89 protein-coding genes, 2 tRNA genes and 2 pseudogenes (2 of these 93 cut by a window edge) are annotated in these 115343 nt (G+C 67.0%); 33 read left to right on the top strand and 60 right to left on the bottom strand.

The genetic code is table 11. The features are described 5' to 3' along the window. From AC1AZA_RS03135 to hflX, 3 genes are all read right to left on the bottom strand, one after another. A protein-coding gene (locus tag AC1AZA_RS03135) for a cation diffusion facilitator family transporter (RefSeq protein WP_476513288.1) crosses the window boundary here: on the bottom strand, positions 1 to 562 show its 5' portion. 410 nt of this gene lie to the left of the window's left edge; only the first 562 of its 972 coding nucleotides appear in the window; the start codon lies at positions 560 to 562; its stop codon lies beyond the left edge, outside the window. A gap of 367 nt (positions 563 to 929) precedes the next feature. Continuing rightward, positions 930 to 1892, bottom strand: a complete 963-nt coding sequence (locus AC1AZA_RS03130; RefSeq protein WP_476513287.1) for an L-lactate dehydrogenase — start codon at positions 1890 to 1892, stop codon at positions 930 to 932. A gap of 216 nt (positions 1893 to 2108) precedes the next feature. Continuing rightward, on the bottom strand, positions 2109 to 3611 hold the full coding sequence (gene hflX / locus AC1AZA_RS03125) for a GTPase HflX (protein ID WP_476513489.1): 1503 nt from the start codon (positions 3609 to 3611) through the stop codon (positions 2109 to 2111). 253 nt (positions 3612 to 3864) lie between these two features. Here hflX and AC1AZA_RS03120 point away from each other — a divergent pair, with 253 nt between their 5' ends. Genes AC1AZA_RS03120 through AC1AZA_RS03110 form a run of 3 tightly spaced genes read left to right on the top strand, consistent with a single transcriptional unit; the run spans position 3865 to position 9772 of the window. Next, positions 3865 to 4599: a class I SAM-dependent methyltransferase gene (locus AC1AZA_RS03120; RefSeq protein ID WP_476513286.1), complete on the top strand. Its 735-nt coding sequence runs from the start codon at positions 3865 to 3867 to the stop codon at positions 4597 to 4599. 4 nt (positions 4600 to 4603) lie between these two features. Then, a complete protein-coding gene (gene hrpA / locus AC1AZA_RS03115) occupies positions 4604 to 8719 on the top strand; it encodes an ATP-dependent RNA helicase HrpA (protein ID WP_476513285.1) in 4116 nt (1371 codons plus the stop codon). Positions 8720 to 8767: 48 nt separating this feature from the next. Next, positions 8768 to 9772: a hemagglutinin gene (locus AC1AZA_RS03110; RefSeq protein ID WP_476513284.1), complete on the top strand. Its 1005-nt coding sequence runs from the start codon at positions 8768 to 8770 to the stop codon at positions 9770 to 9772. Positions 9773 to 9951: 179 nt separating this feature from the next. Here AC1AZA_RS03110 and AC1AZA_RS03105 read toward each other — a convergent pair whose 3' ends face one another. The 3 genes from AC1AZA_RS03105 to AC1AZA_RS03095 all read right to left on the bottom strand — a co-directional run bounded on the left by AC1AZA_RS03105 (position 9952) and on the right by AC1AZA_RS03095 (position 14033). Further along, entirely contained in the window at positions 9952 to 12309 is a 2358-nt protein-coding gene (locus tag AC1AZA_RS03105) for an ArnT family glycosyltransferase (protein WP_476513283.1), read from the bottom strand. Between the two features lie 11 nt (positions 12310 to 12320). Next, positions 12321 to 13241: a dolichyl-phosphate beta-glucosyltransferase gene (locus AC1AZA_RS03100; protein WP_476513282.1), complete on the bottom strand. Its 921-nt coding sequence runs from the start codon at positions 13239 to 13241 to the stop codon at positions 12321 to 12323. Positions 13242 to 13469: 228 nt separating this feature from the next. Continuing rightward, positions 13470 to 14033 (bottom strand): Ltp family lipoprotein, encoded by a 564-nt coding sequence (locus AC1AZA_RS03095; RefSeq protein ID WP_476513281.1) that lies wholly within the window; start codon positions 14031 to 14033, stop codon positions 13470 to 13472. Between the two features lie 238 nt (positions 14034 to 14271). Here AC1AZA_RS03095 and AC1AZA_RS03090 point away from each other — a divergent pair, with 238 nt between their 5' ends. Both AC1AZA_RS03090 and AC1AZA_RS03085 read left to right on the top strand, forming a co-directional pair. Beyond that, positions 14272 to 15537: a sensor histidine kinase gene (locus AC1AZA_RS03090; RefSeq protein WP_476513488.1), complete on the top strand. Its 1266-nt coding sequence runs from the start codon at positions 14272 to 14274 to the stop codon at positions 15535 to 15537. A 76-nt stretch (positions 15538 to 15613) separates the two neighbouring features. Further along, positions 15614 to 16324 carry a response regulator transcription factor gene (locus AC1AZA_RS03085; RefSeq protein ID WP_476513280.1) on the top strand — a complete coding sequence of 237 codons (711 nt, stop codon included), beginning with the start codon at positions 15614 to 15616 and terminating at the stop codon, positions 16322 to 16324. On the opposite strand, the gene AC1AZA_RS03080 is transcribed toward AC1AZA_RS03085, so the two are convergent. Beyond that, positions 16321 to 16812: a type II toxin-antitoxin system VapC family toxin gene (locus AC1AZA_RS03080; RefSeq protein WP_476513279.1), complete on the bottom strand. Its 492-nt coding sequence runs from the start codon at positions 16810 to 16812 to the stop codon at positions 16321 to 16323. The genes AC1AZA_RS03085 and AC1AZA_RS03080 overlap by 4 nt on opposite strands. A 3-nt stretch (positions 16813 to 16815) precedes the next feature. Then, positions 16816 to 17172, bottom strand: a complete 357-nt coding sequence (locus AC1AZA_RS03075) for a type II toxin-antitoxin system RelB/DinJ family antitoxin (RefSeq protein ID WP_476513487.1) — start codon at positions 17170 to 17172, stop codon at positions 16816 to 16818. 439 nt (positions 17173 to 17611) lie between these two features. On the opposite strand from AC1AZA_RS03075, the gene AC1AZA_RS03070 reads away from it, so the two are divergent. Together AC1AZA_RS03070 and AC1AZA_RS03065 are read left to right on the top strand one after the other, a co-directional pair. Further along, complete coding sequence (locus AC1AZA_RS03070) at positions 17612 to 18403, top strand: hypothetical protein (protein ID WP_476513278.1); 792 nt, start codon at positions 17612 to 17614, stop codon at positions 18401 to 18403. A gap of 170 nt (positions 18404 to 18573) precedes the next feature. Beyond that, on the top strand, positions 18574 to 20700 hold the full coding sequence (locus tag AC1AZA_RS03065) for a GmrSD restriction endonuclease domain-containing protein (protein ID WP_476513277.1): 2127 nt from the start codon (positions 18574 to 18576) through the stop codon (positions 20698 to 20700). Positions 20701 to 20923: 223 nt separating this feature from the next. Here the strand turns inward: AC1AZA_RS03065 and acnA are convergent, their stop codons facing one another. From acnA to AC1AZA_RS03025, 8 genes are all read right to left on the bottom strand, one after another. Then, positions 20924 to 23638, bottom strand: a complete 2715-nt coding sequence (gene acnA, locus AC1AZA_RS03060; protein WP_476513276.1) for an aconitate hydratase AcnA — start codon at positions 23636 to 23638, stop codon at positions 20924 to 20926. Between the two features lie 74 nt (positions 23639 to 23712). Further along, complete coding sequence (locus AC1AZA_RS03055) at positions 23713 to 26229, bottom strand: HAD-IC family P-type ATPase (RefSeq protein ID WP_476513486.1); 2517 nt, start codon at positions 26227 to 26229, stop codon at positions 23713 to 23715. A gap of 101 nt (positions 26230 to 26330) precedes the next feature. Beyond that, a complete protein-coding gene (locus AC1AZA_RS03050) occupies positions 26331 to 26906 on the bottom strand; it encodes a hypothetical protein (RefSeq protein WP_476513275.1) in 576 nt (191 codons plus the stop codon). A gap of 34 nt (positions 26907 to 26940) precedes the next feature. Then, complete coding sequence (locus AC1AZA_RS03045; RefSeq protein ID WP_476513274.1) at positions 26941 to 28230, bottom strand: class I SAM-dependent RNA methyltransferase; 1290 nt, start codon at positions 28228 to 28230, stop codon at positions 26941 to 26943. 35 nt (positions 28231 to 28265) lie between these two features. After that, positions 28266 to 29018 carry a DUF3159 domain-containing protein gene (locus tag AC1AZA_RS03040; protein WP_476513273.1) on the bottom strand — a complete coding sequence of 251 codons (753 nt, stop codon included), beginning with the start codon at positions 29016 to 29018 and terminating at the stop codon, positions 28266 to 28268. Beyond that, the gene (locus AC1AZA_RS03035; RefSeq protein ID WP_476513272.1) at positions 29015 to 29851 is read right to left on the bottom strand and encodes a DUF3710 domain-containing protein; all 837 of its coding nucleotides are present in this window, start codon (positions 29849 to 29851) and stop codon (positions 29015 to 29017) included. The genes AC1AZA_RS03040 and AC1AZA_RS03035 overlap by 4 nt, the downstream gene beginning before the upstream one ends. Positions 29852 to 29919: 68 nt before the next feature. Further along, a complete protein-coding gene (locus AC1AZA_RS03030; protein WP_476513271.1) occupies positions 29920 to 30780 on the bottom strand; it encodes an exodeoxyribonuclease III in 861 nt (286 codons plus the stop codon). A 34-nt stretch (positions 30781 to 30814) separates the two neighbouring features. Next, positions 30815 to 32809, bottom strand: a complete 1995-nt coding sequence (locus tag AC1AZA_RS03025) for a CocE/NonD family hydrolase (RefSeq protein WP_476513270.1) — start codon at positions 32807 to 32809, stop codon at positions 30815 to 30817. A gap of 431 nt (positions 32810 to 33240) precedes the next feature. On the opposite strand from AC1AZA_RS03025, the gene AC1AZA_RS03020 reads away from it, so the two are divergent. Beyond that, positions 33241 to 34656 carry a C1 family peptidase gene (locus AC1AZA_RS03020; protein ID WP_476513269.1) on the top strand — a complete coding sequence of 472 codons (1416 nt, stop codon included), beginning with the start codon at positions 33241 to 33243 and terminating at the stop codon, positions 34654 to 34656. Positions 34657 to 34830: 174 nt separating this feature from the next. On the opposite strand, the gene AC1AZA_RS03015 is transcribed toward AC1AZA_RS03020, so the two are convergent. The 5 genes from AC1AZA_RS03015 to AC1AZA_RS02995 form a co-directional block, all read right to left on the bottom strand. Beyond that, positions 34831 to 36612, bottom strand: coding sequence for an ABC transporter family substrate-binding protein (locus tag AC1AZA_RS03015; RefSeq protein ID WP_476513268.1), 1782 nt, complete (start codon positions 36610 to 36612; stop codon positions 34831 to 34833). A gap of 405 nt (positions 36613 to 37017) precedes the next feature. After that, positions 37018 to 39186, bottom strand: a complete 2169-nt coding sequence (locus AC1AZA_RS03010) for a dipeptide ABC transporter ATP-binding protein (RefSeq protein ID WP_476513485.1) — start codon at positions 39184 to 39186, stop codon at positions 37018 to 37020. A 47-nt stretch (positions 39187 to 39233) separates the two neighbouring features. Then, entirely contained in the window at positions 39234 to 40184 is a 951-nt protein-coding gene (locus tag AC1AZA_RS03005; protein WP_476513267.1) for an ABC transporter permease, read from the bottom strand. 24 nt (positions 40185 to 40208) lie between these two features. After that, on the bottom strand, positions 40209 to 41192 hold the full coding sequence (locus AC1AZA_RS03000) for an ABC transporter permease (protein WP_476513266.1): 984 nt from the start codon (positions 41190 to 41192) through the stop codon (positions 40209 to 40211). A 218-nt stretch (positions 41193 to 41410) separates the two neighbouring features. Then, entirely contained in the window at positions 41411 to 42412 is a 1002-nt protein-coding gene (locus tag AC1AZA_RS02995) for a tyrosine recombinase XerC (RefSeq protein ID WP_476513265.1), read from the bottom strand. Positions 42413 to 42595: 183 nt separating this feature from the next. On the opposite strand from AC1AZA_RS02995, the gene AC1AZA_RS02990 reads away from it, so the two are divergent. From AC1AZA_RS02990 to AC1AZA_RS02980, 3 genes are all read left to right on the top strand, one after another. Then, positions 42596 to 43471 carry an ABC transporter ATP-binding protein gene (locus AC1AZA_RS02990; protein WP_476513484.1) on the top strand — a complete coding sequence of 292 codons (876 nt, stop codon included), beginning with the start codon at positions 42596 to 42598 and terminating at the stop codon, positions 43469 to 43471. Next, positions 43468 to 46344: an ABC transporter permease gene (locus AC1AZA_RS02985; RefSeq protein ID WP_476513264.1), complete on the top strand. Its 2877-nt coding sequence runs from the start codon at positions 43468 to 43470 to the stop codon at positions 46342 to 46344. Before AC1AZA_RS02990 ends, AC1AZA_RS02985 begins: the two co-directional genes overlap by 4 nt. 100 nt (positions 46345 to 46444) lie before the next feature. Then, entirely contained in the window at positions 46445 to 46759 is a 315-nt protein-coding gene (locus tag AC1AZA_RS02980; protein ID WP_476513263.1) for a DUF6725 family protein, read from the top strand. Between the two features lie 275 nt (positions 46760 to 47034). On the opposite strand, the gene AC1AZA_RS02975 is transcribed toward AC1AZA_RS02980, so the two are convergent. The 16 genes from AC1AZA_RS02975 to AC1AZA_RS02900 form a co-directional block, all read right to left on the bottom strand. Next, positions 47035 to 48093 (bottom strand): prephenate dehydrogenase, encoded by a 1059-nt coding sequence (locus AC1AZA_RS02975; RefSeq protein ID WP_476513262.1) that lies wholly within the window; start codon positions 48091 to 48093, stop codon positions 47035 to 47037. Then, complete coding sequence (locus AC1AZA_RS02970) at positions 48090 to 49091, bottom strand: prephenate dehydratase (protein ID WP_476513261.1); 1002 nt, start codon at positions 49089 to 49091, stop codon at positions 48090 to 48092. Before AC1AZA_RS02970 ends, AC1AZA_RS02975 begins: the two co-directional genes overlap by 4 nt. Continuing rightward, entirely contained in the window at positions 49088 to 49618 is a 531-nt protein-coding gene (locus tag AC1AZA_RS02965) for an alcohol dehydrogenase (RefSeq protein ID WP_476513260.1), read from the bottom strand. Before AC1AZA_RS02965 ends, AC1AZA_RS02970 begins: the two co-directional genes overlap by 4 nt. A 407-nt stretch (positions 49619 to 50025) precedes the next feature. Next, positions 50026 to 51954: a translational GTPase TypA gene (gene typA, locus AC1AZA_RS02960; RefSeq protein WP_476513259.1), complete on the bottom strand. Its 1929-nt coding sequence runs from the start codon at positions 51952 to 51954 to the stop codon at positions 50026 to 50028. A gap of 382 nt (positions 51955 to 52336) precedes the next feature. Beyond that, positions 52337 to 53722 carry an MFS transporter gene (locus AC1AZA_RS02955; RefSeq protein ID WP_476513258.1) on the bottom strand — a complete coding sequence of 462 codons (1386 nt, stop codon included), beginning with the start codon at positions 53720 to 53722 and terminating at the stop codon, positions 52337 to 52339. 58 nt (positions 53723 to 53780) lie between these two features. Then, positions 53781 to 54590, bottom strand: a complete 810-nt coding sequence (locus tag AC1AZA_RS02950) for an NUDIX hydrolase (protein WP_476513257.1) — start codon at positions 54588 to 54590, stop codon at positions 53781 to 53783. A 118-nt stretch (positions 54591 to 54708) separates the two neighbouring features. Then, entirely contained in the window at positions 54709 to 55278 is a 570-nt protein-coding gene (scpB, locus tag AC1AZA_RS02945; RefSeq protein WP_476513483.1) for an SMC-Scp complex subunit ScpB, read from the bottom strand. Between the two features lie 41 nt (positions 55279 to 55319). Then, positions 55320 to 56171, bottom strand: a complete 852-nt coding sequence (locus tag AC1AZA_RS02940; protein WP_476513482.1) for a segregation and condensation protein A — start codon at positions 56169 to 56171, stop codon at positions 55320 to 55322. A gap of 77 nt (positions 56172 to 56248) precedes the next feature. Continuing rightward, positions 56249 to 57088 (bottom strand): ParA family protein, encoded by an 840-nt coding sequence (locus AC1AZA_RS02935; RefSeq protein WP_476513256.1) that lies wholly within the window; start codon positions 57086 to 57088, stop codon positions 56249 to 56251. Between the two features lie 52 nt (positions 57089 to 57140). Further along, positions 57141 to 58097 (bottom strand): site-specific tyrosine recombinase XerD, encoded by a 957-nt coding sequence (gene xerD, locus AC1AZA_RS02930; protein ID WP_476513255.1) that lies wholly within the window; start codon positions 58095 to 58097, stop codon positions 57141 to 57143. A 113-nt stretch (positions 58098 to 58210) separates the two neighbouring features. Next, the gene (locus AC1AZA_RS02925; protein WP_476513254.1) at positions 58211 to 59431 is read right to left on the bottom strand and encodes a glycerate kinase; all 1221 of its coding nucleotides are present in this window, start codon (positions 59429 to 59431) and stop codon (positions 58211 to 58213) included. Between the two features lie 324 nt (positions 59432 to 59755). Beyond that, positions 59756 to 60139 (bottom strand): 50S ribosomal protein L20, encoded by a 384-nt coding sequence (gene rplT / locus AC1AZA_RS02920; protein WP_476513253.1) that lies wholly within the window; start codon positions 60137 to 60139, stop codon positions 59756 to 59758. Positions 60140 to 60191: 52 nt separating this feature from the next. Then, positions 60192 to 60386: a 50S ribosomal protein L35 gene (gene rpmI / locus AC1AZA_RS02915; protein WP_476513252.1), complete on the bottom strand. Its 195-nt coding sequence runs from the start codon at positions 60384 to 60386 to the stop codon at positions 60192 to 60194. Beyond that, positions 60367 to 61116, bottom strand: a complete 750-nt coding sequence (gene infC, locus AC1AZA_RS02910; RefSeq protein WP_476513251.1) for a translation initiation factor IF-3 — start codon at positions 61114 to 61116, stop codon at positions 60367 to 60369. The genes rpmI and infC overlap by 20 nt, the downstream gene beginning before the upstream one ends. Positions 61117 to 61374: 258 nt before the next feature. After that, positions 61375 to 62253, bottom strand: a complete 879-nt coding sequence (locus tag AC1AZA_RS02905) for a sulfite exporter TauE/SafE family protein (protein WP_476513250.1) — start codon at positions 62251 to 62253, stop codon at positions 61375 to 61377. 73 nt (positions 62254 to 62326) lie between these two features. Further along, entirely contained in the window at positions 62327 to 63988 is a 1662-nt protein-coding gene (locus tag AC1AZA_RS02900; protein WP_476513249.1) for a spermidine synthase, read from the bottom strand. A 196-nt stretch (positions 63989 to 64184) separates the two neighbouring features. Between AC1AZA_RS02900 and AC1AZA_RS02895 the strand changes: the two genes are divergently transcribed. The 3 genes from AC1AZA_RS02895 to ybaK all read left to right on the top strand — a co-directional run bounded on the left by AC1AZA_RS02895 (position 64185) and on the right by ybaK (position 66773). After that, positions 64185 to 64943 carry a thiamine diphosphokinase gene (locus tag AC1AZA_RS02895; RefSeq protein WP_476513248.1) on the top strand — a complete coding sequence of 253 codons (759 nt, stop codon included), beginning with the start codon at positions 64185 to 64187 and terminating at the stop codon, positions 64941 to 64943. 119 nt (positions 64944 to 65062) lie between these two features. Further along, positions 65063 to 66121: a type I glyceraldehyde-3-phosphate dehydrogenase gene (gene gap / locus AC1AZA_RS02890; RefSeq protein ID WP_476513247.1), complete on the top strand. Its 1059-nt coding sequence runs from the start codon at positions 65063 to 65065 to the stop codon at positions 66119 to 66121. A 133-nt stretch (positions 66122 to 66254) separates the two neighbouring features. Continuing rightward, positions 66255 to 66773: a Cys-tRNA(Pro) deacylase gene (gene ybaK / locus AC1AZA_RS02885; RefSeq protein ID WP_476513246.1), complete on the top strand. Its 519-nt coding sequence runs from the start codon at positions 66255 to 66257 to the stop codon at positions 66771 to 66773. A gap of 124 nt (positions 66774 to 66897) precedes the next feature. On the opposite strand, the gene AC1AZA_RS02880 is transcribed toward ybaK, so the two are convergent. From AC1AZA_RS02880 to AC1AZA_RS02845, 8 genes are all read right to left on the bottom strand, one after another. Next, positions 66898 to 68217 (bottom strand): ABC transporter substrate-binding protein, encoded by a 1320-nt coding sequence (locus AC1AZA_RS02880; RefSeq protein WP_476513245.1) that lies wholly within the window; start codon positions 68215 to 68217, stop codon positions 66898 to 66900. A gap of 218 nt (positions 68218 to 68435) precedes the next feature. Continuing rightward, complete coding sequence (locus tag AC1AZA_RS02875) at positions 68436 to 69764, bottom strand: ABC transporter substrate-binding protein (RefSeq protein ID WP_476513244.1); 1329 nt, start codon at positions 69762 to 69764, stop codon at positions 68436 to 68438. 594 nt (positions 69765 to 70358) lie between these two features. Next, the gene (locus AC1AZA_RS02870; RefSeq protein WP_476513243.1) at positions 70359 to 71150 is read right to left on the bottom strand and encodes an isoprenyl transferase; all 792 of its coding nucleotides are present in this window, start codon (positions 71148 to 71150) and stop codon (positions 70359 to 70361) included. 5 nt (positions 71151 to 71155) lie between these two features. Further along, positions 71156 to 71920 (bottom strand): DNA repair protein RecO, encoded by a 765-nt coding sequence (gene recO, locus AC1AZA_RS02865; RefSeq protein WP_476513242.1) that lies wholly within the window; start codon positions 71918 to 71920, stop codon positions 71156 to 71158. Positions 71921 to 71940: 20 nt separating this feature from the next. Next, on the bottom strand, positions 71941 to 73722 hold the full coding sequence (locus tag AC1AZA_RS02860) for an alpha/beta hydrolase family protein (RefSeq protein ID WP_476513481.1): 1782 nt from the start codon (positions 73720 to 73722) through the stop codon (positions 71941 to 71943). Between the two features lie 212 nt (positions 73723 to 73934). Continuing rightward, positions 73935 to 75137 carry a flavodoxin-dependent (E)-4-hydroxy-3-methylbut-2-enyl-diphosphate synthase gene (ispG, locus tag AC1AZA_RS02855; RefSeq protein WP_476513241.1) on the bottom strand — a complete coding sequence of 401 codons (1203 nt, stop codon included), beginning with the start codon at positions 75135 to 75137 and terminating at the stop codon, positions 73935 to 73937. Further along, on the bottom strand, positions 75134 to 76324 hold the full coding sequence (gene dxr, locus AC1AZA_RS02850; RefSeq protein ID WP_476513480.1) for a 1-deoxy-D-xylulose-5-phosphate reductoisomerase: 1191 nt from the start codon (positions 76322 to 76324) through the stop codon (positions 75134 to 75136). Before dxr ends, ispG begins: the two co-directional genes overlap by 4 nt. 18 nt (positions 76325 to 76342) lie before the next feature. Continuing rightward, a complete protein-coding gene (locus tag AC1AZA_RS02845) occupies positions 76343 to 77923 on the bottom strand; it encodes a DivIVA domain-containing protein (protein ID WP_476513240.1) in 1581 nt (526 codons plus the stop codon). Positions 77924 to 78182: 259 nt separating this feature from the next. Between AC1AZA_RS02845 and AC1AZA_RS02840 the strand changes: the two genes are divergently transcribed. Next, positions 78183 to 78256: transfer RNA gene (locus tag AC1AZA_RS02840), tRNA-Val, on the top strand. Positions 78257 to 78548: 292 nt separating this feature from the next. Here AC1AZA_RS02840 and AC1AZA_RS02835 read toward each other — a convergent pair. After that, positions 78549 to 80258, bottom strand: a complete 1710-nt coding sequence (locus AC1AZA_RS02835) for a zinc-dependent metalloprotease (protein WP_476513239.1) — start codon at positions 80256 to 80258, stop codon at positions 78549 to 78551. A 110-nt stretch (positions 80259 to 80368) separates the two neighbouring features. Between AC1AZA_RS02835 and AC1AZA_RS02830 the strand changes: the two genes are divergently transcribed. After that, positions 80369 to 81253, top strand: a complete 885-nt coding sequence (locus tag AC1AZA_RS02830; protein ID WP_476513238.1) for a YlbL family protein — start codon at positions 80369 to 80371, stop codon at positions 81251 to 81253. 61 nt (positions 81254 to 81314) lie between these two features. Beyond that, positions 81315 to 81731, top strand: a complete 417-nt coding sequence (locus AC1AZA_RS02825; RefSeq protein WP_476513237.1) for a DUF3052 domain-containing protein — start codon at positions 81315 to 81317, stop codon at positions 81729 to 81731. A gap of 37 nt (positions 81732 to 81768) precedes the next feature. Here the strand turns inward: AC1AZA_RS02825 and AC1AZA_RS02820 are convergent, their stop codons facing one another. After that, entirely contained in the window at positions 81769 to 83286 is a 1518-nt protein-coding gene (locus AC1AZA_RS02820) for an ATP-dependent helicase (RefSeq protein WP_476513236.1), read from the bottom strand. Between the two features lie 86 nt (positions 83287 to 83372). On the opposite strand from AC1AZA_RS02820, the gene AC1AZA_RS02815 reads away from it, so the two are divergent. Then, a complete protein-coding gene (locus AC1AZA_RS02815; RefSeq protein ID WP_476513235.1) occupies positions 83373 to 84773 on the top strand; it encodes a phosphotransferase in 1401 nt (466 codons plus the stop codon). Positions 84774 to 84867: 94 nt separating this feature from the next. Further along, positions 84868 to 85098: a DUF3107 domain-containing protein gene (locus tag AC1AZA_RS02810; protein WP_476513234.1), complete on the top strand. Its 231-nt coding sequence runs from the start codon at positions 84868 to 84870 to the stop codon at positions 85096 to 85098. A 64-nt stretch (positions 85099 to 85162) separates the two neighbouring features. Here AC1AZA_RS02810 and AC1AZA_RS02805 read toward each other — a convergent pair whose 3' ends face one another. Then, the gene (locus tag AC1AZA_RS02805) at positions 85163 to 86017 is read right to left on the bottom strand and encodes a PHP domain-containing protein (RefSeq protein WP_476513233.1); all 855 of its coding nucleotides are present in this window, start codon (positions 86015 to 86017) and stop codon (positions 85163 to 85165) included. A 105-nt stretch (positions 86018 to 86122) separates the two neighbouring features. On the opposite strand from AC1AZA_RS02805, the gene AC1AZA_RS02800 reads away from it, so the two are divergent. The 4 genes from AC1AZA_RS02800 to AC1AZA_RS02785 all read left to right on the top strand — a co-directional run bounded on the left by AC1AZA_RS02800 (position 86123) and on the right by AC1AZA_RS02785 (position 89771). Next, complete coding sequence (locus tag AC1AZA_RS02800) at positions 86123 to 86839, top strand: vitamin K epoxide reductase family protein (RefSeq protein ID WP_476513232.1); 717 nt, start codon at positions 86123 to 86125, stop codon at positions 86837 to 86839. 78 nt (positions 86840 to 86917) lie between these two features. Beyond that, the gene (gene dapF, locus AC1AZA_RS02795; RefSeq protein ID WP_476513231.1) at positions 86918 to 87865 is read left to right on the top strand and encodes a diaminopimelate epimerase; all 948 of its coding nucleotides are present in this window, start codon (positions 86918 to 86920) and stop codon (positions 87863 to 87865) included. Positions 87866 to 87975: 110 nt separating this feature from the next. Further along, positions 87976 to 88758 carry a glutamate racemase gene (gene murI / locus AC1AZA_RS02790; RefSeq protein ID WP_476513230.1) on the top strand — a complete coding sequence of 261 codons (783 nt, stop codon included), beginning with the start codon at positions 87976 to 87978 and terminating at the stop codon, positions 88756 to 88758. 161 nt (positions 88759 to 88919) lie between these two features. Next, positions 88920 to 89771: a patatin-like phospholipase family protein gene (locus tag AC1AZA_RS02785; protein WP_476513229.1), complete on the top strand. Its 852-nt coding sequence runs from the start codon at positions 88920 to 88922 to the stop codon at positions 89769 to 89771. Between the two features lie 98 nt (positions 89772 to 89869). Here the strand turns inward: AC1AZA_RS02785 and AC1AZA_RS02780 are convergent, their stop codons facing one another. Continuing rightward, positions 89870 to 90772 carry an SPFH domain-containing protein gene (locus AC1AZA_RS02780; RefSeq protein WP_476513228.1) on the bottom strand — a complete coding sequence of 301 codons (903 nt, stop codon included), beginning with the start codon at positions 90770 to 90772 and terminating at the stop codon, positions 89870 to 89872. Between the two features lie 262 nt (positions 90773 to 91034). Here AC1AZA_RS02780 and AC1AZA_RS02775 point away from each other — a divergent pair, with 262 nt between their 5' ends. After that, positions 91035 to 91685, top strand: a complete 651-nt coding sequence (locus AC1AZA_RS02775) for an alpha/beta hydrolase (protein ID WP_476513227.1) — start codon at positions 91035 to 91037, stop codon at positions 91683 to 91685. Between the two features lie 96 nt (positions 91686 to 91781). Here the strand turns inward: AC1AZA_RS02775 and AC1AZA_RS02770 are convergent, their stop codons facing one another. From AC1AZA_RS02770 to AC1AZA_RS02750, 5 genes and pseudogenes are all read right to left on the bottom strand, one after another. After that, positions 91782 to 92075 carry a hypothetical protein gene (locus AC1AZA_RS02770; RefSeq protein ID WP_476513226.1) on the bottom strand — a complete coding sequence of 98 codons (294 nt, stop codon included), beginning with the start codon at positions 92073 to 92075 and terminating at the stop codon, positions 91782 to 91784. Positions 92076 to 92207: 132 nt separating this feature from the next. After that, positions 92208 to 95915 (bottom strand): SNF2-related protein, encoded by a 3708-nt coding sequence (locus AC1AZA_RS02765; RefSeq protein WP_476513225.1) that lies wholly within the window; start codon positions 95913 to 95915, stop codon positions 92208 to 92210. A gap of 24 nt (positions 95916 to 95939) precedes the next feature. Next, positions 95940 to 96371, bottom strand: a pseudogene (locus AC1AZA_RS02760) (GTP-binding protein); the annotation flags it as partial. A gap of 150 nt (positions 96372 to 96521) precedes the next feature. Further along, a pseudogene (locus AC1AZA_RS02755) lies at positions 96522 to 98162 on the bottom strand (GTP-binding protein); the annotation flags it as partial. A 531-nt stretch (positions 98163 to 98693) separates the two neighbouring features. Next, positions 98694 to 99359: an HD domain-containing protein gene (locus AC1AZA_RS02750; protein WP_476513224.1), complete on the bottom strand. Its 666-nt coding sequence runs from the start codon at positions 99357 to 99359 to the stop codon at positions 98694 to 98696. Positions 99360 to 99614: 255 nt separating this feature from the next. Between AC1AZA_RS02750 and AC1AZA_RS02745 the strand changes: the two genes are divergently transcribed. Further along, positions 99615 to 100391 (top strand): hypothetical protein, encoded by a 777-nt coding sequence (locus tag AC1AZA_RS02745; RefSeq protein ID WP_476513223.1) that lies wholly within the window; start codon positions 99615 to 99617, stop codon positions 100389 to 100391. A gap of 45 nt (positions 100392 to 100436) precedes the next feature. Here AC1AZA_RS02745 and AC1AZA_RS02740 read toward each other — a convergent pair whose 3' ends face one another. Continuing rightward, positions 100437 to 101414, bottom strand: a complete 978-nt coding sequence (locus AC1AZA_RS02740; protein ID WP_476513222.1) for an aldo/keto reductase family protein — start codon at positions 101412 to 101414, stop codon at positions 100437 to 100439. A gap of 299 nt (positions 101415 to 101713) precedes the next feature. Between AC1AZA_RS02740 and AC1AZA_RS02735 the strand changes: the two genes are divergently transcribed. The 6 genes from AC1AZA_RS02735 to AC1AZA_RS02710 all read left to right on the top strand — a co-directional run bounded on the left by AC1AZA_RS02735 (position 101714) and on the right by AC1AZA_RS02710 (position 108403). After that, a complete protein-coding gene (locus AC1AZA_RS02735) occupies positions 101714 to 102796 on the top strand; it encodes a phosphate/phosphite/phosphonate ABC transporter substrate-binding protein (RefSeq protein ID WP_476513221.1) in 1083 nt (360 codons plus the stop codon). Positions 102797 to 102918: 122 nt separating this feature from the next. Further along, complete coding sequence (gene phnC, locus AC1AZA_RS02730; protein WP_476513220.1) at positions 102919 to 103707, top strand: phosphonate ABC transporter ATP-binding protein; 789 nt, start codon at positions 102919 to 102921, stop codon at positions 103705 to 103707. Position 103708: 1 nt separating this feature from the next. Further along, positions 103709 to 104578 (top strand): phosphonate ABC transporter, permease protein PhnE, encoded by an 870-nt coding sequence (gene phnE / locus AC1AZA_RS02725; protein ID WP_476513219.1) that lies wholly within the window; start codon positions 103709 to 103711, stop codon positions 104576 to 104578. An 11-nt stretch (positions 104579 to 104589) separates the two neighbouring features. Further along, a complete protein-coding gene (gene phnE, locus AC1AZA_RS02720) occupies positions 104590 to 105429 on the top strand; it encodes a phosphonate ABC transporter, permease protein PhnE (protein WP_476513218.1) in 840 nt (279 codons plus the stop codon). Positions 105430 to 105519: 90 nt separating this feature from the next. Then, the gene (locus AC1AZA_RS02715; protein ID WP_476513217.1) at positions 105520 to 107109 is read left to right on the top strand and encodes a bifunctional metallophosphatase/5'-nucleotidase; all 1590 of its coding nucleotides are present in this window, start codon (positions 105520 to 105522) and stop codon (positions 107107 to 107109) included. Positions 107110 to 107290: 181 nt separating this feature from the next. Continuing rightward, entirely contained in the window at positions 107291 to 108403 is a 1113-nt protein-coding gene (locus AC1AZA_RS02710; protein WP_476513216.1) for a MurR/RpiR family transcriptional regulator, read from the top strand. 39 nt (positions 108404 to 108442) lie between these two features. Here AC1AZA_RS02710 and AC1AZA_RS02705 read toward each other — a convergent pair whose 3' ends face one another. Together AC1AZA_RS02705 and AC1AZA_RS02700 are read right to left on the bottom strand one after the other, a co-directional pair. Further along, positions 108443 to 109894, bottom strand: coding sequence for a DHA2 family efflux MFS transporter permease subunit (locus AC1AZA_RS02705; RefSeq protein ID WP_476513215.1), 1452 nt, complete (start codon positions 109892 to 109894; stop codon positions 108443 to 108445). Beyond that, positions 109884 to 110387, bottom strand: coding sequence for a MarR family winged helix-turn-helix transcriptional regulator (locus tag AC1AZA_RS02700; RefSeq protein WP_476513214.1), 504 nt, complete (start codon positions 110385 to 110387; stop codon positions 109884 to 109886). Before AC1AZA_RS02700 ends, AC1AZA_RS02705 begins: the two co-directional genes overlap by 11 nt. A 236-nt stretch (positions 110388 to 110623) precedes the next feature. On the opposite strand from AC1AZA_RS02700, the gene AC1AZA_RS02695 reads away from it, so the two are divergent. After that, complete coding sequence (locus tag AC1AZA_RS02695) at positions 110624 to 111553, top strand: EamA family transporter (protein WP_476513213.1); 930 nt, start codon at positions 110624 to 110626, stop codon at positions 111551 to 111553. Here the strand turns inward: AC1AZA_RS02695 and AC1AZA_RS02690 are convergent. The 3 genes from AC1AZA_RS02690 to AC1AZA_RS02680 all read right to left on the bottom strand — a co-directional run bounded on the left by AC1AZA_RS02690 (position 111550) and on the right by AC1AZA_RS02680 (position 114659). After that, the gene (locus AC1AZA_RS02690) at positions 111550 to 112218 is read right to left on the bottom strand and encodes an ABC transporter ATP-binding protein (RefSeq protein ID WP_476513212.1); all 669 of its coding nucleotides are present in this window, start codon (positions 112216 to 112218) and stop codon (positions 111550 to 111552) included. The two genes, AC1AZA_RS02695 and AC1AZA_RS02690, sit on opposite strands and share 4 nt — an antisense overlap. Before the next feature lie 101 nt (positions 112219 to 112319). Further along, complete coding sequence (locus AC1AZA_RS02685; RefSeq protein ID WP_476513211.1) at positions 112320 to 114410, bottom strand: hypothetical protein; 2091 nt, start codon at positions 114408 to 114410, stop codon at positions 112320 to 112322. Between the two features lie 172 nt (positions 114411 to 114582). Next, positions 114583 to 114659 (bottom strand) — tRNA-Asp (locus tag AC1AZA_RS02680). A gap of 524 nt (positions 114660 to 115183) precedes the next feature. On the opposite strand from AC1AZA_RS02680, the gene AC1AZA_RS02675 reads away from it, so the two are divergent. Then, a protein-coding gene (locus tag AC1AZA_RS02675) for an HAD family hydrolase (RefSeq protein ID WP_476513210.1) crosses the window boundary here: on the top strand, positions 115184 to 115343 show its 5' end (the start). It continues 455 nt past the right edge of the window; 160 of the gene's 615 nt are visible here — the first part of the coding sequence; the start codon lies at positions 115184 to 115186; its stop codon lies beyond the right edge, outside the window.

Below are 115343 nucleotides of genomic sequence, written 5' to 3'. Positions count from 1 at the left end.
GCGCGGAGATCACCACGGCCACCGAGCCGAGCGCGTCGTTCATCACCTCGAGGAACGCGGCGCGCATGTTCATGTTGTCCCCGTGCTGGGAGGCGAGGATGCCGATCGACCCGAGGTTCGCGGCCAGGCCAAGGATGCCGAAGCACAGCAGCAGCGTCACGTCGTGCACCCCGTCGCCGCGCCCGCCGAACAGGCGCATGCCGGCCTCCACCAGTGCGTACACGCCCACGATGAACAGCACGATCGCCCCGCCGGCCGCGGTCAGCACCTCGAGGCGCGCCCAGCCCCACGTGCGGCTGCTGTCCGGCTTGCGGCGCATGAGTACCGCGGTGAGAGTGGAGGCGATGAGCACGGACATGTCGGTGAGCATGTGCCCGGCGTCCACGAGCAGGGCGAGGGAGCCGGTCACGATCACCCCCGCCACCTCGGCCGCGAACACCGTGCCCGTCAGCGCCAGGGTCATCGTGAGCCGGCGCTGGTGCTCACGGGCGGACTGTGCGGACTGCGGGTGCTGTGCGGACTGTCGGGACTGTGCGGACTGCGGGGAATGATCGTGGGCCATATGCCACCTCGATTCATGGATTCTCAATAATGAAGCGCTATTGAGAATAGACCCGATCCGGTCGACACGCAAGGCGCATGCCGGGCGTCGGCCGGGCAAACTTTCGGGACTACTGTCCCGACGACCATTGGCATTCCGCCATTCCGAAGAGAAATACCCCCGAAAGTTTGTCAGCGGAAACGGGACATTGACAAACCATCGGGCCTATTTCCCCCACGACCATTGATATTCCGCCATTCCGAAGAGAAATACCTCCGAAAGTTTGTCAGCGACAACGGCCGACAAAAACGACCCCTCACCGAAAACAGAAAAGGCCCTCTCGCACAGCGAAAGGACCTTTACCGAAACAGCGAAACCGAAGGAAAGATCAGAAGCCGAACTTGGCGGCGGTTTCCTTCAGGGTCTCGGCGGAGCGCTTCAGGGCGGCCAGCTCGTGGTCGGACACCGGAGTGTTGATGTGGGTGTTGACGCCGGAGCGGTTGAGCACGGACGGCACAGACATGCACACGTCGGAGATGCCGTGGAAGTCCTCGAGCAGGGAGCTCACCGGCAGGATGCGGTTGGTGTCGTGCAGGATGGACTCGATGATGTCCACGCCGGACATGGCGATGGCATAGTTGGTCGCGCCCTTGCCCTCGATGATCTTGTAGGCGGCGTTCTTGACCTCCTGATGGATCTCCTCGCGCTTGGCGGCATCCAGCGGGGCGTGGCCCGGCAGCGGGGTCCAGTCGCACATCGGGACGCCGCCGATGGTGGCGGAGGCCCACAGCGGGACTTCGGAGTCGCCGTGCTCGCCGGCGATGTAGGCGTGCACGTTCTTGACGTTGACGCCGGTCTGCTGCGCGATCAGGAAGCGCAGGCGGGCGGAGTCCAGATTGGTGCCGGAGCCGAAGATCTGATTGGCCGGCAGACCGGACAGCTTCATGGAGACGTGGGTGACGATGTCCACCGGGTTGGTGACCAGCATGTAGATGGCGTTCGGGGCCACCTTCACGAGGTTCGGAATGATGGACTTCATGATGTTGATGGTGGCGCCGGCGAGGTCCAGACGGGACTGGCCGGGCTTCTGGCGGGCGCCGGCGGTGATGACGACCATGTCGGCGTCGCGGCAGATCTCCGGATCGTCGGAGCCGTCGATGGAAACGGTCGGGTAGAAGCTGGAGCCGTGCTGCATGTCGAGCACCTCGGCCTCCACGCGCTCCTTGGCGATGTCCTCCAGAACGATCTCGCGGGCGACGCCGCGCTGGGCCGCGGCGAAGGCCATGGTGGAGCCGACCGCACCGGCACCGATGATGGCGAGCTTCGTGGGCTTGATGGGCGAATTGGACATAGTTACCTCTCCTTGAAACGACCCGCAAGAGGGCGGGCATGCATTTCACTCGATACACACAATAACCGAGGCGGCTGACGAAAAGGCAAGCCAGGGCAACACGCTCATTGCGGCTGTTCGCTTGACATGTTATCGCTCACAGATGCAACGTTTACCACCCTGCCGGCGCCGCTCGCAGTCACCCGTGGACGCCGGACCGCTGGGCCCGCAGACGCCCTAGCCGATGGCCTGATCGACCACGCGCGCGGCCATGCGGTCGTTGACGTCCGCCTCCACGCGAATCCCCTCGGCGAGGTAGTCCACCGCGTCCACCTTGCCGTATTCGCGGATCTGCGAGACCAGGGAGCCGGCGGTGTACGGCAGCAGCGCCTCCACGTGCACGTTCGGCGTGGGCAGCAGCGCCTCGATCGCGGCCCGCAACCCGTCGATGCCCTCCCCCGAATACGCGGAGACGATGTGCGCGTCCGGATCGAGCTCGGCCAGCCTGCCGCGCGTGGCCCCGTCGATCCGATCGGCCTTGTTGAACGCAATGATGCGAGGAATGGAGGCCGTGCCGTCGATACCCGCCAGTACGGCGTTCACCGCGTCGATCTGCGAGAACGGATCCGGGTGAGAACCGTCCACCACGTGCAGGATCACGTCCGCCTCCGCCACCTCCTCCAGCGTGGACTTGAACGCCTCGACGAGCTGCGTGGGCAACCGGCGTACGAAGCCGACCGTATCCACATAGGCGTAGAAGCGGCCGTCGCGCGCGGTGGCGCGGCGCACGGCGGTGTCCAGCGTGGCGAACAGCGCGTTCTCCACGAGCTCCGCCGAACCGGTGAGCCGGTTGGTCAGCGAGGACTTGCCGGCATTGGTGTAACCGACGACCGCCACCGTGGGCAGGCCGAACCGGCGGCGCGACCCGCGCTTGACCTCGCGGGCCGGTGCCATCTCGCGGATCTGGCGCCTGAGCCGGGCGATGCGGCTGCGGATCGCGCGGCGGTCCATCTCGATCTTCGTCTCGCCCGGGCCCCTGGAGCCGATGCCCGCGTCCGCGCCGGCAGCACGACCGCCGGCCTGACGGGACAGCGACCCGCCCCAGCCACGCAGTCGAGGCAGCATGTATTCGAGCTGGGCGAGCTCCACCTGCGCCTTGCCTTCGCGGCTGGTGGCATGCTGGGCGAAGATGTCCAGAATGACGGCGGTGCGGTCCACCACCTTGACCTTGGCCACGTCCTCGAGGGCGCGGCGCTGCGAGGGGGCCAGATCGTCGTCCACGATGATGGTGTCCGCCTCGTCCTGCGCCACGATGCCGGCGATCTCCCGCGCCTTGCCGGAACCCACGTAGGTGGCGGCGTCCGGCTTGAGACGGTGCTGCAGCAGACCGTCGCACACCACGGCACCCGCGGTCTCGGCGAGCGCGGCCAGCTCGCGCAGGGACTCCTCCGCCTTGGCCGCCGTGGTGACGGCGCTCGACCACACGCCTACGAGAACCACGCGTTCCAGACGCACCTTGCGGTATTCGACCTCGGTGACGTCCTCGAGCTCACCCAGACCGGCCACGCGCTTGAGCTCGTTGCGCTGCTGGCGTTCCTGCCAGGCCATGTCGTGGGTTTCCGAGCCGAGTTCCTGCCCCTCGTCCAGCAGCACGTCGGAGCGGTCGGACAGCACTCCGCCTTCCACGGCATTGCCGTTCGCGTCGTTTCCCCCGTGTTCCCCATTCTCCCCCGCGGCCATCCGGCCCTGCAGATCGTCGCGGTCGTTCCTGTCGTCGCCGTTCCTCATCGACTCGTCTTGGCTCAATGGCACCCCTGTTGCACGATTGGATTGTTGGTTGGAACATCATTATCGGCAACTTGGCAGACAAGGCCGCGCGCCCGACGCCGCAAGCCCGCAGCGAACCGGCATACCCCTTACTATCATGGTTCAGTGCCTTCATGACGGTACACGTACAGAACGATCGACGGAACGCATAACAGGGTTGGAACGGATGAGCAGGACGCAGAACAACGGGATGCAGAACAACGGACGGCAGCAGGGTGGCGCACCGGCCAAGGCCACGCAGGACGGCTCCCGGCGGGACCGTCGCCCACGGGCCAAGGAGGCGGACGGCGAACAGTACTTCCAGTCCGCACCGACCTCCGAGGATGTGCGCCGCACGCTGACCGTGACATTGCGCGGCGAGGAATGCACGGTGGAGGTATCCAACGGGGTGTTCTCCGGCGGCCGCGTGGATCTGGGCACGTCGGTGCTGCTCAAGCGCGCGCCCGAACCGCCCGCGGAGGGCACGTTCCTGGATGTGGGCTGCGGCTGGGGGCCGATCGCCATCGCACTGGCCAAGGCAAGCCCCGAGGCGCAGGTCTACGCGATCGACGTGAACGAGCGGGCGCTCGAGCTGACGGCGAAGAACGCACAGTCGAACGGCTGCCCCAACGTGGTCACGCTGCCCGCGGACGGGGTGCCGGAGGACCTTACCTTCGACCTGATCTGGTCGAACCCGCCGATCCGCGTGGGCAAGGACGCGCTGCACGAGCTGCTCATGACGTGGCTGCCGCGGCTCAACCCGGGAGGGGCGGCCTATCTGGTGGTGCAGCGCAATCTGGGCGCCGATTCGCTCATTCCGTGGCTGGCGAACGCGCTGGGCGACGGGTTCGCCGTCTCCAAATACCATTCCGCCAAGGGCTACCGCGTGATCGAGGTGGCGCGCGAGGCGGTGAAAGCGTAAATAGATGAAGTTCGAATATCCTTCCGAGCTGCCGGTCAGCGCCGCCCGCGACGAGATCGCCCGTACGGTGCGCGACTCGCAGGTGGTGATCGTCTCCGGGCAGACCGGTTCCGGCAAGACCACGCAGATTCCGAAGATTCTGCTTCAGATGGGCCGCGGCACGCACGGCAGGCAGATCGTGCACACGCAGCCGAGGCGCATCGCGGCCCGCACGGTGGCCGAGCGCATCGCGGCCGAACTGGGCGTGCGCCTCGGCGACGAGGTGGGCTTCCAGGTGCGCTTCACCGATGAAAGCTCGCCGAGGACCCGCCTGCGCGTGGTGACGGACGGCATCCTGCTCGCGCAGATCCAGCGCGACCCGAAGCTCTCCCAGTACGACACGATCGTGATCGACGAGGCGCACGAACGCAGCCTCAACATCGACTTCCTGCTCGGCTACTTCACCGCGCTGCTGCCCAAGCGCCGCGATCTGAAGCTCATCATCACGTCCGCCACCATCGACTCGGTGAAGTTCCGCGAGCACTTCGAAGAGGCACTGCACGTCAAGGTGCCGGTGATCGAGGTGTCCGGCCGCACGTACCCGGTGCAGGTGGTGTACGAACCGCTCGGCACCGCGCCCGCCCTCATGCGCGAGGTCCCCGGGTTCGCGGTGGGCGCCCGGCCCGGCGACGCCGACTACGAGGAGCTCGCCACCGCCATCGCCGGAGAGGACGACGGTTCCGGCTCCCGCGGCGGCGGACGGGCTTCGCACGCGGACGAGGACGGCATCACGGACATGCCGACCGCCGTGGCCCGCGCCTGCGCCGAACTCGTGATCCATTCGAGCCACGAGCGCGGCGCGCGCGACATTCTGGTCTTCGCCTCCGGCGAGCGGGACATCCACGACTTCGAGAACGCGCTGCGCCGGCACTACGGTCCGCGCGCGGAGGACATGCGCCGGCCGGACGCCATCGAGATCATGCCGCTGTTCGCCCGGCTTTCCGCCAAGGACCAGCACCGCGTGTTCGAGGCGCACACGCACCAGCGCATCGTCATCGCCACCAACGTGGCGGAGACCTCGCTGACGGTGCCGGGCATCCGCTACGTGGTGGACCCGGGCACCGCGCGCATCTCGCGCTACTCCAAGACCGCGAAGGTGCAGCGCCTGCCCATCGAGCCGATCAGTCAGGCGAGCGCCGACCAGAGAGCCGGCCGGTGCGGGCGCATCGCCGACGGCATCGCCATCCGCCTGTACTCGCGCGAGGACTACGAGACCCGTCCGCGCTTCACCGAGCCGGAGATCCTGCGCACGTCGCTGGGCGCCGTGGTGCTGCACATGCTCTCGGTGGGGGTGGCACGCACCGCCGAGGACGTGACGCACTTCGGGTTCATCGACCCGCCGGACATGAAGGCCGTGTCCGACGGCTTCAACGAACTGACCGAGCTCAAGGCCATAGGCCGCAAGCGCGGCGAGGTGACGCTCACGCACATCGGCCGCCAGCTCGCACGCATCCCCATCGACGTGCGTCTGGGACGCATGGTGATCGAGGCGGCCAAGTCCACGCCGGATACGCTGGCCGCCGTGCTGGTGATCGTCGCGTTCCTGAGCCTGCAGGACCCGCGCGAACGCCCGGACGAGAACCGCGAGGAGGCCGACCGCATCCACAACCGCTACGCCGACCCGTCCAGCGACTTCCTGACGGCCCTCAACCTGTGGGACCGCGTGTTCCAGGCGGACGGCGAGCCCAGCAATTCCGCGCTGCGCCGCCTGTGCAAGACCGAATATCTGAGCTGGCTGCGCCTGCGCCAGTGGCGTGATCTGGTCCATCAGCTCACCGAAATGTGCCGCGAGCTCAAGTTCCGCGTGGGCGAGCCTCAGCCGGCATCCCGCCCGGATCTCACCGTCCGTCAGCTGCCCCTCAACCAGCAGCCCGCACACAGCATGGTCTGCTCGTGGGACGACCGCGGCATCCACACCGCCATGCTCGCCGGACTCCTGTCCAACATGGGCATGCAGGTGGTGCGCGAGCCCAAGGCGTCCGACTTCGCCGGGCTCACCGGAGCGGCGCGCGCCCGGGCGATCAAACGCGCCCAGAAGCAGTCGAAAAACGAATATCAGGGGGCTCGCGGCACGCACTTCGCTCTGTTCCCCGCCTCCGCCGTGGCCAAGGCCACCCCGCCGTGGGTGATGAGCACCGAACTGGTGGAGACCTCCCGCCTGTGGGCCCGCTATTCGGCGGCGATCGATCCGGCGTGGGCCGAACCGCTGGCCGGCGCCCTGACGCGCACCACGTATGCGGAGCCGCACTGGTCCGGTTCGCGCGGCTCCGCGGTGGCGAGCGCGCGCGTGCTGCTGTACGGCCTGCCGATCGTGCAGGACCGGACCGTGCAGTGGGGGCGCATCAACCCGGCCGAGGCACGCGACTTCCTGCTGCGTCAGGGTCTGGTGGAGGGCGACATCCAGCAGCGCTTCAGCTACGACGACTTCGTGGCCCACAACCGGGACATCCTCGAGGACGCCGCCGAAGACGCCAACCGCACCCGCCAGATGGCACAGACGGTGAGCGACGAGGACCTGTTCGACTTCTACAACGCCGTGATCCCCGTGGACGTGACCTGCGTGGCCGATCTGGCGAAATGGTGGAAGGGCGAGCACGACGCGCACCCGGACCTGCTGAACTTCGACCCGGACAAGGTGGAGCGCCTCGCGGACGCGGACGGCGTGAGCCTTGCGGACTACCCTGACCACTGGCATACGGTCGGCACCGACGGCACGCCCATCGACCTTCGGCTCAGCTACGTGTACGATCCGCACGATCCGGCCGACGGCGTGACCGTGCACATACCGATCAAGGTGCTCTCCAGGCTCACGGCCGACCAGTTCACGTGGAACGTACCGGGCCTGCTCGACGAGCTGATCCTGGGACTCATCAAGGCGCTGCCCAAGCAGCTGCGCGTACAGTTCGTGCCCGCGCCCGACGCGGCCAGAAAGATCCGCACGTGGATCGACGAGCACTACCCGTCCCTGCCCGGCGCCGGGGACATGCGCAAGCCGGCGTTCGACGGCCCCTCCCCCGTGCCGGACTTCACGCACCTGTTCACGCAGGCGGCCATCGCCACGGTCGGCGCACAGATCCACCCCGAGGTGCTCAACGCCGAACTGTGGGCCAAGCTCGCCCCTTACCTGCGCATGACGTTCGCCGTGGAGCAGCAGCTGCCCCAGCCGAAGAACCGCCGGGGACGCGGACGAGCACCCGTCAAGGTGATGGGCAGCGGCAAGGACCTCAAGGCGTTGCAGCGGCAGTTCGCCGCGCAGGCGGAGGCGTCCGCACGTCATATGGTAGAACGCAAGGCGGCGGCCGCCGCGGACCGTGGCAAGCTCGTGGAGCAGGCGAACCTGCTGCACAAGGCCGGCGCCACCACCGAGTCGCGCGCCGCCATGCTGTGGAAGGGCGCGTTGGATGCGCTGCGTCTGCCGTCGGAGCGCATATCGTCCCGCTGGCTCGGCGCGGAGGCGCTCATGCTGGCATCAGCCCCCTACAAGTCCACCAAAGCGCTTGTGGAGGATCTGCAGCTGGCCGCCGTCAAGCGTCTGCTCCCCGACGTGGACCGGCTTCCCGACGACGACGCCCTCGCCGACGCGGTGCTGGGCGTGACCGAGGTGTTCGAGGACACGGTCTACGCGGTGGCGCATGACGTGATCACGATCCTCAAGCGCTATGCGGAGGTGGACAAGGCGGTGTCCGGCCCGGCGGATCTGCCCATGCTGTCCGTGCTGCAGTCGATCCGCGAGCACATCGCCACGCTGGTGTACCCCGGGTTCGTGGGTGCCACGCCGCCGGACGCGCTGCCGTGCATCGAACGGTACCTGAGGGCCGATCTGACCCGGCTCGCCAAGGCCAAGGCGGACAAGAACCGCGACGTGCGCTGGGCGTGGGAGGCGGACGAGGCCCGTCAACTTGTGGGCAAGGCGGCCGAGACGGCAAAGCGCGAACCGGCCGGGCCGCGGCATGAGGCGCTTCAGCGCACGGCCGAACAGGCCCGCTGGATGCTCGAGGAGTTCTATGTGTCCCTGTGGGCGCAGGAGCTCGGCACCGCCAAGCCGGTGAGCATGCAGCGGCTGAAGAAACTGCTGGCGTAGTGCACGGGGGTGGCGTTCACAGTCTCCCCCGCTACAATGGCGGCCGGTATGAACAGAAACGCACAGACAGGCAAAGGCCGCGGCAGGAACGGCGGCAAAGGAGCGAAGGCTCGCGCTTCCGCGCGGAAATCCGCCGCCGCACGCCGGCATGGCCTGCGGGATGGCATCGCCACGCTCAGGCTCTCGGATTTCCTGCGCTGGCAGCGTTCGTGGCATCGGGCCGGACTGGTCAAGAGGCTGGTCATGGCGCTCACCGCGTTGGTGGCGATCGTGACCGTGGTGGCGCTGGTGCTCGCCATGGTGCGCGTGGTGGAGTACCAGCGGCTGGTGGCTTCCACGCGCGAGCAGCAGCGCGAGTGGACGGTCGAATACGACTTCGACCCCGGCAACATCATCTCCGACGCACAGTTTTTCGATGCGAACGCCATGAGCGTGGACGACGTGCAGTCGTTCCTCAACGACAAGGGTGCGAAATGCTCCGGCGGCCAGTGTCTCAAATCCAAGACCTTCGATGTGGACGCCCGTGATGCGGACGACCTGTGCGCCGCGGTTTCCGCCGCCACCGGCCAGACCGCCGCGCAGGTGATCGACACGGCCGCGCACGCCTGCGGCATCAGTCCCAAGGTGCTGCTCACGCTCATGCAGAAGGAGCAGCATCTTGTCACGGCCGCCCCGCCGAGCGACTGGAACTATCAGGCCGCCATGGGCCTGAGTTGCCCGGATGACGCCAGCTGCGACCCGCGCTACGCCGGCTTCGTCAATCAGGTGATCGGCTCCGCACGGCGGTTCCGGTACTATCTGGCCAACGAAAAGCGCTACCGGTTCCGCACGGGTAGGGTGAATGCCATCCAGTACCATCCGAGCAAGATCTGCGGCACCGGCAACGTGTTCATCGAGAACGACGCCACCACCCTGCTATACATCTACACACCCTACCAGCCCAACGCGGCGGCCCTGGCGGCGGGGACCGGCACCGGAGACGCCTGTTCGAGCTACGGCAATCGCAATTTCGCCATCATCTACTCCGGCTGGTTCGGCGATCCTAGGAATTGACGGGAACCCGGTTCACGCGATGAACTGTCGATCATCGTGTGAACCGGGTCCGGTGTGCGATTTCGCGGCCGTTTCCTTGGAATCCGGCCGATCCGTATGTGCAGTTATGAGCGTTTCCGGGCATTTTCCGGTTCACAAGTTTTTTCGAGGATCATCTCGTGAACCGGAAAATCATGTTGTCAGCCCTGCGTCAGGTCGTAGATGGTCACACCATCCACGGTCTGGGCCTCGAAGTTCTCGGCCACCCACGCGGCGATCTCGCTGGAGGCGCTGGAGCCGCCCAGCTGGTTGCCACCCATGCCGCCGCCACCGATGTAGTAGTGGATGCGGCCTTCCGCCACGTACTGCTTGAACTGTTCGAGCGTGGGGCTTGGGTCGGAGCCGTTGAATCCGCCGATCGGCATGACCGCCTGCTCGCTGGCCAGCTGGTAGCTGGCCGCATTCTGCGAGCCGGTGGTCGCCGCAGCCCACGTGTACTGGTCGGCATCCTGCTGGAGCATCTCGACGATCGTCGCGCTGGCCGAACCGCCGCCCAGCAGGCCGCCGCCCATGCCGCCGCGGTTCATGCGGCCGTCAGAGGAACCGTCGGTTGACCCATCGGACGAGGAGCCATCAGCAGAACCATCGGACTGGGACGACCTGCCGTCTGACTGACCGCCGCTGGCATTCTGCCCATTCTGGCTATTCTGGCCATTCTGGCCATCGCTGCCGCCCGTGGATTGCCCGTCGGAGCCGGTGAAGCCGTCTGTACCGGAGGAGCCGGGACCTGCTCCTCCCGGGAAGCCCTGACCGGGACCGCCCATGCCATCCTGGCCGCCGAAGCCGCCACGCCCGCCACCGGGTCCGCCGGGTCCGCCGCCCATGCCGGTGGCATTGGTCACGTTCGGGCCTGCGGTGACGATCGAGCCCTGATGCCCGGTGGACACCGTATAGGCAGTCCATGCGACCGGGCCGGCGTACAGGGCCAGTCCGGCGAGTGCCAACGACCCTACGGCCACCAGGTGCATCACGACCGCGGCACCCGCCGAGCGCAGACCGCGCATGCCGCGCATCGGCACGGCGGCCAGACTCAGCACGGCCAGTCCGAGCGTGGCAAGCAGGCCGACGAGGAGTACGACCCCCTTCAGTGCCGGCAGCCATGTGGACCGGCCGAGTAGCTCGAACGCCCACAGCGTGGTCACGAACACGGTCAGCATGGCCAGTCCCCGCGCCCAGAACGTGTCCCTGCGCTCCCACAGCGAGGCCACGGCGATGCCGGCGAGCGCGGCCACGGCTGGCGCGAGCGCCACCGTGTAGTACTGGTGAAAGATGCCCGCCATGGTGCTGAACGTGGCCCAGGTGACGAGCAGCCATGCGCCCCAGACAGTTACGCCGGCACGGCGGATGTCGGTGCGGCGCGTGCGACGGCATACGATGAGCCCTGCAATGATGCCCACCGCGGCGACGGGCGCAAGCCAGGCGATCTGCCCGCCGTACTCGCCGTCGAACAGTCGGGTCAGGCCGGTCTGCCCCCACATGCCGCCGCCGTTGCCGCCGCCCGGCCCCCCGTTGCCGCCGCCTACGACGGCCCCGGTTTCGTTGCCGGTCAGACGCCCGAACCCGTTGTAGCTGAACGTGAGTTCCAGGAAGGAGTCGGTCTGCGAGCCGCCGATGTACGGGCGGGAGCCGGAGGGGACGATCACGGTGAGCAGCACCCACCAGCCGGCCGCAACGACCATCGACGCCGTGGCGATCAGTCCGTCCGCGATCCTGCGCAGCCATCCGGTGGGGGAAGCGACGAGGAAGGCGAGCGCGAATCCCGGCAATACCAGAAACACCTGCATCTGCTTGGTGAGGAAACCGAAGCCGATGAGCACGCCGGCGAGCGCCATCCACGCGGTGCGGCGGCGGTTTGCACGCCGCTCGTCCGGGTATTCGAGCGATCGGAGCACGGCGTATGCCGCGGCCGTCATGAGCGTGACGAGCAGGGCGTCCGGATTATTGAACCGGAACATGAGCGCAGCCACCGGCGTGGTGGCGAGCGTGAAGCCGGCGACGAGACCGGCCGCATCCCCCCAGTAGCGCCGGACGCCCGCGTAGACAAGCCACACGGACACCATGCCGCACAGGGCTTCCGGCAGGAGGATGGCGAAGGAGCTCAGGCCGAAGATGCGCACGGACAGTGCCATGAGCCAGATGGCTGCCGGCGGCTTGTCCACGGTGATGGAGTTGCCCGCGTCGGAGGAGCCCCACAGGAACGCCCACCAATCCACTGAACCGGCCTGTGCCGCGGCGGAGTAGAACTCATTGGCGTAGCCGGAGGCGGTGAGGTTGACGAACATGACGATGAGGCTGAAGCCCATCAGCGTGCCGAAGCCGATCCAGCCGGCCTTGGTGCGTTTGCCGACGACCGCACCGCGTACGGTGACCGGGTCGACCGGACGGACGAACCGGCCGCCGTTCACGCCGGCGAAGCTTGGCCAGCGCAGGCCGCCAAGGCGCGGACGCGGTCGGGAGCCGTGCACGGCGGAAGAGGGGGTGGCTGCGATGTTGCTCATGGTTCCTCCCCTCACAGTGCGGCCGGCGCGGGCGCGGCGGTCGGTGCGGGCGCGGCGGTCGGTCCGGAGGTGGCCGATGCGGCGGCGGAAGCGTTCGCGGCCTCGCGTTCGCGGCGCAGGGCCCTGAGCGTGCGCCTCATGCGCCACATGCCCTTGAGGTCCTTGCTCACCGTGTCCGGAATGTTCACCGTGGTGCCGGCGTCCTCCACCCAGCGCACCGGGAACTCGTAGATGGCAAGGCCCATGTTCTGGGCGAGGAGCAGGAGTTCCGTGTCGAAGAACCATTCGTTGTCCTGCACGAGCGGCAGCAGCGTGCGTGCGGCCGTGGCGGACACGGCCTTGAAGCCGCATTGCGCGTCGTGGAACGCGGCTCCCAGCGTGGTGCGGAGCATGGCGTTGTACGTGCGGGAGATGACCTCGCGCTTCAGAGACCGTGTCACGTCGGATTCGTCGAACAGGCGGCACCCGATGGCCACGTCCGCCCCGCCGTACAGCAGGGAGCCGACGAGCGTGCCGGTCAGGCGGATGTCGGTGGACAGGTCCACGTCCATGTAGGCGAGCACGCGGGCGGCCGATTCGCCCCAGGCGAGCTTGAGCGCGCGGCCGCGGCCCTTGGCGGCGATGCGCACGGCCCGCACGCGGTCGGGATACTGGAGGGCGAGCTGCGCGGCGATGGGCCACGTGGCATCGGTGCTCGCATTGTCCGCGATGACGATGTTCCACGTGTACGCCCATCCCTCGGTCTGACTCGAAGCCAAGTGGTTCATGAGCGCGGTGACCGAGGCGGCGAGCTGCTCCTGCTCGTTGTAGACGGGAATGACGATGTCCGCGTCCACGCGCCGCGGGTCGCCCACGCGCTCCACGATCATGGATGCGGCAGGCGCTTCGACCGGCGGCGCGGATGGCGGTTGCAATGGTGATGTTGTGTTCATGCCTTCCATGCAACCGCCGCAACCCTAGCGTCCTCTGGCCCGCCGGTCAAGGGAGCCCGGCAATCCCGGAAAAGCCCGCCGAAGGTTTCCTGAACGCCGGCTGGAAGCGGGAAGGTCGCACGGGGGAAGCAACCGCTGCGTTTCTTCCCCGTGCGTTTCTTTCCCCCGTGCATCATCGGCCCATGCGTAATCGGCTCATCAGCCTGACCGACCGCCCGTCAGATGACCTCACTCATTGAGGTGCTCGATCGCGTAGGCGGCCTCCGCTTCCGTGAACTTTTCACCGTGCTGGCTGGTGAGTTGATCGCGAATCGCCTCGGAAGACATGGCCATGGACTTCTGATATTCCTTGGCCTTGGCCAGGGCGTTCGCATTCCAATCGGCCTTGACGTTGTCCACGGCATACTGGGCGGCCTCCTTGGAGAACTTGCCGCCGTATTCGCTGGTGAGCTGGTCGAACACGCCCTGCTTCGACATATGCATCATGTTGGCGTAGGAGTCCGCCTGCCGAAGCGCCGACGTGTAGTCCGCCGGCACGCTGGGCGACTGGGATTCCTGCGGCTGCGCGGACTGCGACGGAGCCTGCTGCGACGTGGTCTGCGATTGCGTCTGGGAGCCGGCGGACGGATTCTGCGTCTGCGTCCCGCCGTTCATCTGGCTGCCGGCCGCGGCGATCACCACCACGATCACGATGAGCCAGAACCACCAGCGCTTCAGCAGTGATTTCTTGCGTTTCGGTTCCGCTGCAGGTCCCGGCGCGGCGGGATGCTGGGGCGTGCTTGCATTCGTCATGATTCCTTCTTTCGTTCGTTCTCCGTGGCGACGATTCCAAGCTATGCAATGCCGTCTGCGCCCGCCATTGGCCGACATGCCGTTCCCGTCTGCCCGTTCGGGCAACTGAACTCCCGCGATTCCGCCCGTCCGTCCGATGGCGCCGGCGTGCGCGCGGCAATACAGTGGAGGCATGACTTCGCACGATCCCATTGCCGACGACGTACCGGTGCACACCCGTCGCTGGTGCACGGTCGCCATGATTCCGACGGCGGTGTTCTTCTGTCTCGTTCAGGCGTCGTTCGTCTTCGACAGCTCCCCTTCCCGGCCGGATAGCAACCCCTCCGTGTGGGCGATGGTCGCCATGCTGGCGGCCTTCGCCGCCCCGTTTCTGCTGCTCATGCGCGACGCCCGCCCGGAGGCGACGTTCTGGTGCTGCCTCGCCACGGTGACGGCGCTCCCCTTCTCCCCGATGCTCATGCTCATGGCGTTGACGTCGACGATCGCCCGGCGCAGCGACCGAAGGCGCACGATCCGCGTATGCACAGCGGGCACGCTCGCTTGTCTGTGGGCGGAGCTGCGCGACGCGTGGCATCCAGCAGACGACTCGGTATGGCACATGCTGTTCGCCGAGCAGGGTACCGGGTACAACGGCGAGCCGATCATCGTGCTGGCGTCGGAGGAGACGATCGCCGCGACGGCCGGCACGGTGGCGGTGATCGAAGCCGCGGTGGCCATTCTGCTCGGCCTGCACATCCGCTCCCGCGCCCGCCTGAGCGAGGCGGACGCCCGTGCACAGGCCGCGCAGGACAGGGCAGACAACCTGAAATCCGATCTGACGAACCAGCAGCTGGCGGATGCGATCGCCGCGGAGGCGCATGACACGCTCGCCCATTCGCTCTCGCTCATCGCCCTGAATGCGAGCGCGCTGAAGACGGAGGCGGCTCGGCTTCCGGATTCGCCCGAAGCCCGATCGGTGGCAAACAAGGCGGAGGATATTCGCCGTCAGGCCGCGGGCGCCTTGGACGAGGCGCATTCGATCATCGACATGCTGCGCAATCCGGCGCAGGCGTGGAAGCAGCTGACCCCGTCCACGGATACGTCGCTCACCCGCGAATCGCTGGACGCGCTGATCGCCGACGCCCGCAATTCCGGCATGCAGCTCAACACGTGGATTGACGTGAAGCAGCTGAGCGGGTTGGACGACGGCGTGGCGAAGGTGGCGTACCGGGCGATTCAGGAGGCGCTCACCAATGCGCGGCGGCACGCGCCGGGCATGCCGGTCTCGCTGGAGGTGGGGGCGGATCCGGCCGCCGACGTGCATCTGCATGTCAGCAATCCGCTGGTGCCCGAGGTGACCGCCGAGGCGGCTGCCTCACCGCAGGAGGACGGGTCACGGGACGCGGGCAGCGGCGCCGGATTGCCCGGATTGGCGGCACGCGTCGCATCCTCCGGCGGAACCTGCAAATATGGGGTGGACGACCGCCGTACGTTCCATGTGGACGTGACCCTGCCGTGGCGCTGACGGTCAGGCGACGGGTAGGGCGGCCGGCCGGATCGGTCGGCCGGATCGGTCGGCCAGCCGGCATCGATCGGTTACCATGGCATGTGTGAGTGAGCGGAACAGAGACGGGACGGCGTCGGAACAGACGGTGACGGTAAGCATCATCGATGACGATCCGATGATCTGCCAGGCCATGAGCCTGATTCTTACCGACTATTCGGCAGGGCGCATCCGGGTGGCGTCCACATCCACGGACGGCCAGACGTGCGTGGCGAAGGCGGCCGCGGAGCATCCGAATGTGGTGCTCATGGACATCGCCATGCCGGGCATGGACGGCATCGAGGCCACGCGGCGGCTCAGGGCGCTTGTTCCCGCGCCGCACGTGCTGATCCTCACGTCGCTGAGCCCGTCCGAGACCGTGGAGCGCGCCGTGGAGGCCGGCGCCGAAGGGTTCGTTTCCAAGACCGATGCTCCGGACGCGATCATTCGCCGCGTTCTGGGCGTGTGCGAGGGGTCGCCGCAGTTCAACCCGGCGAGCCAGCGACAGCTCATCGCCGATCTGAGCGCATCTCAGCCCCAAGCCCGCCGGGACGAGGCCCGGTCTATGCTGGACGCCCTGCCCGAGCGCGAACGCGAGGCCGTGCTGCTCGCGGCGGAGGGCTACACGAACGCGGAGATCGCCGCCCGCATGTTCATCTCGGAACGCACCGCGAAGGCGCACCTGTCGTCCGCGGCGGACAAGCTCAATATGGGCCGCGTGCAGATGGCCCGTCTCGTGGAGCGCGCCGACCTGCCCGCACGGGATTAGGACCGCGCCGATTCCAGTAGATGTTCCAGACTGATGCAGTAATCAGGAAAATGCGCGATGAGTTCCGCATCCACAGTCACCACGCACGCGGCGTGCGACTTCATGGCGGCCGCCACGATGAGGTCGTCTTCAAAATCATCGTGACGTGTCTGCAGGCGCAAGGCCGCCTTACAGACATCCGCGTCAACGTCAACCACATCGCATAATTGCATCGTCTCTTCCACGCAACGCCACGGCAATCGGCTCGCCAGCATGCGTGACATGACATTTTCCACTTCGGATTCGCCATGCGGGAACCGCCGGCGCACCATCATGCCGGTCAGATACGCGATGTCCTTGAGCGACAATGATGCGCACAGCAACGTAACGTTCCGGTCCGCGCCAAGTCGCATGACGCGGGACGCCGTCTTTCCTCGCTCTCCCCGCTGCAAAAGATGATCCAGAAGCACATTGGTATCCACCATGATGCGCTGTAGTTCAGTCGACATGACTCATGCCTCCCGTTCCAGATATTCATCGAGTTTGCGCGCATACATGGAGTCTCGCAGTTCCTTGTAGGACATTCCCTCCATGAGGTCCTCGTCCTCGCCGATGAGCCCGGCCTTCACGAGTTCGCGCTGCACCATGCCGGCGGACTCCTCCACGATCCTGAGCCGGCGCCGGCGTTCCTCCTCGAGCGCGGCCTCGTCCGCCCGGGTCGTCAGATCCGGCATGGCCTTGCGGTCCGCAACGTATGCCCACAGCGCACGGACCGCATCGGTCGCGGACACGCCCAGCTCTTTGAGCGCCTTGTCCCCGGCCTCCTTGAGGTCCTCGTCGATGCGCACGTTCATCTGTACCGTCGCCATCATCCGCTCCTTTCCGCGGCGCACGCCCCGCCGACTCGCCACCGATCCCGCATGCCGATGCCCGCATGTCCACGGCACGGACGACACGGTCATGCGCGCGGCGTTGCCACGCTGTTGATATACAGTATAGCTGTCATGGCGGACATGACATCCACGGCGCCGGCGCACAGTGGAGGCATACAGTGGAGACATATAATGGAGGCATACGCGGCCCCGCGTATCGCAACGAAGCGAGGTGAGGACCATGTCGGTCACAGGACGGCAACCGCAGCAACCGCAACGGCGTTCGACGGCATTGCCGTCGTCGGTGCGTCAGCGTCCCAGTGCGCCCGCAGGCAGCGGACGGCCCCCGCAAGGCGAACGCCGGCGGGCCCTGCCGCGATCCGCGCGCATCGGGCTGACCGCCGCCGTCGCAATCGCCCTGACTGCGCTTCTGGTCATGGCAGCCAACGCCGTCATGGGCATCGTTCCCTCCCTTGACCCCACAATTCCGGAGCGCAGCTGGTCCACCACGTCCATGCCGGTGCGCTACCGCGAGGAGTCGGCCGACGCGCGGCAGGACATCGAACCCGTGGAGGAACTGGCGAACGACGAATCCCGCACGGCGTGGTACCACTACGCACCCACGTCCGACGGCGGCATCCGCGTGTTCTTCCCGGCCTCCGATTCCTGCCTGTACCGGCTCATCGTGCGCGAAACCTCGCAGTACGTAGGCATCACGGTGGTCTCCGGCAGCGTGACCCCGGGCTTCTGCAAGCCGGCGGGCGACTCCGGCATCCTCGATCGCTACTCCTCCATGCACGTCAGGCTGTCCGCCCCGCTGGCAGACAGAAAGGCCGTGGAACTGGACGATCTGGCCTTCTCGGCCGCATTCCCGGATACGCCGGGCGACGGACCGCACTTCACGGCGCTCGCCACCGACGTCTCGGCGATTCCCGAGGTGATTCAGGCACTGCAGCCGGACGGGGATCTGCTGTTCGTCGGCGGTGCGGCCTATGCGCGCATGGATGCACAGCTTACCGCCGAGCAGATCGCCGACACCTTAGGCAATCCCACGCGTGCCATCGGCACGGTCGGGCGCACGGTCGGTAGCCACGATTACCTGCGCGACTGGGACGCCACCAAACTGCCGGCAGGCACGCAGCTGTACGCCACCACCGAGCACCGACCGTCCGTGATCTGCGCGAACGTCGGCTGCACGGCGGCCTACCAGCGCATGGTCGAAGGGTGAGCGGCTCGGCGTTCCCGGATCTACCCGTCGGCGACGCAGACAGGTCCGGGAACGCCCGGCCCATACGCGCCCGCTGCTAGGTGGCCTCGCTGCTAGGCTGAAGCAGGGGATGGATACGACCGGTATGCGACCAATCGCACATCGCGGCCGCCCGCCGGAAAGGAGCCGCAATGGCGATCAATGCTAGGGAACTGCCGTTGGGGAAGGTGTTCACGCCGGACTTCCGTTTCTTCGTCCCCTCGTTCCAGCGCGCGTACATCTGGCAGCCGGAGAACATGCAGCAGCTCGTGGACGATCTGCGTGCCGCTGCCCGCAAACCGGACGTCCCGTACTTTCTCGGATCGCTGATTCTGGTGCATGAGGACGGCGACCGCTATGACGTGATCGACGGCCAGCAGCGGCTGGTCTCGCTGTCGATCATCATCGCCGTGCTGCGCGATCTGGAAGAGGACGACGACTGGAGGCAGCGGCTGGACGAGCTGCTGGTGGAGCCGGGCGACAGGCTGCGCGGCATCAGCAACGAGCCACGGCTCACCCTGCGCGAACGCGACGCGGCATTCTTCCGCGAATACGTGCAGGAAGGCAATCTGGAACCCGTCTTCGACATGAGCGACGACGACCTGTCCACCGGCGCGCAACGCAACATCGTGCACAACATCAAAAGCACGTACGACGAGCTGTCCCCACTGACCAAGGACGCACTGCACGCCTTCGCCTCCTACCTCGTCAACCAGGTGACGCTGGTGATCGTCACCACCGACGACCTTGACGGCGCACACCGCATCTTCGACGTGATGAACATGCGAGGCCTGCCGCTCACTGCATCGGACGTGTTCAAGGCGCGGGCCACCTCGTCACTGCCCGCCGCCGAAGCGGACGAGTACGCTGCGCGCTGGGATGACCTCATCGACCCGATCGGCGACGACCGGTCCACCGAGGAATTCTTCGCCGCGTTGCATCGGGCGCTGTCGCATAAGCCCAACGCGACGACACGGCTCATCGAGGAGTTCGTGGCGGACGTGCTCCGGCCGCACATCGACGGCGGCACCGTGCCAGCGTTCATCGACAAAGTGCTCGCCCCGTACGCCACGGCATGGCGGATCATCGCACGACCGAACGAGACGGTGCTGCCCACCGAGGTGACCGACCGTCTGGAATGCCTCAACGACTACCGCAGCCACGAGTGGAAGGCCGTGGCCATGTGGGCACTCGTCCACTCATTCTCCAGATTAGGCAGCAGGGATGTCTCCCCGTTCCGCCAGTCGCACGGGTTGCGTGCCAGTTCCGCACGTGCGGCGAACGCCACGCCCGCCACGCTGGGCATGCATGATGGCGATCGTCTGCTCGCCATTCTCGACGCGTTGGAACGGCTCACCGGCGTGCAGACGCTGAACCGCGCGGACCCGCTGGAACGTCAGGGCTGCGCGGCCGCCGCCATCCGTGACCTCGACCGGGGACTCGCCATGCCGTCCGTGCGCAAGCTCGCCTTCATCGGGTCCGACGACCGCGCGGAGGCTCTGGTTCGCCTGCACGGGGACATGCAGGGCGATGACGCGCTGGTACGGTTGCTGCTGCTGCGCGCCAACGACCGTGCGGCCGGCCGCCACCTGAGCCGGCCGCGCATGTTCAGCGCGCTGCCGATCATGCCGCTCAACATCGACCACGTGCGCTCGTTCGCCGCGTGGACGCCCGACCTGCACGACCGTTGGGTGAACCGTCTGGGCAACATGGCGCTCGTGCAGGGCGGGACGGAGCAGTTCGACGACTATCCCGAATACGCCGACCGTCGCAACCGAATACTGACGCGCAACGCGGCTTCGCGCCAGTTCCCGCTCACCGCCGAACTGGAGACGTTCAGCGCGTGCACGCCGGACATGCTGGAGCGCCGGCAGGAGGAGACGATCCGGCTCATCGCCGAATACTGGGGCATCCGCTATGACGAGCGGCATGTGGATCTCACGGCCGGCAGCACGGACGATCTCGCCGGCAAGAGCAGGGGCAGAACCGCCCGCCGGTCGGGGCGCGTCACCATCCGGCAGGTGATGAAGGCCGGGCTGCTGGCCGCGGGCGAACAGGTGGTGTGGAACCGGCCGCGCAAGGGCGAGCGATGGGTGGCCACGGTCACCGAGTCCGGCATGCTTCGCCTCGAGGACGGCTCGGAGTACAGCTCCCCTACCGCGGCGGCGCGGGCTGCGGCCGGCGGCAAGGGCAGCGGCGGACTGGAGGTATGGAAGCGCTCCTCCGACGGCCGCAAGCTCGCCGACATCTGGCGCGAATGCCGCAACAGCGCCGCATAGGGTCCGCGTGAGGCCCAATCCGCACACGGCTGGCGCGGCGGCTACGGGAGTATGGCCAAACCCGCTCCTTCTGCATCCGGATTAGCCGCCGAACCAGCTACCGAAACAGCATTTGGTGGCGGTTTGGGACACAAAACATGCCTGTTGTGTCCCAAACCGCCACCAATCATTCGTGCGGAGGCAGCGGCCAGCCGGTCCCGGCACGCAGCAGTGCCGGGCTCTGCTACTTCATGAGGTTCCGCAGCACGTACTGCAGAATGCCGCCGTTGCGGTAGTAGTCCGCCTCGCCGGGGGTGTCGATGCGCACCACGGCGTCGAACTCGGTGACCGAGCCATCCCGGTGCGTGGCCGTGACGTGCACGGTCTTCGGCGTCACGCCCGAGTTGAGAGTCTCCACGCCGGAGATGTCGTACGTTTCGGTGCCGTCCAGCCCCAGCGACTCGTAGGACTCGCCCTCAGGGAACTGCAGCGGCAGCACGCCCATGCCGATGAGGTTGGAGCGGTGGATGCGCTCGAAGCTCTGCGTGATCACCGCGCGCACGCCCAGCATCACGGTGCCCTTGGCGGCCCAGTCACGCGAGGAGCCGGTGCCGTACTCCTTGCCGGCGAGCACCACGAGCGGCACCTTGTGGGCCAGATAGTCCTCGGACGCCTCGAAGATCGTGGTGGGCTTGCCCGCGAGGAAGTCGTAGGTGAAACCGCCGGGCGTCACCTCCTCGCCCACGGAGGCGAGCAGCTGGTTGCGCAGGCGGATGTTGCCGAACGTGCCGCGGACCATGATCTCGTGGTTGCCGCGCCGGGAGCCGTACGAGTTGAAGTTCTTCTGCTCCACGCCGCGCTCGGTCAGGTAGCGGCCCGCCGGGCTGGACGCCTTGAACGCGCCGGCCGGGGAGATGTGGTCGGTGGTGACCGAGTCGCCGAGCAGGGCGAGCACGCGGGCGCCGTGGATGTCCTTGACGGGTTCGGGCTCGGCGCTCATGCCGTCGAAGAAGGTCTGGCGGCGCACGTACGTGGACTTCGGGTCCCATGCGAAGCGCTCGCCCTCCGGCACGTCAAGGCCCTTCCAGCGCTCGTCGCCCTCGAACACGGAGGCGTAGTCGCGCACGAACATCTCGCGGCTGATCGTCTCGGAGACCACGCGCTCGATCTCCTCGTTCGACGGCCAGATGTCCCTAAGGTACACGTCCTTGCCGTCCGCGCCGACGCCGAGCGGCTGGGTTTCGAAGTCGAAGTCCATGGTGCCGGCGAGCGCGTAGGCGATCACGAGCGGCGGCGAGGCGAGGTAGTTCATCTTGACGTCCGGGCTGATGCGGCCTTCGAAGTTGCGGTTGCCGCTCAGCACGGCGGTGACGGTCAGGTCGTTCTCGTTGATGGCCTTGGAGATCTCCGGCAGCAGCGGGCCGGAGTTGCCGATGCACGTGGCGCAGCCGAAGCCCACGAGCTCGTAGCCCAGGGCGTCCAGATCGTCCTGCAGGCCGGCCTTGGCGAGGTAGTCGGCCACCACCTGAGAGCCGGGGGCCAGCGAGGTCTTCACCCACGGCTTGGGCTTGAGGCCCTTGGCGTGCGCGTTGCGAGCGATGAGTCCGGCCGCCACCATGACGGACGGGTTGGACGTGTTGGTGCAGGAGGTGATGGACGCGATGGCCACGTCGCCGTTGCTGAGGTCGAAGTCGCCGCGGAAGTCGGTGGAGACGGCCACAGGCTCCTTGACGGTCTTCTCCGTTTCGTAGGCCGGCAGGGTCTTCTCGAACGTGGGCTTGGATTCGGCGAGCACGATGCGGTCCTGCGGGCGCTTCGGGCCGGCGATGGACGGGACCACGGTGCCGAGGTCGAGCTCGAGGTACTCGGAGTACTTCGGCTCCACGTAGTCGGGCGCGGAGGCGTCGCCCCAGAGCCGGTTGGCCTTGGCGTAGGCCTCCACGAGCGCGACCTGCTCCTCGGAGCGGCCGGTCAGGCGCAGGTAGTCGAGCGTCACGCCGTCGATGGGGAAGATGCCGCAGGTGGAGCCGAATTCGGGGCCCATGTTGCCGATGGTGGCGCGGTTGGCCAGCGGCACGGAGGCGATGCCCTCACCATAGAATTCCACGAACTTGCCCACCACGCCGTGCTTGCGGAGCATGTCGGTGATGGTGAGGACCACGTCGGTGGCGGTCACGCCCTCGGGGATGGAGCCGGTGAGCTTGAAGCCCACCACGCGCGGCACGAGCATGGAGATGGGCTGGCCGAGCATGGCCGCCTCCGCCTCGATGCCGCCCACGCCCCAGCCGAGCACGCCCAGACCGTTGACGGTGGTGGTGTGCGAGTCGGTGCCCACGCAGGAGTCGAGGTAGGCAAGGTCGCGTCCGTCGTTCAGGCCGGTCTGCTCCGCCGCCTTGGTCATGACCACCTTGGCGAGGTACTCGATGTTCACCTGATGGATGATGCCGGTTCCCGGCGGCACCACGCGGAAGTTGCGGAACGCCTGCTGCCCCCAGCGCAGGAACTGGTAGCGCTCCCCGTTGCGCTGGTATTCGATGTCCATGTTCTGCTGCAGGGCGTCCGGCGTGCCATACTTGTCGATCTGCACGGAATGGTCGATCACCATGTCGGACTGCACCTGCGGGTTGATGACCTCCGGATCGCCGCCCAGATCCGCCACCGCGTCGCGCATGGTGGCCAGATCCACCACGCAGGGCACGCCGGTGAAGTCCTGCATCACCACGCGCGAGGGGGTGAACTGGATCTCATGGCTCGGCTGCGCGTCCGGGTCCCAGTCGAGCAACGCCCGAACGTGCCCGTCGGTGATGTTGGCGCCGTCGACGTTGCGCACCAGGTTCTCCACCAGCACCTTGAGCGAGTAGGGCAGATGGTCGATTCCCGGCAGGTTGTCGATGCGATAGTAGTCGAAGTCCTTCCCGCCCACCGTCAGGGTGGCGAGTTGATCATCGCGAACGGACATGCTTCCTCCGTGCCTCAAACGAATGCGTCTGTACGATTATCCGCCGTCAATGGGTCGGATGCGTAACAAGAACTCTAGCGTGTCGCACGCATGCGTGCGATAATCCGCCACATCATGGGCACCAGCCACAGGCACAGGAAGAACACGGCCACCGAGCCGCCCATGGCGATGAGCGTGGCGGGGATGAGCCTGCCCTGCGGCACCACGAGGGCGAAGAAGTTCCTGACGAACGGGATGAACAGGCCGATCACGCCGGCGGCCGCAAAGCACGCCACCAGTATGCCGCGCCACCCATTGAGCGGCTGGGCCACGCGGGCGAGCACGAAGATGCCCATCACGAACAGCACGATCGCGCACGTGGCCCTCAGGTCCCCGAGGTCGGCGGCCGAATCGTCCACGTCCCAGCCCATCACCGGCGGCAGGAACCACGCGGCCATGAGCACCGATGCGGCCGTGGCCACGCCGCCGGGCAGGGCGAAATGGACCACGCGTTTGAGGAAGCCCGGCATGTAGCGGCGCGTGTTGGGCGCGAGCGCCAGAATGAACGCGGGCACGCCGATCGTCAACGCGCCGATGTACGTGATGTGCCGGGGCAGGTACGGGTATGGGATGCGCGTGAGCACCACGGCCAGGGAGATGAGCGCCGAGTAGACGGTCTTGACCAGGAACAGGCTGGCCACGCGCTCCATGTTGGCCATCACCTGACGCCCGCGGGCCACCACGTCCGGCAGGTGCGAGAACTTCGAGTCCACAAGCACCACCTGCGCCACGGCCTTGGTGGCGGACGCGGCGTTGCCCATCGCCACGCCCAGATCCGCCTCCTTGAGGGCGAGCGCGTCGTTCACGCCGTCGCCGGTCATGGCCACCACGTGCCCCTGGGTGTGCAACGCCTGCACGATCGCCTTCTTCTGGTCCGGCAGCACACGGCCGAGCACGTCCACGCCCTCGAGCACGCGGGCCAGCTCGTTGACGTCGCCCGGTAGGTCGCGCGCATCCATGGCCACGGGGGCCTCGTCGCCGGTGAGCCTGACCTTGCGAGCGATCGCGCCCACGGTGACCGGATTGTCGCCGGAGATGACCCGGCAGCGCACGCCCTGCTCACGGAACCATGCGAGCGTGGCCGCGGCATCCGGGCGGATGCGTTCGGAGCACAGCACGAGGGCGACCGGGCATGCCTGCGGGTCGAGGCGCGGGGCGGCGTCTTCGGCGGCGTCCGCAGACGTTGCGGCCGCGCCGGAACCGGATCCGGAAGTGTCGGTCCGGACCGCACTCCGATCGCCGCGCGCGATCATGAGCACGCGGTTGCCGTCGTTCGCATACTGGTTGACCCGTTCCAGCAGGCCCGCGTACCGGCCGTCCGCGTAGCCTTCGAACGCGGCGCACAGCACCTCCGGCGCGCCCATGGTCCACACGGAACCGGTCCCCGAAGCGTCGGACAACGAGACCGCGCTCCACTTGCGCGCCGAGGAGAACGGCACGCGGGCCGCCACCGTCCCCGGAGCGAACCCCTCCCCGGCAAGGCCCTTGAGCACGGCCTGCCCGGTGCCGTTGGGCTGCTCCTCGTCGGCCAAATCGTACAGCGCCTGCTTCGTCTCACGCTCGGGAACCTCGTCCGTGAGCATCACGAGATCGGCGTAGGCGATGCCCCCGTCGGTGATGGTGCCGGTCTTGTCCAGATTGAGGCAGTCCACACGCGCCAGCGTCTCCACGGATTCGAGTTCCTGCACCAGCGTGTTCCTGCGGGCCAGACGGATGGCGGCGAGCGCGAAGTTGAGCGAGGTGAGCAGCACCAAGCCCTCGGGGATCATGCCCACCACGCCGGCCACTGCGGAGACCACGGCCGCACGCCATTCGCCGGTCGCCACCGCATGGCTCCAGCCGCCCACGGCGGAGATCTGCGACCAGATGAGCAGCACACACAGAGGCACCACGAGGAACGTCATGAACTTGAGGATCGTGTTGATGCCGCGCGTAAGGTCGGAGACCGTCTTCTTGTACATCTTGGCCTGCGCGGTGAGCGTGGCGGCGTAGCTGTGCTCGCCCACGGCGGTCACGCGCACGAGCGCCAGACCGGAAACGGCGGTGGAGCCGGAATAGACCTGGTCGCCGGTCTTCTTGCGCACGGTGCGAGATTCGCCGGTGAGCATGGATTCGTCGAGCTCGAGGCCCCACGTCTCGACCACGCTCGCGTCGGCGGGCACCTGATCGCCCGATCGGATCCACAGCAGATCGTCCACCACGATCCGATCGTGCGTCACACGCTCGTCACGCCCGTCGCGGCGCACTACGTAGTCGGAGGCCACGAGGATGGACAGCCGGTCCAGCGTGCGCTTGGCCTTGAGCTCGGTGACGATGCCGATGCCGGTGTTGATGATGATCACGAAGCCGAACACCGCGTCCTTCCACGACCCGGTGACGAGCACCATGACCATGGCCGCGAGAATGATGCCGTTGAACAGCGTGAACACGTTGGCGCGCACGATCTGCCCCACCGAGCGCGACGAGGACGTCTTCACCCGGTTGGTCTGCCCATTCTCCTCGCGCCAAGCCACCTCCTGGGCGGTCAGGCCCGTTTCGGCGGTCCGGGGCATGGCTGACGTGCTGCTGGCGTTCGAACTCATATCCCCCAGCCTAGCCGCTCCCCGCGTCGCAGCATTCCGCCGTACACGCCCGTGGACCGGACAGGCCCGGATCAGCCCAGCCGCACGTCCATGGTCTTGGCGTGCGCGTGATCGTCGATCACCTGAATGGAGGCGTCGAAGATGGTGGAGGCGGCCGCGTCGTCGGTCACATGGAAGATCGCGGCGTAGAGCGTCTCGTCCACGGTGACGGGTGCGGTCGGGTCCACGAGGATGACCGGATAGCCGGCCTCGCGCGCGGTCTTGAGTCCCCGCCCCCATCGGTTCACGTCGTTGGGGCCGATCATCACGGCGGACAGGTTGCGGTTGGTCGCGTCGATGATCGCCCGGTCGCCGGCGGCCGGATCCACGCCCTCCATCGACATGTACGCCGTGTCCAGCCCGGCGTTCTGCAGCGCGTCCACGATCGGCTTGTCCGCGGAGGCATCCTGCGAGCCGACGTAGATGACGATCGCATCGGACACATCCACGCCGTCATGCTGGATGGCCGGCTCCGTGGCCTGCGTGTCGCCGACCGCCACGCCACGCGGCACGCAGCCGGAGGCGAGGGTCGTCAGCGCCGCCACGCAGGCGAGCGCGGCGAACAGGCGGGCATGGGCGCGCGTGCGGGCACGGGTCCTTCCAGTCATCGTCATGGCAACCGATTGTAACCGGGACGGCGTATCAGGCCCTGCGGAACAGGGCGACCGTCTCCACGTGGTGGGTCATCGGGTAGATGTCGAACGCGCGCAGGGAGGCGAGTCCGTAGCCGAGCGAGGCGAACGTGGCGGTGTCGCGTGCGAGGCTGGTCGGATCGCAGGCCACGTAGATCACCGCGGAAGCGCCGGATTCGGCAATGCGGCGGCACACCTTGGCGCGGGCGCCGGCGCGCGGCGGGTCGAGCACCACCACGTCGGGGCTTTCCAGATCGTGCGGCACGTGCTGCAGCGTGGCGTACACGTCCCCGCAGCGGGCATCCACGGCGTCCAGTCCGGCCTCGCGCAGGTTGCGGCGAGCGTGGCGCACTGCCTCGGGGGCGCCCTCCACGGTGAGCATGCGCGTGCGTGGTGCGGCGAGCGCGGCCATGGGCAGGGAGAACAGGCCTGAGCCGGAGTACAGATCCCACAGCACGGCGGATTCGGCGCCGTCGAGCGCCTCGCGCACCAGACCCATCACGTGCTCGGGCAGGCGCATGGGGGCCTCGCGGTGGATCTGCCAGAAGCCGGAGGACGCCACCGCATAGCGGAATTCATGGCCGTCCACGCTCATGCGTTCGGTCACGGTCGCGCTGCCGGCGGTCACCTCGCCGCCCACGAGCACCGCGAAGTTGCCGTCATCGGCCTGCGCAGTTCCCGTCTGCACGGCTTCCCTCGGTTCGGGGGCGACCAGCCGGATCTGCGCTCCGGGCACGAAGCCGCCGTCCCACACGTGTTCGCGTTCGGCCATGGCGAGCAGCCTCTCGGTGGCCAGGGGCATGCCGTCCAGTCGCACGCGGGTGTGCGAGCCACGCCGACGCATGGAGGCGTAGCCATCCTCGTCGGCGATGAGCTCGATGCGCGTACGCCAGTTGAGTCCGCCCAGCGCCTCGTCGCCGGGCATGCGCTCCACGGTCACCTCGCCCAGCGCGTCCGGGTCCACATGCCCGAGCCGCTGCATCTGTTCGCGGATCGTCGCGGCCTTCCACCTGAGCTGCCCGGGCAGGGAGACGTGCACCAGATCGGCGCCTCCCACGCCGCCGCCCATGGCGAGCGGGCCGGCCAGCGGCCATGCAGGGTCCACGCGGTCGGGGCTCGCCTCAAGCACCTCGGCCACCTCGCCGGTCCAGAAGCGGTCGTCGCGGTCGTGCGGCTCATCCAGCGTGATGCGCACCTGCTCTCCGGGCAGTGCGAAGCGGACGAACGCCACGCGCCCGTCGATGTGCGTCACGCAACGGCCCTGGTCGGCGTACCGTTCGATGCGGACCTGAACGTCCATGGTGTCAATGCGTCCTTTCGGAAAGAGGATCGTTGTCAGAATGCCCGGCGACCGTCCGCACCGGGCTCGGAGGACTGCTCCGAAGTCTGCTCGGCGGCCCGTTCCGCGGCCCTGTGCCGCATGAGCGGCGTGGCGACGATGAGGTACGAGACCCAGATCGCCAATGCCCAGAACGGGATGCCCATCACGAGCCTCGCGATGCCGAGCGCGGCCACGTTGTTCGTCAGGTACAGCGGCACCTGCACCGCGAGCCGCAGCACGAACAGGCCGGTCCACAGCGCGGTGACGGCCATGTACGCGCGGCACAGGGCGCGGTCGGACCGCCATCCGGCCAACCATGCCTTGAGGTCCGCCGTGGGCAGCGTGCGCAGGAATTCGACCATGAGGCCCACGCCGGGCACACGCACGAGCATCGAGACGGACAGCAGCACCAGATACACGGCGTTGCTGATGAACCCGAACGTGTAATAATTGCGCGCCTCGTGGCTCTTCCACGCCCACACCAGACAGATGCCCACGGCGATGAGCCCGCTCAGCGCGCCGATCAGCGACTGGCGCTGGGCCAGACGCGCGAGCACCTGCACGCCGGCGAGCGCGGCGGAGACGATCACCGTGAGCTGCAGGTTGTTCGTGACGATGAACATCACCACGAACACGAGCCCGGGCAGCATGGACTCGACCACGCCGCGCACGCCGCCGATCGCGTCGATCACGGAGAATTCCTCGGCATCCCCGTCCGTGCCGCCGCCGATCGCGGCGAGCGAGGCGAATCCGGTGCGTTTGCTCAACGGACTTCGGAGAACATCGGGCCGCGGGACAGGGTGGTCTTCACCTCGGTCTCGTGGTCGGAGCTGAGCGGGCCCTTCGGCTTGCCGGGAATCTCGGCGGACTGGCCGTCGGCGTCCTCGGCGGCTTCGGCCTCCTCCATCGCGCGGCGCTGGGAGGGAGTGATGGGCGCGTGCATGGGGATCATGTCACGCGGGGCGAGCGGTTCCTCGCCGCGGGCCACCACGATGCGCGTGAAGTACTCGTCAAGCACGTCCTTCTGCTCCTCGCCGTCCTCTGCGGCCTTGCCGGCGAAGATGCCGCGCAGCATCCAGCGCGGGCCGTCCACGCCCACGATGCGCGTGGTCACGGTGCCGCCCTTCAGATGCACGGGCAGGAGCAGCTCCTTGCCGAACGTGCCGTCCGTCTCGGTGGCCTCCTGGTTGGCGGCGAGCAGGTCGGCGCGCACGTCGTCCCACAGGCCCATGGTCTTCGGAGCGGCGTACGCCTCGAGTTCCAGACTGGAGTTGCCGACGGTGATCACCGCGCCCACCACCGCATTCGTGGCGCGGTCGGCCTTGAGGCGCAGGCCGGCGTTGTCGTACTGCATGGGGATCATCGGCAGCAGCAGGGAGCCGATGTCCAGATATTCGTCATAGTCGGGAACGTTCTCGTCATCCACGTCCCACGGGCCGTTGTCCTCGCCGCGCACGCCGGCGAACGCACCCTGCCCGTTCGGCTCGGCATCGGTGCCGGTCCCTTCGGCTGTCTCGGCCGTCTTCGTTTCCTCCTCTTCGGCAGGCTTGGCGACGTCCTCGTCCTGATGCTTCTTCTTGCCGAATCCAAACAGTCCCATAGGTTCCTCGTTTCGTACCGTTCGAGTGCTGGTTACACAGCCTAGCACGTGCTCCTGCGCCTCTTGCGTCACACGCCGTAGGTGACGGTCAGGGGCGCGTGGTCGGACCAGCGCTCGTCGTAGCTCGGCGCCTTGTCGATCACGAACCCGCGAGCCGTTTCGGCCAGTTCCGGCGTGGCGAACTGGTAGTCGATGCGCCAGCCGACGTTGTTGTCGAACGCGCGGCCGCGCTGGCTCCACCACGTATACGGGCCCTGGATGTCCCCGGCCAGATCGCGCAACACGTCCACGAACTCGTAGTCGGTCAGCCAGCGGTCCACGTACGCGCGTTCGGCGGGCAGGAAGCCGGCATGCGTCACGTTGCCCTTCGCGTTCTTGATGTCCAGCGAGGTGTGCGCAATGTTGAAGTCGCCGCACAGCACCGCCTGCCGGCCGCCGGACGCCGCCTCGTCGCGCAGTTCGGCCAGTCGCGGGCCCATCGCGTCAAGGAAACGGTACTTCTGCATCATCTTGGTCTCGTCGTCCGCCGCGCCGGAATGCACGTACACGCACGCCACGGTGACGGTGTAGCCCTCCGGCGTGACCACGTCGGTCTCGATCCAGCGGCCGGAATCCACGTCCTCGTCGAGACCCGGCAGACCGTAGCGGCGGCCCGTCACCTCGAGGTCAGTCACGATCGCCACGCCGGCGCGGCCCTTGACGCGGCACACCTCGTTCATGCGGGAGAGCTTCTCCGGCACGGCTATGCGACCGGCGGCCGCGTAATCGTCCGCGAACCCGTCGAGGATCGGGTCAAGCTCGGTCTGAGGGGCGCGGACCTCCTGCATGCACCAGACATCGGGCGCATTGGCCCGCACCCATTCGTCCACGCCCTTGCGTCTGGCCGCGCGGATTCCGTTCACGTTCGATGTGGTGATGGTGATCGTCATACCAGCCGACCCTACCCCCGCTCCTGCCCAACGGTCACGCCGCCGCCTTGCCCTCATTCGCATACGGCAGCGTGATGCGTAGCGAGGCCAGGTCCACGTCGAAGTCGCAGGCGGGCACCTTGGCCAGACGGGTCGTGTTGTTCGCGATCTGCAACGCAAGGCGATGCCCGGCGCGCACGGTCCAGTCCGTGGCGAGCAGCGGCACGTCCACCTCGAACCACTCCCCCACAGGCGTTGGCGCGAAGGCGTCGAAACCGGCCGCGTGCGCGGTGGCGATCCACCCGCGCGTCACCACGTGCTCCACCTCGGTGGACCGGCGCGGCACGCACACCGGGTAGGTCGGCTTGTCGTCCGGGGAGGACTGGCCGCACGTGCGCGTCTCCTTGAGCTCCACCAGCGCATGCAGGTCGGGATTGACCTGCACGTAGTTGCCCTCGCCGTATTCGATGAGCTGCACGGTCAGGTTGGTGTCCGGCGCGGTGGCCTTCACCCTCATGCGCACGTGCGGCGTGCCGGACAGATGCAGGTCCGCATCCGTCGGCTCGCTCACGGCCAGCAGGCGATCCTCGTGCGGGGTGAACGCCTCGGCGAGCGGGGTGAGTTCGCGGATGCGGCCGGCGGCCACGTGCGCCACGTGCATCGCGGCCGCACCGCTGCCGTCCGATCGCCCGGCACCGGTCCGCCCGGCGTCGGTCCGATCGCTGCGGTCCGTCTTTCGCTTTCGGTCGGTCGGTTCCGCCGCAGCCACGCCCTGCGCGTCCTGCCCCGCCGCAGCATGCCCGGACACGGCGTCCGGCATCGGATTGCGTTCCGGGGCCAGCATGCCGTCCGCCGTCACGCCCCACGCATGGTCGCGCGTCCCCGGCACCGGCCAGGTCGCGTAATCACGCCACGTGCCGTCCGCGCCCTCAACGGAGGCGACCGGCTCGTCCATGATGCCGTTGTCCACGTCGAGCAGCCAGTGGTCGAACCACCGGTTGAGCGTGCGCACCCACTCGTGATGGCGCACGTCGAACGGGTCGTCATGCCCATACTGGTGCAGCCAGATCTTGCGCGGCACGCCGGCCTCGCCGAGCGCCTGCCAGTAGCGATCCACCTGATTCATCATCACGTTGAGGTCATTGGTGCCGTGCACCAGGAACACACTCGCCTTGAATGCGCCGGCATGCGCGCGATAGTTGCGTTCGCCCCAGAACTCCTCGTTGTACGAGCGATGCTCCTTGTCCGCCCCGGCCTTGAGCGCCGGATAGCCGTCCGGCGCGGTGGAGAAGCGCTGCAGTTTGCCGTTCGCGGTGGACTGGAGGTATTCGGCGAAGTTGTAGGGCTCGTACCAGCCGCCGTCCGCGTCGTCGCCGTCGAGCAGGCAGCCGTTCGGATGGTACCAGTCGTACTGGCTGGAAATGGCGGAGATCGGCACGATGGTCTTCAGGCCCTCGATGCCGGTGGCCGCCATGCCGTTGGCGAGCGAGCCGTCGTACGACTTGCCGATCGCCGCCACGGCACCGGTGCACCAGTAGGCATGGGCGAGGTTCGCATCGCTGCGGTCGTCACGCGTCCAGTAGGCGCGGGCCCGGCCGTTGACCCAGTCCACCACGGCGTTGCACGAGGCGATGTCCCGCCGGCCGCCGATGTCGCAGAACCCGTCGGACAGGGAGGTGCCGGAGGTATCCGGCATGGCGACCGCGTAGCCGCGCGGCACGAAGTAGTTGTCGTAGAAGAACGGGAACTGCACGAGCGGGCTGTTCCACTTGTCGTCCGGGTGGAGGTACTTCTTCTGCTCGCCATGCCGGTCGAGACGCTCGTAGTAGGGGCTCGGGTCCATGATGAGCGGCACCCTGGCCACGCCGTCCAGTTCACGCGGGCGGATGATGTCCACGCGGATCAGGTCGCTCTTCCCGTCGCCATCGGAGTCGAACGGCAGCTCGATGTATACAAACCGTCGGATTGCGTCCTCATAGGAGAACAGTTCCTCGGTGACGCCGTCCGCGCCCACGCGGAACGCTTCGGCGGATGTGCTCGATGCGGTCATGGATGTCCCTTTCCGTACGGTGCCGGCCGGAGATGGGCCGGTCCGGCCTGCGACTGCCATCATATATAACCAACGAAACGCAACAACACGGTTACGACCTACCGCGCGGCTTGAGTGACACTGTGTCATAGCCGCTTCGCGGCCCATGACAGGGCTTCTGCGTTCGTGGGGGACTTTTCGGCATCTGCGCGAAGCCATCTGCGTTCGTGGGGGACTTTTCCTCACACAGGCACCGCGTTCCGATGCGGTTTCGGCATGGTTGAGGTGCCAATCCACAGGACGAAATACCCCACGAACGCAGATACCTCTGTGCAAGGACTAAAAAGTCCCCCACGAACGCAAAACCCGTTCACGCGGGGTGAGTAGACTGCTTCGAGGAATGGGCCACGACGGCCCGCAACCCAAGGCATCCTACGGAAAGGAAGCATCCCATGTCTCAGGCCCAGCCTGAAGCCCTGGCCATCACGCCGGAACAGCTCAAGCGGTATTCCGAAGCGTTCAACAAGGACCGCGCCAATCTGGTGGCTGCCAACGCCGCCGTTTCCACCGGCATTCTCAAGGCCGCCACCGCATACCGGGGCGTGCGTGAACTTCCCCGCACGTTCTCCGTGGAGCTCAAGCAGGGGTCGATCACCAACCAGCAGCACTCCGGCCGCTGCTGGATGTTCGCCTCGCTGAACACGCTGCGCTACGAGCTCATGCACAAGTGGAACCTCGAGGACTTCGAGTTCTCGGAGAGCTACCTGTTCTTCTACGACAAGCTGGAGAAGGCCAACTACTATCTGGAGAACATCCTCAAGACCCTGGACGAGCCGACCGACAGCCGCCTGTTCCAGGAAGTCAACGGCTACCCGGTGGGAGACGGCGGCTGGTGGCAGATGTTCGTCAGTCTCGTGAAGAAGTACGGTCTGGTGCCCAAGGACGCCTACCCGGAGTCCGAAAACTCCCGCAATTCCGAGGCGTTCGAACAGTACCTGCGCACCAAGCTGCGCGAGTTCGCCATCGCACTGCGCGAGGGGCACAGGGCCGGAAAGTCCGTGGAGGAGCTGCGTGCGCAAAAGACGGAGATGATGGCCACCGTGTACCGCATCTGCGCGATCGCGATGGGAGAGCCGCCGGCAACGTTTGACGTGCTGCTGCGCGTCAAGGACGGCGACGACGACAAGGACGGCGAGGCCAAGGACGCCGCCAAGAAATCCGGCATCGATTCGCGCCGCCAGATCGTGGAGCACGGCATCACCCCTCAGGAGTTCTATGCCAAGTACGTGGGCGAGGATCTGGACGACTTCGTCTGCCTGGCCAACGCCCCGCTCGCCAACCGGCCGTTCTTCCGCCGCTATGTGCTCAAGTGGGACGGCAACGTGGCCGAAGCCGGCGGCATGGAGTTCGTCAACGTGCCGCTCGAGGTGTTCCGCAAGGCCGCCGTGGACCAGCTCAAGGCCGGCCACCCGATCTGGTTCGCCTGCGACTGCACACAGTTCTCGCTGCGCAAGGACGGCATCTTCGACAAGGCGTCCGTGCGCGTGGACCAGCTGTTCGGCACCGACTTCGACCTCACCAAGGCCGAGGGTCTCGAGTATCAGGACAGCCCGTCGAACCACGCCATGACGCTCACGGGCGTGAACCTCAACGAGGCCGGCGAGCCCGACCGCTGGAAGGTGGAGAACTCCTGGGGCAAGGACAACGGCGCGGACGGCTACTACGTGGCGTCCGGCGAATGGTTCGACCGCTTCACGCAGGAACTCGTGATCCGCAAGGAATATCTGGACGGGGAGACGCTCAAGGCCCTTGCGACCGAGCCGATCGAGCTCGAGCCGTGGGAGCCGATCTCCCGCATGTGCCGCTGACCCGGAAACCCGGAACGCGGCCCGTGCCGTTCCCGGCTCCCCTCCTCAGGGGAGCCATTTTCACTGCGTGCAATGCGCCGCACAACGCACAACGCAAATGGGCCCCACGGCAATCAAGCCGCGGGGCCCATTCGTTCAGAACCGAATGCCGGTCAGCAGGTCAAGCCGCTAGACTCACTTCTGCCAGCCGATGTTCTCGGTGTGGTTCGGCACGCCGGTGGTCAGCACGGAGGCGTAGCCGGCGGGGCCGTAGTTGGCCAGGCCCTGCTTGCAGGCGAACATGATCGGGCCGTTCTCGAAGGCGATCTGGGCGTAGAGCTCCATGTACTTCTTCTCGGCCTGGTTGAACAGCTTGATGGCCTCGGTGGAGTCCTCGGTCTGGACGACCTTCTTGAGGATGTCGTCGATCTCGGAGGTGCCGACGAAGCCGTAGTTGGACTCGGAGTCGGAGCCGAACAGCTGGTAGGAGCTGGAGGAGTAGCCGAACGGATCGGAGGCGGACCATCCGAGGCCGATCATGTCCCACTTGCCGGAGGACACGGTCTTGGAGAACTCGTTCTGGGCCTTGATGTCGATGTCGATCTTGATGCCGGCGTCCTTGGCCATCTTCTGGATGGCCTGAGCCTTCGCCTTGGTGGTGGCGGCGTCGGAGAACGTGGTGTAGGTGAAGCCGGCGGTCTTGCCGTCCTTGGTGTAGTAGCCATCGGAGCCCATGGTGTAGCCGGCGGCCTCGAGGGTCTTCTTGGCGTTCTCGGTGGAGAAGGCGGAGTCGGCGGGCATGTTGTCCTCGTAGCCGGCCTGGAACTGCGGCATGATCACGGAGCCCGGAACCTTCTCGGTCCAGTCGAGGCCGTTGAAGTCGATCTTGGCCAGCTGGGAACGGTCGAGGGACTGCACGAAGGCCTTGCGCAGGTTGACGTCGGAGGTGTTCTCGCTCTTGCCGTTGATGGTCACGGTGGACACGCCGATGTCGTAGGCGCGGCGCAGGTAGGCGCCCTCGACGGTCTTGGCGGTGGCCAGACGGTCGGAGGAGCCGACGCCGGTGCCGTCGATCTCGCCGTTCTTGAAGGCGTTGATGGAGGCGGAGTCTTCCATCTGCTTGTAGGTCACAGAGTCAAGCATCGGCTTGTCGCCCCACCACTTCTCGTTCGGCACGAAGGTGATGTGGTTGTCGTCGAAGTCCTTGATGGTGAACGGGCCGGCGCCCCACTCATCGGCGTGCGGGTTCTTGGACCAGCCGTTGGAGAAGGTGTCCGCGGACTTGGCCAGATCGTTCTCGTCGTACGCCATGGACGGGTACAGCTGCTGGAACACGGCCTGGTACGGGTAGAACTTGTTCTTGAAGGTGACGACAACTTCCTTGTCGTTGTCGCCGGCCTTCACGGACTCGATGGAGTCGTAGCCGGTGGTAATGGCCGGGGTGAACTGGTCGGACTCGCCGTTGGAGACCTTCCACGTGCTGTAGAAGTCCTTCCAGGTGATCGGCGTGCCGTTGTTCCAGGAGGCCTTCTCGTTGATGGTGAACTTGATGGTCTCCGGGTCGGTGGAGGTCTCCTCGACCTTGGTCACATAGTTCGGGTTCGGCTCAGCCTTGGAGCCGTCCACGGAGTAGTCCCAGATGGAAGGCATGTAGTACTTCCAGAAGGTGGACATGTAGGCGGTGTTGCCGTTGACGGACAGGGCGTTGAAGTCCGGGCCGACCTCGACGGTGGCCAGGGTCAGGGTGCCGCCCTGCTTGAGGTTGGAGCGGTCCTGCGGGTTGTTGTAGGCCTTGTCGGTGGCGGGCATCGGGTAGGACGCCGCGTTGATCGGGGTGCCCTCCTGCGGTTCCGCAGAGTTGGTGTCGTTGGTCACCTGAGCGGTGGTGTTGCTGTTGCCGCCGCAGGCAGCCAGGGAAACCAGGGCCGCCACGGAGGCGAGCAGAGCCGTCGCCTTGCGCATAGATGCAAACTTCATAAGTGTTGCATTCCTCTCTTCGCACGGCATGAGTTGCGCACGCCGTGCTCTCCTTTTCACATCACGCAACTGTGTGGCGAGCTTACACCAAGTTATGTGTCTTGTATATTTCAGGATGATGTGGTATATGACGGCGTTCCCCGTTGGAATTCCAACGAAACGAGGCATGGTTGCCCTCGGCGCAATCCTCTGCGGTTTTGCTCAGTATATGGACAATCGCGGAATATCGTCGTTACCTTCCGTTTGCCGGGCAGTCACCGAACGGCAAGCGGACCGCGGCGGACGGGCAACAACGGGCGACATCCCCACCCCGCACACCGGCAACGCAAAAGCCCGGCCCCCACGGAGGGAACCGGGCTTGTCCGTCAACGCTAGGCGCAATTCAGGGGCAGACGGACCGGAGCGTCAGAACGCGGATTCGGCGGTCACGTCCAGCGGGAAGTGGCACGCGAACTCGGACGGGTTCTGGCTGTCGCCGCGCAGGGTGGGCCGCTTGCCGTCGCACAGCTGCTGCTGCTCGGGCGTGAGCCGGAGCTTGACGGGGCAGCGGGATGCGAAGCGGCATCCCGGGTGCTTCTCGGCCGGGCTGGGCAGATCGCCCTTCAAAATGATGCGGCTGCGCGTGCGCTCCACCACCGGGTCCGGCACCGGGATGGCACTCAGCAGCGCCTGGGTGTACGGGTGACGCGGGTGGGTGAACACGTCCTCGGTCTCGCCGAGCTCCACCACCTGGCCGAGGTACATCACGGCCACGCGGTCGGAGATGTGGCGGATGACCGCCAGATCGTGCGCCACGAACAGGTAGGAGATCTTGAGCTTGGCCTGCAGGTCCTCGAGCAGGTTGATCACGCCGGCCTGAATGGACACGTCCAGCGAGGCGATCGGCTCGTCGAGCAGCAGCACCTTCGGGTCGGTGGCGAGGGCGCGCGCGATGGAGATACGCTGGCGCTGGCCGCCGGAGAACTGGGACGGGAAGCGGTCCACGTAGTCGGGGTTGAGCCCCACCAGTTCCATGAGCTCGCCGATGCGGTGGTTGATCCTCTCCTTGTCCCACTTGTGGACCTTGAGCGGTTCGGCCAGCACGTCGTAGATGGTCATGCGCGGGTCGAGGGAGCTCATCGGGTCCTGGAAGATGATCTGCAGGTCCTTGCGCAGCGCCTTGCGGTCGGCGCGGCTCTTGAGCGTGGCGAGGTCGTGGCCGAGCACCGTGATCCTGCCGTCCTCCGGCTTCATGAGGTTCATGATCTCCATGAGGGTGGTGGACTTGCCGGAGCCGGACTCGCCCACGAGGGCCAGCGTCTCGCCCTGGCGGATCTTGAACGTCACGTCATCCACGGCCGCCACGCGCCCGATGGTGCGGCGGAACATGCCGCCGCCCGTGAGCGGGAACGTCTTGACGAGGTGCTCCACCTCGAGCGTCACCGGGCGTTGGTCGCGCGGCACGTCGGCCCATTCGGCGGGCAGCAGATCCGGCACGGGGAACACGTCCGTGTACTTCATGTGCTTGGAGACGATCTCGTCCAGTCGGCGGCAGGAGGCCAGATGTCCGTTCTTGGCGTCCACCACCTCGAGGTTCGGCTCGGACTGAGAGCATTCCGGCGTGGCGAGCGGGCAGCGCGGAGAGAACGGGCATCCGGCGGGGATGTCCACCAGCGAGGGCGGGTTGCCCTGAATCGGCACGAGGCGCTGGGATGCGGCCACGTGCGGCTTCGGCACGGCGCCCAGCAGGCCCATGGTGTACGGCATGGACGGTTTGGCGAAGATGTCGTCGATGCTGGCGCGTTCGACCGGTCGGCCCGCGTACATGACGAGGATGTCGTCGGCGGCGCCGGCCACCACGCCCAGATCGTGGGTGATGAGCACCACCGCGGCGCCGGTTTCCTTCTGTGCCTTGGCGAGCACGTCGAGGATCTGCGCCTGGATGGTCACGTCGAGGGCCGTGGTCGGCTCGTCGGCGATGATCACGTCCGGGTTGTTGGCGATGGCGATGGCGATCATGACGCGCTGGCGCATGCCGCCGGAGAACTGGTGCGGGAAGCTGGCCAGACGCTCCTCGGGCTGCGGGATGCCCACGAGTTCGAGCAGTTCGACGCAGCGGTCGTGCACGGCCTTCTTGCTCATCTCCGGGTGATGGGTGAGCAGGCCCTCCGCGATCTGGTCGCCGATGTTGAACATCGGGGTCAGGGCGGACAGCGGGTCCTGGAACACCATGGCGATGTGTTCGCCGCGGATCACGCTCATTTCCTCGTCGGACTTGCCCACGAGCTCCACGCCGTTCATCTTGATGGAGCCGGTGACCTTGGCGTTGTCGTCCAAGAGACCGATCAGGCTCAGCGCCGTCACGGACTTGCCGGAGCCGGACTCGCCCACGATGCCCAGCGTGCGGCCGCGCCACAGGTCGAAGTTCACGCCGCGCACGGCACGGCACACGCCGGCCTCGGTGGCGAACGAGACGTGCAGGTCGCGCACCTGCATGATCGGGTCGCCCTTCGGCGCGCCCTTGGGGCCGTGCCCCTCGAGCAGCTCGTACTTGAGGATGTCGTCGCGCAGCACCTCGCCGTTGGCAGACTTCATGATGTCCGCAAGCGGGTTTGCGACCTTCTTGGTCTTGTGGAAGAACATCACGCACCAACCTTTCCGCCGGCGGCCGAATTCGGGTCAAGGGCATCACGCAAGCCGTCGCCGATGAGCTGCATGCTGAAGCACAGGAGGATCAGCGCCACGGACGGGGCGAGCAGGATCCACGGCGCGGTCTGGATGGTGGACTGGCCCACCTGAAGGATGGAACCCAGCGAGGTGTCCGGCGGCTTGATGCCGACGCCCAGGAACGACAGAGCGGTTTCGGAGTTGACCGCGCCGACCACGCCGAGCACGGTGTTGATGATGATCATGGACGCCAGGTTCGGCACGAGGTGGCGCAGGATGATCTTGAAGGAGCCCACGCCCATGAACCGCGCGGCCTTGACGTAGTCGCGTTCTCGCAGGGAGAGGGTCATGGTGCGGATGATTCGCGCGTAGCCCACCCAGCCGAAGGCCGTCAGGCCGATGACCAGCCAGATCCAGCCGGCGGTCGCGTTGGCGGCGCGCACGATCATGGCGATGAGCAGGAAGGACGGCACGACCAGCAGGCAGTCGAGGATCCACATGCCGACGCGCTCCACCCAGCCGCCGAAGAAGGCGATGGCGGTGCCGTAGATGGCGGCGATGGCCATGGTGGCCACGGAGGTGATCACGCCGATCATCAGCGACTTGCCGAGGCCGTGCACCACGAGAGCGTACAGGTCGGAGCCGCCCGGATCGGTGCCCAGCCAGTGTGAGCCGTCCGGCGCGGTGGCCAGCGCGAAGAAGTCGGGCTCGTCATAGCCCCACTGGCCGATGTACGAGCCGAAGAGGGCGAACAGGATCAGAATGCCCAGAATCACCACGCCCACGATGGCGGAGGTCTGGCGGAAGAAACGGCGGGCAATCAGCGCACCGTAGCTCAGGTGCTTGATCTCCTTGCGGTCCTCCTCACCGGCTTTGCCTTCCGGCTGTGCGGCGGGCGCGTTTGCGGAAACGCTTGCTTCACTCATTGTTCTCGTATCCCTTCCCTCACGTCAGCTCATCTTGATGCGCGGGTCGAGCCACGCGGAGAAGATGTCGGCCAGAAGCGCGCCGGCCAGCGTGCACACGCCGCCGAAGGCCGCGATGGCCACGGAGGCGTTGATGTCGCTGTTGTTGATGGCGGTGATGAAGTAGCGGCCCAGACCGTTGATGGCGAAGATCGACTCGGTGATGACGGCACCGGTGAACACGGAGGCGATGGAGAACGCCACGTTCACGCCGGTGGGGATCAGGGAGGCGCGCAGGGCGTGGCGGCGCACGGCCTGACGGCGGGTGAGGCCCTTCATGCGGGCGGTGCGCACGTAGTCAGCGTGCAGCTCGTCCAGCAGGTAGGTGCGCTGGGTCAGGTGGTAGTTCACCATGCCGAGCAGCGTGAGCGAGATGGTCGGCAGGATGATGTGCTGGAGGAAGTCGACGAGTCGCAGGCCTATGTTGTCGCCGGTGTAGCTGGACAGGCCGGTCACGTAGAACATGCGGAAGCCCACGCCGTCGTTGACCGCGATGGCCGCGAGCACGATGAGCAGGGCGAGCACGGCGGACGGGATGACCATGAAGAACGTGCCGGTCACGGTGAAGAAGCGGTCCTGCCACTTGTACTGGCGCTGCGCGGTGTAGATGCCGAGGGCCACGCCGAGCACGATCGAAAGGATGGTGGAGAAGGTGACCAGCTCGGTGGAGGCGAGGATGCGGGGGGCGATGGCGCTGTTCACCGATTCGAGCAGCGGCGACTTGCCCCAGTCCCAGCGGGTGACGATGGCGGTCAGCCAGTTCCAGTAGCGTTCGATGACCGGCACGCGGTCGTTCACGTTCGCCAGATCGAGCGTGCGCTCGATGGAATCCTGAGGCGGACGCGGGGTGCGTCCCTCGTAGATGGAACGCGGATGCATGAAGGCGGACGCCATAAAGTACGTAAAAGACACCGCCACAAACAGCATGACGACGTAGTTGACGAGGCGCTTGGCGATGAATTTCAGCATGACGCTGGTGCCATCCTTCCTCCTTATATAGAGACCTAATGCTGCGACTGTCGTTTTCGAGCCGTTCACATAATAGCCACCCAATGTAAACAGACGCGACGAGATTATGACAAAACGTCAAGATAACCATGCATGATCTTCACATTTCCAACACAATGCGTCCGTCTGTCGGACACCGCAACGGTCCTGCCGCCATCCGATACCGTCCGGCACCGTCCCTATGCGCGGGGAAACGCCTGATCGTACCGGCGCTTGAGCTGCTCGATGGACACGTGCGTGTACCGCTGCGTGGTGGCGAGCGACGCATGCCCCAGCATCTCCTGCACCTCACGCAGATCCGCCCCGCCGTCCAGCATGTGCGTGGCCGCCGAATGCCGCAGCGCATGCGGGCTGATGTCCGGCACGCCGGCATGCTTCGCCTCGGCGTGCACCACACCGCGGGCGATGCGCTGGTTGATCCGCCCGCCGCGCGCGCCCACGAACAGCGCCGTCTGCCCGCCGCGGGCCAGCAGCGCCCGGCCGTCCGCTCCGAGCCAGCGCTCCAGCGCCGTGGCCGCCGGCATGCCGAACGGCACCACGCGTTGCTTGCTGCCCTTGCCGGTCACCCTGACCGTACGCTGGGAGAAATCCACGTCGTTCACATCCAGCCCGACCAGCTCGGCCACACGGATACCTGTGGCGTACAGCATCTCCACGATCGCCGCATCGCGCAAACGGACCGCCTCCGCAGTCGGATCGGCCCCCCGTCGCCTCCCCGCGCCGCGACTGATTCCCCTCGGCACGGCGCCGCCCGCCTCGTCGCCGTTGCCGCCGTTGCCGCCGTCGGCCTCCTCGTCGGCGCTGTCCGCGAGCCGTTCGGCCTGCGCCTCGGTGAGCATGGCCGGCAGTGTGGCGGGAATCTTCGGCGTCATGAGCCCCGCCGCCGGGTCCGAGTCCGTCAGCCCGCGCTCGTAGCAGTAACGGAAGAAACCGCGCACGGCCACCGTCTTGCGAGCCATGCTGCTGCGCGCGTGCCCCCGCGACTCATGGGCCATCCACAGGCGCAGGTCGTCGATGCGCACGGTCTTCAGCCCCGTCGCCCCGCGCAGCGCCAGCATGTGCAGGCACTCCCCCACGTCCGTCCCGTACGCCCTGAGCGTATTCCCGCTCAGTCCGCGGTTGGCCTTGAGGAAGCCCAGATAGGCGTCGAGCGCAGCGTCATACCATGTCATGCCTTTCATTATCGGCCATGCGAGGCACCGGAGCGCACAGGCACCGCAATCCCCGCTCCGCCGCCCCTCTGCCGCCATGGTCCTCTTCGCCGGCCCCCTCCGCGCTGCCGTCACCCCCTGCCGCCATGCCGCCCCGACCGGTAGACTGCGTAAGTGCAGACAGGCATCGACAGGCAGGCAAGCGAGGCGCGCATGGGCAGGCATTCGGCAAAACACGTGCAGGAGATCCGGGCAGCGGAGGGCCGCGCGGCGAACCGGACTGGCGGATTCAGGAACGCAGTCGCGGGCGAACCGAGCGGGGACCCCGTGGTGGCCCGTGCGATCGACCTCGTCAAGACCTACGGGGACGCCGATTCGCAGGTGACGGCCCTCGACCACGTGAACGTGGAGTTCGCGCGCGGCGCCATGACCGCCATCATGGGCCCGTCCGGCTCGGGCAAGTCCACGCTCATGCACTGCATGGCCGGGCTGGACACACCCACCTCCGGGCAGGTGTTCGTGGAGGGGCTGGAGGTCTCCGCCATGAACCAGAAGCAGCTGACGAATCTGCGCCGCAACCAGATCGGTTTCATCTTCCAGTCGTTCAACCTCGTGCCCACGCTGAGTGCGGAGGAGAACATCCTGCTGCCGCTGCAGATCGCCAAACGGCCCATCGACCGCGCATGGTTCCGCCAGGTGGTGCGCGTGGTGGGGCTCGAACAGCGCCTGACCCACCGGCCCAGCCAGCTGTCCGGCGGCCAGCAGCAGCGCGTCGCCTGCGCCCGGGCCATGATGGCCCGCCCGGCGGTGATCTTCGCCGACGAGCCCACCGGCAACCTCGACTCTCGCTCCAGCCGCGAGGTGCTCGGCTTCCTCAAGCAGTCGGTGCGCGACTACGGCCAGTCGATCGTGATGGTCACGCACGACCCGCGCGCCGCCTCCTTCGCGGACCGCGTGCTCGTGCTCGCGGACGGGCGGATCACCGAGGACCTCGACCACCCCTCGTACGAGCGGATCCTCGAAGTGTTCGCCGGCGACGGCGACACGGCAGGCAGCGCAGCCGGCACGGCACCGGAGGCCGGCGTATGATCCGCATCGGCATGAGGGACGCGCGCGCCCACTTCCGCCGCTTCGCCATGTCCATCGTGGCCATCGCGCTCGGCGTGGCCTTCGTGGTCGGATCGTTCTGCTTCCGCGAGATGATGAACAATCAAGTCTCGGACATGATGGCCACCAACGCCGACCACGACGTGTACGTGCGCGGCGCGGACAAGACCGCCGACGACTCCGGCTCCGGGGACTCAGCCGGCTCCGGTTCGGACGAATCTTCCACGGAATACAACGCCATCGACATCGATCTGACGGACACCCTCAGCCAGGTGCCCGGCGTGGCCCCCGTCTCCGTCACCTACTCCGTCAGCGGACTCGTCCTCGTGGACGCAGACGGCAACCCGGTGGCCACCATGGGCTCCCCTACGCTCGGCATCGGCATGAGCGCGGACCACCCATGGCGGTCGGCCACGTTCACCGCCGGCACCTACCCGAACGGCGAGAGCGAGGTGGCGCTCCACTCCTTCGCCGCCGAGCGCTCCGGGCTGCAGGTGGGAGACAGGGCCAAGGTGGTCTACCAGGACGGTGCCAAGGACGTGACCGTCTCCGGCATCTTCGCCACCAGCAGCGCACAGGCCGGCGCGATCATCCTCGGGCTCGACCCGGCCACCGCCAAGCATTACAGCGACCTCAAAACCGAGGAAACGGACAAGACGAGCGTGATCGGCATCTACGGCACCGCGAACGGCGGGCAGCCGCTCAACGCCGACCAGCAGCGCACCCTCGCGGACGCCGTCAACGCCGCCCTGCCCGCAGACGCCCACGCCCACGCCATCACCGGCGACGACTACCGCGCCGAACAGACCAAGTCCACGCAGGATGCGCTCGGCTTCATCCAGCCGCTCATCCTCATCTTCGCGGTGATCGCCCTGTTCGTCGGCTCGTTCATCATCGCCAACACGTTCTCCATGATCGTGCGCGAGTCCATGCGCGGCTACGCCTTGCTACGCTCCATCGGCGCCTCCCCCATGCAGGTGTTCTCCACGGTGATCGTGCAGGCCGTGCTGCTGGGACTCGTGGGCTCGGGGCTGGGCATCGCGCTCGGGTGGGGCATGGTGGAACTCATCGTGTCCGTCATGGCACACATGGGCACGCCGCTGTCCGGGGCCGTGGCGCCCTCCGCGACGGACATGCTCGCCGGCCTCGCGGTGGGACTTCTGGTGACCTTGGCAGGCGCTTCGCTGCCGGCGCGCAGGGCCGCGTTCGCGCCGCCCATCCAGGCCATGAACGAGACCGTGAACCCGGAAAAGCCGGTCGTACGACGGGGCGTGATCGGCGCGGTGCTGGTCGCACTGGGCGCGGCCACATGGGCATGGACGTGCCGGATCGCACTGACGGACGGGGACCCGACGCCCGTCGGGGCGCTCAACCGCTTCGCCGCGTGGACCGGCACCGGCTGGCCGCTCGGTGTAGGCGCGGCACTCGTGGTGGTGGGCGTGATCGTGCTCGGACCGGCGCTCGTGGGCCCGGCGGGCGCGGTGCTCGGCTGGATTCCCGCGCACGTGTTCACCGTGACCGGCCGACTCGCCTCACGCAATCTCGCCCGCTCCAAGCGCCGCACGGCCAACACGGCGGCGGCCCTGTTCGTAGGGCTAGCGATTGTCAGCTGCCTGGGCGTGGTGGCGTCCAGCGCCAAGGCCTCCGTGGCAAGCATCGTGGACACGGGGCTCAAGGCCGACTTCGCCGTGTTCTCCGCCTCCTCCGGGCAGATTCCCGAAGATGCGGAAAAGGCCATCCGCAACGTGGAAGGGGTCGAGTCCGCCTCCTCGAACCGGTTCATTCTGGGCGCGAAGTTCGACGGCGAGCGCGTGAACGGCATGACTTTCGCCGCACAGGACTCCCTGTTCACCGAGGTGTATGCGCCGGAAACCAAGGCCGGCAACGCGGACGAAGCCCTGCGCGGCGGGCAGCTGGTGGTGGGCCAGACCATCGCCGAGGACCGCGACTGGAGCGTGGGCAGCGTGGTGCAGGTCACCACCGAGAACACCGTCGTGGACGAGGACGCCACCCGCAAGGCGCAGGAGGCCTATCAAGCATCCGTGCAGTCGCAGGTGGCGCAGCTGCAGACCCAGCTGGCCCGGCAGACCGCGGCCCGCGACGCCGCCGGAGCGCAGGCCATCGCGGCGAAGATCCAGCAGGTCACCGACGACGCCAAGAACGTGGATCCGGCCCGGTTCGTGAAGACCAAGACCGTCACGGTGACCAAGGAACTCACCGTCGGTGCGATCATCTCCAACAACGTGTACCGCACGTGCGTAATCGTCAACGACGCGCTGGGCGACGAGCTCGGCACCAAGCAGACCATGTTCACCATGATGATGTACCTCGTGGCCGAACCCGGGCAGGACCTTGGCGCGCTCAAGGAACGGCTCAAGGACGCCGTCAAGCCGTACTACGTGGTGAGCGTCATGGACCGGGACGAGTACAAGTCCACCATGAGCACCATGGTCGACCAGATCCTGCTCATCCTGTACGCGCTGCTGGCCCTGTCGATCGTGATCGCGATCTTCGGCATCGTGAACACGCTGGCGCTGAGCGTGTCCGAGCGCACGAAGGAGATCGGCCTGCTGCGGGCGATCGGCACCTCCCGCGGGCAGGTGCGCGGCATGCTCGGCATCGAAGCGGCCATCATCGCCGTGTTCGGAACCCTGCTGGGACTGGCGGTGGGCGTGGCGGCCGGCGTGGTGATTCGTGCGGTGTACGCCTCAGAGGGGCTGGAGGTGCTCGCCATTCCGTGGGGACAGATCGGACTGTTCCTCGCGCTGGCGATCGTGGTGGGACTGATCGCCTCCGTCTCCCCCGCTTCGCGCGCACTCAGGCAGCCCGTGCTCGATGCGGTCTCCAGCGAGTAGGCCGGTGCCGGCCGCAACATGGCCGCACCACGGCCGCACCACGGCCGCCCCCCCCCACAGCAATGGATTTGCTCAATCTGCGTATGAACTAAGGAGCACGATGAACCCGCAATATTCCCCGCACGGCCCGGCAGTGCACGGCCGGTCGAACCCGCCGCACATTCCTGCCGGCGCGCGCGTGGTGGTGCGCACGGCCATCGGTGTGGATCCGGCGGACGGGCGCATGAAGTTCCGCGACTTCGTTGGTCACGTGCGCGCGTGGGACGGCACCACGCTCGAGCTCATGCGCGATGCCGCTGCCAATGGCTCCCGCCCGGCCGAGGACGTCTCCATCGACGCCCGGACCATCATGCGACTCAAGCCCGTGCCCGAGCGACCCACGCCGCGGCCCGAGCAAACGGGTGCCAGCGCGTAGTTTTCTGCGCATCTGGTAACTTCTACATACTTTCTGTCGCATTCGCCGCGCAACAGGCATAGGGACCGATTCCTTTTCCGAGTTGTGCGGTCGAATGAGCGGGATACCTCAGATAGGACCCGCGTCATAACGCCGAAATGCCAACGCCGCTACCCGGCGCCCCCGGGAAATTCGACCGCACAACTCGGAAGTACGTCCGGCACAGGAAGCGCGCCCGACACGCTCGCACGGCCGAGGACCGTACAATCAGCAGCGCAATCACACCGCGCAGTCAGTCACACCTCGGAGCGCACTTCCACGGCAAACGCGCGCGTCCCGTCCACGTGCACCACATGTTCGCCGCGACGGGCGGATTCCAACAGTTCCCCGCGCCATCCGCGCTCGCTCACCTCGACGGACCGCCGCTCGTATGAGGCGACACCCGTCCGCTCGGTGGCCTTGTACGCCCGGAACGGATCCGCATGCGCGAAGAAGTCCAGCAATGCGGCGGGCGTCCCGCCGCATTCCCCACGCTCTTCGTGCAACAGATCGGCCACGGCAGTGAGTCGCCCGGCCATGGCGCGCAGTAACACTTCCACGTTGGCGGCATCCTCCTCCACCATGGCGCGCGTACGATCCGGGTCGGTCAGTGCCACGCGGGTCATGTCGCGCCAGCATCCGGCGGCGAGCGCTGCGGCGATGTTGCGGTTCAGGTCGTCGGTGAGCTGATTGGCCAGCGCAGTCGCCACCACATGCGGCATGTGGGAGATGAGCGCGGCGGCACGATCGTGCACGTCGTCGTCAAGTACGATCACACGGTCGCCGACTCCGCCCGTGATGAGTTCCATGACCGTGAGGAACCGGGCATAATCGGTGTGCCCGTCCACGGTCACGGCCCATAGGGCGCCGTCGTAGAGGGAGGGGTCGGCGGCGGTCCAGCCGGACAGTTCGTTGCCGGCCATGGGATGCGCTCCCACATATTGGGCGTTCAGCCCGGCGGCGATCACCTGATCGCGCACCATGCCCTTCACGCTGCCCACGTCGGTCAGCGTGGTCTCTGGCCGGAGTGCGCCGGCCAGCCCGTCCAGCACACTCGGCATGGCTTTGAGCGGGTTGCATAGCACGATCACGTCGGGTGCGGCGGCGGCAAGAGCACCCAAGGTGTCCACGCATTGCACGCCGGCCGCGCGCGCGGATGTGTACGGGCGAGGCGTGTGGTTCCATGCGATCACGGTCCGCCCGCGTTCGACGAGCCGCAGGGCGAGCGATCCGCCGATGAGTCCCAGCCCTACGATGCCTACGGTGTGTGCCTGAGGCACCCGCAGGTCCCGTTCCGGCGTCTTTTCGTTGCTCACCACAGCAGTTCCCTTCTCACGGTGTCGTCGTCCCGCCATCTGTCCGGCAGGGCGGCAGCGTTCAGGTGCACACCGCCTGCGGGCAGCATCCATGCGTCCACGGGCGGATTGGGCCTCTCGCGCCGGGGGTAGACGGCCAGCGTTTTCACCCAGTCGCCGTGTTCGGCCACCTCATCCAGCGCGGCGCGGAAATGCGGCTGCCAGGGGGCGGCGTCAAACGTGGCGATGAAGCTGTACGTGCCGTCGTGGCCCTTGATGGGGCGGGAGATGAAGCTGGTCATGTTGAGGCCGGCGTCGCGCAGCACGTCGAGCAGGTTGGCGAGCACGCCGGGCCCGGTGCTCAGGGGGATGAAGGCGACGATCGATTCAAATTCGGTCACGCCGTTGGCCCGTGCGCGGGCGAGCAGATCGGGCACTTCGCGGCGTGGGGCGAGTACGAGAAACTCGGTGCGCGCGCCCTGATAGTCCTGCACGCCGCTGGCGACCGTGTCGAGCCAGTAGAGTTTGCCGCAGATGGCCGGACCGAATGCCATGGCTCCGCGTTCGAGGTCGCGGCAGGCGGCGGCATTGGATGCGGCCGGAACGGGGGTGAGACCGTGCTCGGCGATGAATCGCTTGCATTGGGCGAGCCCGTGCGGGTGGGCGCTGACCGTGTGCACGTCGGCCATGGCAGTGCCGGGCTTGACGAACGCGTCGAACGTGACATCCACGCCCACGCGCACGAATCCGGCGATGTCCTCGGCGTCCATCATCGCGTCCAGATTGGGAACTACGTAGCCTTCTACGTTGTTTTCCCACGCGACCACGCCCCATCCGTCGCCGTTACGGGTGGCGACCATGATCGCCGGCACGTCCGACTCGGGTTGGAGCGTGAATGCGGTGCCTTCGGGCGCGAGGGGCTTCAGCGTCTGCGCGGCGGTGATGGCGGCCTGATGGGTGAAGGTGCCTTCGGGGCCCAAATAGTGCAAGGTGATGGCGGCACTGTTCGTCTCGTTCATACGCGCTGTGTCTCCTCGGCGGCGGAAGGCGTGCGGTTGAGCCGAGCGAACAGACGCGTCGGCAGGCAGATCGCCACGATCTGGATGGCGAGCATGCCGCCCATCCAGAGCATCGTGGCGCTGCGGCTGAGGAACGTGACGAGCGAGGCTCCGCCCGTGGGCATGAGGATGTCCCCGCCGGGACCGTATGCGCTCATCTGCCAGACCACCAGCGAGGAGATGATGAGGTGCACGGCCGCGCCGACCGTCCCGGCGAACGACCGGGTGAACACTACGCCGATACCGATGAGCAGGAACGCCAGCAGAAGCCCGTAGGGAATGTTCCGGTCGGCGCCCATGCGGTGCGAGAAGTTGCCGACAAGCGCCGTGGCCACGCCGATCAGGAGGCAGATGGCCACGCGCGCAACATATGGAATGGTCTCGCCGGACTCGTGTGTCCCGTCGATCGTGCGCGCGGGGGCGTCGGGGCCTTGGGCTCCCCGGATTGCCGAGGCTCTTGGAATGCGTTGCTGTTGCCGGACTGTCATAGTCCTTTAGTGTAGGCCCTGCGCGCGCACCTCGATGGCATTGATGTCATGCTGTTCAATCGGCTGCGAGCATGGGAGCCGGCTCCGCAGGGATGGCACAGGGCCGTCAAATGCGTTGGGGACATTGTGCCCACGCCGTGTGTACAGCGTGGGCACAATGTCCCCAACGTATCGTAAGACTCCGTGACTTTCCCAAGCGGCCGCAGCCGTCAAGCGGGGAGCCCAGTGGGCTCCCCGTAGGCGAAGGGAGCCACCACCACGGCGGCGACGGTCGTCAGAATAATCAAGCTACTTGCTAACCTGATTGTTCTGACGATGCCGAGGCGTAAAGCCGGCAATCCAGTGGATTGCCGGTAGCCGAGGTGAGCAGCCGCCAAGGCTGCGAAGGCAGCGGAGGAATAATCAAGCTACTTAGTAGCTTGATTATTCTGACGACGCTGCTTGGCCCGCCACTTGTACCAATCCTCGCGGCCGAGGATGATCTTGCGCACGCGGATGGACTCGGGCGTAACCTCCACGCACTCGTCCTCGTTGGCGAAGTCGAGGGACTCCTCGAGGCTCATCTTGATCGGCGGGGTGAGGGTTTCCAGCACGTCGGCGGTGGAGGAGCGCATGTTGGTCATGTGCTTGGCGAGCGTGATGTTCACGTCCAGCTCGTCGGGCTTGTTGTTCACGCCCACGACCTGTCCCTCGTACACCGGGGACTGCGGCTCCACGAAGAAGTTGCCGCGCGCCTGAAGACGCTGCATGGCGTACGGGGTGGCCACGCCCTGACGGTCGGAGACCATGGAGCCGTTCTGGCGGGTGACGATCTGACCGGCCCACGGCGCGTAGCCGGCGGAGATGGAGGAGGCGATGCCGGTGCCGCGCGTGGCGCTCAGCAGCGCGGTGCGGAAGCCGATCAGACCGCGGGACGGCACGGTGAACTGCAGACGCACCCAGCCGGAACCGTGGTTGGACATGTTGTCCATGCGGCCCTTGCGGTCGGCGAGCAGCTGGGTGACGGCACCCATGTACTCCTCCGGCACGTCGATGGTGGTGTTCTCCATCGGCTCGTTGATCACGCCGTCGATCTTCTTGGTGACGACCTGCGGGCGGCCGACGGTCAGCTCGTAGCCTTCGCGGCGCATCTGCTCGGCGAGCACGGCCAGTGCGAGTTCGCCGCGGCCCTGTACCTCCCACGCATCCGGGCGGTCGGTGGGCAGCACCTTGATGGACACGTTGCCGATGAGCTCGCGGTCGAGGCGGTCCTTGATCATACGGGCGGTGAGCTTGTGGTCCTTGCCTTCGGTGCCGGCCAGCGGGGAGTCGTTGACGCCGAAGGTCATGGAGATGGCCGGGTCGTCCACATGGATGAGCGGCAGGGGCTTGGGGTCGTTGGGGTCGACGATGGTCTCGCCGATCATGATGTCGTTCACGCCGGCCACGGCCACGATGTCGCCAGGACCCGCGGAGGCGACGGGCGTGCGCTCGAGGCCCTGGGTGCGCAGCAGCTCGGCCACGCGGAAGTTCTCGAGGGAGCCGTCCACGCGGGACAGGCCGTACGTCTTGCCCTTCTCCAGCGTGCCGTTGTAGATGCGCACGAGGCCGAGACGGCCCAGGAAGTCGGAGGAGTCGATGTTGGCGACGTGCGCCTGCAGCGGGGCGCCCTCCTCGTATTCGGGAGCGGGGATGTACTTGATAATGTCTTCGAAGAGCGGCTCGAGGTTGTCGTTGTCCGGCAGGGCGCCGTCCGCGGGCTGGTTGGCGGAGGCATATCCGACCTTGGCGGCGCAGTAGACGACCGGCAGGTCGAGCAGGTGGTCGAGGTTGAGGTCCACGCCCTCCTCGATCACGTCCTGGGCGAGGCCGAGCAGCAGGTCGGTGGATTCGGAGACCACCTCGGAGATGCGGGCGTCCGGACGGTCCACCTTGTTGACGCACAGGATGACGGGCAGCTGGGCCTCGAGGGCCTTGCGCAGCACGAAGCGGGTCTGCGGCAGCGGGCCTTCGGAGGCGTCCACGAGCAGCACGACGCCGTCCACCATGGAGATGCCTCGCTCCACCTCGCCGCCGAAGTCGGCGTGGCCGGGCGTGTCGATGATGTTGAGGGTAATGCCCTCCGGGTGACCATACTTGGCGGCCAGCGGACCGGTGTATTCCACGGCCGTGTTCTTGGCGAGGATGGTGATGCCCTTCTCGCGCTCCAGATCGTTGGAGTCCATCACGCGATCCGGCACTTCCTCGCGCTCGTTGAACACGTGGGACTGCTGGAGCATCGCGTTCACGAGCGTGGTCTTGCCGTGATCGACGTGCGCCACGATAGCCACATTACGAATATCACCACGAACCGCCATCGAAACCTCTCTTTGACTGACTGTTGCTTGGGTTCTTCCTGTACTTACACACAAACCGAGCCAAGTTTAGCGAGACGCATTGACCGGGGCGTGCGAAGCCGCCTGCGGGGTGGCCGGGCCGGCTCGTGAACGGCCGGGAAAGGCCGGGGCAGACCGAAGGAGCCTGAAAGAGCCCGAGAGAGACGAAAATACGGGCTGCGCAGACCGATTCCGCCGATTCACAGCACGATCGGGTCGGAAATTGGTCGAAAAACGGACCAATAGTGCTGTGAATCGCGGATTTCAGTCCGCGCAGCCCGTATTTTGGGGCGGCAAACAGGAGCTTCCGAAGCAACCCAAGCCCGCGGAGCATGCGGGGGCACGCACAGGGACCCGCAGCGGCTCAGTCCTCCAGTTCGAGGCCGCGACGCTCCGGAAGGCACAGCGCGGCGGCGCAGGCGAGCACGAACGCGACGGCGAACACCACGAACGCCACGGACTTGTTGCCGCCCGCAAGGCCGAGGAACCACGGCATGAGCAGCGGGGCGATGATGGCGGCCACGCGACCGCACGCTGCGGCGGCACCGGCTGCGGCGGCACGCAGACGAGTCGGGTAGATCTCCGGCGTCACCGCGTACAGCACGCCCCACGCGCCCAGATTGGAGGCGGACAGCAGCATGCCGATGCCCAGCACGGCCGCCACGGAACCGGCCTGGGAGAATGCGAACGCGGCCACCGCGGACACGGCCAGGAACACGGCGAGCGTCCAGCGGCGTCCCCAGATCTCCACCAGCCACGCGGCCAGGAAGTAGCCGGGCAGCTGGGCGAGCGAAATGATGAGCGTGTAGCCGAACGACTTGGTCAGCGACCCGAACTGGGAGGCCAGCAGCGAGGGCATCCACGTGAAGGCGCCGTAGTAGGAGAAGTTCACGAAGAACCACGTGGCCCAGATGGCCACGGTGCGGGCGATGTACTTGGAACCGAACAGCTCGCGCGTGCGGATCTTCGGCAACGGCTTGCCCTTGGGCGAGGGCACCGCAGCCACTCCTCCGGCCTGTTCGAAGTAGCGCACGGCCTTCTCCGCCTCGTCCTCGCGCCCCTTCGACTCGAGGAATCGCACGGATTCGGGAATATGCACGCGCGTGACGATCGCATACAGCAGCGGCAGCGCGCCGATGAGCAGCGCCCAGCGCCAGCCCCAGTCCCCCGTGTTCGGAATCACGAAGTAGCCGATGCACGCGGCGATGATCCAGCCCACGGCCCAGAAGGACTCCAGCAGCACCGTCATGCGGCCGCGCTGCCTGGTGGGCGAGAATTCGCTCACCAGCGTGGAGGCAACCGGCAATTCCGCGCCGAGTCCCAAGCCGATCACGAAGCGGGCGATCAGCAGCACGGCCAGCGACCAGGCGAGCGCCATGCCGCCGTTCGCCACGCCGAAGATCACCAGCGTGGCCGTGAACACGGTCTTGCGGCCCACATGGTCGGCCACGTACCCGCCGAGCGCCGCACCGATCGCCATGCCGATGAATCCGATCGACAGCACCCACGACTTCTCGGTGGCGGTCAGGTTGAAGTGGGGGTCGGCGGCGATGGCGGCCACCACGAAGGACACGAGCCCCACGTCCATGGCGTCGAACGCCCAGCCGATGCCGGACGCGACCAGAAGCTTGCGGTGCGCCTTGTTGAACGGCAGACGGTCCAGACGCTCGTTGCGCGTGAGCCGCTCCGGCCGGTCGGGTTGTGCAGATTGCGCCGGCGCGGACTGCGCCTGCTGCGTTGTTGCTGACATGATGGATTCCTCTTTTCTTGAATCTTCTCCTGAGTCTTCCCCGTCTGTATCGCGCTTCCTACACGGTGGTCAGCGCGGACATCGCGTCATCGACGGGCGAGACGGCCGGGGTCACGGACGAACGCACGCGGGCGTCGAGCGCGGCGAGCCGGTCACCGGTCAGCGCATAGGCGTACGGGCGATCGCCGTCGTCCGCGCGCGGCACGTACCGGTAGACGGCGGCCGGGCGGTGACGTCCCTCGCGCAGCGTCTGACCCGTTTCCTCGATCTCCCCGGACGAGAGCATTTTGCGCCGGAAATTCGGCAGGTCGAGCACGGTTCCGGTGACCGCCTCGTACACGCCATGCAGTTGCCGCAGCGTGAACGTGGGACCCACCAGACGGGCCGCGATGTCCGGGTATTCGATGCGCGTGCGCAGGCGGGCCAGCGCGTAGGCGATGATCTCGCGGTGGTCGAAGGCGATGCCCAGCGCGGGCAGGGCGTCCTCGGGGAACCAGCGCACGTTGTCGCGCTCGGCGAAATCTCCCGCCTCGGCCTGCCCCACGAGCGCCCAGTACACGATCGAGACCATGGGCAGTCCGCCGCGCGAGCGGTCCGGGCCGCCGAACGCATGCAGCTGCTCCAGATAGCTCGGGTGCAGGTCGGTGGTGGATTCGAGCGCAAGGTAGGCCGACTGGGCGAGCGTGCAATCGCCCCGAATGCCGCCGCCGGGCAGGGCCCAGCAGCCCAGGAACGGCTGGCGGACGCGACGGACGAGCGGCAGCCAGAGCCGGCCGTGCTCGCTGTCCGGGTCGAGCGCGAGGATCACCACCGACACTCCCACCTGCGGCGGTTGGCGCAACCGTTCGCTCACGTTGCCGTATCCCATGCGCACTCCCCTTTCTGGTCAGGGCAGAGAGTATCACTAATGGTCAAGTTGACTAATAGTCATGCGTGTCGAGGGGCACGACCGTGCCATGCCATGCGGCCCCGGCGTCGGGGCAGGCTCAGTCCTCCTCCGCGGCGACGGCCGAAGCGGGAAGAAACGGCGCGAGCGAGGGCAGCTGGTCAAGCGAGTCAAGTCCCATCTTCTCCAGAAACAGCCCGGACGTGGCCAGCAGCGCCGCCCGCGACTCCGGGTCCACGCCGTCCTCGCGCACCAGGCCGCGCACGGTGAGTGAACGGATCACGCCGTCCGAATTCACCCCGCGGATCGCCGCGACCTGCGCACGCGTCACCGGCTGCTTGTATGCGATGATCGCCAGCGCCTCCAGCGCCGCCTGGCTGAGCCGTGCGGTCTGCCCGTCGGTCACGAACGCGGCGACGACCGGCTCGAACGCCGCCCGGTTGGCGAACTGCCAGCCGCGCGCGGTGTGCCGCAGCTCGAAGCCGCGCAACTCCGCGTCGTACCGGTCCGCGAGCGCCCGCAGCGCTTCCCCCACGGCAGACTCGCCCACGCCGAGCACACGGGCCAGATCGGCCTCGGACTGCGGCTGGTCGGCCACCATGAGGATCGCCTCGAGGCAGGCGGGCAGGCCGCCGGGAAAATCGTCCGGCGACCAGTCCGAGCCAAACATTGCCACAGCGTTCGAACCGCTTGTCTCGGTCACGTCAGTCGTCATGCGAAATCCCCCTCGCTGATCGTCTCGGCCACGTCCGGCCCGTCGTCCATGCCGTCGCCTGCGCCTTGCGCTCCGCCGTCCCGCCCGCCGGCCACCCAGCGCAGCCACAGCGGCTCATACGGTCCGTCCTGCCGGAACTGCACCGCGCCCTGCTTGAAGAACACCAGCAACGCGAGGAACCGGCCCACGATCTCCACGCGTTCGGCCGCATCCGCAATGAGCTCGGAGAATGCGACCGCCTCGCCCGCCCGTGCCCTGAGCCGGTCGCGCACGATCGCCGCCTGCAGCTTCAGATCCACGAGCGGCACATGCAGCTGATGCACGCTCACCTCGGTGGCCGGTGCGTTGGCGATCGCGTTCGCGGCGAGACGCGCCAGATCGAGCGGGCCGAGCGTCCACGCGAGTTCCGGCAGCATCGCCCCGACCGCCGCATCCATGTAGGGGGGATGGGGGAACCGGCCGGCATTGTCCGCCATGCGCGCACGGAAGTCGGCGCCGGCCTGTTTGAATGCCTTGTACTGCAGGAGCCGAGCGAACAGAAGGTCACGTTCGCGCAGGGCCTCCATGCTTTGCTCGTCGCGGTTGCCCTGCTCGTCGCCGGGAAGCAGCGCCGCGCTCTTGGCCTCCACCAGAATGGACGCCACGTCCACGAACGCGCTGGCCTCATCCATGGAACGCCGGAAATCCAAGGTTTTCACGTACTGCAGGAACTCCTCGGTGATCGCGGCGAGCGAGACCTCCGTCAGGTCCAGCCGTCGGTTGGCGAGCAGGCCGAGCAGCGCGTCGAACGGACCGGAATACACGTCAAGGTTCACCAGAAAGCCGGCATCGACCTCCGTCTCACCCATCTGCCCGCCGACATCGACCGGACCGCCGGTCAGCGACTCAGCCACGGAATCAGCCACGGAACGTCACGCGCCCGCGGTCAGCCCACCACCCCGCGCGCGACCAGCTCGCGGGCCACCTCGCGGTATTCCTTGGCGGTCTTGTGCTCCGGGGCGTACATGGTGATGGGGGCGGCGGCCACCGTGGCGTCCGGCAGCTTGATGGAGCGGGTGATCACGCTGTGGAACACCTTGCCCTTGAACGCCTCGTAGATGCGCTGCAGCACCTCCTCGGAATGCAGGGTGCGCGTGTACATGGTCACCAGCACGCCGTAGATCTCCAGCCCGGGGTTGATGCGCGCCTGCACCTTCTCGATGGACTGCATGAGCAACGCCACGCCGCGCAGGGCGAAGAACTCGGCGGCCACGGGGATGATCACGCCGTCCGCCGCGGTCAGCGCGTTCACGGTGAGCAGGCCAAGGGACGGCTGGCAGTCGATGATGATCACGTCGTACTCGTCCTTCAGCGGGCGCAGCGTGCCGGCCAGCACCTGCTCGCGGCCCACCTCGGTGACGAGCTGGATCTCCGCGGCGGACAGGTCGATGTTCGCGGGGATGATGTCCAGCCCCGGGAAGCGGGTGTGCTGGACCACGTCGTGCACGTCCATGCGCGGGTTGAACAGCGCGGTGTAGATGGTGTTGTCCACGTTGTTCGCGTTGATGCCCAATCCCACGGTCGCGGCGCCCTGCGGGTCGAAGTCCACGATGAGCACGCGCCGACCGTACATGGTCAACGCCCCGGCAATGTTGATCGAACTGGTCGTCTTGCCTACGCCGCCCTTCTGGTTGCACATGGCGATCACGCGCGCAGGCCCGTGCCGCTCCAGCGTCGGGGGTACGGGGAAGGTCTCATAGTCGCGTCCAAGCAAATCCGTAGGCATAGCATCCACCATACCAACATCCGTGACGGACCGGCCGAGCGACGTGCCGGTGTCATCGGGCGCGCGGATGGCTGGTGAGATACGTTTCGATGAGGTTCTCCGGGCTCACGTGCGTGTAGATCTGCGTGGTGGTCACGCTCGCGTGTCCGAGCAGCTCCTGCACCGAGCGCACGTCCGCCCCGCCCTGGATGAGATGCGTGGCGAACGAATGCCGCAACGTATGGGGGTGTAGGGGCTTGGTGATGTGCGCCCGCGCGCCGGCGTCCCGGATGATCTCCCACACCGACTGCCGGGAGAGCCTCCGCCCCCGCTTGTTGAGGAACACGGCCCGCCGCTCCGGCACCTTGCCCTTGCCGCGGCGTTCCAGCTCGGGCCGCCCCATGTTGAGGTACCGTCGCAGGGCTTCGCACGCGTACGATCCAAGCGGGACGAGCCGCTGCTTGGAGCCCTTACCCATGAGCCGGGCCACGCGCTCGTCCGTGTCCACGTCGTCCAGATTGGCGCCGACCGCCTCGGACACGCGCGCCCCGGTGGCGTACATGAATTCGAGCAGCGCCCGGTCCCGCAGACTCACCGGGTCCGTGCCGTCGCCCGTTCCCGCATGGTCGAGCAGGGAGAACACCTCGTCTATGGTGAGCACGTCCGGCAGGGTGCCCGGGGCCTTGGGCGCCTTGACCGCGGCGGATACGTCGGCCGGGGCTTGGCCTTCCGCTACGGCATACTTGTGCAGCTCGTGGATCGAGGCGAGCCTGCGGGCCTTCGAGCGGGCGGATTCGCCCTGGGCATCGAGCGCGGCTACGTAGTCCTCCACGTCCTGCTTGGTCACCTCGCCGATCCGCGCGCGCCCCCGCTCGTCCCCGAGCCAGACCGCATACCGTCTGAGATCGGACTCGTACGCCTTGACCGTTGCCTTGGCGAGCCCTCGCTCCACGTCGATGTGCGCGAGAAACCGCTCCAGCAGCCCATCGAAGCCGCCTGCGTGCGTACTGACCTCCGTTTCATCCGTCATGCGAGACATTCTATCGAACGTGGGTTCGCCGGAACGCTGGGACGCCGGGGCACCCATCGCCACGGGTCACCCATCAGGAGTCACAGGCCACACGGAGGAAATCACAGGCCACCTCACCTGCCGCTGCCGGCCCGGATCAGACGGGCCACGTTTTCGGCCGTGCGGGCCAGGTTCTCGGGGCCGTCGGCCAGCGCTTGGTCCAGACCGACCGCGCCGGGCACGATGCCGAAGATCGCGTCGATGCCCATGCCGTACAGCTCCTCGATGCCGTCTCCCACATGCCCGGCGAGCGCCACGACGCTAATGCGCGGATTGCCGTCATGCACGGCCCGGGCCACGCCCACCGGTGTTTTGCCGTACTGCGTCTGGGCGTCTATGCCGCCCTCGCCGGTGAAGCACCAGTCGGCGTCGGCCGCCCACGCGGCAAGGCGGGCCGCATCCGCCACGACTTCCACGCCCGCGCGCATGGTCGCGCCCGTGAAGGCGAGCAGTCCCGCGCCCAGACCGCCCGCCGCGCCAGAGCCGGGCACGTGCGCCACGTCGATGCCGGTCGCGCGTTCCACCACTTGGGCATAGTGGGTCAAGTTCGCGTCGAGGCGGGCCACCATCTGAGGTGTGGCGCCCTTCTGCGGTCCGAACACCGCCGAAGCGCCGTGCGGGCCGACCAGCGGATTCGTCACATCCGAGGCGATGATCATGCGTGTCCCGGCGAGCCGCGGGTCAAGGCCGGACATGTCGATGCGCTCCAGACGGTCGAGATGCCCGCCGCCGCGTGGAATCGGATTGCCGGCCGCGTCGAGGAACCGTACGCCGAGCGCTTCGGCCATGCCGGCGCCACCGTCGTTGGTGGCCGAGCCACCGAGCCCCAGCATGATGGTCCGCGCCCCGTCGTCCAACGCACGCCGGATGAGCTGCCCGGTGCCGAACGTGGTGGTTTCCAGAGGGTTGCGGGTATGGTCGCCCACGAACTGGATGCCGCTCGCCGCCGCCATTTCAATCACCGCGGCGCATCCGGGCACCGCGGCATGACCGTCCGCCGAGCCTCCGGCCGACGCGCCGGTCTTCAGGCCGGTCGGCGCATTCCCCAGATTCCCCAGCAGACCATACGCGGCGTTCACCGGCCGCTGCAGCGGGTCGAGCACGGTCGCGGTGCGCAACACGCCCCCGGTGGCGTCCACGAGAGCCTGCACGGTGCCTTCGCCGCCGTCCGCCATGGGCACCAGCACGTATTCGGCGTCCGGGAACACGCGGGAGAGGCCTTCGCGTATGGCTTCGGCGGCACGCTTGGCGCTCATGCACCCCTTGAACGAGTCGGGTGCAACGACGAATTTCATGGTTTCCGCTCCTGATTCCCGCTCCTTCGGCGAATTTCCGGTTCACACGATGACTTCCAAAAAATCTTGTGAACCGGACCGCACAAGGCCTCATGCGCGATCAGCCCTTGCAAACCGCATCATACCAACAAGGCCATGTGCAATTATGTGCGGTTTTCCGGTTCACAAGATGCGCGCCAAAACATCGCGTGAACCGGACCGCCACGGGACCGCCGCCAAGCCGCCGCCAAGCTTGCCGCCAAGTATGCGAAAACCCCGCGCAACGGCGGGGTTTCAGCACGATATCGGTCACGCAGTCATGCGGACCGGCAACCGGAGCTCAGCTCAGGCCTCAACGGGAGCGTTGACGTCCTCGGGCAGAGCGGCCTTGGCGGCGTCCACGATGGCCTTGAAGGCCTCCTGATCGGACACGGCCAGCTCGGCGAGAGCGCGGCGGTCGAGCTCGATGCCGGCCAGACGCAGGCCCTGGATGAAGCGGTTGTAGGTGATGCCTTCAGCGCGGACGGCGGCGTTGATGCGCTGGATCCACAGCTTGCGGAAGTCACCCTTGCGCGCCTTGCGGTCGCGGAAGTTGTAGTTAAAGGAGTGAAGCAGCTGCTCCTTGGCCTTGCGGTACAGGCGGGAGCGCTGGCCACGGTAGCCGGAAGCCCTCTCGAGAACGACGCGACGCTTCTTGTGGGCGTTCACTGCGCGCTTGACACGTGCCATAATCTATTCCTCAGCTTTCTAATGTCTTATGTCTATCGACTGCGAGCAGCGCTCACTTGTTGAGCATGACCTTGAGGCGCTTGACCTCGTTGGCGGCCACCAGCTCGTCGCGGGACAGGGCGCGACGCTTGCGGGCGGACTTGTGCTCCAGGTTGTGGCGCATGGAGCTACCGACGTGCATCAGCTTGCCGGTACCAGTGACGCGGATGCGCTTGGAAGCGGCGGAATTACTCTTCATCTTCGGCATTGCTGCCCTCCTTGGTTGTGTTCTTCGTTGCGGAAGTCTGCTTGACGGATGCCTTCGCCTCGGCCGCGGCCTGAGCCTGGGCCTCCTGCTTGGCCGCCAAGCGCGCGGCCTGACGGGCCTGACGCTCGGCGCGGGACTGATCGCCGCGACGACGCTGCTCGGACTGGGTGTGCACCTTCTTGCCCTTGGGCGCAAGCGTCATGAGGATGTTGCGACCCTCCTGCTTGGGCGCGGACTCGACGGTGCCGTATTCCGCGACATCGGCCGCCAGACGCTCGAGGAGCTCCACGCCGCCGATCGGGCGGGACTGTTCACGGCCACGCAGCATGATGGTGACCTTGACCTTGTCTCCGCCGGTGAGGAAACGGACCACATGGCCCTTCTTCACATCGAAGTCATGCTCGTCGATCTTCAGTCGGAAGCGAATCTCCTTGATCTCCGCCGTGCTCTGGTTGCGGCGAGCCTCACGAGCCTTGATCTTCTCGTTGTACTTGAACTTGCCGTAGTCGATGAGCTTGGCGACCGGAGGCTTCGCATTCGGCGCCACCTCGACCAGATCGAGGTTCGCCTCCTTGGCCAGGTTCAGCGCGACCGAGGTTGCGATAACCCCCGCCTGCTCGCCGTTCGGGCCGATCAGGCGTACTTGGGAGACGCGAATCTCGTCGTTAATCCGTGGTTCGTCGCTGATGATGACTCCATTCCTCGATGCCTTCGTCGCGTCAGTCCCCATCCTGCGTTCGAGGCATGCCGAAATGCGACGCACCATATGGGCGAAGCGATCGTTCGCGCGGCTTGCATGCCTTCAACAGGGCATGGCCGCGATAGGCTATTGCCTTGAACCCGAAGCCATGAAAGGCTTCCAGGTGGGAAAATCCGCTTTCTTGATTTCTCAAGCCTTGCATAGTGTAGCACATGCGAGAACCGGCCGGCGTGTCGCGCAGTCCGTCGCAATCCTCAGCAGCCCGCTGCGACCCGGCCTTTCAACCGCTCAGCCATAGTAGCGCACGCCCAGATACACGGCGAGCACCAATCCGGCCGCGCAGGCGAACGCGCGCATGATCCGCTCCGGCACGCGACGCACCACGGCCGGCGCCAGACGCGAGCCGATCGTGGAGCCGATGAACAGCGCGACCATGGCCGGCCAGTGGATCACGCCGGTGGCGATGAACACCACGGTGGCGGAGATGTTGCCGAATCCGCAGCCGATGGTCTTGAGCGCGTTGATCTGTGCGTACGGCCCCACCTTGCCGACGGACAGCACGGCGAGCGTGGCCGTACCCGACCCGGCGCCGAAATACCCCGAGTAGACGGAAAGCAGGGCCATGGCGGCCAGCATGACGGGACTGCGGCCGGGGTCGTGCGCGAAGTCGACGGCCTGCGGACCGTCAGCAGACGCGACGGACGGCTCCGCGATCGGTTCGGCTGCACGTCCTTCAGCGTGACCGGCAGCGGCGGACTCGGCGGTTCCCCCGGTCTCGGTGGCAACGCGCCCCTGCGCCGCGGACTTCTTCGGCCTGACCAGAATGAGCAGCGCACTGACCGCGATGAACGGCGGCACCGAGTATTCGAAGAACCGCGCCGGCAGCTTGAGCAGCAGCAGCGCGCCGATCACGCCGCCCACCAGACCGAGCGCCGCATAGATGATCGCCAGCTGCTTGCGCGCACGCAATTCCGGCCGTGCGCCCAAGCACCCGCCGATGGTGATGCCCACATTGCCCGCCGTGTTGGTGGCCGAGCTCATGACCGGCGGCACGCCCACCGCCAGCGTGGCGGGGAACGAGACCAGCGAGGCCAGACCGACGCTGTAGCCTACGAAACCGGCGGCGATGCCGGCGAGGATCAGGAAGAGAAACTGCCAAATGCCCATGGGGCCGAGCGTAATCCCCGCCGCACGGGTATCGCAATGTCATGCCATCGGTTGCAACATCGCCGGCGCGCCCCTACCGCACGGCCTTGATGAGCCCGCCGATGCCCTCGGTACGCAGAATCTCGCGGTACGGGCCGGCCTGCTCGGCAATCAATCCGTCGATGGCCCGCATGCCCAGCAGCTCCACGGGCGCCTTGTCGTCCGTGAGGATCGTGGCGTCCGCGCCGGGCTCATTCACCGCCGTAAGCCGCGAGGCCACATCGTCCATGTACCGCTCGAGCCGGGCATCCCCGGTGCGTTCGCGCGTCACGTCGGGCAATGATGCGACCGCGGACGCGCCCATGCCTGCCCCGGAACCGTCGGAGCCGCCCGCCTTGGCGAACAGTTCGCGGTTCGTGGCGCCCGGCACGTCCGCGGTGAACATGTTGGACGCGCCGAACACGGAGGCGATCGTATCGGTGAGCGCCTCGTTGATGGAGCCTTCCCCGTCGGAGATCATGTTCATGTTCACCACCATCACGCCACCGGGATTGAGGTGCGAGCGCACGAGGCGGAAGAACTCCGCGGAACTCATCTGGAACGGGATGGTGATGTCCTGATAGGCGTCGACCATGATCACGTCGTATGTGTCCCGGCTGGCGGAAAGCCATGCGCGCCCGTCGTACGTGGTCACGGGAATGTCCGCAGGCTCATCGAAGTAGCGGCCGGCCAGATCGGTGATCTTCTCGTCGATCTCCACGCCGGTCACCTCAATGCCCGGGTAGTAGCGCTTGAGCTGGCGGGCGTACGTGCCGGTACCCATGCCAAGCACCAGCGCGGACTGCGCGCGGTCGGCGAGCGCGGGCGCGGCGAGGGCCGTGTCGTAGTACATGCCGGTCAGCTCGCCGGACTTCATGGTCACCGACTGCACGCCGAACAGCACGTTGGTGGACAGGATGGTGCGGTCCTTGAGGTCCTTGACCTGCAGATAGTTGTAGATCGACTCGCCTTCGTAGGCCAGGTTCGTCTCCCAGAACGCGAATCCGCTCAGCGGCGAGGCCACCGCGGAGACGACGAACGCGACCACGGCCACGGCGCTGGCGACGAGCCTGGTGCGTGCGGCGATGAAGTACGCGACGGGAATGGCCATGAGCACGCCGGAGAAGATGAGGAACGTGACGAACGTGCCCACGGCGGGAATGGTGACGAACGTGGGCAGGAACGTGCCGAGGATCGAGCCGATGGTGTTGCACGCGGAAAGGCGGCCCACCACGCTGGCGTTGTTCTCCAGCGAGTCGGTGGCGAACTTGTTGAGGCCCGGGGTCACGGTGCCGAGCAGGAACAGGGGCGGCACGAAGATGATCATGCAGGAGACGAACGCCGCCACGACGAGGAAGTTCGTGGACACGGTGACGATGAGCAGCCCGGAGATGAGGATGATGAGGTACTTGCCGGCGAGCGGGATGAGCGCGATCCACGCGGCGGCGATGAGGATGCGGCGGTACAGGCGGTCCGGGTCCGGGTTTCGGTCGGCCCAGCGCCCGCCGAACACGGCGCCCAGCGCGAGGGCGATCATGATGGTGCCGATGATGATGGTCCACACGATCTGCGAGCTGGAGAAGTATGGCGCCAGCAGACGGGACGCGCCGAGTTCGGCCGCCATGACCGCCATGCCGGAGAAGAACTCCGTGACGTACAGGAACACCTTCGACTTGAGGATCGGGCGCTCCCGGACCTCTTCCGCCGCCTTGACCATGCCGACCTCCCTTGTTCGGTTCGTGGGGACCGCCCGCCTCCGGGCCATCGCCCGGCCCGAGCATGCCGCACACCAGCCGAGCCTACCAGCCCGGGGCCGCGAAGGCGGCGGTCCGGTCCGCTTCCTTCCGGCATGCCGGCGACGTCGCCCGCTGCATCGCCCGACGCACGCCCCGCCGGGCGCTACAGTGGGACGCATGACGAACGTATGCGTGATTTTCGGCGCCGGAGAATACTACTCCGGCCCGCTCAACCGTCCCGTCGTGCCGGAGGGGGCGCTCGTGATCGCGGCGGACGGCGGGCTGGACCACACCCGTGCGCTCGGCGTGACGGCCGACATGGCGATCGGCGACTTCGACTCTCTGGAGGGCACCCGTCCCGCCCCCGGCGAACGCACCATCGCGCTGCCGCCGCAGAAGGACGACCCGGACATGCTCTCCGCGCTCAAGGCCGGATGGCTGCACGGCTGCCGCGAATTCCATATCTATGGCGGGCTCGGCGGCCGGCTCGACCACACGCTGGCGAACGTGCAGCTCATGGCGCTGCTCTCCGAGCGCGGGGCCATCGGGTTCCTGCACGGCGACGGCATAACGGTCACCGCCATCACGGACGGCGAGCTGGCATTCCCGGCGAACCGGGTGGCGCCCGGCCGCATGGTCTCCGTGTTCTCGCATTCGGATGTGTCCCACGATGTGAACGAGCCCGGTCTCAAATACCAGCTGCGCCACGGCGAGCTCACCAACACCGTGGTGCAGGGCGTGAGCAACGAGTTCCTGCAGGATACGCCCTGCGCGATCAGCGTGCGGCGCGGCACGCTCGTCGTCACGTTCCCCGCCGAGGCTCCGATCCCGACCGTGACGCGCTTCCGCACGTTCGAGGGGGATCTGGGACCGTTGAGCACGCAGGTCTCGTCCATCCTCGCGCCCCAGGCGCGGGAGGCGGGAGCAGGTAGGTGAACGCTCACAAACGTGGCTCTGAACGCCGTCCGAAAACATGCCAGACAACGTTGCCGTAAGTACAGGCGGCGCATTACAGTAGGTGATGTTGGTAAACACACCCTACAAGGGAGAATTACATGACAGTTAAGATTGGTATCAACGGCTTTGGTCGTATCGGTCGTCTCGCCTTCCGTCGCATCTTCGAGCTGCAGGCTCGCGGCGGTCAGGCCGGCGATATCGAAGTCGCCGCCATCAACGATCTGACCACTCCTTCCATGCTGGCTTACCTGCTCAAGTACGACAGCACCCACGGCACCTTCCGTCACGACGACGGCACCCCCGTCGAGGTCACCTCCACCGACGACGCCATTGTGGTCGACGGCAAGGAGTACAAGGTCTACGCCGAGAAGGACGCCAACAACATCCCGTGGGTGAAGAACGACGGTGTCGAGTACGTGCTCGAGTGCACCGGCTTCTACACCTCCGCCGAGAAGTCCCAGGCCCACATCAACGCCGGCGCCAAGAAGGTCCTCATCTCCGCCCCGGCCAAGGATGACACCACCCCGACCATCGTCTACGGCGTGAACCACGAGACCCTGAAGGCCTCCGACGTGATCGTGTCCGCCGGCTCCTGCACCACCAACTCCATGGCCGCCATGGTCAAGCTGCTGAACGACAAGTTCGGCATCAAGGCCGGCTTCATGACCACCATCCACGCCTACACCGGCACCCAGATGATCCTGGACGGCCCGCGCTTCCCGAAGGCCCGCAACAACCGCGCCGCCGCGATCAACACCATCGCGCACTCCACCGGCGCCGCCAAGGCCATCGGCAAGGTCGTCCCGGAGGTCAATGGCAAGCTGCAGGGCCACGCCCAGCGCATCCAGGTCCCGGATGGCTCCGTGACCGAGCTGACCACCGTGCTCGAGAAGAACACCACCAAGGAAGAGATCAACGAGGCCTTCAAGGAGGCCTTCTCCAACACCGAGTACTTCGGCTACAACGCTGACGAGATCGTCTCCTCCGACATCATCGGCGACACCCACGGCGGCGTCTTCGATCCGACCCAGACCGACGTCAACACCGTTGACGGCGTGACCATGGCCCGCACGGTCTCCTTCTACGACAACGAGTACGGCTTCACCTGCAACATGATCCGTACCCTGCTGTACTTCGCCGAGATCTCCGAGGACTGAGCTCCCCGGAAGCCTCGCGCGTAGTTACGCGTAGCTAGGTGTGTGAAATCCCCCGATCGGTTCGTCCGGTCGGGGGATTTTCGTATGCGCCGGTTGACGCAGTCCGTACAGCCGCCGCGGTAGAACAATACCCATGAGCAAGAAAGCAAAACAGGGCAAAGACGGCAAGGGCAAGGGCTCCACGCCGGCCACGCTGCAGCTCGAACAGGCCGGCGTGCCGTTCGAGACCTACGAATACGAGCATTCCAACGACCACATGGACGACGGCTACGGCGTGGAGGCCGCCACCAAGCTCGGGTTCGACGAGCATCAGGTGTTCAAGACGCTCATGGCGGACACCGGCTCCGAACGCGTGGTGGGCGTGGTGCCCGTGAGCGGTCACATGGATCTCAAGGCCCTGGCGGCCGCGGTGGGTGCCAAGAAGGCCAGCATGGCGGATCCGAAGGTGGCCATGCGCGAATCCGGCTACGTGGTGGGCGGCATCTCCCCGCTCGGGCAGAAGGTGCATCACAAGACCGTATTGGACGAGAGCGCGCTCAAGTATGACCGGATCCTGCTGTCCGGCGGCAAGCGCGGGTTCTCGGTGGGCGTCAATCCGCAGGATCTGCTCACGGTGCTGGACGCGGTGGCCGCGCCGATCGGCACGTGGTGAGGCGCGCCCGGCAAGCGCCCGGCAAGACGACAGCAGGCGGGGCTCCCCTCCGAACGATTCGGAAAGGGAGCCCCGCCTGCTGTCAAGGAAGATCAAGGAAGAGGGAGGAGCAGGAAATCAGCGGTCAGGATGCGGTATCGATTTCGTTCTGCATCTCCTTGATCATCTGGTTGGCGGCGTCCGTAGCGCTCAGGTCGCCGAACGCAACCTGCTGTTCGTAACGCTGCGTGGTCTTGATGAGCGAGGACGCGCCGTTCGGGGTGATGTCCGGGGCGTCGCCCTGCTTGTCCGCCTGGGCGGCGTGGAACTCCAGGGCGACCTTCTCGCCTCCGGTGGTGGTCTGCATGAGCGTCTCGCGCACGGTTTTGTTGGCAGGGATGCCGCGTTCGATGCCGAGGATCTTGCCGGCGTCCACGTTGTTCACCAGATAGTCGACCAGCATGGCCGCCTCGGCCGGATGCTCGGTGCCGGCCGCGATGGACCAGTACATGGAGGGCTTGAGGTACGACCACTTGATGCTGTTGTCGTCGCTCGGCAGCGGAGCCAGGGTGAGGTTCTCGCCCAGCGTCTTCATGTACGTGTTGAACTGGTTGGTGTACACGAACCCGAACGCCTGATTGCCCTTGGCCATGTCGCTCTGGTCGAACGAGGTGACGATCTGCTCGGACGTGCGGTCCGGGGAGCCGGTGATGGCGTTCTCGCCGTGCGACCAGTCGTAGGCCATCTGCAGGTAGCTGGCCAGCGTCTCGGGCTTGATGGCCATCTTGCCGTCCTTGTAGAGGCTGTCACCGTGCTGGCGGGCCCACAGCTGCAGGCTCATCGGGTTGTTGTTCGGCACGGAGCCGATCACGCTGCCGCCGGACTTCGCCACGACCTCCTTGCATACCTTCTCGAAGTCGTCCCACGTCCAGGTCTCGGTATCCGGCAGGGTGATGCCGTACTTGTTGAGCAGATCGTTGTTGATGGACACGGCCCACATGGTGGAGGCGATCGGCATGGCGTACTGGGCGCCGTCCACCTTGCCGGTGTCCAGCAGCGTCTTGTCGATGTCATCGGACTTGAGGTACTCGCCCAGACCGTTCATGTCGTACAGCACGCCCTGCGAAGAGTAGGAGGCGAGGTACTGCTCGTCCATCTGGATCACGTCCGGCATCTCCTTGCCGGCGATCGAGGTGGCAAGCTTGTCCCAGTAGCCGGAGTTGTCCGAGTACGACATTTCCACGTGGATGTTCGGGTGCAGCTTCTCGAACGCGGCCACGGCCTCCTCGGTGAGCTTGATGCGGTTGTTCGAGCCCCACCAGTTGAGGGTGATGGTCACGTCGCCGTCGGAGGCCTTGACCTCGCCGCCGTTGCCGCCGTTGCCTGCGGCGCCGCAGCCGGCGAGTGCCATGGAGGCCGCCGCGATGACGGCGGGGAGCGCGATGCGCCAATTCTTGTTCTGCATGGTGTTTTCCTTTCCCTGACGTGGCGCTACGCATCGTTGCTTGGCGGCACGTCCTGTGCATGTCCCCATGGGGACGGAAGCGATCTACGTCAATCGTTTCCTGCGAGTGATTCCAGTATGTGGGGCCGTGCCGCCGATCGCCGTTTCCGTTGCCATGATTTGCACGGCATCGTCACAAACGATCGGACGGCGGCCCAGACTACGGATCAGGCTACGGATCAGGCCGCGGAATCGATGTTGCCCTGCAGCTCGGCGATGAGCGCGTTCGCGGCGTCGATCGCGCTCATGCGGCCGAACGCCACCTCCTGCTCGTAGCGCGGCGTCATCTTCTGCAGCGTGGAGGCGCCGTTCGGGGTGATCGCCGCTGCGGAACCCATGCGATCGGTCTCGCCCTTGTGGAATTCCATGGCCACCTTGTCTCCGCCGGACGCGGACGCGGTCAGGGCGTCGCGGATGGCGGTGTTGGCCGGAATGCCGCGCTCGGTGCCGAGGATCGTGCCCGCCTCGTCGTTGTTGATGAGGAAGTCGACCAGCATGGCCGCTTCGGCCGGATGCTCGGTGGTGGCGGCGACGGCCCAGTACTGGGAGGGCTTCAGGTACATCCACTTCGTGCTCTGGTCGTCGCTGGGGATGGCCGCGAGCGAGAGATTCTCCGTGCCCAGCGTCTTCATGTACGAGGAGACCTGATTGGTGAATGCGAAACCGAACGCCTGCTTGCCCTTGGCCATGTCGCTCTGCTCCCACGTACCGGACATCTGCTCGGACATGCTGTCCGGCGTGCCGGCGATCTCGTCGCCGTGCGTCCAGTCATAGGCGAGCTGCAGGTACTCGGCCAGCGTCTCCGGCTTGATGGACACCCTGTTGCCGTCGTACAGCTCCTCGCCGTGCTGGCGGGCCCACATGGACAGGCTCATCGGGTTGTTCATCGGGGAGACCGCGGTGTATTCGCCGTTGGACTTCTCCACGACCTGACTGCAGATGCGCTCGAAGTCGCTCCACGTCCACGTGTCCGTGTCCGGCAGGGTGATGCCGAGCTTGTTCAGGATGTCGTTGTTCACCACGGTCACGTACACGGTGGAAGCGATCGGTGCCGCGTACAGCGTGCCGTCGACCTTGCCGGTGTCGAGCAGGGCGGCATCCATGGTGTCGGTCTTGAGGTAGTCGGTGAGGGCGGACATGTCGTACAGGGTGCCCTGCGTGGCGTAGGAGGCCAGATAGGCTTCGTCCATCTGCACCACGTCCGGCATTTCCTTGCCGGCGATGGATGTGGCCAGCTTGTCCCAGTAGCCGGAGTTATCCGAATAGGTGGGCTCGACGTGGATGTTCGGGTGCAACTTCTCGAAGGCGGCGATCGCCTCGGTGGTGAGCTTGACGCGGTTGTTGGAGCCCCACCAGTTGAGCGTGAGCGTCACGTCCCCGTCCGCGGGCTTGACGTCCGCCGCCGTGCCGCCGCCTCCGCCGGCCGAACCGCAGCCCGCCAACGCCATGGAGGCCGCCGCGATGGCCGCCGGCACCGCTATCCGCCAGTTCCTGTTCCGTCCAAGCATGGCAATTCCTTTCCTTTGCATTCCATGCATACGCGCGGCAACTTCGCCGCGTGCACAGCCCTGTGCCCGCTCTGCCGGAGACCGATGACCGGGTCGTCCGGCGAACGCGGCTTCATTATGTGGCGGCGGAAAAACGGATGGTCAATCGATTGCCATGATTTGCACGGGAGGCCGATGCGAGGCTTGGCATACAGCCCGGTGCAGGCATGCATGCGCGCCGGACCGTTCCACGGGCCAGCCCGTAACGCGATGCGGCCGGTCGCAGACTTCCATGTACGCGACCGGCCGCGGCAACGCCTCGCACAGCCAGCGATCGTTGCTATCGTTTGCGTCCTGCGATCACGGACCGGCCTCACGACCGGGCGCAATGGCTACCTCGCGGCCCGTGGAAGGATCGCACAGTATCTACGACCGGCAAAACACCGGACTGTGCGCTGCCGCTCAGCGTAAAGATACGCAAAACCCACCGGGCTTTCGTCTTATCGTTTGACGTCCTGCAATTATTGACCGGCCTACGGCCGGACTCAACGTTACCTCGCGGCCCGTAGGGGGCCGCTCGGCGTCAAACGGACGAAAGCCCACCGGGCTTTCGTCTTATCGTTTGACGCCCCCAAACCGCCGATCGCGGTGGATGTAGTGGTCGATGGAGCGCCACAGGACTTCGCGACCGCAGTCGGGGAAGAGTTCGGGCACGAAGTCGAGCTCGGCGTAGGCGGCCTCCCACGGCAGGAAGTTGGAGGTGCGCTGCTCGCCGGAGGTGCGGATCACGAGATCGCAGTCGGGAATGTCCGGATTGTACAGGTGGTCGGCGATCATCTTCTCCGTCACGCGGTCGCCCTTGATGCGTCCGGCGGCCACCTCGCGCGCAATGGCGGCGCAGGCGTCGGCGATCTCCGCGCGACCGCCGTAGTTGATGCAGAACACCACATCGATGGTCTTGTTGCGCTTGGTGCGTTCCATGGCCACCTCAAGCTCGTCGATCACCGACTTCCACAGCTTCGGCCGGCGGCCCGACCAGCGCACGCGCACGCCCCACTCGTCCATCTGCGCCACGCGGCGATGGATGATCTCACGCGAGAAGCCCATGAGGAAGCGCACCTCCTGAGGCGAGCGCTTCCAGTTCTCCGTGGAGAACGTGTACAGGCTCAGGTAGCGCACGCCCGCCTCGATCGCACCGGCGATCGTATCGAACACCACCGGTTCGGCGGCCTGATGCCCATCGGTGCGGATCAGTCCGCGCTGCTGGGCCCACCGCCCGTTGCCGTCCATGATGACGCCCACGTGGCGCGGCACCTTGTTCTTCGGGAAATCGGGGATGATCGCAGGGTTGCTGAACGGGGCCGCGGGGATGTCCAGCGACGTGTAGTCGACGTTCTCAAAAGCCATACCCGCTAATCTAGCAACCGCAGTGAACGAATCGGCCGCTCCAGATAGTATGCGCCCCACTCCTCCACGATGTGCCTGGTCTGCGGGTCCAGCCCGCCGTCCGGCACGTCGCCGCCCGGTTCGCCGCCGTCCAGCACCCGCCAGTCGCCGTCCACGAGGGCGCGCAGCCGCTCCCCCACGCCCCGCCCCAGACGCCGGGATTCGGGCGTGTGGTCGGCCTCGCACATAAGCCCGCCCGCCGGCACGGAAAAATACCGCTCCCCCGTCCGTCCGGCCTCCTCCCACGTACGCCCGCACACCACGCAGGAGGCGAGCCGCGGGCTCCAGCCGGCCAGGGCGAGCGCGCGCAGCACGTACGAGTCGCCCACCGCCTCGGGCCTGTGCACACCGCGCGCCAGGGCCGCAAGCGCCGCAATGAGCAGCCGGTACTGGTCGGGCGCCGGTTCGCGTTCCGCGGCCACCACCTTGTCCGCGGTCTCCACGATCACGTTGGCGGCGGTGTACGCCTCGTAGTCGGACACGATCCGGTCCGCGTAGGCGGCGATCGTGGCGGCCTGGGAGACCACGTCGAGCGAACGGCCGGTGTTGACGAGCACGTCGGCGCGCATGAACGGCTCCAGCCGCGCCCCGAACCGGGACCGGGTACGCCGCACGCCCTTGACCACCGCGCGCACCTTGCCGTGCCCGCGCGTGAACAGCCAGACGATCCGGTCGGCCTCCCCCAGTTTCGCGGTGCGCAGCACCACGCCTTCGTCACGATACAGCGGCATCCGTCAATCCACCCCGCCCGTCAGTAGATGAACATGCCCCAGAAGGCGAACACAAGCAGCACGCAGAACATGGCCACGGCGGTCACCCAGAACAGCACGCGGGCGAAGCGGGTGGTGGCGATGATCGGCTCGCGCATGCGCCGCACCAGTTCGCCGCTGCGAGTCTGGCGCATCAGTTCGCGCCCGCCCATGCGCGTGTAGCCGCGCAGCTGGGCCACTTCCAGCAGTCGGGCCAGCACGCGCGCCCACGCCCACACCACCGCGGTGCAGACCGCCTGAATCACGGGCCAGCTCCAGTAGACGATGTCCGGGCTGCTGGGCGCCGCGCCCCACACGAGCGAGACCACCTCGAGCACCACCTGCGCCAGGCCCGAGCCGAACAGGTAGAGCACGGCCAGCGTGGTAAGGAACAACGCGGTCAGAATGCCGCCGAAGCCGTGGAGGAACCCGAGGGCCGGCCCGTGCCAGCGCCGGTGACGCTTGAGGTAGACCAGTCGCCGCACGAGGGCCACAAGCCACAGGATGCCGGCCACGAGCAACATGACGACGGCCAGCACATGGAGGATGACCATGTAGAACGTGAGCGTGCGATGCCCGTACAGGTCCTGCGGCACGGCGATCGACTGGTAGATGTCCGCCCCGGCCACGCGCACGCCCGTCTGCGTGAGTCCGCGTGTCTTGCCCACGGCCCAGTCGACCATGTCGTCTTCGAAATGGTCGGCGAGCTTCGTGTCGCCTTCCTCCTCGTCGCCGATGCGCAGCACGTGGTTGCCGACCGGGTAGTCGCGCACCGTCACGTCCCAGTTGCCGGCGGCATGCGCGCGCTCGAAGATCTCCTCGGCGCCCTCCACCTGCGCGGTCATGACGTCCTTGGAGCCGTATGCCACGAACGTGGGGACGGCGTAGCGGGCCGGCGTATCCGCGTTCAGATCGAAGTTCGTCAGGCCGAACGCGGCGAGGTCCGCGGAGAAGATGCGCCGCACGATCGACTGGTAGCCCGGATTGGCGCCCACGAGCGCGAAATCCTGCGCGGCGAGGAAGCCCAGCGAATGCCGCGGCGTGTAGACCATGGGGGACACGAGCACCTGGAAGGCGATGCGCGGGTCCTTCTCCAGCAGGAATGCGGAGATCCACGTGCTTTCCGATGTGGCGTAGATGCCGATGCGGTCGCCGTCCACGTTCGGCAGGGCGCGCAGGTATTCGGCGGCCTGCTCGTATGCGTCCGCGGAGGCCGGGTAGTCGCGCGTCACGTCGTTGGTGCTCCACACGGGCTTGTCGATGGCGATGGTGGCGAATCCGGCGGAGGCGAAGTCGTCGCCCACGTCGATGAACCAATCCCGGGCAAGCCCGTAGCCGGCCCCGTGCATGAATACGATGCCGGGGATCTTGCCGCTCGCTCCCTCGGGCATGCGAACCACGGCGTGCAGGCGTTCGGTTTCCCCGGTGGATGCGCGGGTGACGGTGATGTCGTCCTCGATCACCCGCACCCCGTAGGTGCCGCGCCTAGGCAATGGCTCGCCGGTCGGGTTCTCGAACGTGACGGATGTATCCGCCGACAGGCTCTCCAGCGTCTGCCCGGTCGGCTCGTTGTTCCACGGGATGTTGGATAGGTTGGAGACGGTGACGAGCAGGCCCAGCAGCACGATGAAGATCGGCAGGCTGGTGAGCACGCGACGCCGGGGGCTCCACGGCTGCTGCGGTTCCTGCGGCTTGCGCTCAGGCCGTTGCCGTGTCCCCTGCGCATCCCTCGCGCTGTCTTGCCCGCCGCCGATCGGCCGTGCGTCGGGCGTTCCGTCATGCATCGACACGTGGCATATTCTAGCCGTCGGCATGGGACGGCGGTCGGCCGGCGTATGCCGACGGCGTAGGGCGGGGGCGTAAGGCCGGGTGCGGTCCCGGCTGCGTGTCGCGCCGATCCGGTGGTGATTTGAGACGCAAAACGGCCGCCATGTGTCTCAAGTCGCCACCGAATTACCGCCGCCGAATACGATTCCACGGAATCGGCGAGGAGGATTCAGCCCCGGTTCGGATGCTGGATGGGGATGACGACCGGCCCGGTCTGCGCCTTCGTCCCGTCAGAGTCCTCCGCCTCCATCTGCGCGGCCATCTCCTGCGCCCTGGCGAGCAGGGTCTCCACGATCCGATCCTCCGGCACGGTCTCGATGACCTTGCCCTTGATGAAGATCTGCCCCTTGCCGTTGCCGGACGCCACGCCGAGGTCCGCCTCGCGCGCCTCGCCGGGCCCGTTGACGATGCAGCCCATGACGGCCACGCGGATCGGCGCCGTGACGCCCTTGAGGCCCTCGGTGACCGCGTTGGCCAGATCGATCACGTCCACCTGCGCGCGCCCGCAGCTCGGGCAGGAGATGATGTCGAACTTGCGCTTGCGCAGACCCATGTATTCGAGCAGCTTGCAGCCTACCTTGACCTCCTCGACGGGAGGCGCGGACAGGGAGACGCGGATCGTGTCGCCGATGCCCTCCGCCAGCAGGGCGCCGAACGCGAGGCACGACTTGATGGTGCCCTGCCACGTGGGGCCGGCCTCGGTGACGCCAAGGTGCAGCGGCCAGTCGCCCTTGGAGGCGAGCAGGCGGTAGGTCTGGACCATGGTGACCACGTCGTGGTGCTTCACGGAGATCTTGAAGTCGTGGAAGCCCACGTCCTCGAACATGTGCGCCTCCTTGAGCGCACTGGCCACGAGCGCCTCCGGAGTGGGCCCGCCGTACTTGGCGTAGAGGGCCTTGTCGAGCGAGCCGGCGTTCACGCCGATGCGCAGGGAGATGCCCGCATCCGTGGCGGCCTTGCAGATAGAGGGGCCGACCTCGTCGAACTTGCGGATGTTGCCCGGGTTCACGCGCACGGCCGCGCAGCCCGCGTCGATGGCCTGAAACACGTACTTGGACTGGAAGTGAATGTCCGCGATGACCGGGATGGGCGACTTGGCCACGATCTGGGGCAATGCGTCCGCATCGTCCTGGCTGGGCACGGCCACGCGCACGATGTCGCAGCCGGCCTGTGCGAGCTCGCCGATCTGCCGCAGCGTGGCGTTCACGTCCACGGTGGGCGTGTTGGTCATGGACTGCACGGGAATGGGTGCGCCGCCGCCCACTGGCACCGGGCCGACCATGATGCGGCGGGACTTGCGGCGCGGATGCAACGGCGACTCGCCGTACGCGGCCTCGCCGGTCTTGCGGAAGGAAGAACTGTTCACTGTCACTCAGCCTTGTCTATCAGACGGTCGGCGCGTTCGCGGGCCTCATGCTCCACCTGACCCATTTCCTCCACGGATGCGAAGCGCGGATTGCCCCTGAGCTCCGCGTCCATCTCGTCGAGCACGGCCTTGACGGTGTCCACGATGCCCAGATACGGCAGGCGATGGTCCAGGAACGCGTGCACGGCCTGCTCGTTGGCCGCGTTGAGCACGGCCGTATGCTTCTCGGAGGCGGTGAGGCAGTGGCGCGCCAGACTCACCGCGGGGAACGCCTCGTCATCCAGCGGCTCGAACGTCCATTCGGCGGCCTTGGTCCAGTCGCACGGGCTGGCCACGTCGGGCAGACGGTCCGGGGCGGACAGGCCGAGCGCGATGGGCAGGCGCATGTCCGGCGGGGAGGCCTGGCCGATCGTCGCACCGTCCACGAACTCCACCATGGAATGCACGATGGACTGCGGGTGCACGGTCACGGCGATGCGCTCGGGTGGAATGTCGAACAGGCGGCTCGCCTCGATCACCTCGAGGCCCTTGTTCATGAGGGTGGAGGAGTTGATGGTGACGACCGGACCCATGTTCCACGTGGGGTGGTGGAGGGCCTGCTCGGGGGTGATGTTCGTCATCTGGGAGCGCTTCCAGCCACGGAACGGGCCGCCGGACGCGGTGACCACGAGGCGTGCCACCTCGCCGTGCGTGCCGGAGCGCAGGGACTGCCAGATGGCGGAATGCTCGGAGTCGACCGGATTGATCTGGTGCGCACGCACCTGCGAATCGAACAGCAGATGCCCGCCGGCCACCACGGATTCCTTGTTGGCAAGGGCGAGCTGGGAGCCCGCCTGCAGCGCGGCGATGGACGGTTCCAGACCGATGGAGCCGGTGATGCCGTTGAGCACCACGTCCGCGCCTGCGCCGGCGAGGTCGATCACGGCCTGCGGGCCCGCGGTCACCTGCACGCCCTTCGCGCCGGCGGCGTCGAGCGCCTCGCGCAACTCGCCGGCCTTCGAGGCGTCGAACAGGGCCACGTGACGGGCGTGGAAGCGGGCCGCCTGCCGCGCGAGCAGCTCGATGTGCGAACCGCCGGCGGCCAGACCGAACACCGTGAAGCGTTCAGGGTGGCGGGCAATGACGTCAAGCCCCTGCGTGCCGATAGAGCCGGTGGACCCCAGCAGCGTTACCGTTTGCAAAGTTTGTTCCAAGTCAGACACGCCTCCAGATTAGCGAGACTGCTGGTCGCCGTCCTTCTTGGGGGTGTCGATGATGTCGCTGCCGTCGTCGCTCAGGGAGGGGAAGGACAGATCCGGGATGTCCAGATCGATCTTGGGGAACGACGTATCGTTGAGCAGGTTGGCGAGGTAGCGGTCGCCCTCATCCTGCGGCTTGGCGTCCGTGCCGTCGAGTTTCGGGGCGATGACGGGGGTCGGCGGAATCGGGGTGGGCTGTGCGACCGGGACGGGTTGCGTAGTCTGAGCGGCAAGAGGCGCGGGCGGCACGGCGGCGGGCTGAACCGACTGTACAGGCGTGATCGTGGTGGGCGGCACGGCGACGGGGGACACAGGAGCCGGAGCCGCGGCAGTCTGCGCTGCAGCAGTCTGAACGACGTGCGAGGCCGGTGCCGCGACAGACGGAACATGCGCGGTGACGGTCGCGGAGGGCTCGCCGAAGGGCGCGTCATGCACGGGAGCGATGGCTTCAGTGGGCGCGGATTCCGTTTCGACGTGCTGCGGCACGGACTGGGCCAGTGCGGCCAGCGAATCGCTGACGATCGGCGCGGGAGTCGGCTCGGCCGGGGCCGTCGTGGCAGAGGAAACAGACGGCACGCTCGGGACGGGAGACGGTACCGGAACCGCGGGAGCGGGAACCGGCGGCACGGGAGCCGGGGCCGCAGTGGCCGGAACCGGGGCCGCCGGCTTCGGCGCGAAGATCGAATGCTCGGCCGCGTTGAGCGCGCTGAACGAGTCGGCGGCGCGCTGCGCTTCCGCGTTGGGCTGACCGGACGGGGTAAACAGCGGCGGGATCACCTGGGTCGGCTGCGCCCCTGCGGCGGCAGCCCGATCGGATTGCGGCACGGCTGCAGGCGCCGGCGCGGGGATGGGCGGCACGGGAGCCGGGGCCTCCTGAACGGCAGGAGCCGGGGACGGGGCGACCGTTTCCGCGGCATACTCGCTCACGCGCGCGAACGATTCGAGACGGGACAGCAGCTGCACCGCCACGTCGAGGTAGTAGTCCACGGACCGTTCGTCATAGCCGCGCTTGCCCTTGCGCTGCGTGAAGATCACGTTCGAGATGCGGCTGGCGGTCACGTCCAGCAGTTCCTTGGCGTCCGCGGGCAGGCTGCCCTGCTCCCCCAGTGCGCTGGACGCCTTGGCAATCACCTGATCGACCACCCGGTCCACCTGCTTGCGGTCGTACGAGGGGTGCTTGCCTTCGCCGGGCTTGAACCGCTGCTTCGGTTCGCGCAGGTAATGGGCCTTGAGGCTGGAGAGCATCTCCTCGCTGTGCACCTTGAACGGCACGCGGCCGCCGTGCGCCAGCTCCCAGGACGTGCGCTTGTCCACCACGGCGCGTTCCAGACGTGACAGGGCCGCATCCACCTGGGCGATGGCATAGCCGTCCTTCACCAGATCGAAAGACGCGGTCTGAATGTCATGCTGGGTGAGCTCGGGCTTGTCGCTCTCGTACAGCGCATGCGCACGCGCCAGAAACGCGTCCACCTGGGCGACGTCATATCCCCACTTGCGCTTGCCCGCCTTGGCGATGACGGGACCCTGACCGGTGGCAGCGGACTGGTCGGACATGGACATACCTCCTGTGACGAGGGATTACACTGCATCTCACCTTACGTGACGAACGCGACGCCCGCACGCGAATTGTCATGCGTGGTTCGCGCCGAACGGACGCCAATATGCGGTAAACCGGCCGGATCGCCTCTCGCCGCGATACAGCATAATTGACGCGATCCGGCGCAATACGGCCGACTTGGCCGATTTGCTGCGCCAGACACGCCACGCGGACGCAGCCGCCTTGGCCGCCGGATGCGTTACCCTGTTGCGAAGCGGGCGATTAGCTCAGTTGGTTAGAGCGCCACCTTTACACGGTGGACGTCGGGGGTTCGAGTCCCTCATCGCCCACAATCGAAAACCTCCGGAATACCGCCGAACCGAGGCTGCGCACCGCAGCGATGCGACCGCGAAGCGACAGCACGACGGCAACATCATCCTCGCATCTCCATCCGTGTCCGGAATCGCCGCCAATTCCAGTAATGGCAGCGATTCGGGACACAAAACGCCCTACTTGAGTCTCAAATCGCCACCGCTTTCGGAATTGGTAGCGATTCCGGACACAAAACGCCTCCTTTGAGTCTCAAATCGCCGCCAATTCCGGGAACGGCGGCGGCTTCGGACGCATGCCTTCCAGCCGCGCTCAGTTCCTGTCGCGGCCCGGGTTGCCGCTCGGCGAACCGTCCGGGCCGGCGCCGTCCGAGTCCGTGCCGCCCGCATTGTCAGCACCGTCCGTGCTGTCAGAGCCGTCACCGGCACCGTGGGAGCCGCCGGCACCGTCTCCGGAATCACCGGCACCGTGGGAGCTGTCGGCATCGTCGGAGCCATCGCCGTTCTGCTCGTCGAGCAGCTTGCTCAGCTCGGCGTCCCAGTCGACCTGCGAACCGTTCGTCGCACCGGAGCCCGAGCCCACGCCGGAGCCGGCCGCAACGCCGGACACCGAACCGGAAGCGGTCCCCGCGGAGCCGTCGGCGCCGAAGCCTGCAACGCTGCCCGAACCGGCAGCTCCATCGGCCCCGGCAACCCCTGCGGCACCCGGCTCCTCGATGGCGGGCAGCAGATCCGGGTGCGACCAATGCGCATCACGGCCATCCACCCCTTCCGTGGCGGTGAGTCGCTCCCACACGGCCGCAGCCTCGCGTTGGCGCTTGGGATGCAGATCGAGGCCCAGCAGCGATTCGAAGGTCTGTTCGGCCGGGCCGCCCACCGCACGCTCGCGGCGCAGCATTTCGCGCAGCTGCTCGATGTGCGGGATGTGGGCCATGCCGGCGCGCCACGTGACGCAATCCACCCAGCCCTCCACGGTGGCGAGCAGCGTCTCCACACCGGCGAGCGCCTCGCGCTGCTCCTCGCTGTCCGCAAGCCCCACCTTGGCAATGTTCACCGCGTCGGCGATCGACTCGGGGTTCATGTCCTGCGCCTCACGCAGCTGCTCCTCCATGGCGTCCAGGTCGATGCTGATGCCGCGCGCATACTTGCCGATCAGCGCCTCGAAGCGCGGCATGAGCCACGGCACGGAGGCGAACAGCCGGGCGTGCGCGGTCTCCTGCAACGCCAGGAACGCCAGCACCTCGGCGCGGGGAAGGTTCAGCGCATCGGCGTAGGCGTTCACGTTCTGAATGATCAGTCCTCCGGCCGGATTGCCCAGCAGCGCGATGCCCTGATCGAAGCTGCCGCGCACCTCGCCGGACAGCGCGCCGGCCGCCTGACCGAGTTGCATGGCGTAGGACGTGTTGCCGAGCAACCGCATGAGCTGGCCCGGATCCTTCATGGAATCGGGGATCGGAATGGGGACCGGGCCGGCGAACATGCCGGAGATCTCGCCGCCGAACATGCCTCCCAGACGCTCGGAGATCACGGCGGCGAGCGCGTCTCCCATGGACTGCGCCACGGGGGCTGCGAAGGCCGCCCACGCTTCGATCGTGCCGTTGACCCAGTCGGCGCGCGTGAGCACCCGCGGTTCACCGGGGGCCGGGTCCATCTCGCAGACGGAATCGAGCCAGAGGTTCGCCTCGGACAGCGCGCGCCGAGCCGCCTGCCCGTCCTCGGCGCTCACGGTGGAGGCGGCGTCGCCCGCGTTCACCTTGCCGAACGCGAGGGATCGGGCCAGCTTGACGTTGATGGGTCCCTCCTCCACGGTGCGCTTCATGTCCCCCATGGTGTTGAGCCCGCCGGCGCTGAGCGCCTGGATGAGCGACTGCACTTCGCTGGGCTTGGGCAGACCGTCCTTGCCCTGACTCATGATCTGGTCACGCAGCGGCGCGGGCAGCTGGGAGAACTGCTGCCACGCCATCTCGCCCTCCACGGGGCCGAAGCATTCGATGAGCCACTGGCGAATCTCGTTTTCTTCCATAGCCGTCATTCTAGTGGCCTGGGCGTTACAACGAGCGCGATGTCGTTCTGGGCGTAGGGGCGCACCCGGCCCGCCGGTCCACCGCAGTACCGGTCCTACACTAGGGAGTCATGACCGATTCCAACAATCCGCAGCCGTCCACGGCGTCCGCCCCGACCGTCCGCACCCGCCTGGCCTCCACGGCCCGCCGCGCCCGCACATGGGCGATCTCCCGCACGCCGCGCACCAAGCTGGGCGCCGCTGGGGCGGTGCTGTGTCTGGTGATGCTGGCGCTGCCGAGCCCGTACGTGATCGAGCGGCCCGGCCCCACGGCGGACGTGCTGGGAGAATCCGGCGGAGCGCCGATCATTGCGGTGAGCGGCGCGGACGTGCATCCGGATTCGGGCCGTCTGCTGCTCACCACGGTCAACGCGTCCGGCATGCCTGGCTACCCGGCGCTCAACGCGGAGGCGCTGTGGGGGTGGTTCAGCCCCGAGCAGATCGTGCTGCCGCGCGAGGCGTTCGTGCCAGCCGGCCAGACCGCGGAGGAGTATCAGACCCAGACCGAGCAGCAGATGACCGGCTCGCAGGATGCCGCCACCGCCGCGGCCCTCGCGTTCCTCAAGGCGAAGGGCACGGACACGGACGGCATCACGGTGAGCATGCACGTGGACGACATCGGCGGGCCTTCCGCGGGCATGATGTACGCGCTCGGCGTGATCGACAAGCTCACCGAGGAGTCGGAGACCGGCGGACGGACCGTGGCCGGCACCGGCACCATCGACGCCGACGGCAAGGTGGGGGCGATCGGCGGCGTCCAGCTCAAGATGATCGCCGCCAAACGCGACGGGGCCACGTGGTTTCTGGCCCCGAAGGACAATTGCGGCGACGTAGTGGGCCATGTGCCGGACGGCCTCACCGACGTGGCGGTCTCCACGCTCAGCGAGGCGTACGACGCGCTCACGGCGATCGGGCGGGGCAACACCGAGGGTCTGCCGCGCTGCACGGCGAACTGACGCGCCGCCACATGTCGGATGTGTTACGGGACCGTTCGCCCAGTGTTGTTATGCTGTTCTCGTGACTGAAACGGCATCCCAGAAAGCGGAAGAATTCGGTTTTCATCCCGGCGACATCATTCAGGAGTGGCTGTGGGATGATGACGTGGACGACGCCATCCGCGCGAGCATCGAGGACCTGACCGGCGAGGAGCTGGTGGACGAGGACTACGACTCGGCGGTGGACGGCGTGATCATCTGGTGGCGCGACGGCGACGACGAGGACGAGCTGTCCGACACGATCGTCGACGCCACGGGGGTGCTCGAGGGTGCCGGCCCGCTGTGGGTGCTCACTCCCAAGCCAGGCCGCCCCGGTGCGACCAGCTCCACCACCGTGCAGAATGCCGCGAAGACCGCGGGAATGAATGCCGCCACGCCCATCACCGTGAGCCCCGACTGGAACGGCATTCGCCTGCGCGCATTCGGCAAGGGCAAGTAAGCAGGCATTCCTGCGCGGCTTCGTGCCGCCTGCGCATCTACCGCTGCAGGAATCGGCTCGGTGCCCGCTGCGTCGCCGCATAGCCGTCCTTGGAGGCGGCGAACGAGAGCTGCAGCGTCCGCTCCGCGCGCGTCACGCCCACGTACATGAGCCGGCGTTCCTCCTCCAACGCGTCGCCGGCCTGTGGCGAGCCGAACGGCAGCAGGCCCTCCGAGCATCCCACGATGCACACGTGCGGGAATTCCAGACCCTTGGCCGCATGGATGGTGGACACCGTCACCGTCCCGGCCGTCAGGTCCTCCTTCAAGGCGTCCACGCTGAGCGACTGCGCCTGCCATCCGGCATCCGTGCGCACACGGTAGCCCAGTCCTGCCTCCTTCAGGGCGGCACAGACGATCGGCTGCTGCGCGTTGAGGCGCGTGAGCACCGCGCAATCGGCCGGTTTGGCACCCCGATCGATGAGCCGACGGAACCGTGCGGCCACGCCCCGGGCCTCCTCGGCGTCACTCTCGTAGCGCAGCGCCGTCACGCGCGGACCGTCGGGCCCCTCCTGCCCGGACGTGAGCCTGATATACCCGGCCCGCTCGGGGCTGGCGGCGAGCACACGGTTGGCGTAGCGCACCACGGATGCGGTGGATCGGTAGTCGATGCCGAGCGTCACGTCCGCGGCGAGGGGGCGGAATTCATCCGCGAACGCGCGCAGATAGTAGCTCGTGGCCCCTGCGAACGAGTAGATGGTCTGGGCGGCGTCGCCCACCACGCACACGTTGCGGTTGTCCTTCTCCCCCGCTCCCCCGAGCCACAGGCGCATGAGCCGGTGCTGCAGCGGGGAGACGTCCTGATATTCGTCCACGGTGAGCCAGCCGATGCGGCGGCGGATTGCGGCGGATGCCTCCTTGAGCTCCGGATCCTCGAGTAGATGGCAGACCATGAGCAGAATGTCGTCGAAGTCGATCTGGTTGCGCGCGGTCTTGTCCTGCTCGTACGCGTCGATGAGCTCCGCCATGCGCGCGGGGTCGAGTCCGACCGGAGGCTCCCGGTGCGTGGCAGCGCACACGCGCACGTAGTCGTCCGGGCTAACGAGCGAGACCTTGGTCCAGCCGATCTCCGCCTCCAGATCGCGCACGGCGAGCGGTTCGGGCGTCTCGGCGCCGGTGACGCGCGCATAGGCGGCGGCGATGAGCGGACGATGGTCGGAGACGAGCTGCGGGAACGGCGCCTCGGTCACGTCCGCCCACACGCGGTTGAGCTGGTGGAGCGCCGCCGAATGGAACGTGGCGGCGGTGACGCCCTTTACACCGAGCGCCTCGATGCGCGAACGCATCTCCTCCGCGGCTTTCACGGAGAACGTGACGGCAAGCACGCGGGACGGATCCCAGTCGCCACGCGCGCAGGCGTAGGCGATGCGCCGCGTGATGGTACGCGTCTTGCCGGCGCCCGCACCTGCCACGATGCGCACCGGCCCGTCGACCGACGTGGCGGCCTCGCGCTGCGCGTCGTCCAGGGACGCAACGATCGATTCCGGATCCGCACCGGCTTCATGCTGCTCGTTCACACCCACCATTGTGGCAGATCATCGCAGCAGGCGCGGCGCCCGTTTTCCTGCCCGGCATGGACGGTGCAATGTATTACTGTGGAAACGTGACGTTTTCTAGCAATTACACGCTGGCCGCGCTGGCTTCCGCGGCGGCGCCCGGGCTTGCCGTAGCCGGCGTTCGGGATGGTAACGAGGCAGGCCCCTCCGACGCCGCGCTGGGCATAGTCCGCGCGGTCATTCAAGACAACGCCGGGCGGCTGTACGACGTGGTCGCGGCCGAGGGCGACCGGGCGAAGCGCCGCGTCAGGGAGCGCGTGGTGGCGGCTCGTACGCTCGGGCGCGCCAAGGAGCCGGCCGGGCTGAGCTTCGGCGTGGAGCGCGTGCTCAAGTACGTGACCGGCGAGGGGGACGACAATCCGACCGACGGCGCGGCGTTGGTGATCCTGCAGCATCGCGAGGGCGTCGCCAAGCCCCTGGACACGCTCACCGTGGACGAATGCTCGTCCGTGGGCACCGCCATCGGCGCGATCCACCGCATGCGCGGCACGTTCCTGCTGGACGAAGCGTACCCGTCGTACACCACCCAGCAGATCCACGACCAGCTCACCGCATGGATCGAGCGTCTCAAGCGCGCCGGCCACGTGCCGCAGGAGATCACGGACAGCTGGTCGCGCGTCATCGCCACGGACGGCATGTGGGACTTCGCCACCTGCCCGGTGCACGGCGGCTTCGAGGACGGCGACATGCTGTTCGACCGTTCCGGGCTCACGGCCGTCTACCACTGGCAGAGCATGCAGATCAACGATCCTGCGCGCGACCTGGCATGGGTGTTCGCCAAGCTCGACGACCGTCACCGCAACGCGGTCATCGCCGCGTACGGGCGCATGATGGGCTCCCGGCTGGACGACCTCATCATGCTGCGCGCCAACCTGTGGCTCCAGATGGAGCAGGTGGGCGACTTCGTCAGTGCCATCGACCGGGCGGACAACGCGCGGATCATCCAGTTCAAGGCGCAGGTGGAACGGCTCGCCCACCAGCTCATCATGATGTCCGCTTCCGGGCAGGACGCTCCCGCGGGCGGCAGGTCCGGTGCCCCGGCGGGTGCCGCGCAGCCCGGTTCGGACCGTCACCCGTCCACCATCACCGTGGGCACGCTGCTCAACGGGGACGGCGGAGCGGCAACGGGGACCCGACCGGCCTCCGCACGATTCTCCGCGGCTCGTCCCTCCTCCGCGTCGGCCGCGTCCTCGACCGGTACCACCCGTACCGTTCTGGACTCGGACATCCGCCCGCGTACCCCACGCGTGCCCACCATGCCGGACGTCCCCGTGGCCAACGTGTTCAACGATCCGACCGAGATCGTCACGCCGGAAAGCGAAACCGCGACCATCGTGCTGCCCGCGCAGTCGTTCACCGCGGACGGCACCGGCATCAGCGGCAAGATCGCCAAGGTTGCCAAGGCGACGGACGGCGCGGAACCCTCCGGAACCGCGGCGCGCCCGTAACGCCCTTGGCATAACGCATGCCGGGGAAATCCGCCGGCTGCGGAACAATGGAATGCAGTCAACCCAACACCAACACGGATTGCGAGGAAACACCATGGATATCGAACTGGGCGTCCAGAACGTGGCCCGTCCCGTCACCTTCAGCACCGAAGCCGGCGCGGACGAGGTGGGCGGCGCGATCGGCAAGGCCATCGCCGAGGGCACGCCGATCGACCTGACCGACGACAAGGGCCGCCGCATCATCGTGCCCGCAGGCACGCTCGGCTACGCAATCATCGGCTCCGAAACGAAGCACGCGGTCGGATTCGGCGCGCTCGACGCCTGACGATCCACGGTTTGCGACTGGCGGCCGGGAATGCTCTCCATTCCCGGCCGCCAGTCGTTTCACGTCACTTCGCCAACGTGATGGCGCCGCGGCGCACGATCTCGCGCACCGTGGCGCCGTCGGTGACGTTCTCCCCCAGACGGTTCGGCTTTCCGGCGCCGTGCCAGTCCGAACCGCCGGTCACGAGAAGCCCGCGACGCTCGCAGATCGCCAGTAGACGACGACGCTGCTGCGGCGAGTTGTCGCGGTGCCACACCTCCAGCCCGTCGAGCCCCTCATCGATCAGCGCCTCGATCTGCCCGTCGCTCAGCAGCACCGGATTGCGCGCCAACGCGCCCGCATGCGCCACCACCGTCACTCCCCCGGCGAGCCCCACGGCCCGCACCACCTCGTGCGTGGAGGGCGACGGCGTGGGAATGTAATACTTGCTCGACGCGGACACCGCCCGCTCGAACGCCTCGGAGCGCGTGCGGTAGACCCCAGCCGCCACCAGCGCGTCGGCGATATGCGGACGCCCCACCGTGGTCCTGCCGCCCTCGCGCACCTGGGCGAGCACGTCGTCCCACGTGATGGGAAAGTCACGGCTCAGCAGCTCCACCATGGCCTTGGTGCGGGCGAGCCGGCCGGCACGCGTGGCCGCGAACAGCTGGGCGATGGTCTGGTTGCGCGGATCGTACTGGTAGGCGAGCATGTGCACGCTCACCCGGCCGTCCTCCGCGGTGATCTCCGTGCCCCTGAGCAGCGGCACGCCGAACTCGCGGGACGCATCCTCGGCCTCCTGCCAGCCGGCGGTGGTGTCGTGGTCGGTGATCGCCACGCCCGAAAGGCCGAGCTCCTTCGCCCGGCGAATCAGGGTGCGCGGCGTCTCCGTACCATCGGAGAACGCGGTGTGGCAGTGCAGATCCCATCCTTGAGTCATATCACCATCGTAAGCTGTAGCCAGCCGTGGGCATGCACGGACACTCCAAGGGGACGGATGCGGCATGCCCACCACGTGTACCCGATACGGGGAAGGATGACGGACATGGCCAAGACAGGCAACGGCAGGCAGGACGAGACGGGCAAGAACGCAAACACGGACTCCGGTTTCGGGGTCCCGGCTGCGGGCATGGGATCGGTCCCCGCGCTCCGCGGCTGGCGGCACGGCGCCACGTGGACGTATCTGGTGATGCTCGTGGCCTCCGCGGTGGCCCTGTTCGTCTCGTTCATCCTGTCCGCGGAGACGCTGCAGATGGCCCGCCACCCCGGCGTCAAGCTCGGATGCGACGTCAACGGCGTGGTCTCCTGCACCACGGTCGCGCAGGCGTGGCAGTCGGAGATCATCCGGTTCGGCGATCTGAGCTTCCCGAACGCGTTCTTCGGCATCGCGGCCGAGTCGGTGTTCGTGACCGTGGCGGTGATCGGTCTGGCGCGCGTGAAGGTGCCCCGCTGGTTCGCCGTATGCACGTGGCTGGGCGGGCTCGCTGCGCTGGCCTACGCCTACTGGCTGTTCTCGCAGTCCATGTACGTGATCCACGCGCTGTGCCCGTGGTGCCTGGCGCTCATGTTCTCCACGACCGTGCAGTTCATGGGCCTCACGCACGCCACGGTGACCGTGCAGGGTCTGCCGGGCGGCGAATCCGGTTCGCCGGCCGGGCTGCGCAAGTACTACCGGCTGGGCTTCGATCTCATGGTGGATGCGCTGTGGATCGTGGTGCTCGTCGCGCTGATCCTGCTGCAGTACGGCGCCGTGCTGTTCTGACCGATCGGGGTCCCGCCCGTGCTGTCTCGCTCGCGCCGCCCGCCCGCGTTCGTGACCCGTCCGCGATAGGCTGGGCGCATGAGCATTCCGCAGCACGTCACCAAAACCCACGCCACCGGCAACGACTTCGTGGTCTACGCCGATCCGACCGGCGAATACGAGCCCACCGCGGACGAGGTCCGCTTCCTGTGCGACCGGCACTTCGGCATCGGCGGGGACGGACTGATCCGTCTCACCCGCCCGCAAGCCGTGTCCGACCTGACCGCCGAGCGGATCGCCGCATGCGAGGCCGGCGGGGCCGAATGGTTCATGGACTACCGCAACGCGGACGGCTCGCTCGCGGAGATGTGCGGCAACGGCACGCGTGCCGTCACCAGGTTCGCCCAGCGCGAAGGGTTGGCTCCGGCGGCGGGCGAAGGCGCGTTCCGGCTCGGCACGCGAGCGGGCGTCAAGACACTCACCCCGCTGGGCTCCGTGCCCGGCCTCGGCGGCGACGTGTTCCGCGTGGAGATCGGCGCATGGCGCATGGGCGAGGAGAACGCCTATCTGGTCACCGTTCCGGGCACGGCGGGGTCGGCACGCGGCACATTCGTGGACATGGGCAACCCGCACGTGGTGGCCGTCGTGGAGGACGGCACGGCCACGCTGCCGGCGGTGGAGGCGCTCGACCTGACCGTCAAGCCCGTGGTTGCGCCGGCCATCGAATCCGACCAGAACGTGGAATTCGTGCGCGTGGACGGCATGGACCGGGCGGCCGGCACCGGGACCGCGACCATGCGCGTCAACGAGCGCGGCTGCGGCGAGACGCTCTCCTGCGGCACCGGCCTGTGTGCCACCGGCGTGACGCTGCGCGCGAAGACCGGCATAGGCCACTGGACCATCGCCGTGCGCGGCGGCGTGCTGCGCGTGGATGTGACCGACTGCGACGTAACGCTCACCGGCGCGGCAACGATCGTGGGCGATGTGACGCTCGCACCGGATGCCATGGCCGACATGGTCGGCATGGTCGGCAACCGTCGCGCCTAGCGCCTGCGGGAGCGCCCCGGACCGCCGAGTACCAGAGCCAATACCAGAGCCGAGTACCATGTGTGTGAAGGCTCATGTGCAATCACCGTCAACGTTCAGGGGAGGTTCCTATGGCATCCGCAGCGCCCGTCGGCGTGTTCGATTCCGGTCTGGGCGGCATCTCCGTCGTCCGTCAGCTTCGTCGGGACCTGCCGCACGAGCGGGTGCTGTACTTCGGGGATTCCGCGAACGCGCCGTATGGCACCAAGACGCCGGACGAAGTGCGCGAACTGAGCTTCCGGATCGTGGAGGATTTCGTGGCCCGCGGCGTCAAGGCCGTGGTGATCGCCTGCAACACGGCCACGTCCGCGGCGGTCAACGAGCTGCGCGAACGGTATTCGATCCCGATCATCGGCATGGAACCGGCGCTCAAGGTGGCTTGCGACGCGGGGCATGGCATCCGCCAGCGCGTGATCGTGGCCGCCACGCCGCTGACCCTGCGCGAGCGCAAGTTCGCCGCGCTCATGGACCGGTTCAAGGCCGGGCACACCATCTTCCGCCAGCCGTGCCCGGACCTGGTGGAGATCGTGGAATCCGGGCGGCTGGGCGACCATGATCTGGTGATGCGTACGCTGCACGGGTACTTCGACCAATACGACCTGAGTACGATCGACTCGGTGGTGCTCGGCTGCACGCATTTCGTGTTCTACCGCGATTATTTCCGCGAACTGCTGCCGGCCGGCACGGCGATCATCGACGGCAACGAGGGCACCGTCCGGCATCTCGACATGGTACTCGAGTCGCTGGGCGAACGCGCCCCCGAGGATGCCGATGGCGGTGTGGAGCTGCGCAATTCCGATCCGTCGGAGCGCATCGCAGCGCTGTCCCGCGAACTGCTGGAATTCGGGCGCTGACGGCAGGGTGCGAACTGCGCTTGCCGGACTGCGTTTCGCCTAGGCCGCGTTCCGCCGGGTCGTGCAGCAAGCAAGTAAACCGACACAGGCCGGCGAAACGGTGATCCTCCGCGCGAGCGGAACGCGGTAAGCTCGAACCGTTTGCGACGAAAGGGGATCTCATGGGTACGCACAGGACGGCGCTCATCGATGTGGGAGGCGGCTTCCGCGCGATCTTCGGATGCGGCGTGATGGACCGCCTTGCAGACGACGGCATCGACTTCGACCACTGCTACGGCGTGTCCGCGGGCGCAGCGAACATGACCTCCTACATTGCGCGCCAGCCGGGCCGCAACCACAAGTTCTACACCGAATACGCGTTCCGCAAGGAATACGCCAGCACGGAGGCATTCCTCAAGTACCACAATTTCGCGAACCTCGATTACATCTACGGCACACTGTCCAACCACGACGGCGAATACCCTGTGGATTACGCGGCGTTCGAGGAGAACCCGACCGGCTTCACGGTGGTGGCCTGCAACGCCGAGGACGGTTCCACGAAATACTTCGACAAATCCCGCATCCGCTATGACGACTTCGACGTGATCAAGGCATCCAGCGCGGTGCCGGTGGCGTGCGAACCGTACGTGGTGGACGGCGTGCCCTACTACGACGGGGGCATCGCCGACCCGGTGCCGGTGCAGAAGGCGCTCGACGACGGCTATGACCGCGTGGTGCTCATCCTCACCCGGCTCAAGGACGTGCTGCGCGAGCAGAAGAAGGACATCGCGCCTGCACGCATACTGCGCCACCGCTACCCCGCCGCTGCGGAACGTCTGCTGGAGCGCTATCGGACGTACAACGACGAGGTCGCTCTCGCCAAGCGGTACGAACGCGAGGGCACGGTGCTCATCCTCGCCCCGGACGACCTGTGCGGCCTGTCCACGCTGAGCAAGACCTTCGAGGGTCTGGAACTCATGTACCGCAAGGGCTATGCGGCCGCCGAGGCGATCCCGGCGTTTCTGGAGAGCTGACGACCCAGAGATGCCTGCACCGGCCGGCGGTCCAGAACGGATGAATCCGGGCCGCCGGCCGGTGCAGGCGGATAGGCGGGTAGGCGGGGTGGCCTGCCTTACTGCTCCTTGGTCTCGTTGGCGGTGAGCATGGCCTTGGTGACCTGCTCGTAGAGATCGCTGTACCCGCCGGGCGTGCTGGAGGGCAGCACCACGGTCTTGGCGTTCTTGGACTCGGCCAACGAGCGCATCACGTCGAGGTACTGGTTGAACAGGACCACGTTGTTCACGTCGCTGATGTCCATGCCCACGGCCTGCAGGCTCTTGATCTGGTCCACGATGCCGTTGGCGATCTCGCGGCGGTAGTTGGCCTGGCCCTCGCCCTGCAGGCGGGTCTTCTCGGCGTCGGCCTGGGCCTGCGTCTCGATCTGGATGCGGTTGGCCTCGGCGCGCTGGCGGGTGGCCTCCTTCTCACGCTGTGCGGCGTTGATGGAATCCATCGCGTTCTTGACCTGCGGGCTCGGGTCGATGGCGGTGATGAGGGTCTTGACGACGGTGAAGCCGAAGCGGCTCATCTCGTTGCCCACGGTCTTCTGCACGTCGAAGGCCACGTCGTCCTTGCGGGCGAACGCATCGTCCAGGGACAGGGCCGGGATGGCGGAACGCAGGGCGTCCTCCATGTAGCTCCTCAACTGTCCGGCCGGGTCGCGCAGCTCGTAGTAGGCGGTGGCCACGTCCTTGGGGTTGACGCGGAACTGCGTGGAGGCCACCACGGTGACGAAGACGTTGTCCAGCGTCTTGGTCTCCAGCTGCACGTTGAGCTGGTTGACGCGCATGTTGGTCTTCATGGCGATGCGGTCCACGAACGGTATGCACACGTGGATGCCTGCGAACTGTACGACGTGGAACTTGCCGAATCGCTCGATGATGTACGCCTGCTGCTGCGGCACGATGAAGATGGCGGCGCAGAGCAGCACCAGCACAATGACGGCGACAACGGCCAAAACAATCCATCCGACCATGTCGATCCCCTTCCTTGAATGATGAACCGCGACGTCCTTATCCGCGGATCTGTCTCCAGTCTAGAGGACGCGGCGCGCAAACGCCATCAGCCCCGTTCCCCTTCATCCCCGTATTACACGCCTGCCGGCACACAAGACCAAGTCGGCAACACGGCTCGGACGGACCGGAGCAGGTCTGCAACGGGGACATCTGGCGGCGTGTCGCATGCCGACCATAGGCTGGCAGCAGATGCAGCCGGCAGTCGGATCAAGGGAGGACCTCATGGAAGTCACGCGCGCAATCACCCAACTCAACGGACCGGAAACGCGGCCCGTGTTCCTGCTGTTGCACGGCTGGGGCTCCAACGAGCACGACCTGCCGGATCTGCTGCGCTACTGCGCCCCGAACGCCGACTTCGCCTCGCTGCGTGCCCCGATCGGGTACGGCATGGGCTACACGTGGTTCGGACAGTGGGCGCATGAGGGCGTGCCGGAGGGCGCCTCGCTCGACCGGCAGGCGCGCGAGGCCGGCGAGGCGGTGAACCGGTGGGTGGCCGCGAACGTTCCGGCCGCGCGCAAGGTCATTCCCATGGGATTTTCGCAGGGCGGCCTGCTGGCGGGCCATCTGTTGCGTCTGGAGCCGAAGCGGTACGCGGCTGCGGTGAGTTTCTCCGGATGGCTGGCTCCGGGGCCCGTCACGCCCGGAGACGGCGAACTCGAGACGGCCAAGCCTCCGTTCTTCTACGGTCACGGCGGCGCGGACACGATCTTCCCCGAGGCGGACGTGCGGGCGATGAGCGCATTCTGGGCCGCGCACGGCACGCTGACGGAGAAGGTGTACCCGGGCATGACGCACTCGATCTGCATGGACGAGATGCGCGACGTGGCGGCGTTCCTGCAGTCGATCGGCGCCGCGGTGCCCCAGATGTGGTGAGCCGCAACCGGACAAGCACCCGAATATAAGGGAAGGACCCTTCCGAGCCGGTGGCCGGAGGGTCCTTCCTATGAAGTTCAGCGGGGCTGCCCGAAATCAGGCAGCCGGAGCCAGACGCTTGGCGATGGCGGTGAAGGCGGCCTTCACGGCCTTCTCACCGGTTTCACCGAACTCGGCCTTGAGCTGCGGATCGGCGTTGATGGTCTTCTCGATGCGCTCGAGGGTGTTCCACAGGTTCGGCAGCTGGGAATTCGGGGCGGACTCGCCCAACTGGGCGTAGAAGCCGACGTGCTCGACGTCCCTGGCAAGCTTGTCGTTATCGGTCTTGACTGCGGCGAACGCTTCGACGACGGCGCCGAAGGTTTCCTTGATGCTATCTGTAGTGCTCATACCTCTAGGTCTACTCGCCTTGGGGGTTGCATGGGGAGGATGTTGCCGATATTTGTCACAAAAAGCCAACAAAAATCAACAATAGATAACTTCCTGTCCGTCAATCGTTGTATGTGACGCACCGCACAACGATCACGCACTGAGCAGACCGAGCAGATCGTCCCGCGTGAGCGACGCCACGCCGCCGGCGGCCATGCCGCCCTCCCCCAGCACCTGCCGGGCGACCTCGCTCTTGGCGGCCTGCAGCCTGAGCATGCGCTCCTCGATCGTGTCCTTGGCCACGATCTGGTACACGTTGACGTCCCGTGTCTGCCCGATGCGGTGGGCGCGGTCCGTGGCCTGCTCCTGCGCGGCGGCGTTCCACCACGGGTCGGCATGGATCACCACGCTCGCTCCCGTGAGGTTGAGACCCGTATTGCCCGCCTTGAGGGAGATGAGGAAGACGGGCACGTCGTCGCCGTTGAACCGGTCCACCAGCTCCACGCGGCGCTTCTTGGGCGTCTCGCCGGTGATCGTGTAGTACGCCACACCATGTTCCTTGAGCCGGGCGGCGATGAGCTCCAGAAACGACGTGAACTGCGAGAACACCAGCGCCTTCTTGCCTTCGGACATGCACGTACCCACCAGCTCCTCGATGGCGGCGAGCTTGGCGGAACGGTCCTTCGCGTTGGCGTACAGCAGACGCGGATCGCAGCAGATCTGCCGCAGCCTGGTGAGCTCGGCGAGGATGCGGATGCGGTCCGCGTTGAAGTCGCGCGCCTCCTCGTGCGTGAGCAGCAGCTTCAGCCGCTGTTCGTGCGCCGCGTACAGCTTGCGCTGCTCACCCTCGAGCTGCACGGTGACCACGTTCTCCAACTTGTCCGGCAGATCGGTGAGCACCTCGGACTTGAGCCGGCGCAGGATGAATACGCCCACCAGCGCCTTGAGCTTGGCGGCCTGGGCGCGGCCCTCATCCCCGTAAGCGTCGTTGGTGATGGGCATCTCGTAGCGCTCGTGGAAGCGCTTGAACGTGCCGAGCAGGCCGGGCATGAGGAAGTCGAAGATGCTCCACAGTTCGGCGAGCCTGTTCTCCACGGGCGTGCCGGTCAGGGCGAAGCGGTGGGCCGCGTCGATCGACTTGACGGCCTTGGCCACCTTGGTGGTGTGGTTCTTGATCACCTGCGCCTCGTCGATGGCCATGGCATCGAACGCGATGCCGCGGTAGTCCTCCCGGTCGAGCCGCAGCAGGTCGTACGAGGTGACGAGTACGTCCGGACAGGTCTCGCCGCCGCGCACCCCGTCCAGCAACGCCTTGCGCTGCGCCTTCGTACCGGCCACCACCGTCACGGCGAGCGACGGGGCGAACTTGGTGAACTCCGCCGCCCAGTTGTACACCAGCGAGGCGGGGCACACCACCAGACTCGGACGGCCACTCCCCCGCCTGGCAAGCAGCATGGCAATGAACTGCACCGACTTGCCCAAGCCCATCTCATCGGCCAGAATGCCGCCGAACCCCTTGTCCCACAGGGTCTGCAACCAGCGGAACCCGTCCACCTGATACGGCCTGAGCACGCCGGCAAGGCTCTCCGGCACCGCGTACCGGGCGGGGTCGATCACCTTGAGCTCGCCCACGTAGCGGCGGAACGCATCGTCCTTGTCCGCATCGTCCACCACGCCGTCGAGCATGAACGCCTGGAATCCGGGCACCTCCACGGTCCCGTCGCCGCGCTCGAACGCATCGTCGGCCAAGCCCAGATCGCCCGCAGTGCGCAGCGCCTCGTCAAAGGCATCATCCTGCGCATCCAGAGGAACGAGCGTGCCGTCCTTCAACCGGTGGAACCGCTGCCGACGCCGGTAGCTGGCCAGCAGCGCACCCACCTCGTCCGGCGGCACCTCATCCGCCAGCAGCGAGACGTCCACGAGCCCGCCGTTCATGGCGACGGCGAGGCGCGCCTTGGGTGGCCGTGGCACGAGCAGCCGGTCGAACGCGGGCGTGGTAAACACGGCGCCGATCGCATGCAGGGCCTTGAGCCCTTCGTCGAACAGGCGGACGATCGCATGCGTGTCGTCGCGGTCGATGGTCGCCGGCCGTCTCGGATCGGTCACGTCGAAGTAGCGGCGCACCACCTGCTGGGCGGTCTGTTCGGCGGCCAGATCGTGCATGCCGCCGCGATCGCCGGACACCGCAGGGATCAGCCCTACCGTGCGCGAACCATAGCGCACCTTGAGCGTGCAGGTGACGCCGTCCTCGGTGCGGTCCAGATAGCATTCCGGTTCGGCCGGCTGCGGCTTGAGTTCGCGCACGCGGTCGGGCACGTCGCCGTCCACGCCGGCGTGCTCGAGCAGCGGCAGCAGCGTGCGGGCGAACAGGGGCAGGTCGTCGTCGGAGACGAACCGGCCGTCCGGGTCGCCGTCGCACAGGGTGGCGATGACCTGCCGCAGCGGCTCGCAGTCCTCGGGGAACCGGCAGAACCACTGCTCCTCCGCACGTCTGGCGTCGTCGCGGGAAGCGGAGCCGCCCAGTCCTAGCAGCCCCAGCCGGGCGAGTTCGGCGGCCGGCAGGTCGGCGATCTCCTGTCGGCTCATGGAGGACAGCGCGCGGGCGGCGGCCACGGAGGAACCGGGGCCGGCATCGTCGTCCGCTCCCCCGTCTGCGGAGCCAAAGCCGGGTTGCGGCGCGGGGCCGACCAGCATGTACGAGCGTTCCGCGCCATCCACGATCGCGTCGATGCGCACGTCGCCGTGCAGCGCATAGCCGCCGACCGCCCCCTGTTTCGTCCGACGCATGGTGATGCGAATGGGCCGTTCCGTTCCGTCCACACCCACCTGCTTGGGGGTCGAGCGCATCCACTGCTCGAAGACCAGGCCTATGCTGCGTCCCTCGCTGATGTGCAGCAGCTGGGTGAGTTCGTCGTCCGTCAGCGTCAGGTCGCGTTCGATGGCCCCGGGCATGGCGTAATGCAGGGCAGCCAGCGCACTGCGGCGGGATTCGGTCGCGCGCTGCAGGAAGCGCAGCACCGCTTGCCCGTAGCCGTCGAGCATGTCCGGCGTATGGGTGAACGCCAGCTTCTGGCCGTACTGCTCGTAGTCGCCGCCGGCCATGTCCAGCACGAAACGGGAGATCGACTTGAGTACGTAGGCCGAGCCGTTGGCCAGATTGAGGATGCGGAACGACACGCTCCACATGCGGCCGCTGCGCGTTACGGTCGGGTCGAGCGACACCTGCCCGGGGCCCACCACGGCCAATGGCAGCGCGGACGGCGGCCTTCCCGTGCCGAATGCGGCCGTATGGGCGGCACTGTGCGCTGCCACCCCCGCCCCTCCCTCGCGCAGCATAGCATCCCGGCGGGCCTGCTTGCGCTGCGTCTCGAGCCGGTCCAGATGCTCCATGTAGTCGAGCAGATCCATCGAACTGCCGGCCGCCGCGGACCCCTCGAAACCGTGGAAGGCTGACGGGTGGTCGGCGAAATACAGGGCGAGGGCGGCCATGTGCTTGCACACGTCATAGCGGTAGCCCGTGTAGGCGGGGCAGGTGCACGCGCCGTCGTCGAATTCCTCGCTGTTCGCGTCAAAGCTCACCCACGTGCGGTAGACGCTGCTCGGGGAGCTGGTGCCGCGGATCCGGCCGCGGATGGTCAGCAGGGCGTCGTCGTCGGCATCCGGTTCGCAGGTCAGATCGAGCATCTTGGTCTTGGCATGGGCGATGATGTCCCGGGCGCGCATGAGCACCGCGGAGGAGCAGTGGTCCTCGATCTCCAGCGGCAGGACCGTGAACACGCGGCCACGGCCGCCGTGCGCGGATCCCCTGCGCGACGATCCTCCGCGCGACGGCTCGGGACGGCCGAATGTTGCAAAACCCATGCGCCTCACCTTAGCGTGCTCGCCTTACCGCCCCGCTGTACCGCCCGCCCAATCGAGGTGCATGAAATCCGGCACGCGGTACCACTTGACCGGGTAGCCGGCCCCATGCGCGCAGAACACCGAATCCGGCGTGTTGTCCAGATCCGCCTCCGGGTCGTAGGCGGCCTCGGCGATCACCCGGTCGGCGTCATGGCAGGGCCGGTAGCCGCCGAACGTGGCGGAGAAACGACCGCGACCGTGCGTATAGGCATTGACATCCATGGCGTAGTCGCGCATTTCGGAGACCGGGGCACGGCCGACGATCGTCACGGTACCCTCCCGTCCGTCGCCGTCCGGAACCAACGGCGGGTCGAAGTCGCCGCTCATGCGTTGGACGTCGGCCATGGCGCGGCCGATCATGTCCGCCGGCACCTCCAGCCGGAACGCATACCACGGTTCGAGCAGGCGGCAGCTGCCGGAATTGGCCGGCTTCTTCGGCGCGTCGGCTTCGGCCGCGGTACCGGCGAGATTGGGCGTCTTGGAAGCCTTGGACGAATCCGCAGCATCCGCTCCCGACTCCTCCTCGGAACCATCGGCAGGCCGTCCCGCGGCGATCTGTTCCGCGCTGGGATGCCCGATCACGCCGGCACGCGCCTCCATGAGCCCCTGACGGACGGCCCGGTAGGTGGCCTGGCGGAAATCGCCGCCCTCCGTATGCTTCTCGTGCGCGCGGCCGGCCACCAACGTCACGGTCATGTCCGTCAGGGGCGATCCGGTGAGCACACCCAGATGTTCGCGTTCCGTAAGATGCGTCAGGATGAGCCGCTGCCAGTTACGGGCCAGTTCGTTCTCGCTCAGTGCGGAAGCGAAGTGCATGCCGCTGCCCGGTTCGGCGGGCTCCAGCCACAGATGCACCTCCGCATAGTGACGTAACGGCTCGAAATGCCCCACACCCTCCACGGGTGCCGTGATCGTTTCTCGGTAGAGCACCGATCCCGCGCCGAACGCCACGTCCAGCGAGAACCGGTCATGCAGCATCTGCTGGAGAATCTCCAACTGCACCGCGCCCATGAGCTGCACGTGGATCTCCTGCAGCCGTTCCTGCCAGGCCACGTGCAGCATCGGTTCCTCGTCCTCGAGTTCGCGCAGGGCCACCAGCACCCGGTGCAGGGTCAGGTCGTCGAACGGACCGCCGCCAGGTGCGGTAACCGCGTAGGTGAGCACCGGCTGCAGGCTGGGCGGCTCGGCGTCCGGCTCGGTGCCCAGACCCTCGCCGGGGAAGGTGCGCTCCGGACCGGCCACCGCACACACACCGCCGGCGGGCATCTGTGTGACCGTCTCGAATTTGGCGCCGTTGTAAACGCGCAGCTGGTCGGCCTTCTCTGCGCCAGCCTTCTCATCGACGGCATTCGCTCCGGCGTCGCCGGCGCCGGGCAGGCCCGCCCCCGCCGCGTCCGACCCGCCAAGCAGTGCCTTGGCCCTGAGCTCGCCGCCGGTCACGCGCAACCAAGTCAGCCGATTGCCCTGCCCGTCGTGGCTGATCTTGAACACCCTGGCGGCGAATTCGCGGGGCCAGTCCGGCCCGCTCGCATAGCGTTCCAGACCGTCAAGCAGGGCCTCCACGCCGTCGAGGCGCAGGGCCGAGCCGAAATACACGGGGAAGACGCATCGGGCGGCGACCATCGCGGCGAGGCGGGAGACGGTCAGGCGCCCGGATTCCAGAAATTCGTCCATGGCGGACTCGTCCTGCATGGCGAGATCCTCCCATGGGGCCTCGGCCGGATCAGTGGAATCGAGCCCGGCGAACGGGATGCATCCGTCCGACAGGCGCTGGCGCAGCTGTGCGAGCATGGCGGACTCATCCACGCCGTCGGCATCGCATTTGTTCACGAAGACGAACGTGGGCACCGCATAGCGGGCGAGCAGTCGCCACAGGGTTTCGGTGTGGCCCTGCACGCCGTCGGTGGCGGAGACGACCAGGATCGCGCAGTCGAGCACGCGCAGCACGCGTTCGGTTTCCGCGGCGAAGTCCACATGCCCCGGCGTGTCCAGCAGGGTCAGGTGCAGGTCGCCGTGCTCTACGGCCGCCTGATGGGCGAAGATGGTGATGCCACGGCGCTTCTCCAGCGCATCAGTGTCCAGAAAGGCATCACCGTGGTCCACGCGACCGAGTTTACGCAGACGCCCGGTGCGGTAGAGCAACGCCTCGGACAGCGTGGTCTTGCCGGCGTCCACATGCGCCACGATGCCCGCCACGATCCGCTTCATGCTCCGCTCCTTAGTTTCCCGTCTGCGTTCCATGCCCGGTGCCCCTGCGTGAATGGCTCCGCACACGCAGACCCAGCACGTCGCACCAGCCGTACCACTGTACGCGGAGTCCCGGTCCGGGACGGAACCGCCGAGCCTCCTCCCGTGCCGTTCCATAATATGCAAGAAAAGATTGCTTTACTGCAAAAACTAGCTAAATGTGACATTCATGTGCCATACGACACGGGACAGACGGGCAATCGCACCGGCTCCGAGCGGATAAATCCGATTCGTGTGGTGGTTGCTGGCACGTCGCCGAAGGGCCACACTTCAATTGCTCCGCTGTTTCGGGAACGGATGCCCGACCGCACATGGAAAACCACCACACGAATCGAAAATATCGCCACAGTGCCATTCCCCGAAATTGTCCGAGCCGCATGCATTCACCGATCCCGGGCAGACCGGAACATCCCCGGCCTCGCATACCCCTTCGGCACTCTGACCGGCCGTCAGCCGGCTGCGGTCGCACCCGACCGCAGCAACCGCAGAGTCCTACGCGTTGCGCGACTTGAGCGCCAGACGCATACGGTACGCCCCCGAACGGATGAACCCGATGCTGTTGGCCGTGTGCAGCGCGAGCGCGGCGGCGGTTGCCGGACCGAGCGACGGCACGTCGGGCAGAGACTCATCCCCCTCGATGCGCCGCTCGGCGCGGAAGCGCTCCGGACTCACGGTCTCGGACGTCGCGCACATCTTGTCACTCAGGGACACGAGCCAGCCTTCGAGGTACTTCGGCGGCACGTTGGTGAGCGGGTACATGTGGTTGACGAGGCTGTCCGCCACCACGTCGTTGACGATCTCCTCGCCGAAGTCCCGCCGGGCGTTCATGCAGGCGATGCGCCCGTGGATGAAGCCGTGGAGGCGGTGCCAGTCCTCGTTGTCGTGCCAGTCGTACAGGAAGTAGTCGTGCAGGAGGCCGGAGACGACCAGCGAGCGCATGTCCACGCGACGGCCGAGTCCGAGAAGGTTCGCCAGACGCACGGCCCGCTCGGCCACGGCCACCGAATGCTCGAACGTGGTGGTGGCGCCGTGCTGGAGGTACCGCTTCTCGGACTGCATGCCCGGGGATTCCATGATGTCCTGCCCGTATTCGAGCACGGTCAGGAAGGCGTCGCTCGCGGAATCGAGTTCGACGCTCGTCATAGACGAATAAGTCACGAATCACTCCAACCTGTTACGAATGGTCCTCTTGCTTGTGCAACCTCACCACAGCATAGCCGACATTCCTCCCGACCGCGTACGCCCGGGCGCCATGCGGCCACGCGCAAGGCCTTGCGAGGTTATGCACCGCGACACGATTTATCCACATATCCACCGCCGCAGCGGAGCGCCTTGCCACGGCCATACGGCGAGGCCTACGGTGGGCGCGACGGGGCCGAGCGACGGACCCGCGGGAAGGGAAGGGGACCGACGATGGTCACTGTGGAGGAGTGCCGGGACGACAACGGCAACGGGGACGAGGAGGGAACCGCGATCCTGTATCCGCCGGACGTGGCGAACATCATGCGAGAAATGCAGCCGGGGGTCTACCGGCGGGCGCTACGCAACTTCGCCCGGCAGTTCGGCATGGACCCGCGCGACGCGGTGGACGCCGCCTTCCGCGACTGCGTCCACTACCTGTTCTGCGAATGGCTCACCTATGACGTGAAGCTCGAGGGCGCCGACGACCTGACCCCGTTCGACTTCGTGGCCCTGAGCGCATACGGCCACGGCCTGCTGACCGAGCGGCAGTTCGCAGACATGCAGGAGGTGTCGGAGTCGAACTTCGCCTCGTGGTTCTGGATGAACCGGGCCAGCGCCGCCGAACGGACGGTCGTCCTCGAGGACATGGCGGACGGCACGACGTACGAGATCTATGCTCCGGACACGGCGGCACGCTACGACGGCGCTCCGGGCGGCAGCATGGTGGCCCGTCTCGCCAAGGCGCGCGACGAGTGGAAACTCGTCTCTCCCCCGCCGGCGGTGATCCGCGACCCGCACGACGAGGAGGAACGCGAGCGCGTGAGGGCGCTCGCCCAGATGCACCGGTCGGATTTTCTGGGGCTGCTGGCGCAGGTGCTGCCGTACGACCCGACGTACCGGCAGGAGGTGCGCCGCGCACGGTCCCTCAATCGGTCGCAGCGCCGGGCCCGCGACCGTGCAAGGGACCGGGCGCGGGACCGGATGGCCTCCCGGAGCGCAGGGCGATAGGCGCGGATCGCCCCGCCCACGTTCCGGGCCGGAACGCCCGGCGGGTCAGCCCACGTGGCGCTCGAAGCGCTTGAACCCGAGGATGTCCTCGATCTCGGCCATCGCGTCCGCGGGAATCTTGAGGCCGGACGCCTTGAGGTTGTTGGCGAGCTGGCTCGGCTTGCTGGCGCCGGCGATCACGCAGCTGATCTCGGGATGCTGCAGGATCCACGCCATGGCGAGGATGGCGAGGTTGGTGCCCAGCTCGTCGGCCACCTTCGAGAGGCGCTCCACCTTGTCCAGGTTCTCGTCGGTGAGCAGGTCGTTGATCTGGTGGTCGGACTGCCAGGTGGCGCGCGAGCCTGCGGGCAGCGGCTGGCCCTTGCGGTACTTGCCGGTGAGCAGGCCCTGCGCGAGCGGGGAGAACACGGTGATGCCGATGCCGTGCCTGTCGCACAGTCCCATGATCTCGTGCTCGATGTAGCGGTCGACCATGTTGTACTGCGGCTGAGCCACGGTGATGGGGTACAGGTTGTAGCGATCGATGATGCGCTGCGCCTCCTCGAGCCTGGCACCGCCCCACTCCTCGGACACGCCGTAGTAGAGCACCTTGCCCTGGGCCACGAGGTCACTCATGGCGCGCAGGGTCTCCGTCAGGTCGCAGGTCTCGTCGAAGCGGTGGCAGTAGTAGAGGTCCACGTAGTCGGTCTTCAGGTTCTTCAGGGTCTGGTCGATGCTTTCGAAGATGTGCTTGCGCGACAGGCCGCGGTCGTTCGGGCCCTTGCCGGTCGGGAAGTAGACCTTGCTGGAGATGACGAGTTCGCGCCTCGGGTACTGCGCGAGCGTCTCGCCGAGGAAGCGCTCGGCTGCGCCGCCGGAGTAGGCGTCCGCACAATCGAAGAAGTTGACGCCGCTGTCGAATGCGAGTCTGACGATGTCCCGCGCGACGTCCTCCTGTGCACTGCCCTTGAGGTCGGTCATCCAGCTGCCGAGCGCGATTTCGCTGATCTTCAGGCCCGATTTGCCCACGTTGCGGTATTGCATGATGCATTGCTCCTTGAAAGCGTTTCCAACGGTTCGCTACCAGTACACCACCTCAACCGTACTTGAACGCAAACATGGGCCTCCCCGACCCGCCGCCCGGCCATCGCGGCCCCGAAGGTTGCCGCAGGGTTACGCGCGCCCCAACGGTCACGAAACATTATTCAACGTTTTAGTTTTTTGTGGAATTTCATTCAATCCAGCGTTTAGCATGAAGACGCCGGCAGGAACCATCAGCGCGCGGGCATCCGCATTCCGGCGCGCAACGATTCGGCGTGACGCCGGCGGAAGGAATGAGAACCATGTTCGCGAAGAAGACCCAGAAGAAGATCGCGGCCCTGCGCAACGCGGCGGCCGCCGTACTGTCCGGGGCCCTGTGCCTCGGCATGCTCGCCGGCTGCGGCAACCCCGCGGCCAACGGCGGTTCGTCCGCCTCCGGTTCCAAGACCATCGACACCCTCAAGGTGGCGTTCGTGCCGTCCAAGGACCCGCAGGAGATCATCACCGCCACCGAGCCGCTCAAGAACCTCCTCAAGGACCAGCTCGGCAAGGAAGGCTACACCGTGGGCAACGTCGACATCACCGTCGGCTCCAGCTACGAGGCCGTGGGCGAGTCCCTGAGCGCCGGCACCGTGGACGTCGGCCTCATCCCCGGCGGCACCTACGTGCTGTACGACGACGACGTGGACGTGCTCCTGACCGCCACCCGCAGTGGCCTGAGCATCGACTCCGACAACCCCAAGGACTGGAACGACAACGCGCCCACCAAGGCGACCGACAAGCAGACCACCTCCTACCGCGCGCTCATCATCGCCGGCCCGTCCGAAAAGGGCCAGGCCCTCGCCAAGAAGGTCAACAGCGGCGAGAAGCTCACCTGGGACGACATCAAGGACGTCAACTGGTCCGTCATGGGCGCCTCCTCCCCCGCCGGCTACATCTACCCGGCGCTGTGGCTCAAGGACAACTTCGGCAAGTCCATCCCCGACCTGACCCACGCCGCCCAGTCCGACTCCTACGGCTCCGCGTTCGCCCGCCTCGCCCAGGGCCAGTTCGACGTGCTCGCCACCTACGCCGACGCCCGCCGCGACTTCGAGAAGAAGTGGACCACCGACTTCGGCCGCAAGGACGACATCTGGAAGGAGACCGCCGTCATCGGCGTCACCCCGCCCATCTACAACGACACGGTGAGCGTGTCCAAGAACTCCAAGATCATGAACGACGATTTCAAGAAGGCCCTGTCCGACGCGTTCATCGCCATCGGCAACTCCGACGAGGGCAAGAAGGTCATCGCCATCTACAGCCACGAGGGCTACCAGCCCGCGAAGTCCTCCGACTACGACAACGAGCGCCAGGCCCAGGAACTCGTCAAGCAGCTCAAGAAGTGACCGCCCGGGTGCCCGGTCCCTCCCGCCACGCCACGGCAGACGCGGAAGGGCCGGGCATCCCCCGTTCCGGCCAGCATCCCAGCAAGCGTTCCCATGGAACCCCGAGGAATCGAGAGACACGCATGATCGAAATGCAGCATGTCGAAAAGACCTATCCGAACGGATACACCGCCCTGCACGACGTGAACCTCACCATCGACCAAGGCGAATACGTGGCCGTGATCGGCCTGTCCGGCGCCGGCAAGTCCACGCTCATCCGCACCATCAACCGCATGATCGGCATTAGCGGCGGCAAACTCACCGTGGACGGCACGGACGTGAGCGCCCTGAACGGACGCCAGCTGCGCCGCTTCCGCCGCAACGTGGGCATGATCTTCCAGTCGTTCAACCTGGTCACGCGCACCAAGGTGATCGGCAACGTGCTGGCCGCCAAGGTGCCGGACCTGCCGTGGTGGCGCTCCCTGCTCGGCCTGTTCCCCAAGGCGGACGAGATGGAGGCCCTCAAGGCGCTCGACCAGGTGGGCATCGCATCCAAGGCGTACACGCGCGTGGACCAGCTCTCCGGTGGTCAGCAGCAGCGCGTCGCCCTGGCCCGCGCCCTCATGCAGAATCCGAAGATCCTGCTGGCGGACGAACCGGTCGCCTCCCTCGACCCGGTCACCGCCGAGCAGGTGATGGACGACTTCGGGCGCATCAACCGCGAGCGCAACATCACGGTCATCATCAACATCCATCACGTGGATCTGGCCTTACGCCACGTGAGCCGCGTGATCGGCATCCGCGCCGGCCGGATCGTGTACGACGGCGGCGTGGACGGGGTGGACGATGCCGTGCTGCGCGACATCTACGGCGACGAGGCCCCGCAGATCGACCGGACCTCCACCACACCGGCTGCGGAAGGCGGGCGCTGACATGGCCGGCGTCAACCAGACCGCTTCCGCCGCGGCCCCGGCACCCGAGGCCGTGACCGTCGCCCCCGCGAAGGGCGGCACGACGATCACGCTGCCCGGCGGCACCGAGGTGTTCAAGCCGCGCTCCTACGCCCTGCCGATCGCCGCGGGCATCGCCGTGTTCGGCGCGTTCTGCGTGTGGTTCACCGGCTTCGACCCGACCGTGCTCGCCGAGCGCGGCGACGAGTTCTTCGTGATCCTCGGCCGCATGTTCCCGCCCGACTGGTCGAGCGCCGGAAGCATCGTGGACCCCCTGCTCGACACGATCCGCATGTCCCTGCTCGGCTCGGCCATCGGCGCGGTGGCGGCTGTCCCGTTCGCCATGCTCGCCTCCACCACCATCGTGCACGCCAAGGCAGTCACGCTGGCCATGCGCTTCGTGTTCAGCCTCATCCGCACGCTGCCGACCATCATCACCGCCCTGATCGCCACGTACATCTTCGGCCTCGGCACGCTGGCCGGCACCACGGCCATCGCCCTGTTCACGTTCTCCTATCTGGGCAAGGTGCTCTACGAGGAGATCGAATCGGTGGACATGGGCGCCTTCGAGGCCATGACCGCGCTGGGCGCCTCGCCCGCGCAGGCGTTCCGATTCGCCGTGCTGCCCGCCGTACTGCCGTCGTACATGTCCAACGCACTGTTCTGCTTCGAGGGCAACGTGCGCTATTCGGCCATCCTGGGCTACGTGGGCGCCGGCGGCCTGGGCCTCATCCTCAACGAGAACCTCGCGTGGCGCGAATACTCCACCGTCGGCATGATCCTGCTGGAACTGCTGGCCACGGTGTTCGTGATCGAGACCACGAGCCGTGCAATCCGCCGCCGTCTGGAATAGGGGGAAGCATCATGACCGCAACCAATCCCAACGCAGCCGTCAGGACCGACCTCGCCAAGCTGTACGCCGACCGCCCCCGCTCCACCGCGGGCCGCATCGCGCTCGCCGTGGCGATCGTGGCGCTGCTCGTCTGGTCCTCCACCGGCATCGAGGCGTCCGGTGCGAAGGCGGACAGCGGCTGGACCATCGTGGGCAGCATCCTCAACGGTCTGGCCCACCCGGCGCCGGCGCTGCTGTTCAACCTGACCACCACGGGCGTGCCGTACCTGCTCGTGGAGACCATCGCCATCGCGTTCATGGGCACCGTGGTGGGCGCGATCATCGCCGTGCCGCTCGCGTTCCTGGCCGCCTCGAACCTCATGCCCAAGCCGATCGCGTGGATCGCGAACTTCGCGATCATGGCCATCCGTACCGTCCCGGTGTTCGTCTACGGCATCATGTTCGTGCGCGTCACCGGACCGGGCGCGTTCGCCGGCCTCATGACCATGTCCCTGTGCTCGGTGGGCATGGTGAGCAAGATGTTCATCGAGGCGATCGAGGACCTGGACCGTGGCGTGCTCGAATCGCTGTCGGCCATGGGCCTGAACCGCTGGCAGCAGATCCGCTTCGGCGTGCTGCCGCAGATGATGGCGAGCTTCCTGTCCACGGCCATCTACCGGTTCGACATGAACCTGCGCGACGCCACCATCCTGGGCCTCGTGGGCGCGGGCGGCATCGGCGCGCCGCTCATCTTCGCCATGAACGCCTACCGCTGGAACGAGGCCGCGTCCATTCTGTGGGGGCTCATCGTGCTCATCCTGCTGGTGGAGTACGGCTCCACGAAGATCCGCGCCAAGCTGGCCCGCGGCTGATTTGACCGGCTCGGCGGGACTCGGCTCGGCTCAGCCCGCCGAGTCCCGCCGAGCCGAGTCCTCTGAGCCGAACCCTCTGAAAGGAATTCCATGTCACGCTCCTTCCGCATCTGCTCCACCTCCGACACGCACGGGCACATCTTCCCCGTGGACTACGCGACCGGCAGGCCCAAGGCCTGCGGCCTGCTGGACATCGCCGCGGACGTGCACGCCCTGGCCGCGCAGCCCGGGCCGGACGGCGAGCCGATCCCCACTATCGCCCTGGACGCCGGGGACACGCTGCAGGGCACCCCGTACTCGCAGCTGTTCGTGGGCGGCGACGCCTCCGAAGCGGACCGCGCGGCCGTGCAGGGCCTGCCGCATCCGATCGCTGCGGCGTTCAATGCGGTCGGCTACCGGTTCGTCACGCTCGGCAACCACGACTTCAACTACGGGCGCAAGGCGATCGCCGACTATCTGGACGCGCTGGACGCCGTCTGCGTGTGCGCCAACGTGCGCGACCTCGAGGAACGGCTGCCCATCGAGCGCTACGCCTTCGTGGACCTGCCCAACGGCATCCGGCTGGGCGTGACCGGCATCGTGACTGACTGGGTGAACGTGTGGGAGCGCCCGGAGAACCTCGAGGGTCTGGCCGTGACCGACGCTTTCGCCGCCGCACAGGACATGAGCGTCTTCCTGCGCTCTCGCTGCGACGTGAGCGTGTGCATCTACCACGGCGGCTACGAGCGGGACGTCAAGACCGGGGCCGTGATGAGCGAGACCACCGAGAACCGCGCGTGGCAGATCGCCCACGACCTCGACTTCGACGTGCTCATCTCCGGTCACCAGCACATCTCCATGCCCGGCGCCACCATCAACGGCACCGCCACCGTGCAGACCTGCGCCACGGCCACCGAGTTCGCGGAACTGATCTGCACCCTGGAGGACGACGGCACGTTCCACGCCGACTCCCGGCTCGTGCCCGTGGGCGACCGGCACGAGAGCGAACCCTACGCCACACTGCTGCCGTACGAGGAGCGCACCGAACGCTGGCTCACCGAACCGGTCGGCACGCTCACCCGGCCCATCCCGGACCAATCCCACCTCGACGTGGCCATGCACGGCAGCGAACTGGCGGCCCTGTTCAACGCCGTGCAGCTCGAGGCCTCCGGGGCGCGCATCTCCGCCGCGTCGCTCACCGGCGTGGGCGTGGGCTCCGGGCTGCCCGCCAAGGTGACGGCGAGCGACGTGGCGCAGGCCTACCCGTTCGCCAACACGCTGGCCGTACTGGCCGTCACGCCCGAAGCATTGCGCGCGGCGCTCGAACGCTGTGCCGAATACTTCGATCTGGACAGCGAAGGCCACCCGCGCATCTCCACTCGGTTCCTCAAGCCCAAGGTGGAGCACTACAACTACGACTACTACGCGGGGCTCTCCTACACGTTCGACCTGACGCGTCCGGCCGGCTCGCGCGTCACCTCGCTCGCATTCTCCGACGGCACGCCGCTGCCGGACGGGCCGATCGAGCTGTGCGTCAACAGCTATCGGGCGAGTGGCACCGGCGGCTACGAGGCGCTGGCCGCATGCCCGGTGGTGCGGACCGTCGACGAGTCCATGCAGGGTCTCGTCGCGGACTACCTCAGGCGGCACAGCCCGTGGGAGCCGCGCATCGACGGCGGACCGACGATCGTCTGCTCGTGACCGGGCTGCCGGCCTGAACTTTCCCGCTAGAATGGGTGGCTATTGCGGACGCATCGGGCCCGATCCGCGTCCGCATTCGCTACCATTTTCTGAAGAACGGAGGCCGCTTCGGGCGCACGGCAAAACGTGTCCGCGGGTCAGGGTCACCTGCAATCGGGGGACGCGCGAAAGGTTGGGGAACATGGATATCGAGTCGATGCCGGTCAGGTCACGCATCCTGTCGATGCTGCCGTCACTGCAGACGGCGGAGCGGCGGGTGGCCGAGTTCCTGCTGCAGCATGCGCAGGATGGCGGCGATCTGACCGTCAGCGCTGTGGCCGCCGGGTCCGGGGCGTCAGCCGGAACCGTGGTACGCACCTGCAAATCGCTGGGATACCGCGGCTACCAGCAGGTGCGCGTTCTGCTGGCCCGCGATCGGTCACTGTTCGAGGGATTGCCGGCTGGCGCGCCGATGCCGCCGGCCGGTTCTGCAGCGACACGGCAGCGACGCGGCGAGCATGGCGAAGGCGTTGGCAAGTCAGGCAAGCCGACCGAACCGAGCATGGTCGAGGCACACGGTGCAGTTGACCGCGACGCAGGCAACAGCACCGTCCGGGGCACGGATCGCATTACGGCATCCACTGCAGAACCTATTGCCGTCCACGCCGCAAAGCACGCCACAGAGCGCGCCACCACTTCCGCGGCAACGCCCGCCACGGCATCCGGTCGGGACGGTGGCCTCGATGCGGGTTCCAGCGTGATCCGTCACGCCATGTCGCTCGCCCGCCGCATGCCGGCACTCATGGGCATGCTGTCCACTGCGGATCTGGACGAGACCGTCCGGCTGGCCCGTGAGTCCCGTCGCGTGCTCATCGTGGCCTCGGGACTGTCCGCGCCGATCGGCCAGAGCTTCGCCTCGCGGCTGCTGCGCTGCGGCATCGACGTGAGCGTGCTCGGCGACGTGATGGACCAGCACATTGCCGCCAGCATGCTCGGCAGCGACTGCACGGCGTTCGTGATCTCCGGCTCTGGCGTCAACGCGCATTCCCTGTCCGCCGCGCGCGCGGCCAAACGAGCCGGCGCTCACGTGGTGGCGATGACCTACTTCGCCGCTTCCCCACTCACTTCCCTGGCGGACATCTCGCTCATTCTGGAGCCTCCGGACTTCACGTTCGGTCAGGAGCTCAGGGATGTGTCCCGCGTGGCGCTCATGATCCTCACCGAGTCGATCGGCGCGCAGATCGAACAGGAAGACGACCGTTCAGGCACCGCATTCACCGTCATTTCGCAGCATCTGGAGGACGACGCCGACTGAACGGGTGGGCGTGCGGGCATCCAAGGCCTGCCCGCACGGTCACCGCCCTACGGCCGTGTCCGCATCACCCTCCACCGGAGTCAATTCGACCGGGCACCGCACGGAAAAGCGGAACATGAGTGCAGCGAGCACGATGCCCAGCACCGCGCATCCGGCGAACACGCGCATGCTGGCGGAAAACGCCTGCGGGTAGGGCTCTCTCGCAGAGAATTCGGTGATCAGCGTGCTCGCCACGGCGGTGCCGATCGCACCGGCGAGCTGCTGTACGGTGTTCATTACCGCGGACCCATCGGCGTTGAGCCGCACGGGCAACTGATTCAGCGCATGCGTCTGATCCGGCACGAGCACGAAGCCGGAGAACGCCATGAACACGGCATACGCCACGGCGACCACCCACACACTATCCGAGCAGAACACGAACACCGCGTCCGTCAACATGGTCACGGCAAACCCGACGACGATGAACTTCGGCGGAAAATGCCGCTTGAGCATGCCGCCGATCATCGGTGCCGAGATTGCTCCCACCACGGCGCCGGGCAGAAGCGCCAGAGCCGCCTCGAGGCTTCCCATGCCGAAGCCGCGCTGCAGGAGGATGGGCAGCAGGAAGTTGAGGCCCAGCACGCTGCCGGAGGCCATGAGCAGGATCAGCATGCCGAGCGCAAACCCGCAATGGCCGAACACGCGCACCTGCACCAGCGGCCGGTCCATGCGCAGCTGCATCGCCGCGAAGACCGCCAGCGTCGCCACGGCGAGCGCGAGCATGCCCCAGAACCGCCAGTCGCCCTGCCATGCGGCGAAGAAGCTCACGGCCACGATCAGCGCGGCAAGTCCCACGGCCACCAGCAGCAGGGACGGCACGCTGATCCGCGCCCGCTCCCCCGCGCCGTCGGCATGCCGGATCTCCGGCACGGAGGCCATGCCCAGCGCGAACGCGAACATCAGGAACGGCAGCATGGTGTAGAAGATCCAATGCCAGTTGAGGTATTCCATCACCACACCGCCGAACACCGGGCCGATGGCCGGCGCCGCGCAGGTAACCAGACTCACGATGCCCAGCATCATGCCGCGCTGTTCGAGCGGCGCCTTCTCCAGAATGATGTTGGTGATCAACGGCAGGGAGATGCCGGTGCCGAGCGCCATGACGAGACGCGCGGCCAGCAGCATCGGGAAATTCACGGCAAGAGCGCCGACCAGCGTGCCTGCCGCAAAGATCGACACGGCCGCCACGAACAGGGTTTTGGTGGCGAACCTGCGGACCATGAACGGTGATGCCGGAATGGCCACCGAAAGCAGCAGCAGGTAGCCGGTGGTGAGCCACTGCACCACATCCGCGGAGACGGCGAACTCGGCCATGAGCGTGGAGTAGGCGATGTTGAGCGAGGTCTCCGAGAGGATGCCCAGGAACGTGAGGATCGCGAGCGCCACCACGGCTGCGATGATCCGCCGTTGGACGGGCTTCTTGCCGGAGGTCGAGATTGCTTCAGCGTTCATGGCGTGCCGCCCCTTCCTTGGCTGCGGATTCGGCGCGCTCCCGGTCGGCGCGCATGAGCCGCAGCGTTTCGCCGATCACGGTCACGACGGCCTCGCATTGGTCCACGGTGAGTCCGCCGAGCAGCTCGGCGAGGTGGGCGTGGTACTCCTCCACGTATTCGCGCCGGATGGCAAGCCCCCGCTCGGTAAGCGCGAGGGTGACCGCGCGCCGGTCGGCGGCGCTGGAATGCTTGGTCACGAGGCCGAGGTCGGCCATTTCTCCCACGAGCTTGGTAACGGACGGCGTGGTGACGCCCAGAAATGCGCTCACGTCGCCCACGCGCGCGGCGGGCACGGTCTGCCCGGCCGGCTCGTTGATGTGCCAGATCGCGTCGATCACGTGCACGTAGCGCGGCTTGAACCCGGGCGGCAGGGCCGGCATGAGTTCGGTGATCGTCTTGGCCTTCCAACAGGCGTCCATAAGCCTGCGTACCTCTTCGACCGGCAATGCCATGCCGCGTCTCCTTTCCCACCGCATCGACAGGGTCGCGAACGCGACATCATCCTTCTTCCACGGCAATTAGATACCACACGTCATTACTCTTAGTAACTATATACTGGACCGAGACATCGTCGTCGCAAAACGGACAAAGCACACGGGGCAACGCAGACAGCACGAGCCACGCAGCCGCTATGGACGACGCGAACGCCCCGCCGCAGCCCGCCCATCCGCCGTCGTATCATCGTCCGGTGAACTCATTGCGCAGCACAGGCCCCGAAGCACAGATCCGCCAAACCCCCCAAGGCGTCACGGCCACTGTCGCCGCAGCCGTGACATACGGCACATTCCCGCTGTACTGGGCCGCGCTGGCCGGCGTATCCTCCATGAACGTCATGCTCTACCGCATCGTCACCGCAGCCGTGGTCATGGTCCTGTTCATGTTCGTCACCCGCCGCTGGCGCCGGTTCGTCCGATCGGTCAGGCGCATGCGCTCCACGCCCCGAACGTTCCTGATGGCCGTGGCGGCCGCCGTGCTCGTGACCGTGGACTGGGTGGTCTACATCCACCTCGTGGCGATCGGACGCACATCGGAGGCCAGCGCGGCGAACTTCCTGCTGCCCATCGTCAACATGCTGCTCGCCCTGATCATCCTGCGCGAGCGCACCACCCCGCTGGGCGTCGCCTCCATGCTCATCGCGCTCGCCGGCGCCGCACTGTACATGATCGACACCGGCGCATTCCCCGCCCTCGCCATGCTCATGACCGTAAGCTACAGCGGCTACTGTCTCATCAAGCGCTTCGTGCCGCTCGACCCGTTCGAGTCCCTCACCTTCGAAACCGGCATACTCGCCCCGTTCGCCGCCGTCGCACTGGCCGTCCAGCCGAGGCTCGGCGTGCCCGCGGGCGAACCGTGGTGGGTGTGGGCGCTGCTGGCCGGCTGCGGCATCCTCACCGTCATCCCGTTGATCCTCACGTCGTACGGCGTGAAGCACGCCTCGTTCCTGCTGCTCAGCTTCACCCAGTACATCACCCCCAGCATCCAGCTCATTCTGGGCATCGCGGTGCTGGGCGAACGGGTGCCCGCCCACCGGTTCGTCTCGTTCGCGGTCATCTGGCTGGCGCTTGCGGTCTACACGTTCGATCTGATCCGCCTGCGTCTGCCTCGCACGCGGCGTTAGCGTTCCGTGCACCGCCCGTCGCGTGCATGGGTCAGATCCACCACGCGGTTGCACCGCTCGGCGAGCGCCATGTCGTGCGTGGAGACGATCACGCACGCGCCACGCGCCGCCTCGCCTGCCAGCAGCGCGGTCACCATGTCCCGGTTCGGCTTGTCCAGCGAGGCGGTGGGCTCGTCGGCAAAGATGTACCGCGCCTTGCGCCAGATCGCGCGCGCCACGCCCACCCGCTGCTTCTCCCCGCCGGACAGAAAGCTCACGGTTTCCGCGCCGCGCCCGGCGAGCCCCACCTGCGCCAGCGCCGCCTCCACGTCGGCTGGCACATCGCCGCGCCGGGAGAACAAGCCGCGCGTTCGCATGGTGACGTTGTAGGCGACGGTCTCGTCTTCCACCAGCCCGTAGTCCTGATAGATGAACGCGGCCTTCTGTCTCCAGAACGCGCGGCGGCGGGCGTCCGACCATGTCTCCGAGTCGGAACGCCGGTCGATGAAGATCACGCCTGCGCTCGGAGTGAGCAGCAGTCCCAGAATGCCGAGCATCGTGGTCTTGCCGCAGCCGGATGGGCCGACGAGCGCGGCCATGTCTCCGGGTTTGCAGTCCACGGACACGTCCCTGAGAATCGTATGCCCGCCGATCTCGTAGCCGATGTGTTCGGCGATGATGGCCATGATGGCTCCTTTCATGTCGTTCGTGTTCTTCGTTCGCACTTTTCGTTCGCGTCCCGATTGCCGGTCCGGCCGGCACGATCGTTCCAGCCAACCCGACCGGGCTAGTCCTGCCGGTGCGCCACGCGCTCGAAGGCCCGCGAGGCCGCCCGGCGCAGGAATCCTGCCGTGCAGGCGAGGTACAGCAGTGTGGCCGCCACCGTGGCTTCGGCCGTGACGGCCCACACATTCACGCCGCCCGACGGCTCTGACGGTTCGGGCGTCCGGTAAACGCCGAGCGTGATGAGGACAACCATCACCCAGACGACCGCAAGCATGGGCATTTGCCGCGCGATCCGCCCCAATGCCATGCGCCCGTAGGATTCTCCGGCCGTACGCCGCAGGAAGATCTCGTGAGCCCGCTCGCCCGCCCACACGTTCGCTCCCAGCGCCGCGCACATCGCGATCGCCGCCAGCGCCAGCCCGACCGCGACGACGTTCATGGCGAGCCGGGCCTGCAGCCGCCGCGCCTCGCGCAGCAGTCCGTCCATCACGCGTCCTCGAATCCCCACCACGTCCGCAATGCCGTGGTCCGCGATCGCCCGCTCGGCGGAGGCCAGATCGCCGGCCAGCATGGCACCCTGCGACGTATACGCATCGAGCTCGATGGCGGGAAAGACCCGTGACGGCCCGTCCATGAGCACGATGAGCGGATTGGCCGGTTCCACGATCGTGGACTCGCCGTACGATCCGAGCGCCTCCAGCAACGCCGCCCCGTCGCCCGAGCCGGACACGACCGGGAAGCCTCCGCCGCCCGCAGCGGCGTCCCACCGGTAGCAGGACCGCGATACGTCGAACGTGCCGGCCTCGGCTTCACCGGCGTACACATGGGTGAGTTCGCCACGCAACCCATCCGGCAGCGCGTTCCAGTCCTGCGCCCTGAGCCCGGCGCGATCGACGTGCAGCATGCCGAGCATGGCAGGGTTGACGACCACGACCGCGTCGAACGGAGCGATGGCCGCGCGCACCTGCTTCAGATCCGGCGTACTGCTCGTCCCCTCCTCGACGGGGACGAGCGAATAGCCCAGCGTGGTCATGAAGCCGAGTTTGCCGGCGTCGTCGAGCTGGCGGAGCATGTCGGCCACCTTCCCGGCGCGGGCCATGCGGTATTCCATGGCCGCACCGGCGTTGCCGCTGGCAAGACCCACATACCCGACACCGGTGGTCTCCAGAGCCACCACGTCCGCAGCCTCGCGCCACCGCGCGGACGATGCAAGGCTCTGCCGCGCGCCTTCGGCGGCCTGAGCGCTGCCCGGCAGAATGACAATCGCCGTCATCAGGGCCATCGCAGTAAACACGCCACCGCCCCGGCGAATCATGCGCGTGGGCAGGGCGCGAGAGCCGACGCGGCGGGCGTTCGGCATCATCAGGCGGGCGAACAGGAACGCACCGCCGTACACCACGACCATGAACGCTCCGGCCGCCGCGCCCGTCAGCGCCGCAAACGCCGCCAGATGCCCCGTGCCGTGCCGCACCGCCGTCACCGCGCAGCATGCGAGCCACGCCGCCGCTCCCCAAGGCACGCCGGCTCTTAGCAGCAATGCCGTATCCTCGGTCTGCACCGCCAGCGGAGTTACGCCGTTCATGATCTTGAGGCTGCGCGCCCGGGCCCGCGAACCGCACCACGCCCACGCCAGTCCGAGCGCGAGCAGCAGCATGGCCCACAGCGCCGAGCCGGCCTCGCCGAGCGCCAGATAGCCGAGGAATTCCCGCGCGCCCAGCGTGGCGACCGGCTTCGCCCCGCCTCCGAGGTCCTTTGCCAGCGCCGCCAGATCCTGCGCGGCGGAACGATCGTCCGTGGCGTAGACGCCGGACAGCGTGGCGGATCCGAGCTGCGAGGCGTCCCTGAGCGAGCCACCGCGGTCGGTCGCGTACCAGTCGATCGTGCCGTCGGTGCGAACGTATGCGGTTGGACGGACCCCAAACCATATGACATCGACGTCCCTGAGCGGATCGGCGCCGGAGGCGAGCAGCACGACCGGCGTGCCATGCTCGCCCGCAAGCCGACCTATCCGTTCGACGATCTGATCGCGAGGCATGCCCGAACGCGCAAAGTCCGCGGTGACCGAGTAGCGCATGCCCAACGGGAAGCGTGTTTCCATATCCGCAAGCATGGCACCGGCGAACACCGCGATTACCGCCATTGCCGCCGCCATGCAGATTCTCATCGCATTCCTGAGCATCGTTTGTCCCCCGTCCTGCATTGCAACCTTGCAATGCCCACGGTACGGGGTGTGCGGCGACGGCACCGTCATCCTCCGGGACGATTCGCCGATGAATACAAAAATCCCTCATCCTTGGGGATGACTTCCGGATGAGGGACTCGACTGGCGACCCCGGCCGGACTTGAACCGGTGACCTCCGCCGTGACAGGGCGGCGCTCTAACCAACTGAGCTACGGGGCCGTTGTGCTCCTTGCGGGCACAAGTGGCTATATTACCGATTCCTCGCGATTTGTCACATTCCGGCGTGTCTCACCCGGCCCAGCACCCAGCCTGAGACCCCGAGATTCTCCTTCCGGACGCACGGCGCAACGTAGTTCACGATGCCCGGAGGTAACTGCATTGTCGGGGGCAGATCGAAGCCCCTGCAGGCAGGCATCTGCGCTCGTGGGGGACTTCAAGAGTCGCAACGGCTCTTTCCGCCAGCCGGCCATCACGAGAAAACCGCACGATTCCGCCAATGCTCCATGCAGCACCTCGGCGCCGAATCAATTCTTTCCGCCCGAGAGTACCCCAGGAATGCAGATAGCATTCCGCAACGCGTGAAATCTCCCCCGGGAATGCAGATAGCCGGTATGCAGAAGCCGGTCAACGGTCTGCATGCATCCGTTCCGGTCCGGCTCCCGAGACGGGCAGCGCGCGAGATGCACCGTCCGTCCTATGCTGGCCGGCATTTCATGCAGTGCACGGGGAATACGAGGGAAATCATGAACGGCATCACCGGCGTCATCTTCGACATGTGCGGCGTACTGGTGGACTGGCGGCCCGCACGCGCACTGGATGGCATGTTCTCGCAGGATGCCATAGACGACTTCCTTGCCGAGGACGACCATTGCGGCTTCATGTATTTTGACGATCTACACGACC

The organism is Bifidobacterium sp. LH_389 (genome assembly GCF_056357235.1).
This window is presented reverse-complemented; position numbering and strand designations above follow the sequence as displayed.

Coding starts and splice junctions, on each gene's coding strand:
- AC1AZA_RS03130 (WP_476513287.1), bottom strand. CDS start 1,892: ATGTCCAATTCGCCCATCAAGCCCACGAAGCTCGCCATCATCGGTGCC.
- hflX (WP_476513489.1), bottom strand. CDS start 3,611: ATGGCCGCGGGGGAGAATGGGGAACACGGGGGAAACGACGCGAACGGC.
- AC1AZA_RS03120 (WP_476513286.1), top strand. CDS start 3,865: ATGAGCAGGACGCAGAACAACGGGATGCAGAACAACGGACGGCAGCAG.
- hrpA (WP_476513285.1), top strand. CDS start 4,604: ATGAAGTTCGAATATCCTTCCGAGCTGCCGGTCAGCGCCGCCCGCGAC.
- AC1AZA_RS03110 (WP_476513284.1), top strand. CDS start 8,768: ATGAACAGAAACGCACAGACAGGCAAAGGCCGCGGCAGGAACGGCGGC.
- AC1AZA_RS03105 (WP_476513283.1), bottom strand. CDS start 12,309: ATGAGCAACATCGCAGCCACCCCCTCTTCCGCCGTGCACGGCTCCCGA.
- AC1AZA_RS03100 (WP_476513282.1), bottom strand. CDS start 13,241: ATGAACACAACATCACCATTGCAACCGCCATCCGCGCCGCCGGTCGAA.
- AC1AZA_RS03095 (WP_476513281.1), bottom strand. CDS start 14,033: ATGACGAATGCAAGCACGCCCCAGCATCCCGCCGCGCCGGGACCTGCA.
- AC1AZA_RS03090 (WP_476513488.1), top strand. CDS start 14,272: ATGATTCCGACGGCGGTGTTCTTCTGTCTCGTTCAGGCGTCGTTCGTC.
- AC1AZA_RS03085 (WP_476513280.1), top strand. CDS start 15,614: ATGGCATGTGTGAGTGAGCGGAACAGAGACGGGACGGCGTCGGAACAG.
- AC1AZA_RS03080 (WP_476513279.1), bottom strand. CDS start 16,812: ATGTCGACTGAACTACAGCGCATCATGGTGGATACCAATGTGCTTCTG.
- AC1AZA_RS03075 (WP_476513487.1), bottom strand. CDS start 17,172: ATGGCGACGGTACAGATGAACGTGCGCATCGACGAGGACCTCAAGGAG.
- AC1AZA_RS03070 (WP_476513278.1), top strand. CDS start 17,612: ATGGCAGCCAACGCCGTCATGGGCATCGTTCCCTCCCTTGACCCCACA.
- AC1AZA_RS03065 (WP_476513277.1), top strand. CDS start 18,574: ATGGCGATCAATGCTAGGGAACTGCCGTTGGGGAAGGTGTTCACGCCG.
- acnA (WP_476513276.1), bottom strand. CDS start 23,638: ATGTCCGTTCGCGATGATCAACTCGCCACCCTGACGGTGGGCGGGAAG.
- AC1AZA_RS03055 (WP_476513486.1), bottom strand. CDS start 26,229: ATGCCCCGGACCGCCGAAACGGGCCTGACCGCCCAGGAGGTGGCTTGG.
- AC1AZA_RS03050 (WP_476513275.1), bottom strand. CDS start 26,906: ATGACTGGAAGGACCCGTGCCCGCACGCGCGCCCATGCCCGCCTGTTC.
- AC1AZA_RS03045 (WP_476513274.1), bottom strand. CDS start 28,230: ATGGACGTTCAGGTCCGCATCGAACGGTACGCCGACCAGGGCCGTTGC.
- AC1AZA_RS03035 (WP_476513272.1), bottom strand. CDS start 29,851: ATGGGACTGTTTGGATTCGGCAAGAAGAAGCATCAGGACGAGGACGTC.
- AC1AZA_RS03030 (WP_476513271.1), bottom strand. CDS start 30,780: ATGACGATCACCATCACCACATCGAACGTGAACGGAATCCGCGCGGCC.
- AC1AZA_RS03025 (WP_476513270.1), bottom strand. CDS start 32,809: ATGACCGCATCGAGCACATCCGCCGAAGCGTTCCGCGTGGGCGCGGAC.
- AC1AZA_RS03020 (WP_476513269.1), top strand. CDS start 33,241: ATGTCTCAGGCCCAGCCTGAAGCCCTGGCCATCACGCCGGAACAGCTC.
- AC1AZA_RS03015 (WP_476513268.1), bottom strand. CDS start 36,612: ATGAAGTTTGCATCTATGCGCAAGGCGACGGCTCTGCTCGCCTCCGTG.
- AC1AZA_RS03010 (WP_476513485.1), bottom strand. CDS start 39,186: ATGAAGTCTGCCAACGGCGAGGTGCTGCGCGACGACATCCTCAAGTAC.
- AC1AZA_RS03005 (WP_476513267.1), bottom strand. CDS start 40,184: ATGAGTGAAGCAAGCGTTTCCGCAAACGCGCCCGCCGCACAGCCGGAA.
- AC1AZA_RS03000 (WP_476513266.1), bottom strand. CDS start 41,192: ATGCTGAAATTCATCGCCAAGCGCCTCGTCAACTACGTCGTCATGCTG.
- AC1AZA_RS02995 (WP_476513265.1), bottom strand. CDS start 42,412: ATGAAAGGCATGACATGGTATGACGCTGCGCTCGACGCCTATCTGGGC.
- AC1AZA_RS02990 (WP_476513484.1), top strand. CDS start 42,596: ATGGGCAGGCATTCGGCAAAACACGTGCAGGAGATCCGGGCAGCGGAG.
- AC1AZA_RS02985 (WP_476513264.1), top strand. CDS start 43,468: ATGATCCGCATCGGCATGAGGGACGCGCGCGCCCACTTCCGCCGCTTC.
- AC1AZA_RS02980 (WP_476513263.1), top strand. CDS start 46,445: ATGAACCCGCAATATTCCCCGCACGGCCCGGCAGTGCACGGCCGGTCG.
- AC1AZA_RS02970 (WP_476513261.1), bottom strand. CDS start 49,091: ATGAACGAGACGAACAGTGCCGCCATCACCTTGCACTATTTGGGCCCC.
- AC1AZA_RS02965 (WP_476513260.1), bottom strand. CDS start 49,618: ATGACAGTCCGGCAACAGCAACGCATTCCAAGAGCCTCGGCAATCCGG.
- typA (WP_476513259.1), bottom strand. CDS start 51,954: ATGGCGGTTCGTGGTGATATTCGTAATGTGGCTATCGTGGCGCACGTC.
- AC1AZA_RS02955 (WP_476513258.1), bottom strand. CDS start 53,722: ATGTCAGCAACAACGCAGCAGGCGCAGTCCGCGCCGGCGCAATCTGCA.
- AC1AZA_RS02950 (WP_476513257.1), bottom strand. CDS start 54,590: ATGGGATACGGCAACGTGAGCGAACGGTTGCGCCAACCGCCGCAGGTG.
- scpB (WP_476513483.1), bottom strand. CDS start 55,278: ATGTTTGGCTCGGACTGGTCGCCGGACGATTTTCCCGGCGGCCTGCCC.
- AC1AZA_RS02940 (WP_476513482.1), bottom strand. CDS start 56,171: ATGGGTGAGACGGAGGTCGATGCCGGCTTTCTGGTGAACCTTGACGTG.
- AC1AZA_RS02935 (WP_476513256.1), bottom strand. CDS start 57,088: ATGCCTACGGATTTGCTTGGACGCGACTATGAGACCTTCCCCGTACCC.
- xerD (WP_476513255.1), bottom strand. CDS start 58,097: ATGACGGATGAAACGGAGGTCAGTACGCACGCAGGCGGCTTCGATGGG.
- AC1AZA_RS02925 (WP_476513254.1), bottom strand. CDS start 59,431: ATGAAATTCGTCGTTGCACCCGACTCGTTCAAGGGGTGCATGAGCGCC.
- rplT (WP_476513253.1), bottom strand. CDS start 60,139: ATGGCACGTGTCAAGCGCGCAGTGAACGCCCACAAGAAGCGTCGCGTC.
- rpmI (WP_476513252.1), bottom strand. CDS start 60,386: ATGCCGAAGATGAAGAGTAATTCCGCCGCTTCCAAGCGCATCCGCGTC.
- infC (WP_476513251.1), bottom strand. CDS start 61,116: ATGGGGACTGACGCGACGAAGGCATCGAGGAATGGAGTCATCATCAGC.
- AC1AZA_RS02905 (WP_476513250.1), bottom strand. CDS start 62,253: ATGGGCATTTGGCAGTTTCTCTTCCTGATCCTCGCCGGCATCGCCGCC.
- AC1AZA_RS02900 (WP_476513249.1), bottom strand. CDS start 63,988: ATGGTCAAGGCGGCGGAAGAGGTCCGGGAGCGCCCGATCCTCAAGTCG.
- AC1AZA_RS02895 (WP_476513248.1), top strand. CDS start 64,185: ATGACGAACGTATGCGTGATTTTCGGCGCCGGAGAATACTACTCCGGC.
- gap (WP_476513247.1), top strand. CDS start 65,063: ATGACAGTTAAGATTGGTATCAACGGCTTTGGTCGTATCGGTCGTCTC.
- ybaK (WP_476513246.1), top strand. CDS start 66,255: ATGAGCAAGAAAGCAAAACAGGGCAAAGACGGCAAGGGCAAGGGCTCC.
- AC1AZA_RS02880 (WP_476513245.1), bottom strand. CDS start 68,217: ATGCAGAACAAGAATTGGCGCATCGCGCTCCCCGCCGTCATCGCGGCG.
- AC1AZA_RS02875 (WP_476513244.1), bottom strand. CDS start 69,764: ATGCTTGGACGGAACAGGAACTGGCGGATAGCGGTGCCGGCGGCCATC.
- AC1AZA_RS02870 (WP_476513243.1), bottom strand. CDS start 71,150: ATGGCTTTTGAGAACGTCGACTACACGTCGCTGGACATCCCCGCGGCC.
- recO (WP_476513242.1), bottom strand. CDS start 71,920: ATGCCGCTGTATCGTGACGAAGGCGTGGTGCTGCGCACCGCGAAACTG.
- AC1AZA_RS02860 (WP_476513481.1), bottom strand. CDS start 73,722: ATGCATGACGGAACGCCCGACGCACGGCCGATCGGCGGCGGGCAAGAC.
- AC1AZA_RS02845 (WP_476513240.1), bottom strand. CDS start 77,923: ATGTCCGACCAGTCCGCTGCCACCGGTCAGGGTCCCGTCATCGCCAAG.
- AC1AZA_RS02835 (WP_476513239.1), bottom strand. CDS start 80,258: ATGGAAGAAAACGAGATTCGCCAGTGGCTCATCGAATGCTTCGGCCCC.
- AC1AZA_RS02830 (WP_476513238.1), top strand. CDS start 80,369: ATGACCGATTCCAACAATCCGCAGCCGTCCACGGCGTCCGCCCCGACC.
- AC1AZA_RS02810 (WP_476513234.1), top strand. CDS start 84,868: ATGGATATCGAACTGGGCGTCCAGAACGTGGCCCGTCCCGTCACCTTC.
- AC1AZA_RS02805 (WP_476513233.1), bottom strand. CDS start 86,017: ATGACTCAAGGATGGGATCTGCACTGCCACACCGCGTTCTCCGATGGT.
- AC1AZA_RS02800 (WP_476513232.1), top strand. CDS start 86,123: ATGGCCAAGACAGGCAACGGCAGGCAGGACGAGACGGGCAAGAACGCA.
- dapF (WP_476513231.1), top strand. CDS start 86,918: ATGAGCATTCCGCAGCACGTCACCAAAACCCACGCCACCGGCAACGAC.
- murI (WP_476513230.1), top strand. CDS start 87,976: ATGGCATCCGCAGCGCCCGTCGGCGTGTTCGATTCCGGTCTGGGCGGC.
- AC1AZA_RS02785 (WP_476513229.1), top strand. CDS start 88,920: ATGGGTACGCACAGGACGGCGCTCATCGATGTGGGAGGCGGCTTCCGC.
- AC1AZA_RS02780 (WP_476513228.1), bottom strand. CDS start 90,772: ATGGTCGGATGGATTGTTTTGGCCGTTGTCGCCGTCATTGTGCTGGTG.
- AC1AZA_RS02775 (WP_476513227.1), top strand. CDS start 91,035: ATGGAAGTCACGCGCGCAATCACCCAACTCAACGGACCGGAAACGCGG.
- AC1AZA_RS02770 (WP_476513226.1), bottom strand. CDS start 92,075: ATGAGCACTACAGATAGCATCAAGGAAACCTTCGGCGCCGTCGTCGAA.
- AC1AZA_RS02765 (WP_476513225.1), bottom strand. CDS start 95,915: ATGGGTTTTGCAACATTCGGCCGTCCCGAGCCGTCGCGCGGAGGATCG.
- AC1AZA_RS02745 (WP_476513223.1), top strand. CDS start 99,615: ATGGTCACTGTGGAGGAGTGCCGGGACGACAACGGCAACGGGGACGAG.
- AC1AZA_RS02740 (WP_476513222.1), bottom strand. CDS start 101,414: ATGCAATACCGCAACGTGGGCAAATCGGGCCTGAAGATCAGCGAAATC.
- AC1AZA_RS02735 (WP_476513221.1), top strand. CDS start 101,714: ATGTTCGCGAAGAAGACCCAGAAGAAGATCGCGGCCCTGCGCAACGCG.
- phnC (WP_476513220.1), top strand. CDS start 102,919: ATGATCGAAATGCAGCATGTCGAAAAGACCTATCCGAACGGATACACC.
- phnE (WP_476513219.1), top strand. CDS start 103,709: ATGGCCGGCGTCAACCAGACCGCTTCCGCCGCGGCCCCGGCACCCGAG.
- phnE (WP_476513218.1), top strand. CDS start 104,590: ATGACCGCAACCAATCCCAACGCAGCCGTCAGGACCGACCTCGCCAAG.
- AC1AZA_RS02715 (WP_476513217.1), top strand. CDS start 105,520: ATGTCACGCTCCTTCCGCATCTGCTCCACCTCCGACACGCACGGGCAC.
- AC1AZA_RS02710 (WP_476513216.1), top strand. CDS start 107,291: ATGGATATCGAGTCGATGCCGGTCAGGTCACGCATCCTGTCGATGCTG.
- AC1AZA_RS02705 (WP_476513215.1), bottom strand. CDS start 109,894: ATGAACGCTGAAGCAATCTCGACCTCCGGCAAGAAGCCCGTCCAACGG.
- AC1AZA_RS02700 (WP_476513214.1), bottom strand. CDS start 110,387: ATGGCATTGCCGGTCGAAGAGGTACGCAGGCTTATGGACGCCTGTTGG.
- AC1AZA_RS02690 (WP_476513212.1), bottom strand. CDS start 112,218: ATGGCCATCATCGCCGAACACATCGGCTACGAGATCGGCGGGCATACG.
- AC1AZA_RS02685 (WP_476513211.1), bottom strand. CDS start 114,410: ATGGCGGCGGCAATGGCGGTAATCGCGGTGTTCGCCGGTGCCATGCTT.